Genomic DNA, 115,343 nt, shown 5'->3' on the forward strand with positions numbered 1-115,343 from the left:
CGCAGTCTTTACATACAAATGCTTTGGATGAAGCGATTGCTCTTCCAACAGATTATTCAGCGAAAATTGCAAGAAATACACAAATCATTCTTCAACAGGAAAGCGGAATCTGCGATGTTGTAGATCCAATGGGTGGAAGTAATTTAGTTGAAAGCCTTACCCAGCAAATGATCGAAGAAGCAATGAAATACATCGATGAGGTTGAGAAAGAAGGTGGAATGACAAAAGCTATCGAAGCCGGAATTCCGAAAATGAGAATTGAAGAAGCCGCAGCCAAAAAGCAGGCTAAAATTGATAGTGGAGAAGAATTTATTATCGGAGTAAATTCATTCAGATCTTCATTAAAACAGACTCAAATTGAGATTTTAGATATTGATAATACGGAAGTTCGTAGAAAGCAAATCGAAAGATTAGAATCAATAAAAAAAGAAAGAAATGCCGATGCTGTTGAGCAGATTTTAAATGAAATCAGAGAATCAGCAAAAACAGGAAAAGGAAATCTTTTAGCATTATGTATCGAAGCGGCTCGCAGAAGAGTAACCCTAGGCGAAATGAGCGATGCCATGGAAGAAAGTTTCGGAAGATATAAAGCAAATATTAGAACAATTTCTGGAGTATATGCAATGAATGCAGGAAAAAATGAATATTTCGGACAAGCCCTTGCGCTCACTCAAAAATTTGAAGAAGAAGAAGGTCGTCGTCCAAGATTGATGGTTGCTAAAATGGGTCAGGATGGTCACGACAGAGGTGCAAAAGTAGTAGCAACAGCATTTGCCGATATGGGATTTGATGTGGATGTTGCCCCGTTATTCCAAACTCCGGAAGAGGTGGCCAAACAGGCGGTGGAAAATGATATTCATATTTTAGGAGTATCTTCTTTGGCGGCAGGTCATAAAACTTTGGTTCCACAAGTTGTTGAAGAGTTGAAGAAACTTGGAGCCGATGATATCACGATCGTTGTCGGCGGAGTGATTCCGCAACAGGATTATGAATTTTTGTATGCCAACGGAGCAGATTTTATCTTTGGTCCTGGAACAAACCTTCCGAAGTGCGCTGTAGATATTTTAGAAAGATTTTTGAATTAAATTAACTTTTATAAAGTATAAGTTGCATAACATTTGTATTGTAGATCATAACCAAAACAAAATATTATGGCTTATACAGTAATTTCAGTTTTTCCTGCAACTGTAAACACAGAGGAAATTAAAAAAGATTTAAGAGATCAGGGTTTTGATGATGCTAATGTCATTGTTTCAACATCCAAATTAGAAAATGAATCATCACACCATGATTATCAGGAAGATGTGAAAACAAGAAGTTTTTGGGACTATGTTTTTGCTCAGGATGTAGAGTTATTGGATGCTTATAGCAAACATAGCGTAGGAAAAAATAATGTTGTTGTCTATGCTGATAATCTCGAGGAAGCTCACAAAGCGAAGGCAATTCTCAATGCAAAAGGTGCAGTTGAAGTTCATGAAAATGAACCTGAATCTCAAGCACCTGAGGGAATGGCTCAAGAAAAATACAATGGGATCATTGCAAAGGCAAAACATGATGTTTATTTCCTTGATCCTGAAAGAATTTACCGACCAAGCAGCAGAGGAATGGATGACACGATGGATGATCTTGGCTCAAAAGATTAAATGACCACGATATAAAATGAATCTTAAAAACATATTAAAACCTGCGAAGAGTAAAATCATTCTTTTCGTGGGTTTATTTTTTATAAGCATTTTTAGTTTTGATTCTTTTAGAGGATCTCAGGCAGTGGAAAAATCGCATGTTCCGGCTGATATAAATTTGGTTAAAGAATATTTAACCGCACTTACGAAAACTCCCCAGTTTCGAAACTATAAAAACCTGGATCAACTTAATACAATTGCAGAATATATTCATCAAAACTTTAATAAATACAGCGATAGTACGAGTTTTCAAGAATATAAAGTCGGAGAAGAAACATATAAAAATGTGATCTGCTCTTTCGGGACTGAAAATAAAAAAAGAATCATTATTGGAGCTCATTATGATGTCTGCGGAGATCAGCAGGGAGCGGATGATAATGCAACCGGAGTTACGGCATTGCTGGAATTGGCGAGAATGCTTAAAGGTCAAAAGCTCAATTACAGAATAGATTTGGTTGCTTATACTTTGGAAGAACCTCCATATTTCAGAACTGAAAATATGGGAAGTTATATTCATGCAAAATATCTGAAAGACAACAATATCGATGTGTACGGAATGGCAAGTGTAGAAATGATCGGATATTTTAAAGATGAAAAAAATTCTCAGGATTATCCTTTGGGAATCCTTTCGTGGATTTATGGAAATAAAGGAAATTATATTACTTTGGTTAGAAAAATTGGAGCAGAAAATTTCGTGAAAAATTTTATTGAAGGATTTAAAGATTCCAATCAAGTCAAAGCGAAAATCTTTTCTGCTCCAAAATTTGTGACTGGAATCGATTATTCTGATCATTTAAATTATTGGAAGTTTGGCTATTCCGCTATGATGATTACCGATACTTCTTTTTTCAGAAATAAAAATTATCATCAAACAACTGATAGGTTGGAAACATTGGATTTAAAGAGAATGACAAAAGTAATTGACGGTATTTTCCTCAGCTTAATTCATTTAGAGTAAAGAAAAATGGCTACCAAAAATTGATAGCCATTTGTTTATTTTATATTTTCCATGAACGGAGCAACCATCGGTAAATCAATTCTTTCACAAAGAAATAAACCAATATCGGAATAATAATAATCGCTGTCCAAAGCCAAGGATTAATATAGATTGATAACAATCCGTTCGATACACTGGATTTCGCCAGAAAATACTGTCCGGCAGCTATTAAAATTAGACTTAAAGCTAAGACAGTCATTAAATTAATACTGAAACGTCTGCTGATATCACTCACCATTTTTTTCGGTGAATATCCCAAACTGTTTTTAATAGAAACTTCTTCCTGTTTTTCTAAAAACTGAATTTTAATAAAGCTTACAATAATGTAAAGACACAACGCAAAAATGAAAATACCTAATACCGCAATCGCCTTTAAAACAAGGAAAAGTTTAGACTTTATCTTGGCAGAACGCAGGCTTTCCTGATTCGATTCATAATTGTTTTCTTTCATTTTTGAGATCAAACCTTCATCTCCGGAATCTTTCACCTGAACCAAAACTCTGTTGTAGATTTTAGGTTGATTTGCAAGTTGAGGTTTTTCTGCCAAATTCAAAGAATCAAGAAATTTTTTCGGAATCAAAACTGAATGTATTCGATCTGAAAGTCCAACCATTCGTCCTTTATATGTCTTGTTTTGTTTGTTGACGACAATATTAATGTTGATCTCAATTTTCTTGGCAAAATCTTCTGAAATTTGTGGAAGCCCTTGATTTAAAGCAAATCCGTAATTGTAAAGATTCAGATATTCCCTTGAAATAATGATCGGAATGACGTCTCCTTTCACCTGAAATTCTTCGTCTGTCAACGGGACATCAATCGCTTTTAAATCCAGACCTTCAAAATAAAGATCAGTATAAAAAGGAATAAAATCTCCGCCGTTTGCTGAAGCTTTAAATTCATTCGCAGAAAACGGATAAACGGTCTTTATTTCAGACCATTTTTTCAGTTTTGCAACATCGTTTTCATTAAAACCAAGAAGTTCTTTTCTTCCGATATTATCTGGCGTCAGTTTTTTACTGAAAGTCAGCCAATAGTTGCTATCACTGCTTTTGCTTCCGAAAAGTCTATTGGCATTTTCGTACAGTTGCAGGCAGGATATCACAAGAATGAATGCAATAAACAATCCTGCGTACAATATGATTGAGTTAAAAATTTTCTTCATAAGCTTATAAATGAAGAATTTGATAATCATGCTCAAAAGGAAATTCATTCAGTTCAAAAAATAAAACTGAACTTTCGCTTTTTTGAGACACTTCATTAATTAATGAAAAAGCAATCTTTTTGTTCTCCATATCCAGGTGGCTGAAACATTCGTCGTAGATCAGAAAATCGGTTGGATTCACCAAGCTTCTCACGATGGCACTTCTTTGTCTTTCCCCATAAGAGCAGTTTTCTGCTTTCTTGTTTAATAAACTTTCCACGCCTAACCTTGATGCGTATTCTTCCATAATCGGAATGAATTTTTTTCGATCCTGATTAAAAACACGCAGCAAAATATTCTCAGAAATCGTAAGATCTTTAATCAATCTCACGTCCTGAAATAATAAGCTTACGCCATCTTTTCTGTTTTCTACAATCTTCTCAAGATGAAGATTTTTTACAATCTGCTGATCGTATTTTATATTGCCTTCATACTGAAAATGCGTTCCGAGAATAGCTGTCGCCAAAGTAGATTTTCCACTCCCAGAGGGCGCAACAATAAGGAATTTCTTTCCCTTCTGGAAAATAATGTTCTTTTTCCAGATCTGTGACTGTTCCAAATCTTTGGGAGTGAAATATTTAGGAGAAATATTTTCTAAAACAATATTATCCATTCATTATCAAATAATACAATGCGTTTTCGTCTTTTTTGTCTAAAGTAAATACCGTTTTAGAAACCATGTTTCCAGCGTCTTCTTTAGTTTCGTTCACCATATCAATGATCTTCACCGCAGGTTTTTCTTTCGTATTGTACTCTTTTCCATCTGACCAAGAATAAGCCGTAACACCTGATTTTTTGTCAAGTTTAGCATTCTTCCCAGCTTTTTTATTTTGAAACTGATAAATTGCGTTGTTGTCTTCAGAGAAAATGACTTGATTATCAGTAATCATATACTTTTTACTTTGACCAAGAGGACCTGCCAATAAAGAAGTAAGATCAGCCTTTTTCTTAGGATTAAAGCCTAATACAACCGCGTTGTTTGATCTGTAATAATCCATAGAATCAGATGGAAGAGATTTGAAATCTACAAATGCATAATCTCCCGTGAAAGTAGAAGTAATGTCTTCCAAAGTTTTGTCGGTTGAAGATAAATAATGATTGATAGTAGCTTCAAAACCAGCTTCTTTAATCAGATATTTCATAAAATCTAAGCTGAAAAATCCGATAGAGAAAGATTTAGCATTATCAAGCTCTACATTTTTTACTAGATCGTAATTAATGTTGTTTTTACTGTAATATTTTTCAACAATTTTCTTCATATCTGCGTTGAAGAAAGTTTTGGTATCCATTTCAGATTTCCCTTTGTCAAAATTAAAATCGAAACCAATTCCGGAATCTTTTATTAATTTATTCACAGCAAGTGTTTCGATGTAACCTTTTGATGCATAGCTTGCAACAGCGGCAAGATTTACCCATCCGCTAACGTCTTTATCACCAACCAAAGATTGATCTACCTGATCTTTGATCGCAGAATTTGAAGTTCCTTTACGGCTCCAGAAATCTGTGAAATATTTCTCATTAAGTTTAGAAGAAGTGTCAATACCTGGAGTATTCATAGAGTCATAACCGCCTGCATAAGGACTATAGCTCTTATCGGTTGTTACGATGGCCATATCACCTTTTATGCTTCCACTTAACTTACCATCTACATAGATGTAATCTTTTTTGTCTACCGTTACTTTGCTTTTAGTAAGATCAGACATGCTTTTTTGGAATTTCGCCTTGTCATCAACCCAGAAAAAAGCTTTTACATCCGGATCGTAAGTTGATTTTCCCTGATCAACGATAAAATAAAGAGGTTTGTCAATATTAATCCCTGATTCTTTAGGTTTGCTGACCAATTGTAAGAAGAATTTCTCCTCTTCTTTTAGGTCTTTCTTTTCCTTTAGTATTTTTTCAACAGGAATTTTATCAGAAATTGTTTTAAGATTTACTCTTGATAATCCTAATGTTGCATCTGTGGTATAATTCAGAATGTCACTGTTCTTGTTAGAATTACAGGAGAATAGGATCGCGACCGCGAAGACGTAAAATAACGTTCTCAATAAAGTGTTTTTCATAGTTTTTATTATAAGAAAACAAATATACTCTTTTGTGGGTAATGAGAATGAAATTTCATCTCAAAGAGACTTATTTACAGCTAAATATCAAAAAAATAAAAATAAAATCTTGATTTTCAAGAATTTTTATATATTTGCACCAGAAAATAAAGTTTAACCAATAAAAAAACAACGAAGCAATGTTCAAATTAGATCATAATTCTCCTTTCGGTTTGCCACTTATGGTGGTGAGGCTTCGTGGTTTGGTACACTCTTAGAATAACAGTACAATGATATATCAAAACCCGAAGTCGTAAGATTTCGGGTTTTTTATTGCGCAATAATTCAAACTTCAAGTTTCCCCGAAATCATTTTTAATACAATTTAGGAGCTATTTCCCGCTTTCCGCTATATCTTTTTTGCCTTTGCTTTTTTCAAGCCATCGCAAAAAAAGGATGTCGCTGCAATCGGGGCTAATGATAACGCTCTGCCAATAAAACCTAACAGGTTTCAAAAACCTATGAGGTTTGAAGAACTCATCAACTAAAATATTAGTTGACAAAGATTTAATGTGATGTGTCATAGGCTAAATCCAGATACTTCACCTCTAATATCTATAATTAATGGAAAATGATAACCTTCTGTTTTCAAGATTGAGAAGTCTGAGAAGCAGAAAAAGAATAATAAAAAAAGATGTAGAAAAGCAGATAAGAAAAAAGTATAAGCGTAATAGAGAACTTTGGGAAACAAGAAGAAAAATTCCGTTAGTTCCATTGGAAAATCCTTATCAGAAAGGTTTTGTAAGATTCTTTGTGGTCAGAGATGACGTGAAAAGAACTAAAGACGGAAAGTTTTTTGAAGGAATTCTTTCGAAGATCAACACCTATATGTATTCTGAAACCCGAAAATTTTTAAAAAAGAAAAGAAAATTCGGAAGAAAAATATATGTACCGAGAGATCAGAAGCTAGGTCGTCTTTTACCCTACCAATGGAATGATCCAAAATTGGGATTAACAATCAGAGAAAAACAATACTTTCTGAAAAGAGAAGAATACGATCCGTTCAGAAAAAGATACAACGTTTATTACGAATTCATCGAGCCATGGAGGTTTACCTTACAAGTAAAACCGTATATGATCACTCATTACAAACCTTTAAACTCAGATTTAGAAAAAGAAATAGATGAACTAGATTCTTATTTAAATCAACATAAAATTAAAGGAATTATTTGTAAAAAAATAAATGGGGGATTAGGCAAATTAAGATATGAAGATGAAAAAATTGATCTTATCGAGAGTAGAAAATACTTTCACTACAAAAAAATGTCCGCAACAGAGTTTGCAGATTATTTTATGGACGAATGCGTCCGCTAAATGTTTAAAACAAAAACAATGGGAAATTTAAAACTTAAAGGAAAAGATATATTAAAAATAGGCTATCCAAACAATCAGAGTGTAAACATCGCTTTGGAAGTCATGAAAAGAAATTTTGCAACGAAAAATATTCATCATGTAAAATCTCTTTTAAAAGAAATTCTGACTAATCCGGAAGATTTCGAAAAAGATTTAACCTTCGGACAAATTGCAGAAGCCTTGCTTTCATCCAAGAAAACAGAAAAAAGAATGTTGAATGCCAACCGTACTTCTTTTCAGATTTTCGGAAACAATATTTCGGATGAAGCAAAAAATCAATTATACACAGGATTGAAACTTCCGATTGCAATACAGGGAGCCTTGATGCCTGATGCTCACAGCGGTTACGGACTTCCGATTGGCGGAGTTCTCGCAGTAGAAAACGCGGTAATTCCTTACGGAGTCGGCATGGATATTGGCTGCAGAATGAGCCTCAGTATTTTGGATACCCCTATTTCATATCTGGATGGAGCAAGAGATAAATATGAAAAAGCTCTTGCCGAACATACCAAATTCGGAATGTACGAAACGCATAAATCTCACGTCGATCATGAAATTTTCGACAGAGATACATTCGATATGATCCCGATTTTGAAAAGATTAAAAGGAAAAGCCATCAAACAAATGGGTAGTTCCGGTGGTGGAAACCACTTTGTAGAATTCGGAGAAGTTGAAATCACAGAAGAAGACGAGCAAATCGGACTTCCAAAAGGAAAATACCTCGGAATTCTTTCTCACAGCGGTTCGCGTGGATTGGGTGCTGAGATCGCTCAATATTATTCAAGAGTTGCAACAGAACAATGTCCATTGCCAAAAGAAGCGCAAAACTTTGCCTGGCTGGATTTAAACACGCATCTCGGATTAGAATATTGGACGGCGATGAACTTGGCGGGAGATTATGCTTCAGCCTGTCACGACGATATTCACAGAAGATTGGTGAAAGCGGTCGGAGGAAGAGTAAAAGCTAAAATCGAAAATCATCACAATTTTGCTTGGAAAGAAATCCACAATGGAAGAGAAATGATCGTCCACAGAAAAGGCGCAACTCCCGCCAATGAAAATGAATTGGGTATGATTCCCGGATCAATGACCGCAAAAGGTTTCATCGTTCGCGGAAAAGGAAATCCAGATTCGTTGAATTCAGCTTCACACGGTGCGGGAAGAGCTTTTTCAAGAGGAGAATGCAGAAACCTTTTCACTCAAAATGACATCAAAAAAGAATTGAAATTAAAGAATGTCATTTTGATGGGTGGAAACACCGAAGAAGCACCAATGGCTTACAAAGACATCAACGAAGTCATGAATGCCCAAAGCGAATTGGTAGATATCCTCGGAACTTTTCAACCAAGAATTGTGAGGATGGATAGATAAATTGGTTGATGGGTTATAGTTGTTGGTTGATGGATTTTTCACTGACGACTATTAGTAAGGCTAAACCTAACAGGTTTCAAAAACCTGTTAGGTTTGAATATCCTTCACCAAAATGACAAAAAGAAAATTTAAAAAAATGACAAAAAGATACAAACAAGAATATTTCAATTATCATGAGAGCATTCTCGTTGTCTGTCCAGATTGTGGAGAAGATGCTGTTGTTAAAAATGAACACAGTTACAAACAAGCAATATTAGAATGCAGGCATTGTGATTTGAAGAAAAATGGGCTGGATTTGGTCGTTTATAAAGCAATAATTAAACTTAACTGTCCTATTTGCAGTCATCATATTCATAATGAGCAAGGTAATTTAAAAGAAAAGCCTAAAAATGTACCTGTGAAATGTGATGAGTGTGATTCAAGGTTTGATATTCAACCAAAATTTGAGAAATATCTCAATTCTATTTTAAGAGAAGAGGGTTTGATTCATGATCAGGTTTTTGGATGCCCTTATTATTTTCAGGAAGATTTCAAAGGGAAATTATTCTGGGCTAGAAATAGAGAACACCTTTTGGAAATGGAAAATTATGTTTCATCAGATCTTAGAACACGATTGCCTTACAGAATGCGAATGGTAGAAAAATTACCAACATTTATTAAAGAAGCAAAAAACAGAGATGCTATCTTAAAAATTTTACAAAAATGGAAAAACTCATACAAATAACCTCAGGAAGAGGACCTTTAGAATGCCAATGGGTAGTAGCGAAAGTTCTGAAGGTTTTCCTTGAGGAAGTAAAAAATAATAATATAGATTACGAAATCATACACCGCGAAAACGGTGATGAAAATCTGACATTAAAATCCGTAACCATCATTTTAAAATCAAAAGATTTATCTGAATTTTTAAAAACATGGTTAGGAAGTATTTGCTGGACAGGAAAAAGTACATTCCGGAAACTGCACAAAAGAAGCAATTGGTTCATCGGTGTTTTTGAATTGGAAGGTTTAGAGAAGATTAATTTTAATGAAAAAGATATTCAATTCCAAACAGCGAGAAGTCAGGGAAGTGGCGGACAAAATGTGAATAAAGTGAACACAGCTGTTCGCGCGACCCATTTACCTACTGGACAAAGTGTTTTCGTACAGGATACACGTTCACAATTGGAGAATAAAAAACTGTCCATAACAAGATTAAAAGAAAAAGTTTTGGAACAGAATATTATTCAACTTCAAAAAAGAATGCAGGAAACATGGAATAATCATTTGCAGGTGCAAAGAGGAAATCCGATTCGTACATTTTCTGGAACAGATTTTAAAAAGAATTATCAGGAAAGATCTTTCAAAAAGCAAAGAAACGTCCTGAAAACCGAATTAAAAAACTACAAGAATGACGTTAACTAAAAGTAAGTATTACTTCGAGGCTCTTGATAATTATCCTTACAGCTTACCGGATTGTCTGGAAGCGCTGAATTATGCGCTGTCCTACGATCCTGAAGATGCAGACAGCCTGTGTTTAATGGGAAGAATCTACAGCGAAATGTTAATCGATTACGAAAAAGCAAAGCTGTATTTTGAAGAAGCAATGCTCTGCGATGTGACGAACTTAAATGTTCCACAATATTACATCAAATGTCTTTTGGATAACGAAGATTTCCATGAAGCGGAAAAACTGATCCGATATTCTTTGAAAATTAAAGGGATTGATAAATCAGTCATTTGGCTTTACCGATCTTTGCTTTCCGAGAAAAGAGGAAGCTTAAGAAATGCTTTGAAGTTTTTAAATGAAGCAGAAAAGTACTGTTTCACATCCTGCAGTCTTGATTCAATAAAAGGACGCAAAAAATTTGTGAAATCTAAAATGCCGAAGAAAAAACAAACTAAAAAGAATAAGGAGACGAAATAAGTCTCCTTTTTTTGTAAATTTAATAATGGAATTACGTTTTGAACTCAAAATTTTACGTTTAAAAGAAACATTCTCAATCGCTTACGGAAATTACGACAAAAGAGACGCTCTACTCATAGAATTATCTTATCAAAATTGTAAAGGTTACGGAGAATGTGTTGCGATTGATTATTATCAAATTGATCTTCAAAGTTTTGTTTTAAAATTAAAAGAAATTCAAGCTAAAATTGAAGTTCAAAAAATCATTCATCCAAAAGAATTTTTCAAAATTTTATTTAGTTTAAATCTTCATCCGTTTTTACTTTCTGCGTTGGATTGTGCCTATTGGGATCTTTTCGGAAAGCTAGAGAACAAAAGTTTTATTGAATTAAATAAACTTCCTTTCGAAAATTTGATTGAAAGTTCGATCACAATTTCTGTTGGAGATATTGATAAACAGGTCCAAAAAATTGAAAAAAGCAGTTGGAATAAATTCAAAGTGAAATGTAAAGGTTTAGATAAAACTCATATTGAAAAACTTTTAGAATTAAATAGAAATATCGCCTTAGATTCCAATGCAAGTTTTACCGATGAAGACTGTATTTGGCTTCAGGAAAATGCTGAGGTTCAGAATTTTTCCTATTTAGAACAACCAAGACCGATTGATCAATATAAAGTATTAAATAAAAGTGGTTTTGCGAATTGGATGGCAGACGAAGATTGTCAAAACTTAGACTCTTTGGACGAATTAATTCCTTATTACAAAAGTATTAATATCAAATTAATGAAATCTGGTGGTTTAACTCCAGCTTTAGAAATGGTAAAAAAAGCCCGGGAATTAAATTATAAAATCATGATCGGCTGTATGACGGAATCTACTGTCGGGATTTCTGCTGGTTGTGCTTTGGCAGGACTTGTCGATTATGCAGATTTGGATGGAGCAAATCTCATTTCCAATGATTATGCAATAGGAAATTTCGTTGAAAACGGTAAAATAATATTATCCGAAAAGCCAGGATTAGGAATTTCGTTAAAATAAAAAAAGCCTTCAAACGAAGACTTTAGATGTATTTAATTGTAAGAAATTACTTTTTCACAGAAACAATATAATCGTAAACCCACTGATGTTGTTCATCTGTTAACTTCGCTTTTGGAGCCATAGAATTCATAATTCCGACCCATTGCACAGAAGTATGCGCTGTAGGATCTGGTAATTTATGACATCTTGTGCATGAGTTTTCAAAGATTGTTTTTCCTTGAGCAATTTGCTCTGCCGTAGAAGTTGAAGCCATCGGAGCGGTTGCCGTCGTTGCTTTTGGCGTACAAGATGCTAATAAAACAGCAGTGAATGATGCTATGGCGAATATTTTTTTCATATTTAAACTATTTGATTGAAACAAATGTAGGAAATTCCCTTTTTCATTGATAAAATAATACTTAATTTAGAAGAAATACAAATTAGGAAAAGAGAAAAAGTGAATGGTGAATTTTTTGAAATGCTTTAAATTATTTTTTTTAACGCAAGGTTTGCAAAAATTTTATTATACAAACTTTGCGATCCTTGGGTTTAAATAGTTTCAAGATAATAAAGATGTCTAAAAATTCATAAGCAAAGCAAATTCACTATTGACCATTCACGGTTTAATCCTTATTTTTGAACTAATGAAATTTTCTACACAAGAGCTTATAGAAGGAATACAGTCAGGCAATAAACGGTTGATCGCAAAAGCTATTACTTTGGTTGAAAGCAAAAAAGCCGAACATAGAATTCAGGCTGAAGATTTATTAAAACAAATCATGCCTTTCACCGGAAAATCTGTTCGTGTAGGAATTACAGGTGTTCCAGGAGCCGGAAAATCAACTTTTATAGAAAATTTTGGAAGACTTGTGATTTCTCACGGTAAAAAGGTCGCTGTTCTGGCTATTGATCCAAGTTCAGCGATCAATAAAGGGAGTATTTTGGGTGATAAAACCCGAATGGAAGAACTTTCGAAGGAAGAAAATGCTTTTATCCGACCTTCCCCGAGCTCGGGATTTTTAGGCGGTGTTGCGAATACAACTTTTGAAACGATGATGATCTGCGAAGCGGCAGGTTACGATTATATTTTAATTGAAACCGTTGGAGTGGGGCAGTCCGAGGTTTTGGTTGCCGATATTACCGATGTGTTTTTATTTTTAAAAATCATTGGGGGTGGAGACGAACTTCAAGGGATAAAAAGAGGTATCATGGAAATGGTTGACCTAATTTTCATTAATAAAGTAGATCAGGATAACCTTCAAAAAGCAAAAAATACAAGACTTGAATTAAAAAGAGCACTTGATTTTATTCCGCCCAAAGAAAAAGACTGGAAAATTCCTGTTTTGCTAGGTTCTGCGCTAAATAACGAAGGTTTAGGAGAGATTTACGCTAAAATTGATGAATTCATCGATTTAAAAAAGAAAACTGAACGCTTTGAAATTGTAAGAACTCAACAAGCCGAAAAACGTTTTGAGTATTGGGTTCAGGAATATATTTTAGCGATGATGAAAAAAAGTGATTCCGTAGAAGAAGCGTATCTTGACCATAAAAAAAATGCTTCGACAATGGTTTCAAATCCAAGTACCGAAGCAAAATTATTTGTTGAAAAATTTCTTTCTAAAGACTCTGATTAAGGCTGTTTTGGCGTAGTTTCTTCATTTTTAGAAATATATCCGTCATAAGAGATTGGCTGTCTGTCATTACTTCTCATTGAGGTAAATGCTTTTCCGTTTTTATAAACTTCTATGATGATTTCATCTACATTATTTACATCGTTAGGTTTGATTTTAATGATCCATTTTCCTTTTTTATTCTGAGATTTATTAACTGTAAAATCTTTTGAAGTAAATCTGTAACTGTTATCACCACCATAATTTGCTTTAAATGATCTTCCAAAATAGGGAAGTACAACATCCAAAACATTATTTTTTATTTCAATGGTGTAGTCTCCATTTAAATCTAAAATTCTCGTTGCGGTAGAATTCGGCATAGAATTCATCACTCGGATAACATCATAATTGGTAGGGTTGGCTCTTTCTGCATGGAAGGTAAACTCCTGAGAATTTACCAATGCATCGACTGTTTTGGAATCTGTATCCTGTGCAGAAAAACTCTGGAAGAAAAACAAAAATCCAAAAACGAATATGATTGAAATATACTTTTTCATGATAGTAAAATAATTATTAAATTTATATAGCAAAATGTATGCAAATATATTGTTAAAATATATTTTGGAATAGAAATTGTTAGGCTTGAATTAATAACACTCGAATATATGAAAATAACACATCTATTAGGAATCGGAGCTGTTGCTCTATCGGTTTCAGCTTGTACAACAAACCCTATTACGGGAAGGTCTTCTTTGCAGATTGCAAATAATTCAGAAATTTTAACAATGTCTGCACAGGAATATAAAACGACATTGTCTAAAGGTAAAGTAATCAGCGGGACAGCGGATGCGAAAAGAGTGGTAAGTGTAGGAAGCAGAATTAAAAGTGCTGCAGAAAGATATTATCAAACTATTGGTAGATCTGCAGATCTTGCGAATTACAGTTGGGAATTTAATCTATTACAAAGCAGTGAGCTAAACGCATGGTGTATGCCGGGTGGAAAAGTTGCCGTTTACACAGGAATTTTACCTGTAACTAAAAATGATAACGGTCTTGCAGTTGTAATGGGTCACGAGGTTTCTCATGCATTAGCCGGTCATGGAAATGAAAGAATTTCTCAGGCAATGGTTGCTCAGTACGGAGGTTCTATTTTAGGTGGAACAATTTCTAACTCTCAATGGGCTGGAATCTTTGAGAAAGTATATCCAATTGGTTCTCAGGTTGCTTTATTGAAGTACGGAAGAAACCAGGAATCTGAAGCGGATGAAATGGGATTATATTTAATGTCTATGGCAGGATATGACCCAAGAGAAGCCGTTCCTTTCTGGAATAGAATGGAATCTGCATCTAAAGGAGGCAGGCAACCAGAGTTTTTATCAACTCACCCAAATCCTGAAACAAGAATTTCAGATATTAATAAAGATTTACCAAAAGCTTTAGAATATTATAAGGCTGCGGGAGGAAAAATTTAATTAAGATAGAATTTTAATCTTGAATAAGGCCTTATTAAATTTTTAGTAAATTTGGTAAGGCTTTTTAATTTAATCACTTAAACACAATATTATGAAGAGTTTATCAATTACAGGACTTATACTTTTGGCAGTCTCCACATTGCTGTTTTATCTTACAACCGATTTTACTGTTGAGAAAATAGGGCTTCCTCATATCATGGGCGTTATGGCGGGAGTTGGAATTGGTTTAATAATTGGCGGAATGGTTGGTTATGTAAGTAAAGGAAGTGCCATCAAAGCTGATCAAAAGAAAAAAGAATTCAAACAACTACAAAAAGATAAAGAAGATCTTGAAAAACAGGCTGCAGATATTGCAAAACGTGAAGCGGAACTTCAGGCTCAAAATAATAATCCTCAAATTTAAAATTTGAGGATTATTTATAATTGTTATTTTCGAATCAATTAAAACTTGTAACCTACACCAACCATAAATAAGTTGGGTCTGTTATCATATCTGATTTCTTCACCAGATACTTTATTGATGAAGTTTCTGCTGTCCTTACCGAAAGCACCTTCATATTTTGCGTTTACTATCAATTTTTTAATTTCAAGTTGAGCCCCGAATTGGTAACCAACCGTGAAATTATCTCTTGCATTTTCTGAGAAATCGTTGTAAGTATCTTCTTTGCTTAAGTTATAGCTTGCAACAGGTCCGATAAATACACCCAACATATCTCCAACCACCTTGTGACCTACAAGAACCGGTAAATCGATACGATTGTTTTTAATATCAAAAGTTGTATTAGAAACAGGATCTGTAAATTCGTTTTTAAAAGTCGTGTAATATAATTCCGGCATTAGGAAAAATGACATCGGAAGACTTGCTTTTAATGAAAGTCCTATGTTGAATCCTACATTATTTTTACCTGTATTTTCTATTGCAGCATTGGCTGTGTTAGAAATGTTTTTCCATGAAGGCGAACCCGTTGGAAAGATTAAATTTGCCTTACCTGCAAGTGAAATCTGTGCAGTTGCAAACATAGAAAACCCTATTAAGGCTATACTAAATACCTTTTTCATTATCGTCTAGTTTAGTTATTGTATTCTCAATAGTTTTATGATTTTCGAGTAAATACTCTCTCAATTCTTTAAATAGCTCTGATGAATAAACGAAGTCAATAAGATTTTTATTGCCCGCTGTGATCAATACATCTTTATTTCCTTCCCATTCTTTGATTCCTAATCTCAGATAAACAATCTTTTCACCGATCGTCATTACAGAGTTCATATCATGGGTGTTGATGATGGTTGTCGTGTTGTATTCTTTGGTGATTTCAAGCAAAAGATCATCAATTACATTAGATGTATAAGGATCTAATCCTGAGTTTGGTTCATCACAGAATAAATATTTAGGGTGATTTACAATTGCTCTTGCAATCGCAACCCTTTTTTGCATCCCTCCGGAAATTTCAGATGGAAATTTTCTGTTGGCTTTATCTAAATGTACCCTTCCGATTACCTCAAAAACCCTTCTTTTTTTCTCTCTAAAAGTTAGATTAGTGAACATATCCAAAGGAAACATAATGTTTTCTTCTACTGTTAAAGAGTCAAACAAAGCACTTCCCTGGAATAAAGTTCCGATCTCAGAACGTAAATGCTGTTTTTCTTCTCGGTTCATCACATTGATATCTCTTCCGTCGAAAAGGATTTCTCCTGATGAAGGCTGATAAACATTCAATAAACTTTTAAGGAAAACCGTTTTTCCGGAACCACTCTGTCCAATAATTAAGTTGACTTTTCCTTTATCAAAAGTGGTTGTAATACCTTTAAGTACTTCAACTTCGTCAAAACTTTTCTTAAGATTTTTTACCTCAATCATTAGCTTAATACTAATTGGGTTAATACTAATTCTGAAAGGATAATGAAAACCATCGTCCAAACCACGGCTTGTGTACTTGCTCTACCTACTTCCAGTGAACCTCCTTTTACGTTATATCCGAAATAAGAAGGAACTGTTGCAATGATAAAAGCAAAAACAATTGTTTTTAAAAATGCATAGAAGATAAATAAATTAGGCATAAACATTTGTATACCAGTTATATAATCGGCTTTTGTCCAGTTTCCGGTTAAAACTCCTGCAAGATATCCTCCGCCAATACCAAAAACGATACTGATGGCAATAAGGAGTGGATTAAAAATAACGCATGCAAGTATTTTAGGAAGTATCAAAAAGTTAGGTGAATTTACTCCCATGATATCTAATGCATCAATTTGTTCTGAAACCCTCATTGTTCCAATACTGGAAGCAATATATGAGCCAACTTTTCCTGCCAAGATCAGACTGATAATGGTTGGTGAAAATTCTAAAACCAATACCGCTTTCGTTGCGTATCCTACAAATGCAGGTGGAATTGGGAAAGATGAAGAGTGGAAGTTATTATACATCTGAATGGCAACTACCGCCCCTACGAATATAGATGTGAAGATAACCAACCCAAAAGAGTTGACTCCTAAATCATTAATTTCCCTCATGAACAGCTTCCAGAAAACCCTCATTTTCTGAGGCTTCTGTACGGATTTACCCATGAGGATGATGTATTCTCCTATCGCTGAAAAAAACTTTTTTAACATTCTGCTAAATTAGACTTTTTTTATTTAATTGATAGTAAAGCTAAGATTAGGGTTTGGTTTCAATCTTAATCTCAGCCTTACTTTATTTTGCATTTTTATCTCCTGTGATCACCAGTAAAACAGTTTTTAAAATGATGACCATATCTAAGACAAAACTCCAGTTTCTAACGTAAAAGGCATCTGCCAGAATACGTTTATTCATCTCAACTTCTTTATCACCCGAATCTCCGCGTAAGCCGTTCACCTGTGCAAGACCCGTAATTCCAGGGCTTACCATGCTTCTTAAACTGTATCTTCCGATCTTCGGTTTATAATAATTATCTACGGCCAGCATGTGGGGTCTTGGTCCTACGATTGACATTTCGCCTTTCAATACGTTGATGAATTGTGGCATTTCGTCAAGACTTGTTTTCCTTAAAAATTTACCAATTTTCGTAATTCTGGAATCATTTTCCTCAGTTGTTTTAGTGGAAGAGTCCTCATTAACGATCATGGTTCGGAATTTAATACAATTAAAAACCTCTTCATGAAAGCCATATCGTTTCTGCAAAAATAAAACCGGACCTTTAGAAGTTGTCTTTATTAATATAGCAATGATTGGAAATAGCCACGAACAGATGAAAATTAATATAAAAAACGAAAAAGTAATATCAAAAATCCTTTTCAGTAAATGATTCGAATAATAATCTAAAGGATATCTTGCCTGATTTAAAACGGGTTGGGTCTGAATATACGCCAGATCATAAAGGAAAAAATCATTTTGAGTGATACTCGGAACCAATGAAATGTGAACTTTATTAGCTTCTGCCAATCGGAAAATTTCATCTTCTTTCTTTTCATCAAAAGAGTTTTCTGATGGGAAAAATAAAGTATGTATTCCATTGTTTTTCCAAAATTCTACCAACTCAAAAGGATTGATTTCAGATTTATCGTATTCAAAAATTTTGTAACCGTAATCTTTTCTTTCGCTGAATATATTTTTTAATATTTCCGTAGAACTGTTTTCATTCAGGAACATTATATTTCTGTAATTAATACCCAGGCTTCGGAAGTACTTGATTCCGAAATAGATAAGGGATTTAGCGAGAAATATAAAGAAAAACAGATAAAAAGAAAGCCAGTAAATATCAGAATTAAAAAATACGTTGTAGCTTACCTTTCCTATCAATAAAACCCCAAGAATAAACAGTAAAAAGTGAATTAAAAGCCGTTCAAGAAATAAAGTATACGTTAAGTTTCTCGGAATATTATAAATTTTTGTTCTGCCGCTCAACAGCATCCAGAACATAAATAATAATGCCAGAGAAAAAATATTTTGATACCAGGTTTCCTGATTGTACTTTAAATTTTCATTCCTACTTACAAAAAAGAATACGAAAACAGACGCTATAACCAAAAGGTCTAGCAAGATAATTATCGATTTTAAATATCTAGAATATCGAATTCTTTGCATCTATCGGCTTTTATAACGGATACGAAGAGCTAAATTACGCTTTTTTTATGGTATATTAAGATATTTATGAGTCTGAACTGACGCCTGCCATTCCGGATGCTCTAAAATAAAATCCGTAATTTTAGGATACATCTCATCGCGTTTGCTCCATTCACTTTGAAGATATAATCTACAGTTTGCTGAAACTTTTGCAGCCTGTTCTTCTGCAAATTTAAGATCGTTGTTATTGAAAACGATTACTTTAAGCTCACTTGCCTTTTCATAAATTTCCTCTTTCGGAAGTCCCGTTTTCTTCGGTGAAAGTGTGATCCAGTCAATATGTCCGCTCATAGGATATGCTCCCGAAGTTTCAATATGAATGGTACATCCCAATTCTTTCAATTTGGATGTTAAAATATCAAGATTCCACATTAATGGCTCGCCACCTGTTAAAACAACGGTTTTGCAATGTTTAGCAGCTGTTTCTGCAATTTCTTCTGCATTCATTAACGGATGTAAAGTGGGGTCCCAACTTTCTTTTACATCACACCAATGACACCCGACGTCGCAACCTCCCAATCTAATGAAATATGATGCTTTTCCCGTGTGCGCTCCTTCTCCTTGAAGAGTGTAAAAATGCTCCATCACAGGGAGCATTTTACCTTCTTTTAATAAAATATCTTCTTCTTTATTCATTTTAAAATTAGTCGTTATAGACCGAAGTCTTATAAGCAATGATGGTATTTTTCATCAACATCGCTCTTGTCATAGGTCCAACTCCTCCCGGAACCGGCGTGATCCAGCTTGCTTTTTCTGCACAGCTGTCAAAATCTACATCACCCGCCAAATAATATCCTTTTGGAGAATCATTATCTACTCTTGTGATCCCTACGTCAACAATTACTGCTCCGTCTTTGATCATTTCACCTTTTAAAAAGTGAGGATCGCCTAAAGCTGTAATTACGATGTCTGCTTTTTTAGTATATTCTTCAATGTCTTTTGTATAAGAGTGTGTAAGCGTAACCGTTGAATTTCCCGGGAAATCTTTTCTTCCCATCAAGATGCTCATAGGTCTTCCTACGATTTTACTTCTTCCGATGATAACACAGTCTTTACCTTTTGTTTCGATATTGTATCTTTCTAATAAAGTTAAAATCCCGAATGGAGTAGCTGGTAAGAAAGTATCCATTTCCAATGCCATTTTCCCGAAATTTGTAGGGTGGAAACCGTCAACATCTTTCCTTGGATCGATTGCGTTAATGATTTTCTCCTGATCAACCTGATCGGGTAAAGGCAACTGAACGATAAATCCGTCTACAGATTTATCTTTATTAAGTTCCTCAATTTTTTCCAATAATTCAGATTCAGAAACCGTGCTTGGAAATTTAACTAAGCTAGATTGAAAGCCAACTTCTTCACAATCTTTCACTTTAGCATTTACATAAGCTTTGCTCGCACCGTTGTTTCCAACAAGAATCGCTACCAAATGCGGTGCTCTTCTTTTGCTTGCAATAATTTTATCAACTTCAACCTTGATTTCTGCTTTTATTTCTTTGGATACTTTTAATCCGTCAAGAATTTGTGCCATTTTACTTTTTATTACTTTATTAGATTTCGATATTGAAAATGAATGCTTTAAATGAGTTTTACTTTCATTATTTCATCAAATCATTCATCAATTATCTTTTTTATTTATTTCCTTTATAATAATTAATCAACCCGTTTGTTGAACTGTCATGAGAGCTAATTGCCTCATTATTTTCAAGTTCCGGTAAGATTTTGTTTGCTAAAACTTTTCCTAATTCAACTCCAAATTGGTCAAAACTGAAAATATTCCAAATAACTCCCTGAACAAATATTTTGTGTTCATACAATGCAATTAACTGCCCTAATGAAAATGGAGTTAATTCATTGAAAATAATTGAGTTAGTAGGTGTGTTTCCTTGGAAGACTTTATAATTTAGCAAGAAATCAATTTCTTCATCAGATTTTCCTGCGCTTTTCAATTCTTCTTCAACTTCTTCTTCTGTTTTTCCGAAGGCAAGTGCCTCAGTCTGAGCGAAAAAGTTAGCTAATAATTTGTCCTGATGATCAGAAACTTTGTTTGGACTTTTTGCATAGGCAATAAAATCCGCAGGAATCAATTCTGTTCCTTGGTGAATCAATTGATAGAAAGCGTGTTGTCCGTTTGTTCCAGGCTCTCCCCAAATGATTGGCCCAGTTTCATATTCTACGAATTCACCGTTTCTGTCAACACATTTTCCGTTACTTTCCATATCTCCCTGTTGAAGATATGCTGCAAATCTGTCTAAATATTGAGAGTAAGGAAGAATTGCATATGTTGTCGCAGCATAGAAATTACGATACCAAATTCCCATTAATCCCATCAAAACAGGAATGTTTTCAGCAAAATCTGCTGTCTGGAAATGTTGATCTGTGTCAGAAGCACCTTTTAATAATTGTTCGAAGTTTTCATATCCAACTGAAAGAACGATACTTAAGCCGATCGCACTCCAAAGTGAATATCTTCCACCAACCCAATCCCAGAATTCGAAAATGTTTTCTTCTGCAATTCCGAAGTCTTTAACTGCTTGAACGTTAGTTGATAAAGCGACAAAATGTTTTGCTACATCTTCCTGTTTTCCAGCTTTTAAGAACCAGTCTTTTGCTGAATTAGCATTCGTCATTGTTTCCTGAGTCGTGAACGTTTTAGAAGCAATGATAAATAAAGTTGTTTCAGGATTTAAGTTCTTTACAACTTCTGCGATATGATTTCCGTCTACGTTGGAAACGAAGTGAACGTCTAATCTTGTTTTAAAATGTTTCAAAGCCGAAACTACCATCACAGGCCCTAAATCTGAACCTCCGATTCCGATATTCACAACATCAGTGATTTCTTTTCCGCTGAAACCTTTGTGTGATCCTGAAATAATGCTTTCAGAGAACGTTTTCATATGGTCAAGAACTCTTTTGATCTGCGGTTTGATATTTTCACCGTCAACTAAAATTTCTTTATCAGAAAAATCCCTCAAAGCTGTATGCAGAACTGCTCTTCCCTCCGTTTCGTTGATTTTATCTCCCGAAAACATTTTAGAAATAGCATCTTTTAACTGACATTCTTCTGCTAAATTCAATAAAAGTTCTTTCGTTCTTGAATCAATTAAGTTTTTAGAATAATCAAAAAGAAAATTGTCTTTTTTTAGTGAAAACTCTTCAAAACGGTTCGGATTGTATTGGAAAAGGCTTCTTAATTCGAAATCATTTCCAGCAAAATGTTCATCAAGAGCTTTCCAGCTGTTTGTTTGTGTAGGATTTATTTTTGATAACATATATTTCTTAGGGATTTAGATTATTAATTCTAGAAATTAATTTTTTGAATAAAAATTTCTAAAAAATTTGGTGTTGTTAAATTTCTAATTTGCAAATTTAAGGAAAAATAAAACCTCAGATAAATTTGAGCGTTATAAATAACAAATTTTTAAAAAACAAACCCCAGATCAAGTCTGAGGTTTCATGGTTATTAGTTTTTGATAGATGAATTGTAAAATTATTCGTCTATTTCGTTCAGTATATTTTCGAGTTGTTTGGCACTTTTTCCATAGAAATATTTTGTCCATAAAACAATACTTGCTACAATCGCGATAGTTCCTATGAGAACGCTCAGTATCAAAACCTGCTGATAATGGCTTGACATATTTTCTAAAGATTCTCCTTTTTTCTCCAACATATTATAAAGCACCAGTCCTAATGTGATCATAAAATGAGGAAGAAGAAGAAACCCGAAAGATTGATATCTTTCCATGTTTAGTTTCAATTCATGATATATTTTCCAAAGGCTGTTTTGGGTATTTCCGGTATACAGTTCGGTCTGCTTATAAAATTTATAGAATCCGAAAAAGTAATAAGAAGATATTACCACAAGCATGGCGTAAGAGGTATAATAAATAACATGTTGTGAAGCAGGGAAATCTAATTGTTGTGGAAAGAATCCGAGAAGAATGATGGCAATAATCTGAAATGGAAATTCCATTTTCATACTTTTTTGGATCTTTTCAATAGGATGTTTGCTCTTCTTTAATTGTTCTATGTTGTTGGGAATGTTGACGCTATCGGCGTCTTCATTATTCCATTGTTCTTTTAATTGATCAAAATTCATAGCCTGATTTTTTTATGATTTGCAGTATTTTTTCTTTTGTTCTGTTCAGTTTTACACGTGCATTGCCTTCACTAAGTCCTAAGTTGTCCCCGATTTCTTTATGTGACATACCTTCCATAAAGTAAAATATAACGGCTTTTTCTAAAGGTTTAAGTTCTTGAACTGCAGTGTAAAAAACTTCCAATTGCTTGTCTTTTGCAGGATTGTAATCTTCGTTTTGGACTTCAAAGTGATCGGGCACATCCGTGTGATTATTTGTCCGCTTTTTTTCTTTTTTTAAATAAGTAATGGCGGTGTTAATGGCTACGCGGTACATCCATGTTGAAAATTCACTATTCCCCTTGAAGTTCTGATACGATTTCCAAAGCTGAATAAGAATTTCCTGCTGAAGGTCTTCCCGGTCTTCCAAAGAATCTGCATAGATGCGCGAGGCCTTATACAAAATGCCTTTGTGCTTATTGACGAGATTTAAGAAAGCAGTTTCGGTTGAATTGCTCACAGTGATTTCATGGTTTGTTATATGTTAAAGGCTTGATATTGGTTTCAGGGTGTATCCTTTCGATTTTAAAAGTTGGATCACTCCGTTTTTACCCATAAGATGAGCACCTCCCACTGCAAAGAACGAACTTTCTTTTTTCATAATTTCCGGCATTTTTTCTGCCCAGTTATTATTTCTGTCCGTAAGCATGGCTTTTTCCTGTTTGGCATTCATTATTTTGTCATTCTTAAAGTGTGTGTAAAGAGAAGTCACATCTTCATTTTTAAATGCAACTACCATTTTCTTAAGAAGGATTTCATATTCCTTTCCCATTTTTAACTGCTCAATGACAGCTTTCAAATCATAAGCTTTATTGATGGAGGTGAACTGCTCTTCTACTTTTTCAAGCCCGTAGACTTTCTTTTTACTTTTAATAGCATTTTTAAGAAGTTCTATTTCATAAAATTTCATTTCAGTTTGAGGACATGGTGTAGATTTCAATGCAATAAGTGAATACAAACCTTGTGAACTTGAATTATCCATTTTCTTTAAATCTGTTCCATAATCGTTGAGGATCTTGTCTAATTCCTTTGCCTCCGCAGGAGTAAGCTGATCTGATAGTTTCTTATCCGTCTGATACATTTTCTGCATGGCTGCCATTTCAGCGGGATCTGTATAATTAATTTCCATGACGAAATTATCAGTTTTTTCAAGAGCTTTCATCACTTTCGATTTTATCTCAAAATCCGAACTACACATTGTATGAAACGTTCCTGCAATATAAGAAGGTTTTGTGAGTCCGTTCCCTGAAACTTCCCAAAGTGTACTGTTTTCTGGGTTGCTGTTTTGCGCTTTTGCTGTTGTGAAGGTTGCTGATAATAGTACTGCGAACCCAAGTTTTACTAAATTTTTCATATGATTAAGTTTTTAATTATTTACTCTTTAAACAGTAGGTAAGGGCAGTATGATAATCGTTACAGTTTTTTTTTTGAAAAAAATAAAAAACCTCCTGAAATGGAGGTTTGTAAAATCTAAAATTATGTTGATAACCACGACGGTTAGGATAGTTTTAATTAAATCTGATTCGGCTTTTTGAAATATTTTCTTTTTCTCAACAAATAAATAATAGCTGTTGCGATCAATAAAATGGGCCAAATGGTAATTAATCCAACCGCAATTCTCTGAATTAAATAAAAGCCTTCCACAAAAGCATGTTTTGCATCATAAATAAAATTGAATTTATATTTATTGTCAATATTTTGTGTGTTGGTAACTGCGATTTCTGCAATTCTAAGTTTGGGTTCTTTAATATAGATGTCAACGGTGCTGTATTTCAAATTATCAGCTACATCCATATTTGCCAATTGTTGTTGATTATTTTCAGACATATTATCGTCGTCTAATTTCACTTTGTCTTTATTGGCTTTTAATTGAGAAATATTTTCACTGCTTTTTTTTATTCTTTTTCCTTCCAGTTCTGCGTATTTGATTCCGGCGGTTACATCTTCTGCATTGATAATTCTTGAGTTTAAAAACAATTTTTTATCATTAATTAAAGTCAAAAGTTCTCCCAATTTATCAGTCGGAACACGAACCTGCATCGTATTTTCAGTCTGAAATTTTTTCACCAACATTGCATCATCGCTTGAAGTATTATAAGTATCTTCTGAAACAACATTACTCTGCAAATTACTTTTTGTAACAAATCCGCCAAGTTGCTGAATAGATTTTTCAATGGAAATTGTTGCTTCATAGACGTCTTTCACTTCCATATTAACTTCTGCAGTTTTGATGAATTGCTTGTCTTTTACTTTCATGGTTGCAACAGACGAAACACTGTCTGAAACCACGACTGCTGCTGAATCTGCTGTACTTTCAAGTTCGTATTTACTTGCTGTTGCTTCTCCTTTTTTGCATGAATAAATTCCTAATAAAAGAACTGTTGCTAATGATAATTTGATGTAAGTAGTTTTCATAAGTAGATGTTTTAATGTTTTTGCTTATTCCAAAGTTGAGCCTGAATCGTTTGTAATGTTTGAAAATCGCGAGTAAAAAATTTGTAAAGCGAAAAGTTGATTTAATGAATTAAAAATCAACATTTTGTAAAATAAATAAAGCTGAATGAGTTATTTTTCGGATTGATTTTTGCATATTTTTTACAAATCAAAACCACACGATAACTATGTCTAATACTTTTTCTAAAATCAGAAACACGATAGAATTATTCAGATCAATAGATTTTGATCAGCTGAGTGCCATTTCTCAAAAGGTAGATTTGCCGAAATTGATGCAAAGCTTTTCAAAATTAGATGATAAACAATTGGGAGGATTGATGAAAATGCTGGATCCGAACAAGAAAAAGAAAGAACTTCCGCCAATTGACGGAGATTTCTACGATATTTATCACACTTTGACGCCTGAACAACGCGAAATTCAGCTTAAAGTAAGGGCTTTCATGGAAAAAGAAGTGAAACCTTTGGTGAATCATTATTGGCTGAGAGACGAATTTCCTCATGAATTAATTCCAAAATTTCAAAAATTAAATATTTGCGGAGTGACCTACGAAGGTTACGGCTGTCCGGGAATGCCATTTTTAATGGAAGGAGTTATTGCGATGGAAATGGCGCGAATTGATGCTTCTATTGCTACGTTTTTTGGTGTTCAGTCCGGCTTGGCAATGGGATCTATTTATATTTGTGGATCTGAAGAACAAAAACAAAAATGGCTTCCTCAAATGCAGAAATTCGAGAAAATCGGAGCATTTGGTTTAACAGAACCTGAAGTAGGTTCCGGTGCAGCGGGAGGTCTAACGGTAACTTGTAAAAAAACTCCTGAAGGCTGGATTTTAAATGGTCAGAAAAAATGGATCGGGAACGCAACATTTGCTGATTTAATTATTATTTGGGCAAGAGATTTAGACGATGATGAAGTAAAAGGTTTTATCGTTGAAAAAGATAATCCTGGCTATGCTGTTGAGAAAATTAAAGGAAAAATGGCACTAAGAATCGTTCAAAATGGACTAATTACGCTGACGGATTGTTTAGTTACCGAAGAAAACAGACTACAAAATGCGAATTCATTTAAAGATACAGGAAAGGTATTGAGAATGACAAGAGCCGGAGTTGCTTGGATGGCTACAGGTTGCGCACGAGGAGCTTATGAAAGTGCTTTAGCCTATACAAGAACGAGAGAACAATTCGGAAAACCGATTGCTTCTTTTCAAATGATTCAGGGACATTTGGTTGAGATGTTATCTAATCTTACTGCAATGCAAACGATGGTTTTTAGGCTATCTGAAATGCAGGATGAAGGTATTTTAAAAGATGAACACGCTTCTTTAGCTAAAGTTTTCTGTACGCTGAGAACAAGAGATATAGTTTCCAGAGCGAGAGAAGTTCTGGGTGGAAACGGAATTTTGCTTGAATATGATGTCGCGAGATTTGTTGCTGACGCAGAAGCAATTTATTCTTATGAAGGAACAAAAGAGATCAATTCACTGATCGTCGGAAGATCGATTACGGGTTTCAGTGCATTTGTATAAAATGTGAATGGTGAATAGTGAATTTGCTCCGCAAGTGAATTTTAAAATTGACAAGCAAAGCGAATTCACTATTCACATTCATAATTATTATCAGCTTACTAAAGCTTTATATTTTTCTTTGTTATCAATAATGATCCAAAGATTGATTAAAAATAAAACGGCAGAAATTCCGATTCCCATTTGAGAAGGTGCTCTGCAAACGTTGTGTAAAAGTATTCCTACCATTACAGGTAAAATTACGACTGCGCCTAAAGCTCTTGTTTTTGGAAAGATGAATAATAGTCCTCCGATAACTTCTACGGCACCAACTAAAGGCATCAGCCACCCGATTTCTGTAAAAGCAGCGAAAAGTTTTGTCTGATCAGCTGTAAGCGCTGGCATTGGCATGTAGTGTAAAAACTTGTCGAAACCGGCATTGATAAACATAAGCCCGAAAAGCAGACATAGAATAAATTTAACGATTTTCATAATTGATGGATTTTTATCAAATGTAAATAAAATTCTTATTCGCTAAGTGGTTTGAAATAAATTTAATAAAATTCTCTTTTTAATGAAATATTTTTCTTTAATAATAGGTTATTTTATATATTTGTTACACAAGTTATAATTAAACAAATATTATTATGTTGAAAAATCTTAAAAAGCTAAATCGTGGAGATTTAAAAGAAATTAACGGAGGTGGTCGCATCTGCGATATAGGCCCCGTAGGCTGTCCTTGCATAATTCCTCCTGGAGACCCTTGTCTTGGTGGAGGTGGTGGCCCTGGTGGCCCGGTTGATCCTCCTCTTGGATACTGTCCGGACAGTCAGAATTACATTCCTTGTACTGAAAGTTGTCCAAACGGAATGAGTCCTCTTTGCGCTCTATGATAAAAAATAAAAGCCCTCAAATTGAGGGCTTAATTTTTATAGTTGGTATAGATTACTCAATTTTAATCCATCTCTTTCAACGTAATATTCTTAGATATTTTATAACTCTTCTTCTTTTTGTGAGGTTTTTCTTCTTCACCCAATAATTTTCCCCAAGGCTTTAATCCATCAACTCTTTCAAATATAATTTTAATAATGGCAATTGCCGGAATACAAAGAAACATCCCCGCAATACCCCAAAGATGTTCTCCTAAAAGAATTCCCAGAAAAGAAAATAGGGCGTTGATCTTCACTTTTGAACCTACGACAAACGGTAAAATAATATTTCCGTCAACAATATGTACGGCAACATAACCTATCAAAACGTATATACAAGTAGAAGGAGTAGAAGTTGCAAAAGCTATAAAACACGATATCAGTAAGGAAATACATACTCCCAAATAAGGAATAACATTTAATAATCCGGTTAATACTCCCAAAAGAATAGCATACTTTACCCCTAAAATAGTAAGAAGGATTGAAGTAAGGATGGATACAATAAATACCTGCAGACAAAGTCCGATAATGTATTTTTTTGTCATGACACGTACTTCGTTCACCACTTCCTGTACGCTTGCTTTATGTTTTTCATTAAAAACTGTAACGATGAAATTGTTTAAAATCCTTCTATAATTTAATATAAAAATGAAGAAAAGAATAAAAAATACAATAAAGCCAAGTCCGGTTGAAAATATTCCGAAAGTGAAGCCTAAAATAACGCCGGATGAAGATAAAAGTTTGCTTAAACCTTGATTAAGATAATCTAACTGTTCATCAATTTTAACATGAAAAGTATCTGATACCCAATGTTGAAGACTATTAAAAACTGTATTGAACTGCATTCTCAAATGCGGAAGATCTTTGCTGAAACTTGATAATTGAGAGCCAAAAAAGTAAATAAGCCCTGTTAGAATTGTTAACATAATCATTACGGAAGCCATTGTTGATACCGTTCTTGGAAATCTCAATTTTGTTTCCATTAAATTCGCGATCGGCAAAAAGAGCATCGCCATCAAAAATGCTAGAAAGAAAGGAGCTAAAATACTCTGACCTAATGCCAAAAGGTATCCAAGTCCGATGATTGAAATAACAACCAAAGTAAGCTTAACAAGGAAAGGAAGTTTAAGAAAATTCATAATTCAAGATCTGTAGCATAAAAATACTAAAACCCTCCGACTTGATGGCCTTTTTTCATTTAATTAACTAAAATTCTATTTGAAAATGGCGAAAATAAAACACGTCCCAAAGACTTGAGACGTGTTTTTATGTATTAAGAAGTTGATAGTAAAATTTACTTTTCAAGGGCAATTTCTACCACTTCTTCCATTCTGTTAACGTAGTGTACGTTTAGGTTTTTAAGATAATCTTTCTTGATTTCCTCAACGTCTTTTCTGTTGGCTTCGCAAAGAATTACGTCTTTAATTCCTGCTCTGGTTGAGGCAAGAAGCTTTTCTTTGATTCCGCCTACAGGAAGTACTTTTCCTCGAAGAGTTATTTCTCCTGTCATGGCAAGATGCGGTTTTACTTTTTTATTTTTAAAAGATGAAACCATTGAAGTCAGCATAGCGATTCCCGCAGAAGGTCCGTCTTTTGGTGTAGCCCCTTCAGGAACGTGAACGTGGATGTTTTTCTTTTCGATATCTTCTTGAGAAATTCCTAATTCATCGTGTTTTGCTTTAATATATTCCAAAGCAATTGTTGCAGATTCTTTCATGACCGTTCCCAAGTTACCCGTCATGGTTAAAGCACCTTTTCCATTGCTTAAAATGCTTTCAATGAATAAGATATCACCACCAACGCTTGTCCAGGCAAGACCTGTTACAACTCCCGGAACATCAGTTAATTCAGATAGACTTTTCGGTCTTGGAACTCCTAAAATTTCATCTACTTTTTCAAGCGAAATTTTAGAATCATATTCTTTCACCAAAGCGGTTTGTAAAGCGACCCAACGAGCGATGGAAGCAAGTCTTTTTTCTAAAGATCTTACACCGCTTTCTGAAGTATGTGCCTCAACGATATGTTTTAATTCAGGATTTCCAAGTTTGAAAGATTTTGCAGTCAAACCGTTTTCTTCCTGTTGTTTTTTAATTAAATGTCTCTTAGCGATCTCGATTTTTTCCTCCAAAGTATAACCAGCAATCTGAATGATCTCCATTCTGTCCAACAACGGAGTTTGAATGGTTGATAATGAGTTTGCTGTTGCAATGAACATTACTTTAGATAGGTCGTAACCCATTTCTAAGAAATTATCGTAGAAAGCTTTATTTTGTTCAGGATCAAGAACTTCAAGAAGTGCCGAACTTGGATCTCCGTGAATTCCTTTCCCAACTTTATCGATTTCATCCAACACAATCACAGGGTTTGATGTTCCTGATTTTTTGATGGATTGAAGAATTCTTCCCGCCATTGCACCGATGTATGTTTTTCTGTGTCCACGGATTTCGCTTTCGTCATGAAGTCCACCCAAAGAAACACGAACATATTTTCTACCCAAAGCATCAGCAACAGACTTTCCTAACGAAGTTTTACCAACTCCCGGAGGTCCTACCAATAATAAAATTGGGGATTTCATGTTATTTTTCAATTTTAAAACAGCCATGTGTTCCAAAATTCTTTTCTTAATATCTTCTAATCCGAAATGTGCTTTATCTAAAACTTTTTCAGCTTTTTCAATATCAAAAGTATCTTTAGTGAATGTATCCCAAGGAAGATCTGTAAAGAAATCTAAATAATTTCTCTGAACATTATAGTCCGGTGAGTTCGGGTTTTGACGTTGTAACCTATTGATTTCCTTTTGGAAATGTTCTTCAACTTCGGCATTCCATTTCTTAGTGCTTGCTTTTGTGATCAAATCTTCAACATCACTTTCCGGTCCGCCGCCCAACTCTTCTTGGATTGTTCTAATCTGTTGATTTAGAAAATATTCCTTCTGTTGTTTGTCAAGATCTTTTGATGTTTTTTGATGAATCTGATTTCTTAATTCTAATTTTCTGAAATCTTCATGCATCATTTCATAGCACTTGTTGGCTCTTTCCATTAAGTTCTTTTCTTCAAGCAAACTTTGCTTTACACTTGATGGAAAATTAGCGTTGGTGCAGATGAAATTCAAAAGATCATCGTTGTTATTGATGTTTTTTATAGCGAAATTGGCTGCATTAGGAATGTTCGGGTCAAGCTCGATAATTTTTAATGCTAAATCTTTCACATTCTCTAATAAAGCTTCATATTCTTCCTTATTCTTGGCTTTTCCGTCTTTTAATTTTGAAATTTCAGCTTTGAAATAAGGTTGATTTTCAAGAATTTTTTTAATTTTAAATCTGTGGAAGCCTTTAGTAATAGCCGTAATATTACCTTCAGGAAGTTTTATTATTTTAATGATTTTTGCTAAAGTTCCTGTGTGATACAGATCTTTTTCTGTAGGTTGCTCAATATCTGAATTTTTCTGACTTACAATGCCAATGAAATCTCCGTTTATTTGTGCTTCTTCAAGAAGTTGTATTGATGCTTTTCTTCCTGCAGTAATAGGAATTACCACATTAGGAAACATTACCATATTTCTTACAGGAAGGATAGGAAATATTTTTTGTTCTGAATTTTTTTCAGTCTCCGCAAGATCAGAAAGATTGATTTCCTCGGCTACAATATCAAATCCGTCACTTATCATTTCCTCTAAACTTATATCTTCAAATTCTGTCATAGTTAATCGAATGACAAATTGTCATTTCCGTTTTAAATCGTTAAAGTAGATTTTCATAATATGCTTTGAAAATGCGCGGCATATTATATTGTTCTAAAATGCACAATACCTATGCCATTTGTTTTTTGCTAAAAAATACGGTCAAAATTTCCTTTTTTGAATAAATAAAATTTTAAAAACTAAAATAAAGAACTAGGATTTCCGTAATTTCTTAAAAATGTGTATTTTCGCAAACTGATAAAAAACTATAATTTATAAAATGGCAATTTTAGGACAGATTAGGAGTAAGCCTTGGCTTTTGATGGGAGTAATTGCACTGGCGCTTTTGGCGTTCCTGGTGAATCCCGAGAGTATTGATAAGGTTTTTGGTAAAAATCCTGATGTTTTAGGAAAAGTAAATGGTGAAAAAATTACCCGTGAGGAGTATAATGATCAGCTTTTCGTTCTACAACAGCAGGCTGAGCAGCAAAATCAACCGAAAAATGGTCTTGAAGAACAGGCTTGGCAGTTATTGGTGCAATCCAAACTGATTAAGCAGCAATTCGAGAAAATGGGGTTTGAAATGACGGAAGATTACTTCTGGAACCAGATCCAGTATGATCAAATGTTTGCTCAACAAAAACAGTTCTTTGACGAAAAAGGAAACTTTAAGACTCAGGAGCTTAAAAAACAGATCGAAGAAATGAAGGCTTCAAGTCCTGAAGGTTACAACCAGTGGTTGAAAACCAGAAAATCTGTTGAATACAGACTAATGGCGAGACAGGTCTTTGCAAATATTTCTACAGGCGTTACAACAGGTAAGAAAGAAGCGGAAGAATTAATGAGACAAAGAGATCAGTTAGCTGATATCGATTTTGTGAAAGTTGATTACACTGCTTATCTTCAAAAAACTAAAATCAACGTTAAGACTGAAGATCTTGCGAACTATATTAAGCAGCACCCTGTGATGTTTAAAACAGAAGCGAGCAGAAATATTGGTGTAGTTTATTTCCCTTCTCAGCCAAGTGCTGCAGATGATGCAACAGCTCAGAAAGAGATCACGAAATTGTTCTCTGGAGGTACTGATGCTAGTGGAGGAAAAGAAAACTTCCAAAATACAACAAACGATTCTATGTTTGTAACGGCTAATTCTGATATGCCTTTTAACAATCAGTATTTAAAGCCAAACCAATTGCCACAAGCTATGCAAGCACAGATTGCAACTGCAGCGGTTGGACAGATTTTTGGACCTTACAAAGAGCAAAACTTCTATGTAGTTTCTAAATTAGTTGGTAAAAAGACTTCGGATTCTACATTGTCTAGACATATTCTTATTGCATTCAAAGGAAGTCCTGCAGGAGAAGGCGTTACAAGATCTAAAGAACAAGCTAAGAAATTGGCAGATTCTATTGGAGCTATTGTAAAAGCAACTCCGGCTAAATTCACTGAATACCTTAAGTTATCAAACGATCCAAACTCTGCTGCTCAAGGTGGTAGCCTAGGATGGACAACTCCTGAAACTCCTTTCGTTCCTGAATTCTTAACGTATTTGGCGAACAATCCTAAAGGTGCAACGGGTGTTGTAGAAACTCAATTCGGATATCATATCATCAATATTGAAGATAAGAAAGCTGGATCAATGGGTTATAAAGTGGCTAACCTAGTAAAAGCAGTTAAGCCCTCTGATGCTACTGAAGCTGATACAGATAAAAAAGCAAGAAGATTCATCCAACAAGTTCAAGGGAAATCTTTCAATGATTTCGTGAATATTGCTAAAAAATCAAACTATCAATTCTCAAATCCTAAGCAGGCTAAGAGATTCGACGGACAAATTCAAGGTTTAGGGACAGGCAAAGATGCTGAGATCCTAGGTTGGGCTTTCGATAAGAAAAGAGAGAAAGGTGATACAGAATTCTTTACTGTAGAAGGAACTGGAGATAAAATTATAGTTTACCTAAACGGAAAACAAGAAAAAGGTCTTGCAGATCCTGAATCTGTAAGAGATCAAATTGAAACAATTGTTAAAAATAAATTAGCTGCAAAACAAATTTCTGATAAAATTGCTGCTGCTAAAGCGACAAGTTTAGATCAAATTGCTAAATTATTTGCAACGACAAAACAATCTGCACAGGTTAATTTATTAAACCCTTCAGTTGCAGGTTCTATGGAGCCTAAAGTAGCTGGTGCTGCATTTGGTGTTGCAAAAGGAAAAGTTTCTAATCCGGTTGAAGGTGGAACAGGAGTTTATGTTTTAATTAAAAAGAACGAAACGACTAATAAACAACCTGGAGATCTTAAGCAGTTCACAGAGTCTGTTACTCAGAGAAACTCAGGAATGTTCGGTCAGGCTTGGTTAAAGAGCTTACAAGACAATTCTGATATCGATGACTACAGAATCGAAATCTGGAATAAAGTAGGAGCTCAACAACAATAAGAAATTTAATTTCATTCATATAAAATGCGGCAAAGTTTTTGCCGCATTTTTTGTATTTAACGCAGAGCAATAAAAGAAAACATTAATTTAAAATGTGTTATATTTGCTCATAGAAAAAATTTAGCAAGTGAAGTTCAGTAAAGAATTAAAAGCTGGTGTAATAGCAATTTTAGCCATTGTTGGCTTTGTGATATTATTCCAATTTATGAAAGGCAGAAGCCTTTTTACTACCGATAATATATTTTACGCAAAATATGATAACGTTGAGGGATTGGCACAATCTTCCCCTGTTTCTATCAATGGATTGAAAGTAGGACAGGTTGACAAAATCGTTCCTCAAAGAACAAAAGACGGAAAGATTCATTTTATCGTAAAAGTTACTGTTGATAATAATTTTGAATTCTCAAAACAATCAACTCTTGAAATTTTTGAACCTGGATTAATGTCTGGTAAAGAAATGAGGGTTAATTTGTCGTATGGGGGAGCATCTGCAAAAGATGGCGATACCTTACAAGGAGCTTTCAAATTGGGTACTTTGGGAAGTCTTTCTTCTCAGGTAGGGCCTGTTAAAGATCAATTACAAACTGTTTTATACAGAGTAGACTCTTTAATGTCGAGTGCCAATCAGGTTGTCAACGCACAAAACAGAGAAGAGATCAGATTATTGCTTGCGAATCTTAACAAAACTGTTGGAGCGTTACAAACTACGGCAGGAAGTGTAAATACTTTGGTTGGTAATAATGATCCGAAACTTCAAAAAGTATTGGATGACGCAAGTGTAACAATGCAGACAGGTAAAGTTACTCTAGATAAATACGGAAACTTAGCAGAAAGTATTGATACTAAAAAGTTAAATGCAACTATTGCCAATCTAGATGCTACTGTTGGTAAACTAAATGATGTTGTTGCGGGAATCAATAATGGACAAGGAAGTTTAGGGAAACTGATGAAAGATGAGCAGTTGTACAACAATCTGAACTCAGCATCTACCAATCTGAACTCGTTAATTGAAGATATGAAAGCCAATCCGAAGAGATACATCAATTTCTCAGTTTTTGGTAAGAACAATAAAGACTAATATACCTTATGCAATATATCGATAATATTATTTTTCTGATTTTATTAGTTGCAGGGTTTGGACTATTTGCAAAAAGTCTGCAAAAGATATATAGAAATATCAGACTAGGAAGAGAGATCAACCGAAGTGATAATAAACCGGAACGCTGGGAAACCATGGCACGAGTTGCGATGGGACAAAGCAAAATGTCAGCGCGCCCTGTTGCTGGAATTTTACACCTTTTCGTGTATGTTGGTTTTGTTATCATTAATATTGAATTAATAGAAATCATTGTTGACGGAATTTTTGGAACTCACAGATTTTTAGCAACAATTTTCGGACATACTTTTTACGGTTTCTTTACTGCAACATTAGAAATTTTAGCACTTTTAGTAGTGATTGGAGTTGTTACTTTTTTTATTCGTAGAAATTTTTACGGAGTGAAAAGATTAACGATGAAAGAACTTTTCGGATGGCCAAAGAATGATGCCAATTGGATTTTGATCATTGAATTTGCTCTAATGATGGCTTTCTTTAAAATGAATGCATCAGATTTTATTCTACAAACAAGAGGTGTGGAAGGTTTTCATCATCTTGGATCTTTCCCGATCAGTGAAATGATTTTTGTTCCGTTTTTGGAAATTTTCAGTTTTGATAACGGATTTTTGATATTCACAGAAAAGGCGGCTTGGTGGTTTCACTTTGTGGGAATCCTTTTCTTCATGAATTATCTTTACTATTCAAAACATTTACACATAATTTTAGCATTCCCAAGTACTTGGTTTGCCAACTTAGATAAAAAAGGAAAATTCAACAATTTAGATTCTGTAACTAAAGAGATTAAATTGATGATGGATCCTAATGCAGATCCTTACGCTGCTCCGGCAGAAGGTTCGGAAGCTGATGTTCCTTCTAAATTTGGTGCTGAAGATATTTTTGATTTAAATCAGGTTCAATTACTGAATGCATATTCTTGTACAGAATGTGGAAGATGTACTTCTGTTTGTCCAGCCAATATTACAGGTAAAAAACTTTCTCCGAGATTGATCTTGATGAAAACAAGAGACAGATTGGAAGAGGTCGGAAGAAATATCGATAAAAACGGATCATTCGTTGATGATGGTAAAAAGTTGTTGAATGACTATGTTACCAAAGAAGAACTTTGGGCATGTACTACATGTAACGCTTGTACCGAAGCTTGTCCGATATTATTAGATCCGCTTTCTATCATTTTTGAAATGAGAAGATTCTTGGTAATGGAACAGTCCGCTGCTCCACAGGAATTAAATCTAATGATGACGAATGTTGAAAACAACGCTGCTCCTTGGCAATATAACCAAGCAGATCGTTTGAATTGGGCGAATGATTAATTTTTCAGTATAAAAAATTTCAGATCAACAATTAATTGAGCTTGAAAATTTTAAATACACTTTACATTAATATAAAATACATTTTACAATAAATGGATTTACATATAAAAACAATGGCAGAATACGCTGCCGAAGGAAAATCACCCGAAGTTTTATTTTGGGTTGGCTGTGCAGGAAGTTTTGACGACCGTGCCAAAAAAATTACGAAAGCATTTTGCAAAATACTTAATAAAATAGGCGTTGAGTTTGCTGTTCTCGGACAAGAAGAAAGCTGTACCGGAGATCCTGCAAAACGTGCCGGAAACGAATTCGTTTTCCAGATGATGGCTTTGACGAATATTGAAGTTCTGAACGCGTACGATGTTAAAAAAATCGTAACAGCTTGCCCTCACTGTTTTAATATACTTAAAAATGAATATCCAAGTTTAGGAGGAAATTTTGAAGTGATACATCACACTCAATTCCTTAGAAAACTAATGGAAGAGGGGAGATTGAAAATTGAAGGTGGAGCTTTTAGAGGAAAAAAAATTACTTTCCACGATCCTTGTTATTTAGGAAGAGCAAATGGTGAGTATGAAGCTCCAAGAATGTTGCTTGAGAAGTTAGATGCCGAGCTTGTAGAAATGAAGCGATGCAAGACTAATGGTCTTTGCTGTGGAGCAGGAGGTGCACAGATGTTTAAAGAGCCTGAAAAGGGCGAAAAGGACATCAATATAGAAAGAACAGAGGAAGCTCTAGCTTTGGAGCCTAAAGTAATTGCAACAGGTTGTCCATTCTGTAACACAATGATGACGGATGGAGTGAAGCACTTTAACAAGAATGAAGAAGTTGTTGTGAAAGATATTGTTGAGCTTTTGGCTGAAGCAGAAGATTTATAAGAAAATAATTATTTTAAATAGTATTAAAACTCAGGAGCGATCTTGAGTTTTTTGTTTTTAATTCAAAATGGAGTACTTTATTAATAATATGAAGGTGTATGTGAAATTTTTTTATTGATTTTTTTTTAAAAATGGATTTTATTTTTTATTGATGCCTTGCTTATATAGAATAACGTGTAACATATTGAACTAAAATATTTTAAAAATAATTCCTCAATTGTGGAAAATAATATTAGCTTTGCAAAAATATTTAAAAAACACAATTATGAAAAAATCATTACTGATTGCGGGTATTCTATTATCCACTCTTACATTTTCACAAACTTGGAATACTGCAGGAAACTCAGGGACTTCTTCTACAAATAATTTTGTAGGAACAACAGATAATCAATCCCTAATTCTCAAAGCTAATAATTCAGAAGGTTTGCGTGTATTACCTGATGGTAATGTAAGGATTGGAGGAAATATTGACCCTGTAACAACTAATACTTCTACGTTAAGGGTTTATAGAGACTTTATCCCAACTATTGAACTCGCTAATCCATTTGGACGTTTTGAAATTTCAAAATCGGCTTGTAATGGTTGTGCTGCTTCTGGTGCTATACCAGGTGATACTGTTTTAAGAAATCTAGGTGCTAGTCATAATATAATACTTTCTATTCCAGATAATGCTAATGACGGTGCTTCTTTTATTGGTATTAATGATGGATCACATGGTACATGGATTAAATTCTTCAATAATGCAACAGCAAAATTTGATGGTAAAATAACAGCAAAAGAAGTTGAAGTTAAAGCCAATGTTTGGGCAGATTATGTATTCAAAAAAGATTATAAGCTTAATTCTCTAGAAGAAGTAGAAAAGCATATTAAGGAAAAAGGGCATTTGCCAAATATTCCATCTGCTGATGAAGTTACGAAAAATGGGCTTAATTTGGGTGAAATGGATGCCAAACTTCTTGAGAAAATTGAAGAACTTACTCTTTATTCAATTGAACAGGATAAGCAGATAAAATCTCAATCCGAAGAAATTAAAGAATTAAAAAAACTGGTTCAACAATTTCTTTCTACAAAATAACACAAATACTAAAAATGAAAACAAAATTACTTTCTATAATTTCATTGTTTATAGGCTTTTTAGGTTTTTCTCAAACCGAAGTTTATTTTAAATATGATGAAGCAGGAAACCAACGATATAGAGGACCGAATGTTAATGGTAAAAATACTGAAGAGTCAAAAAAAGCAGAATCTAAAGTAGTACCTTTGGTTCAGCCTCAAACAAGAATTGATGAAAAAGCCTTCTTGAAGCAGATTAGGTTATACCCTGTTCCTGTCAATGATTTCCTTACAATAGATTGGACTGAAGAAGTAGATAGTTTAATTGAATCTGTTTCTCTTTACCAACATAGTACGGTTCACTGGAAATTCCAACAACAAAATATTCCGAGTCTTAACAGACAGTTGAAGATCAACATGTCTGGCTATGAGTGGGGTGTTTACGTTGTACGCTTTACTTTAAAAGACGGAAGAATTTTCAGTAAAAACATTACAAAACGATAATAGTTAACCATGAAATTTTACGACACAAAAATGAAATTCATTTTATCAATTATACTGTCCTTATGTTCTGTACTAGGCTTTTCACAGACCATACTCTACCAGACAGAAAACACTTCCCGAACAGTTCAAGATCCTCAGACGGTAATCCTTACTGAAGGTTTTCATGCTAAATCGGATGTTTCCAATCCATTTATTGCCAAAATTGGGCCTTCAACAGGAAATCCGGGTGGCGGACCTGTTGATTCCGGTGCTGGTGCAGGTAATCCATCTGGAACAACTGCTCCACCTGGACAAAGCTTTCATGATACTGCAGGAAACATTGAAGTTAACGGGGGTGGTCAATTACAGTTCACTTTAGCAATTACCTTACCCCCAGGTGTGAAAAATATTGCACCTAATATGAACCTAACTTATACGAGTAATTCAGGGAATGGAGCTATGGGGTATGGTTGGTCGATATCTGGAGTAACTGCCATATCAAGAATGGGAAAAACTATTGAAAGAGATGGAGAGCAAATAGGTGTTAAACTAGATAATTCTGATTATTACACATTCAATGGACAAAGATTGATCCTAAAATCAGGAGAATACGGGAAAAATGGAGCCGAATATGTTACCGAAAAGTATTCTAATATAAAAATTAAATCCTTTGGAGCAATCACTGCACAACCCTGGCAGGGTCCTGAATATTGGATAGTTACTTTTGAAGATGGATCACAGGCTTGGTATGGAGACCCGCCAGCAACTTCTTATAATGCTTCGACAACGCCTTTAGAATATAATATTTCAAAGTGGAAAGATGCACAAGGAAATTATATATTATATGATTACATGCAAGGCCAGGGAAATTCACAAAATCTAGCTACAATCGATAGAATTAGATGGGGAGGGAATGAAAATTTAAATACTAGTCCAGTTAATATAATTATTTTTAATTATGTTCCCAATACTTTATCCGAATCATATTATATAGCTGGAGTTCCTTTCGTTCAGGATAGGATACTTGATAATGTAATTGTTGCTAAGAATAACGATATATTTAAGAAATATACTATTGAATATGGATCTAACAGTACAAACTATCAATTTGTAAATAAGATTACTGAAAGTAACAGCCAGGGAGCTTCTGCAAATTCTATAAAATTTGAATATCCTCAGGCTACACCAATATCTATTGAATATAATTATATACAAAGTGCTGATCCATTTAGTGGTGTAAAACTTACTGGTGACTTTAATGGCGATTCTTATATTGACTTTGTAATGGATAATGGTACCATAAAACTTGGTGCATTCAACAATGATACTTTTACAACGTTTACTACTAATAAGGTTTTTGCAAGCAATGCAAAGGTAGTTAATACTTTATTAGATGAAGAGGGTGAGGTTTATAATGGTAACGGCGTTGTTGAATATAAAGACGGTAAAGTTTTAGGCTATATTTATAGAAATAATACCTTTGTAAAAGTATTCGAGAGAAATATGTTGCTGGGTTCCTCTGATGACATGATCACTTTAGAAGTAGGTGATTTAGATGGTGATGGTATATCTGATCTTTTTATTGATGATGGAGATCAAGGTGCATTTAATACAAAAGTTGTCGTTGATCTTAAATATCCAAGTACAGGATTTTATTACATTCTTCCGCTAACCGATGAAAATTCATATACAGATCAGAAATATATGGATATTGACGGAGATGGAAAGGTAGAAGTCATTAATGTTCAAGGGTCTCAATATACTGTTTTTGAATTTGTAAAATACAGCTCTAATCAGTATCTGAAGAAAATACGGTTTTCAGGTAGCCTAATGGAAACTAAAGACTCAGAATTCCCTGTATTATTCGGTGATTTCAATGGAGATGGAAAATTAGATTTTACGATTCCTGTTACGGATAATGCTATAGGTAAGCCAGATAATTGGAGATTCTATATAGGAACGGGTAAAGGATTTAATAATTTTCTTAAAACTGAATTTTTTACATATAGAAAACCTAAAACAACACCTGGTAATGGTTATACTATATCAGCACAGCAATACTTTTTTTCCATTGCTGACATGAATAAAGATGGGAAATCAGATATAGTACAAATTTTCTCATATAATCAAGTTAATAATTTTAGTGCACAAGGGTATAGAGATTTCGGCTATGTAGTAAGTACTAAATTGGCAAATGGAGCGGGATCTGGTGGTACATTAAATTTTGCTGCAACACCATCATTTGTAAGTCCTACTTATCAGGTACAGAATATTGATGACTTAACATTATTTGCTCCCCTTACCAGTCCAATCAAAGCAAATAATAATTATTATAATGTCTTTTTATACTGGAAGCAATATTTGCATAGATTAAAAGCTCCTACACCGATTGCTGAATTGGCAAGAATAAAATCTATTAATCAAGGAAATGATAGAGTAATTACTGATATATCTTATGCAGAAGCTACTCCGGAAAGTAATAATATTTATAATAAGACGAAGAAAGAATTTTATCCTTATTTTTCTAGTGAGAGAGCCAATCAAACATTTCTAGTTTCTCAGTTAAGACAAGCTGGAAGAAAGCAAGATTTCAGATATAGAGGCTTTACAGGTAATTTACATGGTAAAGGAATGATAGGCTTTAATCAGGTCGCGCGTTCATCGTTTTATGCAGATGGCTTTGAAAATACTAAAATTTGGTCAGGATTAGAAATTGATATTGAAAATGAAGGTGTTCCTGTCAAGGAATGGTCAATCAGAACAAATAATGAAAATCAAATCTTCCCACCTGATATTTCTGAAAACAATACACAATTATTAAGTTTTAAGTCAACTTTATACCAAACGGATAAACTAATTAATGGTCAGGTAGTAACAAATGTTGCAAATGCAGATAAGCCAAAAGTTGTAATAGCACGTGTTCCCCAAACCATAACAGAGAAAGATTTTTTAACTGGAACAAATTCAGTTAGCGAAATCACCTATGGAAATTATTATCTTCCTTCACATAGTTTAACAAATATTAATAATGGTTATTCTATAACGACCTCAGAATTTGAATATGTTCATAATCCTTCTGCAGATGGAGCAGATTATTATATAGGTAGACCAACATCTAAGACAGACGTTTCAAAGGCCTACGGAGATGTTAAATTTGCTAAAGAAGAGTATTCTTATGAAAATAATCTCTTGAAAACTATTATAAAGTGGAATAGAGATAATTCAGAAAATACTATAGAAACTAATGGTTACGATGATTTTGGAAATGTTATTAAAAAAGAAATTAGGAACAGTTTAGATTCTCAAGTTCAGACCGTAAGTACAGAGTATGATTCTCAAGGATTCTTTGTATTAAAGCAAGTAGATAATCTTGGTTTAGAAACCGAATTTACTTATAATGGCTTTGGTCAAGTACTAACTCAAACAACACCGCTAGGTAATATTCAGACAAATACTTATGACGACTGGGGGAAACTTCTGAAATCTAAAAACAATTTAACCGGAACAACAACATATCAGTATGATAGAAATAGTAATTTTAATATAACAGTTACGCAATATGATTCTGATGGTGATGTAACGAAGAAATTTACTAATAAATTAGGGCAAAAATATAAAGTCTCTACGAAGGCTTTTGGACAGGGGCAGTTTGTTTCAAAGGATTTCCAGTATGATGCTCTAGGAAGAACTATAAAAGAAAGTGAACCTTATTTTGAGGGACAAAATGCTTCTCAATGGAATACCTCTACTTATGATGATTCTGTATTCCCTACAAAAGTGTCTGTTGTTGCGTTTAATGGAAAACAAGTAGAAACATCTGTTACAGGTTTAACAACAATTGTAAAGCAACCCAATAATTATAATAAAATAACATCAAAAACAGCTGATGCTTTAGGCAATATTGTTTCATCAACTGATCAAGGAGGAATGATACAGTTCTCTTATAATGCAGCGGGAGAGCAGATAGAAGCTAAGTATGCTGGAAATATTGTTAAAACCCAATATGATGCCTGGGGAAGAAAATCAGAATTTAATGATCCTTCGAATGGTGTTTATAAATACGAATATGATGGTTTTGGGCAGTCCAAAAAGATCTTCAGTCCAAAAGGAACTAAAGAATATAAATACAATGCTTTAGGTCAGCTTATTACGCAAAGCGAAGTGTCTACAGTTGACGGAGGGCAGGCTACCAATAAAACAATAAACTACACCTATGATGATAAAGGCAGGGTTGTTTCAAAGTCAGGAACATCCAAAGGAAAAGCCTACAGTTCAAACGTAGTTTACGATCCGCAGGGCAGAGTGTTATCTTCATCAGAAAGTAGTAATGGAAAATATTTTATAAAAAAAGGCATTACCTATGACGATAAAGGAAAAATAGTTTCATATGAAAAGCAATTGTATTCTTCCGGAACTCTTACAAATGTTCAAATAGAAAATGTGTATAGTTCGTGGGATGGACAATTGTATCAGGTTAAAGATAAGGTAACTGGAAAGGTACTGTGGGAATTACAAGGAACCAATGCCAGAGGACAGGTTGTAAATGCAAAGCTTGGTATGTCTATTATAAATAATGATTATAATAATGATACAGGATTGTTACGAGAGATCAAGCATACTACTTCTCCTTCACAAACTATTCTTAATATTAAGTATACATTTGATGCCGTTAAGAATGAATTGAAACTCAGAACGACTTTAGGAGATTTCAATCTCATTGAATCATTCGATTATGACGACAACAATCGTTTGGTAAGCTGGACAAATCCAAGGACAGGACAAGTCTCTTCCAATACCTATGATGTTAAAGGTAGAATTATAGAAAATGATCAGGTAGGAGCTATTAAGTTTGATAACTCTTCGAAGATTTATCAGGCAACAGGAATGACTTTGAATGCGGCAGGAACACAGAATTATAATAATGACTTAATTCAAAGCATTACATACAATGAAAACAATGATCCTGTATTTATTGATGGGGAAAAAGGAGATGTTGCCTTCCAATATGGCTTAACAAATATGAGACAGAGAGTTACCTATGGAGGTAATTTTGGAGCCGATAATGATGGGAAGTTTACCAAGTTTTACAATGAGGATGGAAGTTTTGAAATATCAAAAGATAATACTACAGGTAAGGAAAAACATATTATTTATATAGGTGGAACACCATATGAAAGTAATATTATATATTTGAAAAACTTTGATGAGAGCAGTGGTTCTTTTAAATTTTTGCATAAAGATTATTTAGGAAGTATTCTGGCGATAAGTGATGAAACAGGAAACAAGCTGGAACAAAGACATTTTGATGCCTGGGGTAACTTTACTCATCTTAAGATAGGAGGCGGAGCAATTATTACCGATAAAAATACTATTGATAATACTTCATTATTAGTAGATCGAGGATATACAAGTCACGAGCATTTTGCGGAGATTGGAATCATCCATATGAATGGTAGATTATATGATCCGTTGTTGAGAAGATTCTTAAATGCAGATGAGAATATTCAGGATATTTTTAATACACAGATTTATAATAAGTATGGGTATGTAACGAATAACCCTCTGATGTATACGGATCCTGATGGAGAATTCGCTTGGATAATTATTGGGGCGGTTGCAGGAGCTTGGATAACAGGCGCAAAAGCTAACGGAACCTGGAATCCTATGAAATGGAACTGGGGGAATACTTGGGGTAAGATTGTAATGGGAGCCGCAATAGGTGCGGTTACTGGAGGTATTGGTTCTGCTGTAGGAGTATCTGCCCTTGCTGCTATTCCCGCTTCATGGGGGATTTCTGGAGGAATTCTGGGAGGAGCTATTTCTGGTGCTGCTGGAGGTGCTGTAGCTGGAGCCCTTAATGGTTTTACTACTGCTGTAATGTTTGGGGAGAATGTATTAGAGGGTACTTTGATGGGAGCGGGATCTGGTTTTGTGGCAGGAGGTGTTTTGGGAGGTGTTTTGGGAGGAGCACAACAAGCAATAAACAATGCTAAAGGAATTGGTACACCAGGAACTATTTTAAAAGGTGCTCCTATTGCTGAAGGAAGAAGTGCTTGGACGCTAAATAATGTTTCAAAAACTACCACAACTGGAGCAACTCCGAAAGGAAGCTTAACTAATACTGTTATTGTAGGAGAAGCATCTGGAGATTTTGAAGTTGGGAAGAGTCTTGCCACTGAAGTTCCAGGGGAGGCAATTTATAAAGCAGATACCAATCTTGCTAAGGTGCCTCAAGAAGAAATACTAGTACGCCATCACACCTCGTATAAAAACCTAAAATTAATTAAGAAAAGTGGATTTCTTAACGCTTCTAGAGCTGAGCCATTTGGGGTGGATGTAGAAGTAGCTCCTTTTGTAAATCCAACTAAAGCTGATTTAAGCCAATGGGGTAGAGGATCATATATTGAATTTTATGCTCCTAAAAGTCAGTTAGGAGTACCTCCTGGTTATTTAAAAGGTGGTAATGGAAATCCGGGAAGGATATTCACTGATGGGTTAAAGCCTTTTGACTTAAAAGGGACTGATCCAAAATTTGTAAGATGGAATTGGTTAGGATTTTAAATAAAAAAAATGAAAAATATTAAAATAAAATATAATCAGTTATTATTTTTATACGCTTATTTAAGATTAATAGATCTGTCATTAGACAGAAGCAAATGGACTACTTGGAAAGAGTTTCAAGATTATTTTAAAAATATTCCCGCACCTTCGTCCGTAGCCCAATATCTTATATACAATTTTCAATTACCAGAAACAGATTATAAAAACTTTAGTTTTTCTTCTGAAGAAAAGCTATGGACTAATAGATTAAGAACAGTCTTTTTTAAAACTTTATATTTTAGGAAGAATGATATTCTTTATTGTTGTAAACTTTTGTATGATTTTGATAGTTTGCTTAATTCTGATAATGAAACGTATCACTTAGATATTGAAAAGTTAAGATTAAATATTGCTAAATACTATTCAAGAGTTCTAGGAAGAATGATCCTGTGGAAAGATTTGGATAAACTTATGATAATTGAACATTTTTTTCAGAATGAGAATTTTGATCACTTGAACTTAAATGATGTTATTCCAGATGATTTTTACAATATATAATTTGTAGGATTTTATAAAAAGAAGCTGACCAGCTCTTCTATAAAAATAAATCCCCGCTGCCCCCCGCTGCGCAAAGTCTGTGACTTTGAGTGATAAAAAAGAACCGTTACGATATAGTAGCGGTTCTTTACATATCATAATTAAAATACAGTTGAAGATTTAAGAAAATGCGAATCAACAAAAGAAATCCTTGAGTTTTTTGTTTTTAATTCAAAATTGTATCTTGCAAGAACATAGAAAACCAATATGAGAAGTATTCTGGCTTCATTTTTTAGATTTATTTTAAGCTTTAATTTTTTCAGGCAGAAATATTTTGCATTTCATAAATATATTTTTAAGCCTTATCATCTTTTTCGAAATGTAAAAAAGACAATCGTTTATAGAAACTCTATCAAACTCAATATCAATCTTGATGATTGGATTCAACAACAGATTTACTTCTTGGGAGAGTATGAAAAAGATGAAATTGATTATTTATATAAAACTTTAAAGGAAGGCGATACTTTTATTGACATTGGAGGAAATATTGGCTTGTTTTCACTTAATGCATCTAAAATTGTTAAAGAAAAAGGCAAAATTTATTCATTTGAAGCTTTTCTACCGAATTATGAGCAGTTTAAAAATCATATTAAAATAAATGATTTTAAAAATATTACACTAGAGCATCTCGCAATTTCTGATCAAAAAGGTTTTATTGAGATTCTTTACAACGAAACCTATGATAATGTTGGTATGGCATCTTCTTACCTTCAGGAATATACTTCAAAAGAAAAAGTTGAGAGTATTAGCTTGGATGATTATATAAAAGAAAAGGGAATTTCGCATATTGATCTAATTAAAATAGACATCGAAGGTGCCGAATATTCAGCTTTAAAAGGAATGGAAAAGGTATTAACCGACATCCAACCAAAAATCATAATAGAAATAAACAATATCGCCCTCAAAGCCTCCAACCGCAGCGAGAAAGAATTAATCCAATTACTCACCGAAAAAGGCTACACCAAAACAAAAGTACTCAGCCAAAATGAAAATTCTTATAATGCTGTTTTCGAGTTTATTCAATAATCCAGATAGATCGCAATAAGTCACAATTCTTAGTATTTGAAGAAAAAATCGTAATTTTATACTTTAAAAATCATCTAAAATGAAGATTGAAGAATCAAGTATCGTAGAAGCTAACGACTATAGAGTTATTATATATCCGGCATCAAGAGCTTTCACAACGAAAGAAGCAAAGACAGTTACTGAAAAATTGTATGATTTTCTGGCAACTTGGGCTGCACACGGAAAACCGCTTTCATCATCTTTTAAGATCGAGAAAAATCAGTTTATCGTGGTTTGTGTGGATGAGGAGAAAGAAATGGCTTCCGGATGTAGTATCGATGCACTAGGTAAGATCATGAGAGAGATCGATGAAGAATATCAATTAGGTTTATTCGACAGAATGAAGGCGAGTTTCGTAGAAAATGGCGAAATTAAAACCTTAAAATTGATCGATTTTAAAACAAAATTGAGAAACGGAGAATTATCAAGAGACATCGAGGTTTTTGATTTTTCAAAAAACACATATCTTGATTTCCTAGGTCATTTTCTTTTGCCAATTGATAAAAGCTGGGCTGCTTCTATAAAATAATTTCTCTTGAAAATACTTTTTATTTCCTCATGGTTCCCAAACAAACTGGAGCCTACTAACGGTAATTTTGTGCAGCGTCATGCGGAAGCTGCTGCATTGTTACATGATGTGGAAATATTACATACAATCGGAGATTTCAACCAAAAAGAAGAGTTTATTTTTGATGATAAAATAATAAATGGCATCAGAACATTGATTATTTATTACAAAAACTCCAACAATCCGGCTCTGAATTTCTTCAGGCGAATGAAAGCCTACAAAATGGGATTTGCCAAGATGCAAAAGCCAGATTTGGTTCATGCCAGCGTTCTTCATAACAATATGCTGTTTGCTGTGTATTTGAAGAAAAAATATAAAATTCCATTTGTGGTTACAGAGCATTGGACGGCTTTACAGGAGCAAAACCTTGACAAAACTTCTAATAATATTAAACGAATTGCAAAGTATATCGCTAAAAATGCGGGTTATATTTTGCCCGTAAGTTATAATTTAAAAGACAGTTTAAAACAATTAGGAATTACAACTCCAATGAAAGTGATTTCAAATGTTGTTGATACCGAACTTTTTACTCTTACGCATAAAGCCGAACAATCTGAAATTAAATTTCTTCACGTATCAAGCTTAATTCCACGTAAAAGACCAAAAGATATCATTAATACTATTCATTTGTTACATCAAAACGGATTTCAGGTGAGTTTGGAAATCGGTGGCGATGGTGAAACTGAATCTTTGATCAATTTGGTTAAAGATTTGAATGCTGAAAATTATATAAAAGTTTTTGACGCAATTACTTATGGTGAAGTTGCCGAAAAAATGCAGAACTCAGATTATTTCATCTTATTTAGCGAAAACGAAACTCAAGGCTGTGTAATTTTGGAGTCTTACGCTTGCGGAAAACCTGTGATCTCAACAAAAGTTGGAGGTGCTGCCGAATTTATCATTGATGGTTTAGGAATCGGAATTGAAAAAAACAATACAGATCAACTTTACAGCGTTTTAGAAAAAATCTGCAAGAAGGAATATTTTTTTAAAAATGAAACTGAGATCAGACAATTCTCTGTAAACGGTTACTCAAGAGAGTCTATAGCGAATCAATTTACTGAAATTTATAATGAAGTTATTGCTAAAAACAAGCTGTCGTGAAAAGTCTGAAAGATTTTTTAAGAAGTTTTTTTAATAATAGCGGGCATTATGTTTTCTTATCTTTCCTCATAGCCAAGATCTGTGGATTTATCGGTTCTTTATTGATTATCAGACTGCTTCCCGAAAATGAATTCGGAGTATTAAGTATCGTTCTTTCGGTTTTAACTATTTTTTTACCGTTTACAGGTTTTGGAAGCGGTCAGAGTTTAATGAGATTCGGTTCTATTTCTTCTGATGAAAATGAAAAACTTAAAATATCATCCTATTTTTTTTTCAAAGGAATTTTATTTGAAATTATATTAATTATCCTGTTTTTAGGAGCTTCAATATTTTATTTCAATAAATATGAAGATATTTTCATCATTTTTATTTTTTGCGCAATAAGACTTGGAGGATATTATTTTGTCAATCATATTCAGGCTTTTTATAGAATTACAGGAAAAAATCAAACCTTTGCTAGAATTAATAATGTAGTAAATATTGGAGGATTAATCTTACTATTTATCTGCACTTATTTCTTTAAATTCTACGGATATCTTATTGCAATTGCGATTACACCTTATTTAGCCTTATTCTGGCTTAAAAAAGATATTTATTTATCCCGAAAATTTATCCCGAAAAATTATAAAGAAATGTGGCGTTACGGTGCATTTACCGCTGCAACCTCACTTATTTCAGAGACGTTGTTTTCTTTAGACATTCTATTGCTCGGATTTTTAATGAATGAAACTGCCGTTGCCAATTACAGAGTGGCGATTTTAATACCTTCCAATATTACATTTTTAGCGGTAAGCTTTTTACAGAGCGATTTTCCGATACTTTCAAAGAATTATAGGAATAAGAAATTTCTCAGCTCATATGTTGTCAATTTTCATAAAATATTTTTACCGATCTGTGCAGGAATATTTATTTTCTTTTTCTTTTTTGATGAATATATTCTACAGTTTTTTTTCGGGAAGACTTATGTTGAAAATGGAACTTTATTAATGATTTTATTGATCGGTTTTAATGTTGGGATGTTGACCAGAAACCTTTACGGAAATTTACTACCCGCAGTAGGAAAAATCGAGATCAATACGTGGATTAGCGTAGCTTCACTTCTTATTTTATACGGAGTATCCTCTTTTTTAATTCCGACGTACGGAGTTGTTGGGATGGGAATTGCGATGACTTCTACGTTACTTATTTCAGGATTTTCTTACATGGTATTTTTCTTATTATACCTGCGAAAACTTTCTTAATTACAAATCTTTATTATCTTTGTTGGAATGAAAAATGTTATTTTCGGAATATTGATCGTATTTTTTGCACTTCTAAGCTGTAGAGGTGGTGAAGATGATATTCAAAAAATAGATCAGATATTTAATCTTTATATTAAAAATTCAGCAGGAAAGGATCTACTTAATAGTAAACTGGACAGTACTTTTGTATCAGTTTCCATGAACGATGTTTTTGGAACGACAGATAATGCTCCGGTTACATTTTCGATGCAGAAAACTACGGATACTGTTAATTATATCGAGTATATTGCTGGCGCTAAAAGAATAACTCTAGATTCCGTAAGTCCGGAAAACAGAACATATCATTCGAAAATTGCATTGGCTTTACGACTGTCTGTAAACAAAGTAGTCACTGATACAATCAATGATACCCTGGAAATTGAGTATAAATATACTCCAACCGTATTCGAGGTCTCGAAAGTATATTACAATAACGAACTGAAGTTTACAAAACAACCAAATGTTCCAAACGTAGTTACGATCATAAAATAATTTTTAAATTTGCACAACTGTTAGATAATTTATGTCTAACATTCTAATAACTAACATCTAAATACAATGTTACAAGTCAATTTTTTGCGCGACAATAAAGAACGCGTTTTAGAAGGTCTGAAAAAAAGGCAATTCAAAAATCTTGAGTTGGTAGATGATGCTATTGCTACTGACGACGAAAGAAAAAAAATCCAATTTGAATTAGATTCTCAACTTTCAGAAATCAACAAGATCTCCAAAGAGATTGGATTGCTGATGAAAGAAGGTAAAAAAGAAGAAGCAGAATCTGCAAAATCTAAAACAGCACAATACAAAGAGTCGAGCTCAGAATTGAAATCTCAGTTAGAAGTTAAAGAAAAAGCTTTATTAGATATTTTATACCAGATTCCGAACATTCCATATGAATTGGTAAAAAGCGGAGCGTCTGCAGATGATAACGAAATTGTTTATCAGTCTCATGATGTTGAAGGTCTTGGTGAAGGAGCAATTCCTCACTGGGAATTAGCTAAAAAATATAATTTGATTGATTTTGAATTAGGAGTTAAAATTGCCGGTGCCGGTTTCCCTGTTTATTTAGGAAAAGGGGCAAGATTGCAGAGAGCTTTGGTTCAATATTTCTTAGATAAAAATGTTGAGAAGGGATATATGGAAGTAAATCCTCCTCACGTTGTAAATGAAGCTTCAGGATACGGAACAGGTCAGTTGCCGGATAAGGAAGGGCAGATGTATTATATTCAGGCAGATGATTTATATTTAATTCCAACAGCGGAAGTTCCGGTTACGAATTTATACCGTGATGTTTTGTTGGAGGAAAAAGATCTTCCGATTAAAAATACTGCGTTTTCTCAATGTTACAGAAGAGAAGCGGGAAGTTATGGAGCTCACGTAAGAGGTCTGAACCGTCTTCACCAATTCGAAAAAGTAGAAATTGTAAGACTTGAAAAACCTGAAAATTCTTACGCTGTTTTGGAAGAAATGGTTGAGCATATCAAAGAAATCTTAACGGATCTTGAACTTCCTTACAGAGTTTTGAGACTTTGTGGTGGAGATACAGGCTTTGCGTCTGCAATGACATACGATTTTGAAGTTTGGAGTGCTGCTCAGGAAATGTGGTTAGAAGTAAGTTCAGTTTCTAATTTTGAAACGTTCCAGGCGAATCGTTTGAAATGCCGTTACAAAACGGATGGTAAATCTCAATTAGTTCATACTTTAAATGGTTCTGCAATGGCTTTACCAAGAATTATGGCTGCTTTGCTTGAGAATAATCAAACTGAAGAAGGTATTAAGCTTCCTAAAAAGGTTGCTGAATATGCGAGATTTGATGTAATTAATTAAGCTGAAAAAAAGTTTAAACTAAAATAAAAAACCACCGAAATTTTCGGTGGTTTTGTTTTATTCGGTAATAATGATTATTTTTTTGTCTGCGTTTTGAAGTTTTTCGCCTTTATCAAACATCGATTTTAGATCATATTCTATTTTTACAGAATGGTCGTCAACTTGTTTCAGCCAATCGTGTTTTCCGGTGATGGATTTTATTTTACCTTCAAATTTTAATGTAGTTTCAATTTTTTTGAAAAACATCATCATCATTCCTTCGGTTTTTCCGTCGTCTCCGGCTTCAGATTGTCCGTCAGGAGATTGTTTTGATAATGCTTCCTTAATGCTTTTTAGATTAAAATTATTCGTATCAATTGTTAACGTTTTACCGTCCCAAAGATTATAGATATTTTGTTCTAAAGGAAGTGTTTCCTGTTTTGTAAAGTTATTTAAAGCTTTATAATCAGTTTGAGTGAAATGATCTAATTTTAATGAAAAACCAACAGGATCATTATTTTCTTTGGAAGATTTCATGAAAATTTTCTTCATGATTCTTAAAGAATCCGGATCTTTTGTAGTTTTTCCCTCCTTTTTTTCCAATTCATAAATGCTGGTCCAAGTTGTAGGAAGTTTATCCATATCTCCAAACTCTTTTTTGTTTTGTAGGGAATCGGGAGTCATGGCTTTCATTTCTTTCATGAATTCCTTCATATCAATATCGGTCAGCATGGTTGATGCTGCGTCTTTATGATAAACAATTTCAGAATTAATCACGCAGGATTGCAGCACAAAAAGGCTGATTAAAAGTAAAAGTAGATTTTTTTTCATGGTTTTAGTTATGGTTAATGACAATTGACTGTACTGTGCTGATGAGTGCTGTGATCGCCCGGTAGATGGCAATCGCCTTGATTATCTTTAGAAATAGTCATGGCTTCAGCTCTTGGAGAAATGTAAGGAATTCCGAGTTCCAGACCTCTTACGATAAATAATCCTCCTAAAACGATCATAACTACAGGAATTACTTTTAAAACTTTTACTCTAAAAGCCTGATTCATCAAGTTTCCAACAAGAACTACCGCAAACATGAATGGAAGTGTTCCCAATCCAAATAAAGCCATATATGTAGCTCCCTGCCATATTCCTCCGCTTGCTAAACTTGCCGTTAAAGCCATGTAAACCATTCCGCAAGGTAAGAACCCGTTAAGGATCCCTGTTGTAAATCTTGAACGGTAATCTGCTTTTTGCAGCAATCTTCCTAAATTCGATTTAACTTTAAATAAAAATTTAGAAAAGAAAGGAATTTTCGAAGCAAAATCTTTTCCTCCAAAAGAAAATACAGCCATTATAATCAATAAGATTCCGACAGCTATTGTTAAATATTTCTGAAAACCTGCCATTTCAAAACCTTGTCCAATAATTCCTAAAACTGCTCCTAGAAGAGCATAGGTGGAAATTCTTCCGAATTGGTACGTTAGATTTTGAAGATAATAATTGGTAGCCTGTTTTTTTGTCAATCCCATCGATAAGGCAATAGGTCCGCACATTCCGATACAGTGAAATCCGGAAGCGAAACCCAAGCCGATAGCCGATAAAATAAGTGCTATTTCCATATCACATCATAATCCATTCTGTAGTCTGTTTTATCTTTCGTCCACATCAATCTCAGCGTATAATTTCCTGGTTTTAATACTTTTCCCGGAATTAAAATGGATTGATTTGCATCCAGCTGTTCAGATTTTTTAATATCTAAATTCTGGTCATCGGTTCTGTTTAATACAAATTTTACCGTTGTGTTAGAATTATCATATCCTTTAGGAAAGATTACTTTAATTCCGTTTGTATCTTGTTTATATGTAGGTTTTTCCTGTAAGTCGTCTGCTTTCTTCTTGGCATCAATTACATCCTGGTATTTTAATTCTTCTTCATAATAATTATCGGTTACCATTTCAGAATTCTTCTGCCCGTTCGGGAAAAGAAATAACATCGATAAAATAAAAACTATGAATGCAAATAATGCAATTACAACACCGTGTCCCCAACTAAAGTTTTTCATTATGTAAATTTTATTATTTTCTAAAGGTCATCTGAAATTATGTTCCATTTTGGTTTTATGCTTCAAAATCAGGATAATTTCATTGCTAAAATTTAAAACTGTAATTTAAATGGTCCTTCAAAATAGGTTTGATAAGAATCGATCAATTTTCCTTTCATATCATATACTCCGATCGAGATGTTTTGTTTTGAAAGTTTCATATCATCCTCAGGGAAGCTGATATTGATGGTTCCTTTTGACATTTTATCTCTGTCTACAGTAATTTTGCTTGATGCGCTGTAGATGATTTCACCATGTTTTGGCTCGATTACTTTTATCGTTACAATTTTCTTGTCGTTTGTTTTGTTTAAGAAAGTATAATTGTAGGTATTGGTAATTTTTCCGTCTCTTACAAAGAATGTACTTCCTGCAGGTTTGATGAACTTGGCTTCCATTTCTCCACGATTATAAAGTAAGAATCCTAAGAATCCAACCAATAAAGCCAGAACGACCGCAAAACCTTTCATTCTTCCTGTGAACTTAAATTCAGTTCCCTGTTCAATTTCGTTTTCAGAAGCATATCTGATCAATCCTTTTGGAAGACCAACTTTCTCCATTACTTCATCACATGCGTCAATACATGCAGTACAATTGATACATTCCAGCTGTTGCCCGTCTCTGATGTCGATTCCTGTAGGACAAACTACTACACATTGATGACAGTCGATACAATCTCCTTTTCCGGCAGCTTTTCTGTCTTCACCTTTTCTCCATTTTGATCTGTTTTCACCACGATTAAAATCATAGAAAACGTTGATCGTATCTTTATCAATTAAAACTCCCTGCAATCTTCCGTATGGACAAACCAATGTACAAACCTGCTCTCTGAACCACGCAAATACAAAGTAAAATGCTGAAGTAAAAAGAACCATTACAATAAAATTGGTAGGATGTGCAAATGGGCCTTCTGAAATAATTTTAAATATCTCCTGATAACCAACAATATACATCAGCATAAAGTGAGTGATGACCAAGGAAATGATCATGTAAACCGTCCATTTTAAGCTTCTTTTCCAGATCTTTTCGGTATTCCACTCTTGTCTGTCCAATCTCATTTGGCTGTTTCGGTCACCTTCAATAAGATATTCAATTTTACGGAAAATCGATTCCATAAAAATTGTCTGAGGGCAAATCCACCCGCAGAAAATTCTTCCGAACGCAATCGTAAAAATGATAATAAATATTAAAGATGCGATGGCACCTAATGTAAGAATGAAAAAGTCTTGTGGATAGAAAGGCTGTCCAATGATGTAAAACTCTCTATCAATAACGTTGAATAAAAAGAATGGGTTGCCATTGATCTTGATGAATGGCACTGCAAAATAAATAACCAATAGGGTATAGCTTACAATATCTCTATAGTTGGTAAATTTACCTCTAGGCTTTCTCGGAAATACCCATTTTCTTTTTCCGGATCGCTCCATTGTCCCTATAGAATCTCTGTAAGTCTCAGGGTCCAGAACCTGTCCCTGTCCGCCTCGTACTTCTAATTCTTCTATGTCTGACATTTTGTAATGTGTTTAAAAAAAGAAAAACATAATTCGTTACTATTTTTTAATTTAATAACAAATTATGTTTTTTCATATGTTTTAAAATTTAATTTTAATTATTCTTTTTCCCAATGAGCTTCTGTTCCCTGAGGAGCAGCTCCACCCTGAGCTGGTGTCACTGGCGGTTGCTCTTGATTGATGTGATATACATACGCTGCAATCTTCTCAATCTCGGCTCCGGAAACTTCACCGTTTTTACCGAATGCTCTCATCGCAGGGTTTGTAGGAGAACCATTCCAGTCCATATGGAAAACGTTTTTAAATAAAGTTTTCTCTGGCTGGTTGATCCAGTAGTTATCCGTCAAGTTTGGACCGATACCACCACTACCATCTTCCTTGTGACATGATGCACAGTTGGTTTTGAAAAGCTCTTTACCGTCTGCAATATTATCAGCAGAATATTTTGCTGTTTCAATAGTTACAGGAGGCTGATTTTTTTCGTATTCTGCAATACTTGCAATCTGCTCTTTATATTCTTTTTCATACTCACTTAATGGGTGAGCGAAATCTGTGAAAGAGAATGCGCATATATAAACAATACAAAAAGCAGTCCCAAAATAGAATAAACCTACCCACCATTTTGGTAATTGGTTATCCAATTCCATGATTCCGTCGAAACCGTGGTCAATAAGGATATCTTTTTCTTCTGTAGCAGATTGTTTTTTGAATGCACTTTCATACATTCTCTTTAAGAAAGGAACTTTCTTTTCTGCTAAATATGCTGCTTTTTCTTCTGCAGATAATTTTTTGAATTTATTATTTTCAATTAAATCTCCGATCGAACTGTGGATATAAGCCAAAATAGCGCCTATCACAACAGTACCCCAGAAATATGGTGAAGCTAAAAACGTGTAGCTCTGTACAAACAAATAATAAAAAACTATTAGAAGTCCAATTATTATTAAAATGTTTACAACAACCGGTGTCCTTTGTTTCATAATAAATAGTTTAATTTTTTAAATTAAAATCGTCTCCATCATCCCCCAGTGGAGCTTCTTCTTCTTCCTTATAATATTTTTTAGGTCTGCTAAAAACATATATGATTAAGGCTACGAAGAACATCATAAAGAATATCAGTGCCAATGTTTGATACAAGCCTGCATTTTCGGTATTGGATAATATATCTTTAAAGTTCTGAGGAATCATTTTTGAAGCTTTTAATGTTTAGTTATTACTTGCTGTTTTTATTTCCGTTGTTTTGATATCAGTTCCTAATCTTTGTAGGTAAGAGATAAGAGCTACAATCTCTTTTTTCTCTAATTCTCCTTTAGGTCTCTTAGCATAAGCGTCTTTCAAGTCGGCTGCTTCAGAGAAGATATCTTTTACAATTTTCGAAGCCTGGTTGTCTGCCCATGCATTAGCAGAATCTATCTGAGGTTTTGTATATGGTACATCGAAAGTATTTTTCATTAGTAACATTTTATCAACCATTTTAGATCTGTCTAAGTTTGTTGCAATTAACCAAGGGTAACGAGGCATGATAGAACCTGCAGATGTAGATCTTGGGTTATACATGTGTTTGTAGTGCCAAGAACTTGGGTTTTTACCTCCTTCTCTATGTAAATCTGGTCCTGTTCTTTTTGATCCCCATAAGAATGGTCTGTCATATACGAACTCTCCAGCTTTTGAATACTGTCCGTTTTTACCGTTGAATCTCGTGATCTCATCTCTGAATGGTCTTACCATCTGAGAGTGACAAGCATTACATCCTTCACGGATATAAAGATCTCTACCTTCTAATTCAAGTGGTGAATATGGTTTTACTGCTGAAATCGTTGGTACACTTTTCTTAAGAGATAGTGTAGGGATGATTTCCACAGAACTACCAATAGATATTGTTAAGAAAGATAAGATTCCTAATAATACAGGAGTTCTTTCCAACCAAAGGTGAGTACCTTCTCCTTCTTTTCTGTTTTTTCCGATGTTTGCCAAAGCAGGAGCTTCTGCAGGAACTTCTTTTTGGAATGATCCTTTTCTTACAGTAGCTACAACGTTAACGATCATTAAGATGGCTCCAGAGATGTAGAATAATCCTCCTACGAATCTCATTTTGAAGTAAGGAATGATCGCTGTAACTGTATCCAACCAGTTTTTATACATCAAAGTTCCGTCCGGATTAAATTGTTTCCACATTAACCCTTGAGTAAATCCTGAGATATACATTGGTACAGCATAGAAAATGATTCCTAAGGTACCTAACCAGAAGTGCCAGTTAGCTAATTTTACTGAGTATATTTTTGTTCTCCACAAGATTGGTACTAAATAATAGATAACCCCGAATGCCATGAAACCATTCCATCCAAGAGCTCCTAAGTGTACGTGACCGATAACCCAGTCAGTAAAGTGACCAATTTTGTTGATATTTTTTGTTGCTAAAAGCGGTCCTTCAAATGTTGCCATACCATAACAAGTAACTGCAACTACGAAGAATTTCAAGATAGGATTTTCTCTTACCTTATCCCAAGCTCCTCTTAATGTAAGAAGCCCGTTCAGCATTCCTCCCCAAGATGGTGCAATAAGCATAATTGAGAAACCTGTTCCCACTGCCTGAGCCCAAGCCGGAAGTGCTGTATACTGAAGGTGGTGAGGACCAGCCCAGATATATACGAAAATTAATGACCAGAAGTGAATAATAGACAGTTTGTATGAGAAAACCGGTCTGTCAGCAGCTTTTGGTAAGAAGTAATACATCAAACCTAAAACCGGAGTTGTCAATACGAATGCTACTGCATTGTGACCATACCACCATTGTACGATAGCATCTTTTACCCCAGCATATGCTGAATAAGATTTCCAACCGGTGAAAGATAATGGAACTTCTAAGTTGTTAAAAATGTGAAGCATTGCCACTGCGATCCAAGTACCGATATAGAACCAGATGGCTACATAAAGGTGTCTTACTCTTCTCTTCGCAATTGTTAAGAACATGTTTGCTCCGAAAATGATCCATGAGAATGCAATTAATATGTCAATTGGCCATTCATGTTCTGCGTACTCTTTAGAGGTATTGATCCCCATAAAGAAAGTAACGAACGTAGCAACAATCATAAATTGCCAAGTCCAGAAATGTAACCAAGACAATGTATCGCTGTACATTCTTGTTTTTAATAGTCTTTGTAATGAGTAATAAATACCGGTATAAACGATATTACATACGAATGCAAAGATTACGGTGTTGGTGTGCAACATCCTGATTCTACCAAAACCAAACGCCCCATGTGTGTTTATTAAGCCTTGGATGTTCCCACTCTTCAAACTCTGAATCGTAGTATCATCTGTTCCGAATAAAAATTCAGGAAGTTCCGGGTAGAAAAGCATTAACGCTGCCGTAAGCCCAAACAAGAACCCAATAAGCCCAAAAACTATGGTCGCGTAAAGGAATGCCCGAACAATACTGTTGTCATAACTAAACTTTTGTGTCTCCATATCAACTATTCACTTTTTTCTTCAATTTTATTATTTTCTCCTATTTCTTTCTTGTTGGGTTTATTGCCATCATCTTCTTTTTCCTTGATTTCGCCTGAGTCAAAGAGGATTCGTACTGCCGGAGATTCATCATCTTCGAACTGTCCTTTCCTTGCATTGACTATAAAAACGACCAAGAAAATTGCAGCCAAAGAAACACTGCAGAGGATCATTAAATATAGAATATCCATTTGACAACAAAATTAACCTATTTTCAGGGCTCAAATTTAGTGAAAAATAATGATATTAATCACGAAATAGCCACACTTGCTAATTTAAAATCAGTCTAAATAAGGGCTTTTAAGCGTGTTTTTTGAAATACTTTCTTCCAAGTATCCATGTTGAAACAGTTGTGAATGTAACTACAGTGATGGAGCTTGCAGGCATTATCAGTGCTGCAAAAAGCGGATGCATGTGGCCTGTAACGGCATAGCTTAATCCAACAATATTGTATAGAAAACTAATTATGAATGTCATTTTTACAATAGTGATCGAGCCTTTACAAACGTTTAAGTAGTTGTCTAGAGTTACCACTTTGTCACCGTTCATAATGACATCTGAAGACGGAGTAAAGCTATTGGTGTCATCGGCAATTGCGATTCCTACATTGCTTTGTTTAAGGGCTCCGGCGTCATTTAGACCATCTCCAAGCATGGCAACTTTTAAGTTTTTGTCTTGAAGATTTTTGATATAATTAAGTTTGTCTTCCGGGCTTTGATTGAAAGCCATGGCCTGACAATTTGGAATTAATTCTTTTAATTGATTTTCTTCTGAAGAGTTGTCTCCACTCAGAATATAAATTTTGTAGTTTGTTAATTTTTTAAATAAGTCTTTAAGTTTGGCACGATACTCATTTTTAAAGATGAATTTTCCTAAAAACTCATCATTTTTACTGATATAAACAGCCGTTTCAAGATTTTTTGATTCCTGATTATTATAACGTGCAGAACCAATCTTATAGATATTCCCTCTTACATTGGCTTCGTAGCCTTTTCCTGAGATTTCCTGAAAACTTTCAACAGGGAAATATTCATCCTTAGATTCAATGAATTCGTATAAAGATTTTGAAAGCGGATGGTTTGAATTTTTTAATAAAGTTTTGATATTCAATAAATCAAATTCCTGAATTTCAGGACCATCATATTTGATGTTTGATTTTTTTCTGTGGGTAATTGTTCCGGTTTTATCAAAAACAATGGTATTGATCTTCGCAATTTTTTCAATCGTTAACGTGTCTTTTACATAGAATTTATTTCTACCTAAAATCCTCATAATGTGACCGAAAGTAAACGGAGCAGACAATGCAAGCGCACACGGACAAGCAATAATTAAAATAGCAGAAACAACCTGGAACATAGTATTTAAATCAATAAAATACCAATAAGTTCCTGCAACTAATGCGATACCTAAAATGATGAATGTGAAATATTTACTAACGTTATTTGTCAGCGTATCAAGTCCTGTTTCGTGCTTTTTAAAAGCTTCTTTATTCCAAAGTTGAGTTAAGTAACTTTGATCAACATTTTTGATAACTTCCAGTTCTAAAGAAGATCCAATCTGTTTTCCTCCCGCGAAAATTTTATCTCCGGGTTGTTTGCTGATACTTTCACTTTCTCCTGTAATAAAACTGTTGTCGATATTTCCTTCTCCGTTGATCAGAATTCCGTCAACAGGGATGATTTCTTGGTTTCTAACTAAAATTCTATCACCAACTTTTATTTCAGACAATAAAATATTATCCTGCTTTCCTTCAAAATCAACTTTCGTTACGGCAATCGGGTAGAAAGATTTATAGTCCCTATCATATGAAAGAGCACTGTACGTTCTTTTTTGGAAAATTTTCCCGAGAAGCATAAAGAATAAAAGTCCACAAAGGGTATCGAAATATCCTGGGCCATAATCTGTTACCACTTCATAAATACTTCTTCCGTATAGAACAAAAATTCCTAAAACGATCGGAACATCAATGTTGACGATCTTGTTTTTTAATCCATACCAAGCAGATTTATAATAATCCGAAGCCGAGTAAAATACAACAGGAGTCGCCAGAAGGAATATCAAGGTTCTGAATAAACCTTTGTAATGCTCCATCCAATAATCTTCACCTCCGATATATTCAGGGAAGGCAAGGAACATTCCGTTACCAAAAGCGAAGGCTGCAATGGCAAATTTTATCAGTAAAGATTTGTCGAGATGATCTTCGTTTTTATCAGCGGTTTCAAGACTGATAACCGGTTTGTATCCTAAATTGGTTAAAAATTTTGCTAGTTCGCTTAATTTTAAGTCGTTATGATTGAATGAAACCTGTAAGGTCTTTCTTGTGAAATTAACCTGAGAATACTTAATATTTTCATTTAATGTATGAAGACTTTCTAATAGCCAAATGCAAGAAGAACAATGTATTACAGGGACTTTGAACGTGATCAAGCTGGTGTTTCCTTCTGAGAAATCAGTAACCTTATCAAAGATTTCCGGAGTATCTAAATAATCAAACTGCGAAGAATTCTCATCACTTGGACGAATTCCTGCCGTCTTATTTAATTCGTAAAAATTACTTAAATTATTGGTATTCAGAATTTCGTAGACAGATTTACAACCGTTGCAACAGAAGATCCTTTCATCAAAAAGAATTCTTTCCTTTTCTATACCTTGTCCGCAATGAAAACAGTTCTCGCTCACCTCCATAAATTATTGACTTACAAAATTATAACATTTTTTTTTGTTTATCGTTTTAAAATGTGCTATTTTTGTGATAAATGTCATATAAAATGTCGCAGGAACAACAGATTGCAATTGAAGAGAGGTTCGCCAGAGTTTTTAATGATAAATCATTCAAGGAAAGACTTACTAGTGCAGATTTTGAGAAGTATATCAGCGCCAAAAAGAGGTTGAGTTTTCAAAAGCACGATACCATTTTCGAAGATGGGGAAACTCCAAAAGGAGTCTACTTTTTAGATAAAGGTGCTGCTAAGCTTTCCAAATCGGGAGCTTTCGGGAAAGACCAGATTTTGAGATTTATTAAAGAAGGTGATATCATCGGCTACCGATCTTTGCTTTGTGGAGAAAATTTTCAAGCCAAAGCAGAAGCAATGACAGATATTGAATGTATTTTTCTTCCTGCCGAAGTTTTTATGTATCTTCTGGAGGTAGATCCTCAATTGTCTTTCGTAATGCTTCAAAAAATTTCTTATGAGTTGGGAGAGTCTTCCAACACCATCACTTTCTTAGCGCAAAAAACGGTAAGAGAGAGGTTGGCTGAAATTCTGATTCTATTGGAACAGAAATTAGGCGTTGATCCTGAAGGGTTCATCAAGATTTCTTTAACTAGAGAAGAAATAGCAAACATTATCGGAACCGCTACTGAAAGCGCGATCCGTCTTATCTCTGAATTTAAAGGAGACAGTCTCATCGAAGTAGACGGAAGAAATATCAAAATTCTGAATCACGATAAATTAATGAAACTAGGACACGTAGTTTTATAAATCATACAAAAAAACTTAAGTCGGCGGAAGCCGACTTTTTAACTTTTAAAAAATAGATAAATTATGTCTGTTCACTCTGAAATTAAAAAAGTTACGACTGAAACCTTGCGTAAAATGAAATTCGACAAGGAGAAAATAACGATGCTTACTGCATATGATTTTACCACAGCTAAAATGGTAGATGCAGGTGGAATTGATGCTGTTTTGATAGGAGATTCTGCAGCAAATGTAATGGCGGGTTTTGAAACGACGTTGCCGATTACTTTAGATCAGATGATTTACCATGCCCAGAGTGTTGTTCGTGGAACAAACAGAGCGTTGGTAGTGGCAGACTTACCTTTCGGAACCTATCAGAGTAATCCTGAAAAAGCGTTGGAATCTGCAGTGAGAATGATGAAAGAAGGCGGGGCTCACGCTGTAAAAATCGAAGGAGGAAAAGAGATATCAAAATCTATCAAAAAAATTATCAACGCAGGGATTCCTGTGATGGGACATTTAGGATTGACGCCTCAGTCAATTTATAAATTTGGAACGTATAAAGTAAGAGCTAAAGATGAAGCTGAAGCTGAAAAGCTAATTGCTGATGCGCAACTTTTGGAAGAATTAGGATGTTTTGCTATTGTTTTAGAGAAAATCCCAGCTGATTTGGCTAAAAAAGTAAGTGAAAGCATTACCATTCCAACAATTGGAATCGGAGCTGGACCAGATTGTGACGGACAAGTTTTGGTATATCACGATATGGTTGGAATGAACCAAGGTTTTAGTCCAAAATTCTTAAGAAGGTATCTTGACCTTTATACTGAAATTACAGGAGCGGTTGCTCAATATGTGAAAGACGTGAAAAACGTTGATTTTCCAAACGAAACAGAAAGTTATTAATGAATCAAAATCTTCAAACTGCTCAGGGAGCGATTTCAATTTTGGCCGTTGTTTGTCTTGCAATCGGATGGTTCAATTTATTTTCTCCTGAAGTTAACGCAATTCTTTCCAAAAGAATATTTTATATCGTTGTTGGTATAAGTTTTATTTTGCAGGCTCCATTATTGGTGAACAGAAATTTTGTTTATCCGATGTATATTGCGGCAGCGCTTTGTATCATTGGTGCTTTTCTGCCTTATGATTCAAGAATTTCCGGAATGAAGACTTTGGGACTTTTAGCCGGAGTTATTATTTCGTTTTCCAACAGACCAAATTTCCGAAAATAATACATGGAGGAGCAGATTGTATATGAAGACAACCATCTTTTGGTTATTAATAAAAAAGTCGGACAGCTTGTACAAGGTGATAAAACCGGCGATGAATCTTTATTAGACTCAATCAAAAATTTTATAAAAATAAGAGATGCTAAACCGGGAAATGTTTTTCTCGGTTTGGTTCATCGTATCGACAGACCGACTTCTGGGTTAGTGATTTATGCTAAAACTTCCAAAGCGCTTTCCCGTTTGACCCAAATGGTTAAAAATAGGGAAGTCAAAAAAACGTACTGGGCGGTTGTTGCTAAAGAAATGATTCCGCAAAGTCAACGATTGGTTCATTATTTACAGAAAAACGAAAAAAATAATAAAGCCATTGTCTTCACAAAAGTAACGGACGGAGCAAAAGAAGCAATTCTTACGTATCATGTTATTAAACAGTTAGATAATTATCTTTTGCTTGAAATTGATCTTGAAACAGGAAGACATCATCAAATTCGTGCTCAGTTATCTAAAAGTGGAGTTCCTATTAAAGGAGATTTAAAATACGGCGCACCTCGCTCCAATCCCGATGGAGGAATAAATCTTCACGCAAGAAAACTAGAATTTATACACCCTGTTACCAAAGAAAATATTGAAATTATAGCTCCTGTTCCACAAAATGATGCAATCTGGAGAGCTTGTGAAGAATAGGAAATTATTCTTTAAAAATTAAATTCCGTAGAAATACTTACTTTAAAATAGTGGTTTCACTGTATTTGATTTGATTTTTAAGAAATAGCTTTATGCTATCAATTTTAAAGATCAATATCATGCTTACACTCGGACAACTTAAAGAAGCTACTTGCTCCAAATCAACGTACGCCTCCCAGTTTTTACCTTATATTATAGAAACCTGTAATCATTTTTCTATTAATACACCTTCCAGAATGCTTAATTTTTTGGCGCAGGTCGGACATGAAAGCGGCGGATTATTTTATACAGAAGAACTGGCAAGCGGAAGTGCTTACGAAGGAAGACAGGATCTGGGAAATACTCAAAAAGGAGATGGTGTAAAGTTTAAAGGAAGGGGATTAATTCAAATTACTGGCAGAGCAAATTATAAAGCTGTTTCCATCGCTTTAGGAACTGATTTTGTTGTAAATCCAACATTTTTAGGAGGTAAAAATGTTACCAAATGTAGCAATGTACAACTGAAAAATGCAGCAGAAAGCGCAGCCTGGTTTTGGAATAGCAGAAAACTAAATGTATTAGCAGATCAGATTGATATTACCAAAAATATTGATACCGGAAATAATCTTGTCGTCTTTAAAAAAATCACAAAAACTATTAATGGCGGATATAATGGTTTGCCAGACAGACTGAATAGGTACAAGGCCGGTTTAAGTTATTTTCTTTAATTCTAAAAATAATCTTACCATGAAATATTTACCTTTATTGATCACATTTTTCGTGTCATGCAGCTTTTTAGCACAAAAACCTGTTCTTCACGATTTGAAAGATCCTAAAATGCACGCAGGATGTTATATCGACGGAAAGAAAAATCCGGTTGCTAATTTATCTGAAGAGGGTGGAGCACTTTTTAATTTTAAAGGAAAAGATGAAACTTTCCCAACTATAAAAGGAACAAAAGAATATCCTGAGGCTTTTGGAAATAAAACGTACAAAATCTATATAAAAGTAATTAAATCAACAAAAGTTGGAGATTCTTGTATAGAGGAAAATCAATATTCAATAAAAATTATTTATAAAAAGAAAGCTTATTTCTATACCAAAAAAGGAATGTGTGGCTGCTAATCTTATTATAAATGAGTATTTAAGATTAATCTAAATTACAAAGACTATCTCAAAATTGAAATAGTCTTTTTTCATTCCAACCAAAAATCAATTTTGCGTATTTCAAAAAAATAACTACCTTCGTCCTATACTTTAGGGGTGTCTGTTAACAAACAGACTGAGACTTTACCCTTTGAACCTGATCTGGATCATACCAGCGTAGGGAAAAGTGAGATGACTTTTTGTTGTGCTTTCTATGCACAATTATGGCCATTCCTAAAGTGAAATGTTTAATTAAAACTTTGGAATGGAACTCACAATCAACCACACCCGAAAAACTTTTGCTGAACTTCCCGAAAATCTGGAAGCACTTTTAGCTATGGAAATTCCTGGAAAAAAGAAAGGTATTGCCGTAGCACTCAACAATCGTATCATTCCGCAGTCGGCCTGGCTGGAAACATTTCTCAAAGACAACGATTCTATTTTAATCATTACTGCTACTCAAGGCGGTTAATTCTCATAAATACCCAATTATTTTATGGCTCATAAAATCACACGTTCGCCGTTTCCGAACTCAAAGAAAATCTATGTTGAAGGGAAAATTCACCCGATTAATGTAGCAATGCGCGAGATACATTTAAGTCCGACGAAACTAACCAAGGGGACTTTAGAAGAAAATCCTCCGGTTACTATTTACGATACCTCCGGACCTTATACGGATGAAAATTCAGAGATTGATATTTTAAAAGGTCTCCCAAGAATCAGAGAACAATGGATTCTGGATCGTGAAGATGTTGATGTTTTAGATAGTATCACTTCAGAATACGGTAAAAAACGTTTGGATGATCCAAAATTGGCTGACTTACGATTTTCGTACAATCACAAACCAAAAGTTGCCAAAGAAGGAAAAGAAGTTACCCAATTGTATTATGCAAGACAGGGAATTATTACTCCGGAAATGGAATATATCGCCATCAGAGAAAATCAGCGCATCGAGCAATTGGACACTGTTTCAAAAGATATGTCTTTTCAACATCCGGGAAATAGCTTTGGAGCAAGAACACCGAAAAGCAAAATTACTCCAGAGTTTGTAAGAGAAGAAATTGCGAGAGGAAGGGCAATCATTCCGAATAACATCAATCATCCTGAAAGTGAACCGATGATTATTGGAAGAAATTTCTTGGTTAAAATTAATGCCAATATAGGAAACAGTGCTGTTTCATCGAGTATTGACGAAGAAGTTGAAAAGGCAGTTTGGGCTTGTAGATGGGGCGCTGATACGATCATGGATTTATCTACAGGAAAAAATATCCACGAAACAAGAGAGTGGATCATCAGAAATAGTCCGGTTCCGATTGGAACGGTTCCAATTTATCAGGCATTAGAAAAAGTAAAAGGAGTTCCTGAAGATCTGACTTGGGAAATTTTTAAAGATACTTTAATCGAGCAGGCAGAGCAGGGCGTTTCTTATTTTACGATTCATGCCGGAGTTTTGTTGAGATATATTCATTTAACAGCCAACCGAGTAACAGGAATTGTTTCCCGAGGCGGTTCTATCATGGCAAAATGGTGTCTGTATCATCACAAAGAAAGTTTTTTGTACACTCATTTTGAGGAAATCTGTGAAATCATGAAAAAATATGATGTTGCTTTTTCTTTGGGAGACGGTCTACGTCCGGGTTCGATTGCCGATGCTAATGATGAAGCTCAGTTTGCAGAATTAGAAACGTTGGGTGAACTCACAAAAATCGCTTGGAAACATAACGTTCAGGTAATGATTGAAGGTCCAGGGCACGTTCCGATGCACATGATCAAAGAAAATATGGAGAAGCAATTGGAAGTATGTGATGAAGCTCCATTTTATACATTAGGTCCTTTGACGACAGATATTGCACCAGGTTATGACCATATTACTTCAGGAATTGGAGCGGCAATGATTGGCTGGTTTGGTTGTGCGATGTTGTGTTATGTGACGCCGAAAGAACATTTAGGACTTCCGAATAGAGAAGATGTAAAAGTTGGAGTGATCACCTATAAATTAGCTGCTCATGCTGCCGATTTGGCGAAAGGCCATCCAGGAGCACAATACAGAGACAATGCTTTAAGCAAAGCGAGGTTTGAATTCAGATGGGAAGATCAGTTTAATCTTTCGCTAGATCCTGAAACAGCGCGATCTTATCATGACGAAACATTGCCGGCGGATGGAGCAAAGATTGCCCATTTCTGTTCAATGTGCGGACCTAAATTCTGCTCAATGAAAATCACACAGGAAATTCGTGAGTCTGCAGAAAAAGGAATGTTTGACAAATCACAGGAATTTATCGAAAAAGGCAAAGAAATCTATATATGATCATTGTTATCTCTCCCGAAGAAATGATAAAGAATGAAACTGAATTGATTAATGAATTATTTCAGGAGGGATTGGATTTGCTGCATATCAGAAAACCTTTCATTAATCATGATGAAATGACGGATTTTATTAATCAGATAAATTCAGAATTTCATAGTCAGTTAGTTTTGCACAGTCATTATGATTTAGCGGATAACTTTAATATTTCAAGATTTCATTTCAGAGAAATTGACAGACAAAATAATGTATATGAGTCTTTTACAGATAAAATAATTTCAACGTCTGTTCATGATATTGAAATATTTAATGAATTAGGTGAGGAATGGGAGTACGCTTTTATCAGTCCGGTTTTTCCAAGTATTTCTAAAAAAGGATACGGACAAAAGTCGAATATTTTAAATGATATTAAAAAACGAACTCATTCTAATGTAAAACTGATTGGTTTGGGAGGAATTAATGAAAATAATATCAGCAAGGCTTTTGAAATTGGAGTAGATGGAGTGGCTTTATTAGGTGCAATTTGGGAGAGTGATGAAACTTTAAGCGTATTTAAAAAATGCAGACAGAACATCCTTTCGTAATGAGCATTGCCGGCTATGATCCAAGTGGTGGAGCCGGTTTATTGGCAGATACTAAAACAATGGAACAATTGAAAGTTCAGGGTTTAGGAGTTTGTACAGCAATGACTTTACAGACAGAATCTCAATGTTTGAGCTTGAATTGGCAATCTTTAGCAGAAATCATACAATCAATTGAGGTTTTAATGAAAAACTATGATGTTCAGGTTGTTAAAATCGGAGTCGTTAAAGATGCGTGGATGCTTGCGGAAATAGTAACAACAATTAAATCTATTAATCCCGAAGCAAAAATAGTCTGGGATCCGGTGTTGAAAAGTACGTCTGAATTTTCTTTTTTTGATTTGAATACAATTTCTGATTTGAAAGATGTGTTAAAACAAATTGATTTGATCACCCCAAACTACCATGAATATCAAGTTTTAAATGACACTCATCTTTTCTCACAATCAGGAAAATCGTGTTCGGTTCTTATTAAAGGCGGACACAGAGAAGATAAAGTAGGAACAGACGTTTTAATTGAAAATGGAAAAGAAATTATAATTGAACCCAATGATATAACTTCTGTTTTCTATTCAAAACACGGATCAGGCTGCGTGCTTTCTTCGGCTATTGCAAGCTATTTGGCTTTAGGCAACAATTTGGAAGAAGCCTGTCGAAAAGGAAAATTATACATCGAAAAATTTTTAACAAGTAATCCAACTTTGCTAGGATTTCATTCTTAATGTTTGATATTTAAAATTTGCGGTCTTTGCTAAGTAGAACACCTTTGCGAACTTAAAAACATTTAGTAGGTAAAAAAAATCTTAGCGCTCTTTGCGTTTAAAAAATAAAAATGGAAAAATTACAATACATATCTCAAGGATTCACCATAGAAGATCAGGAACTTAACATTCGAAAAGCTCTTGATAAGGGTGTAAAATGGATTCAGGTTCGTTGGAAAAATGCTCCCGAAAATGAATTCATCAAACTTTGTGAAATTTCAAAAAAATTATGCTCCGACAATCAAACGGTTTGTATCATCAATGATCACGTTCATATTGCGAAAGATATCGATGCAGACGGTGTTCATCTAGGTTTGAATGATCAATCCATCGAAATAGCAAGACAGGTTTTAGGAAAAGATAAGATCATAGGTGGAACAGCCAACACGTTTTCAAATGTTCTGCAAAGAATTAACGAAGGGTGTGATTATATTGGTTTGGGGCCATTGAGATTTACCTCAACCAAACAAAAACTCAGTCCTATTTTAGGTTTTGAAGGCTATGAAAAAATCATTCAGGACTTAAAAACTCAGTCATTGGAAATTCCAAAAATCTTTGCGATTGGCGGAGTTATCCTCAATGACATTGAATTACTACAGCAAATTGGAATATATGGTGTTGCCGTTTCAGGTTTAATTACCAACGAAACCGCTACAGTACATGAAATTAAACTCGCATTACATGAATAATCAACAATTAATAATAGCAGACAGAGTCTTCAAATCGAGATTGTTTTTAGGAACAGGAAAATTCGGAAGTCTTGAAGAAATGGCAGAATCAATTATCACCTCAGAAACCAATATGGTAACGATGGCTTTGAAACGAATAGATTCTCAATCCTCGGAAGATGATTTGTTAGGTTCATTAAGATCTACAAAAGCGCATCTTTTACCTAATACCTCAGGAGCAAGAACAGCTAAAGAAGCTGTACTAGCAGCCCAATTGGCAAGAGAAGCATTGGAGACGAATTGGGTTAAACTAGAAATTCATCCCGACCCAAAATATTTGCTGCCCGATCCTATTGAAACGTTATATGCTACGGAGGAATTGGCGAAATTAGGATTTATCGTGATGCCTTATATTCACGCCGATCCTGTTTTATGCAAACGTTTGGAAGATGCAGGAACAGCAGTGGTAATGCCTTTGGGAGCGCCGATTGGCACCAATAAAGGCTTGAGAACAGTAGATTTTTTAGAGATTATTATCAGCCAGAGTAATGTTCCGGTAGTGGTGGATGCAGGAATTGGAGCTCCTTCTGACGCGGCAAAAGCAATGGAAATGGGAGCAGATGCGGTTCTTGTAAATACAGCGATTGCCGTTGCCAGAAATCCAATAAATATGGCGTTGGCTTTTAAAGAAGGCGTAATTGCAGGAAGAAGAGCCTATGAATCAGGATTGGGAGCGATTGGAAATCATGCCGAAGCATCAAGTCCGTTGACGTCCTTTTTATTTGATTGAAACTAAGAATATAAAAGTCCCAAAGGGACGATTCAGTAAAGAATAGGATGAAGTCCTATCACTCTTACAAATAATAAATAATGATTATTTGGATTAAAACCGAATATTATGCAGAGTTTTAAAGATATTTTTGAAAATTATCACTGGGATGATATTAAAGCCAAATTGGAAAAAGTAACCTTATCTGATGTTGAAAACAGCCTGCAAAAGAGTACGAAAACAATAGACGATTTTCTGAATTTTCTTTCTCCTGTTGCGGCTCAGAAATTAGAACTGATGGCTCAGATGACGCAGAAAATCACACAGAAACGTTTCGGAAAGACGATTCAGCTGTATGCGCCATTGTATCTGAGTAATGAATGTCAGAATATCTGCACTTATTGTGGTTTTAGTTTAGACAATTCGCTTAAGAGAAAGACGCTTTCCAGTACGGAGCTAATTATAGAGGCCATGGCGTTAAAGGAGATGGAAGTCAATCATGTATTGCTGGTAAGCGGAGAAGCGAATAAAACGGTGGGGCTTTCCTATTTTTTGACGGCGGTTCGTTTGTTGAAACCTCATTTTGCTAATATTTCTATTGAAGTTCAGCCTTTATCAGAAGAGGAATATCAACAACTTCACGATGAAGGCGTGAATGCTGTATTGGTATATCAGGAAACGTATCATCAGGAAGTTTATAAAGAATATCATCCAAAAGGGAAGAAGTCAAATTTCAACTTCCGTTTAGAAACACCAGATAGAATAGGAAAGGCGGGAATCCATAAAATGGGATTGGGCGTTTTATTAGGTTTGGAAGATTGGCGGGTTGACAGTTTTTTTAATGCCCTTCACATCGATTATTTACAGAAGCAGTATTGGAAGAGTAAGTTTTCAGTTTCATTTCCTAGATTACGACCTGCAGAAGGTATTATTGAACCCAATTTTATCATGGAAGATAAAGATTTGCTTCAATTAATCTGTGCTTACAGAATTTGGAATGAAGAGTTGGAGGTATCCATTTCAACCAGAGAAAATGAAAAGTTCAGAAATAATATTATTTCATTGGGCGCAACAGCGATGAGCGCCGGATCAAAGACCAATCCTGGAGGCTATGTGGTAGATCCGGAATCGTTGGAACAGTTTGAAACCAGCGACGAAAGAAGTATGAATGAAATGAGAAGAATTATTAAACAAGCGGGCTATGATCCTGTGATGAAAGATTGGGATTCTGTATATAGTGGAACTTAATTATAAAAATTATTTTAAGTTCAAACCGCAAAGACTTAAGAATAGCTATCATTTGCTGAATGAAATGCCCTTGCGAACGAAAATATGTAGAATCATTTTTAAAATTACCTTGCGTCCTCTGCGTTAAAAAAATTAACCATAAATGAAAAGCGAAGATATTTTTGCCCGATACAGCCGTCAAATTTTTATTAAAGAAATCGGTTTGGAAGGTCAACGAAAAATTATGAATTCAAAAGTCCTAATGATTGGAGCGGGCGGATTGGGAAGTCCTGTTATTCAATACTTGGCGGCGGCGGGAGTTGGAGTTTTGGGAGTTGCAGATTTTGATGAGGTTGAATTACATAATTTAAACCGACAAATTATTCATAATGAAAATTCCGTTGGAAAATCTAAGGTTAAAAGTGCAGAACAATTTGTAAAAAAGCTTAATCATCATGTCAATTTTATTGGAATTGAAAATAAGATTGACGAATCTAACGCAGAAGAAATTCTTTCTCAGTTTGATCTCATTATTGATGGTTCTGATAATTTTAAAACACGATATTTAATTAATGATGTCTGTGTGAAACTTGGAAAACCTTTAGTTTACGGAAGTATATTAGGGTTTTCGGGACAGGTTGCTGTTTTTAATTATCAGGGAAGTAAAAATTTAAGAGATCTATTTCCTGAGCCACCTATTGATGAAGATCTTCCGGATTGTGATAGTCTTGGCGTTTTGGGCGCGTTGCCGGGAATTGTAGGAAGCATGATGGCGAATTTAACCCTAAAATTGATAACTGATTTACCTTTAAATATCAATCAATTAACATTAATTGATACATTGAACTGGAGATTTCAGACAATCGACTTCTAAATTATATTGTTTTAAAAATAAAAGAGGCTGTAAAATTCTTACAACCTCTTTTATATATATATTTAAACAAAAAATTATTGTGCCTGTTGCATCACACCAGCATCTTCTTTTTTCGTTTGATTAAGAATATTAGCGTCTTCTTTTGCCAATTTATTTCTCGTCGGGATTTTATAATTAATCGAAAGTCCGAAATTCCTTGTGTCATATTTACTGCTAATCACCACAGATTCTCCTGAAGGTGGATTAGAGCGTACCTGCATCACCTGTCCGTTGAAAATATCATTTGCAAAAACAGAAAGAGTCAGGCGGTTATCCATGAATTTTTTCGTTAAAGTAATGTCGACATTATTGTTAAATGGTTTTTCTGCTGTAAAGTAGAAATATCCGGCTTTTGGCGTTAAATAACTATAATTTGCGGTTAGTTTTATGTCTTTAGGCAAGATTATTTGTGTCATTAGATTGAATATCCAGAAACCTCTGTTGTTCAGATTGTCAATCTCATGCTTCTGATAACCGGCATATAAATACATGAAATTGATCTTGTCAGGATTAAAGTTAAACTTCATGATCTCGCTCAAAGGCTTACTGAAAACCATAAACGGAATAGGAAGACCAATATTCACATTATGAATTCTCATACTTGAAATATTTATCTGCTCGTTATATAATTTTCTACCGTCTTTTCTGATGATTTGTGCCACCTGATTTTTCGCAGAACTTACACTGTATCCAAGAAATGCATAATCGAAAGCCGAAATTTTTAGTTCATAATTATCAAAAATAGTGGGTTGTAAGTTTGGGTTACCAGTTACTTCTGTGCTCGGTCCTGAAAAAGTTACATTATTTGGGTTAAGGGTAGAAATACTAGGTAAACTGATTTTCTTATTATAATTCGCAGCAATATAGACCTGATTCATCATGTTATATTGCACACTTGCGTTCGGGAAAAGTTTAAATTTATTGAAAGGAATCAAAGCCCCTTCTATTAGTTTTTGGTCTTTATCAAAATATCTTGTTACACCTGAAATATCATAATTTTCAGCACGGGAGCCTAATGTGAAATCAAACTTTTTCAATTTTGCCTGAAATTCCAAATAGGTTGAAGCTGTCTGTCTTTGATATTCTAAATTGGTTAATCCGAAACTTTCTGTATCAAAATCCTGTCTTTCGTATAAACCTCCAAAGCTTACTTTTCCGCCGTCAAGAAGTTTGATCGGTTGAGAATAATCTATTTTGAAGTTGGCAATATTCATGACAGATTTGTTATTTAGAATATCTTTAAGGCCACTTGTCGGACTATTTATTGGTTGATTTGGAGCAAATGTAAAATTACCGTCCTGGAAAACATTATCCTGAGCAAATTTGCTGTCTGATCTTGTATATCCAAACTGGAAGTCTAATTTTTGAGATTTGTCAGCGAAACGTTTTTGATAAGTCACGACTGCTTCTTGTCTCAAATTATCAGTATGAGCAATGTCTGAAGCATTGTAAAAAGCTTCTCTTAAATCTTTAGGATTATTTTGAAAAGGCAGATCTCCATGACCATCACTCAAAGTGTAATTGTCATTATTATTGTGATAAATATCGTAGTTTAACAATAATCTGTCTTGTCCAAGATCGAATGTTAAACCTGATTTTGCAAAATATCCGCGGCCATATCTGCTGGTATTACTTGTCAGTAACTCATCCTGCTGACCATTCAGCATACTTTCACGATAGTTTTGACCAACATTCAATTGCCATCCGAAGATTTTATTTCTTGCGTTTAAGTTTAATGAATTTGTTGTTCTATTTCTGAATTTATCATAATTCGTGAAAGAATAATTCCCTGAATAAGTTGCTGTTAAATATTTATTGGCATTTTTATTCGTAATAATATTCATGATTGCACCTCCTGAAGTTGCAGGAAATTCTGCGCCTGGCTGTGTGATTACCTCGATTCTGTCAACCGAATTAGCGGGCATGCCTTCAAGGAAAGAGTTTAATTCGTTTGAAGTAATATTTAAAGGTCTTCCGTTAAGATAAACATCAAGAATTTTACCTTGATACATCATCCCTGCAATATCTGTAGAGATAAGACCTGGAAGTTTTTTGATTCCTTCTAAAACGTTTCCGTTGTTAAGCTGTGGCTGCTCAGAAAAATCAAAGATCGTGCGATCCGCTTTTTGTTCAACGGCTTTTTTAGTTTTGGTGAGTACGACACCTTCAATTTCTTTTTCTTTTATCTGACTATTGGTCTTCTCCTGTGCATAGGTAAACATAGAGCCTATCACAGACAGAACGAATATAGTTTTTTTCATAATGTTTTTTTACTACTATTCAGTTAGACGCAGAAAAGGGAATTTTGTTACAAAAAAAGCCTTTCTATTTATTTAAGACTATTGAATTCTACATAATCAAATTCAGGGGAAGAGGTAAATAGTTGTCTTAACACTGATGCATGACCATTTCCAGCGATTACAAGTATTCTGTCTTCGTTATTGTGAGGAATATTTTGAATATTACGGAACATTCTCAGATTTCTGTTATACCAATATAAAGAAAGCATATCTGCGCCGTCGTGGTCTCTTAATTTGAAATCTCCGGTAAGATAAGCGCCGTATTCATATTGATGGAATTCTTTGCTGTTCATATATTTAAAGCTTTCCAGAATAGATTTGAAATTTTTAGGCTCACTACTTTTGAAGAATGTAGTATATTGATTCGATATCGCATCGTTACTCTGAAAATCATAGTCCTGACTAATTCCATTGAAATAGGCTGAATCTTGCTTGCCATATCTTTTTTCAAGATCATCCAAAACAGATGCTGCATCTATGCTGAAAAGTTCATTGATCCTGAGTTCGTTGGCAATACGCATTGCAAGCTGATAACGCTCATCTCTTTTGTCTCTGTGTTTCCCTTCGTTATATTCTTTTAATTTTTGGTTGGCATTCCATTTTGGCCATGCTTCGATAGCTATTTTTGTTGGTTTAAATTTTTTAATGTACTCAACAAGTTCCGTTACTTCTTTGGCGGTTTTGGGAGCAAGAACATCTACTTGATCGCTTTTTTCTGTTTTATGAGCATCAAGATTTGGATAATCAAAATGGAATGATCCTACAATCAGAACTTTAGTTTTAGGATTATTAAAATACTCCGATGGTTTTTTCTGAGCCGAAATAAAAGTGGAGAAGCATACAAGTAGGCTATAGATAAATGTTTTCATAATTATTTTTTGTTAGTTATTTTATTTTGATAGTTCAAAGGTAGATTTACAGGGAAATCTATGAAATAGCGTTTAGATGAAGCCTTTATTTATCGGGGTTAAAAGATTTTCGTCGGAAAAAAGCAGTCGTTCATCGGAAATAAGAGCTCATAATTTAATAGATATCCTATTTTTGCTTTATGAAAGCGAACAAACTTATCTATCTGCATATTTTCTTCTGGGGTATTTATGCTATCGGCTCGGTTCTTATTCCCTATTTTGTATTTCATACGGAGAGAATTATCCTTAATATTACGTTCTTTCTCACGAGTTTTATTTGCTTTTATGTGAACTATTTCCTGGTAGCTCCCAATTTTTTTGATGCAAGCAAATGGTATAAATCCGTGATTGCATTTTTGTTGAGTGCTTCCTGTTTTGTTCTTGTTCGATATTCTGTTGAAGAGATTTTATTGCCTGCAACTGTGGGATTAAGAAACTATAGGGAAGGAACCAATTTTGGATTTTACTTTTTTGATAATATTTTCTACAGCAGTACTACTATTTTTATCAGCACGACTTTTTGGTTTTTTAAATACTTTGTTGATGTAGAAAAAGAGAAAGCAGAGTTGATTGAGGCCAGAAAAACCGCAGAATTGCAGGCCTTAAAAACACAAATCAATCCGCATTTTATTTTTAATTCTTTGAATAATATTTATTCTCTCGTTTACCAAAAATCTGATAAAGCGTTACCGGCACTTGAAGAATTAAGCCAGCTATTGAGGTACAGCACAAAAGATCTGGAAAAAGATGTAATTACTTTAGATAAAGAAATTGGATATATTGACAGCTTAACGGCTCTTGAGAAATTACGATTAAAACAACCTGAATTATTAACTGTCGAGAAGAATATTAATCATCCTAAATTGAATATTTCACCGATGATTTTAGTTCCGTTTGTTGAAAATGCTTTTAAACATGGAGATTTTCGCGAAAAAGGATTTGACATGAAGCTTTCCGATGATAACCAGATCTTACACTTTTATCTTTTAAATTTTAAAAAGGATAGAATGAAAGATTCCACATCAGGAATTGGGATTGATAATGTGAAAAAAAGACTGGAAATTTTATATCCCAAAAAATATGAATTAAATATCAATGAGTCTGAAACCGAATTTATTGTAAATTTAAAGATTGACTTAAGAAATGGATAAAATTAAATGTCTTGTCGTAGACGATGAACCTTTAGCAATCTCACTGTTGGGGAGTTATGTACAAAAAATTCCTTTTTTTGAATTGGTTTTCTCTTCTGAAAATCCTATCGAAGCTTTAGATTTTATTCAAAATAATGAAGCTGATTTGGTTTTTCTTGATATTCAAATGCCTGAATTGACGGGAATTAATTTTATGAAGATTGTTGGAGATAAATTAAAATACATCTTAACAACCGCCTATTCTGAGTATGCTCTGGAAGGTTATGAACATAATATTGTCGATTATCTTTTAAAGCCGGTTTCTTTTGAACGCTTTTATAAAAGTGCTTTGAAAGCTCAGGAGCGTTTTTCTTTTGTTGAAAATAAAACGGATTCACATTTTTTTGTAAAGTCTTCCGGCCAACAGCATCGTATTAATTTTGAAGATATTCTTTATATAGAAAGTATTAAAGATTATGTAAATATCAAAACGGCAAATCAGGAGTATATTGTGTTGGACACGTTAAAATCTCTTGAACAACAACTTTCTGAGTTTTCTTTTGCCCGTATTCATAAATCGTTTATGATTAATTTAGATCAAATTAAAAGCATTGCTGCGAAAAAAATAATATTGTCGTCTGATCATGAAATTCCGATAGGAGATATGTATAGAGAGAATTTTCTAAAGAGGCTCAAATAAACAATTTCTTCTCCAGAATATTAAGATATACTCAACAGAAACAGGAATCCGAGAAATTGAGTTTGATGATGTGAAAATTGTAGGTTAAAAAATAGTTTTACTGAATTACAGTATTTTAATATAATCCATCAACTTTTCCGAAATCCTATTTGGGTTGGGTATGTAATTATTTTTTTAACTTAAAGTAAATTTTGTTTGTTGTTAAACGATATATTTTGATTGAATAGAATTTTGTAATTGGATGCTTTTATCATATGCAACAGAAATTAAATTTTATAGATTTATTATGAGTAAATTAATAAGTAAGCAATAAACGATCAGAAACATTTTCGTTTTCCAAAGTTTGCCCTTCTAGTTGAAATCTTCTTAACATTGATCTTCCACAATTTATATAAATTTCTTGTTCGAAAAGACCATGTTCAATTGGTAGATCGCAGAGTAAATTTCCAGATTTTTTATGTCCATCAATACTAAGCGCAACACGAACACCTTTTGATTTTGCTTTATCAATTTCTAACAATAGATCTTCTAATTGAAAATCTTGAGCACCATAAAGTATAGTTTGACTATGTGAATATGGAGGGTCACAATAAATTAAATCACCATATTTTGCTTGGGAAAAAGCTTCTTTATAATCGCAATGTTCAAAATCAACTTTACTTAAACGACTTTTCCATTCCTTAACTCTTTTAGCAAAACTTTCAACAGGAATTGGACTATGAGCACCACAAGGTGTTGACATATATCCATCTGCTTTACGAAAGCGAATAATTCCACCATAACAAGAACGAGTTAAAAAAAGAAAATCTGCACCATTTGGATTTGCATTGTAAGATGCTAAAACCTTCTTATAGACTTCTTCTTTTGTCTCTTCGCCTATTCTATTCCTTCTTTCTGAATACCAAGAAACAAGTTCATTTGAATTCGTTTTTAGCATTTTCCAGATTTGCATTAATGGTTCGAATGTGTCAGATCCTAATCCGTTATGGGGTGCTACTGTAGCTAAAATTGCCCCACTTCCAAGAAACGGCTCGAAAAATCTTCCATATTGAGTTGGAAAACTTCGGGTAATTTCAGCGGCAAACTTTTGTTTATTGCCAACCCATTTTAATAACTGTGATTTTGGAGGATAATAAGTTCCATACTTTTCTTCTAGTGTAAGTTGCATATTACTGTAGATTATTTTTTCAAAGATAATAAATTTGTGCTATTATCCTATTTTGGGATATACTCTTTTAGGATATAATTTTGGGTTTGTGAAAAAGACACTTAATAGTAAGGAAAATAAAGTTCTGCTCGAAATGTTATATCAACTTCGAGCTTCTTCTGGATTACGCCAATCAGATCTTGCTGACTTACTAAATGTTCCCCAATCGTTTATTAGCAAAATTGAAAGTGGAGAAAGGAGAATTGATTTTATTGAACTTCGTGAAATTTTAAAGTGCCTTAGATCAGATATAATAGAATTTTTAACTGAATTTGAGAATAAAATAAATGCAGGCAGAAAGTAAATTTTTAAAACAGTCGGAAGAATTTTGGGCAAATGTAAAACTCATTAGCCAAAAGATTGGATATACAAATAAAGGATTAGGAACTATTAAAGTTCCTTCCATTGAACAAATTGAAGCTACTTACCATAAACTAGGATTAGATTCAAGTAAAATTGTTTCAAAAAATAAAGTAACTATATTTGGTAGCTTACTTATTGAATATTTTCAGTTTCGAGCAGAGTTTCTTAAGAATCATATTGAACCAAATCTTCAAAATCTTGCCCAAGCTAGGGACTTATATACAAAACTTAAAGCCGAGTTAAAACCTACTTGCCCTGAACCATTAAATAAACAGAAAGGAGAGAAGCAAGCTCCAGCATATTTCACTTCCATAATTAATATGTTAATTGAGGCAAACTCAAAAGGGTATGATTGCAATTATGATCCAAAAGAATTATCTGCTTTTACACATGATAATTTTCCAATTCGTAGTTTGTCGCGTAGAGTTGATGGATCATTTCCAAATGTAATAAATCCAATTGCTCTATGGGAAATTAAAGAATATTATTATACAACCACATTTGGAAGTCGTGTTGCCGATGGAGTTTATGAAACTCAACTTGATGGTTATGAATTAAAAGAAGTTCGTGAACATTTAGGAAAAAAAATACATCATTGTTTAATGATTGATGATCATAATACATGGTGGGGAATGGGAAAATCATATTTGTGTAGAATATGTGATATGCTGCATATGGGGCTTGTCACAGAAGTTATTTTTGGGAAAGAAGTTGTTACTCGTGTTCCTTTACTTGTAAAAGAATGGACGAAGCAATTTGATGCAGAAATTAAGTAATTGTGAATATGGATGCGTGTAGATGTGAAATTTATTCCACATTTTATACATTATTTATTAGTTCGTAATTTTTAAGCTACTTTCAAAATGATATAAAAAGCAACTTCAAATTTGAAGTTGCTTTTTAGTATATATTAATCTAAGAATTAATTTTCCTGTCTCTTAATTAAGTTTAGTGCAGAACCTGCTTTAAACCAATCAATTTGTTGATCATTATAAGTATGATTTGCCATAATGATGTCTTTCGTTCCGTCTGCATGTACAAACTCTAAAGAAAGTTGTTTTCCTGGAGCAAATTGATCTAAATCTAAGAAGTTCACCGTGTCATCTTCCTGAATTTTATCATAATCAGCTTCATTAGCGAAAGTTAATCCCAACATCCCTTGTTTTTTAAGGTTTGTTTCATGGATTCTTGCGAATGATTTTACCAATACTGCTTTTACTCCAAGATGTCTCGGCTCCATTGCAGCGTGTTCTCTTGAAGAACCTTCACCATAGTTTTGATCACCAACAACAATCGTAGGAATTCCTGCTACTTTGTAAGCTCTTTGTACAGCAGGAACTTCACCGTGTTCACCTGTTAACAGATTTTTCACGTTGTTAGTATCCATATTGTAAGCATTTACAGCTCCAATCAACATGTTGTTTGAGATGTTATCTAAGTGACCTCTATATTTCAACCATGGACCAGCCATAGAAATGTGGTCGGTTGTACATTTTCCGAAAGCTTTAATTAAAACTTTAGCACCTACAATGTTTTTTCCATCCCAAGCAGGGAATTCTTCTAACAATTGAAGTCTGTCTGAAGTTGGGCTAACGTTTACAACAACAGAAGATCCGTCCTCAGAAGGAGCTTGATATCCGTTGTCATCTACAGCGAAACCTTTTGCAGGTAATTCAAACCCTTGAGGTTCGTTTAATCTTATCTGTTCTCCGGATTCATTGGTTAATGTATCTGTAATTGGGTTAAAGTCTAATCTTCCAGAGATGGCAATAGCTGCTACCATTTCAGGAGAAGCAACGAATGCGTGAGTATTTGGGTTACCATCTGCTCTTTTCGCAAAGTTTCTGTTGAAAGAGTGAATAATTGAATTTTTCTCTCCTTTTTCAGAACCTTCTCTGTCCCATTGTCCGATACAAGGTCCACAAGCATTCGTAAAGATTCTTGCATTTTCAAATTTTCTGAAAGAATCTAAGAAACCGTCTCTTTCTGCCGTGAATTTCACTTGCTCAGATCCTGGGTTGATTCCTAATATAGCTTTAGGCTTAACACCTTTTGCAACTGCATCTTCAACGATAGAAGCAGCTCTTGAAAGATCTTCATAAGAAGAGTTGGTACAAGAACCGATCAGTGCCCATTCTACTTCAATAGGCCATCCGTTTGCTTCAGCTTTAGCTTTAAATTCAGAAACTGGAGTTGCTAAGTCCGGAGTAAAAGGTCCATTTAAGTGTGGTGCCAATTCAGAAAGGTTGATTTCAATAACCTGATCGAAATATTGTTCAGGGTTTGCATACACTTCAGCATCACCTGTTAAGTGGTCAGCAACTTTGTCAGCAGCGTCTACAACATCTTGTCTTCCTGTAGAAGCCAAATATCTTCTCATAGAATCATCGTACCCGAAAGTTGAAGTAGTAGCTCCAATTTCAGCACCCATGTTACAGATGGTACCTTTTCCTGTTGCAGATAAAGATTGAGCACCTTCTCCGAAATATTCTACGATACATCCTGTTCCTCCTTTTACGGTAAGGATTCCTGCTACTTTTAAGATAACATCTTTTGCAGAAGTCCAGCCAGACATTTTACCGGTTAATTTTACCCCGATAAGTTTAGGCATTTTAAGCTCCCAAGCCATTCCAGCCATTACGTCTACTGCATCAGCACCACCAACTCCGATGGCAACCATTCCTAAACCTCCTGCATTTACCGTGTGAGAGTCAGTTCCGATCATCATACCTCCTGGGAATGCGTAATTTTCTAAAACAACCTGGTGAATGATCCCGGCTCCCGGCTTCCAGAAACCGATTCCATATTTATCACAAACAGAACCCAAGAAATTGAAAACTTCTGAATTCTTATTAAGACCTTCCTGTAAATCTGCCTGCGCACCAACTCTCGCCTGAATCAAGTGATCGGCGTGAGCAGTTGAAGGAACGGCCACTTTAGCTTTTCCTGCCTGCATAAATTGTAAAAGTGCCATCTGCGCAGTTGCATCCTGCATCGCAACTCTATCCGGTGCGAAATCTACGTAAGAGTTTCCTCTTTCATGTGCTGATGTAGCATTACCTTCCCATAAGTGGGTATAAAGGATTTTTTCTGAAAGGGTAAGAGGTTTTCCCACGATTTGTCTTGCTGCTGCAATTCTTTCTGGGTAACGCTCGTACACTTTTTTGATCATGTCAATGTCGAAAGTCATATCTGTTTTAATTTTTTCTTTTCTAATATTTTTTCCGGACTTTAATTTAAAATTAAATCGGAAATTTCCTCTAATACAAACTCATCAAAATCTGTTCCTACCATCTATACAATGGTATAAATAAGATGAATCATTAATATTTTTAATACCTATCAAGTTAAGGAAAAAATAATTTTTGAGTCGTTGACATAGGTTAAAATAATATTAACGACTCTTAAATGGAAAGGTTCTAAATAAAAAAAGAAAGATTTTAAATCCAATGGACTAAAATCTTTCTTATATAAGTTAAAACAGTCTTTCGACTATAGCTTAATTGTATTAGTGAGCGTTTGTACTTGTCAATTCTTTGATTGAAGGTACAAAAGTTGTAAGGTCGATACCTTCTACAGCTGTTTTATACTCGTCGATATTAGGAATTCTTCCCATGATCGCAGAAAGTACAACAACCGGAGTTGAAGCCAATAAAGATTCTCCTTTTTTACGTTCAGAATCTTCAACTACTCTTCCTTGGAAAAGACGAGTAGAAGTAGCTAAAACAGTATCTCCTTTTTCAGCCTTTTCCTGGTTACCCATACAAAGGTTACATCCAGGACGCTCAAGGTACATCATGTTTTGATACTGTGTACGAGCTTCACCTTTTGGAGTGTTGTCGTTAAATTCAAAACCTGAATATTTTTCTAAAAATTCCCAGTCACCTTCAGCCTTTAATTCGTCAATGATATTGTAAGTAGGAGCAGCCACCACCAATGGAGCTAGGAATTCTACTTTACCATTTTGTTTTTCAAGGTTTCTAAGCATTTGAGAAACGATTTTTAAATCTCCTTTGTGAACCATACAAGATCCTACGAAACCAAGATCAACTTTTTTCTCACCTCCGTAATACGTAAGGTCTCTGATAGTATCGTGAGTATATCTCTTAGAAACATCATCATTGTTTACATCCGGATCAGCAATCATTGGTTCAACGATTAGATCAAGATCTACAACAACTTCAGCGTAATATTTAGCGTTAGCATCAGGAGTTAAAGCAGGTTTATCACCTGATCTGATTTCCTCGATTCTTTTATTAGCTTTATTAATTAATCCTTGAAGAACTTGGTTGTGGTTATCCATTCCTTTGTTGATCATGATTTGGATTCTGCTCTTAGCAATTTCCAATGATTCGATCAAAGTATCGTCTTCAGAGATATTGATTGAAGCTTTAGCTTTCATTTCTGCCGTCCAGTCTGTAAATGTGAACGCTTGGTCAGCAGGAAGTGTTCCGATGTGAACCTCGATAATTCTACCTTGGAATACGTTCTCACCATCAAATTGCTTCAACATTTGAGCCTGAGTTGCGTGAACTACATCACGGAAATCCATATGCTCCTTCATGTCTCCTTTGAAAGTTACTTTCACAGATTCAGGGATTGGCATAGAAGCTTCACCTGTTGCTAAAGCTAAAGCTACTGTTCCAGAGTCAGCTCCGAAAGCAACACCTTTAGACATTCTTGTGTGAGAGTCACCTCCGATGATGATTGCCCATTCGTCAATCGTAATATCGTTAAGAACTTTGTGAATAACGTCTGTCATTGAATGATATTCACCTTTCGGGTCACGTGCAGTGATTACTCCGAAATCGTTCATGAATTTCATTAATTTAGGAATGTTCGTCTGAGCTTTTTTATCCCAAACAGAAGCAGTATGACATCCTGACTGATAAGCTCCGTCAACGATTGGAGAAATTACAGTTGCAGCCATAGATTCCAATTCCTGAGCGGTCATCAAACCTGTCGTATCCTGAGAACCAACAATATTTACTTCAACTCTAACATCTGAACCTGCGTGTAATAATTTACCTTCAGTAACACCAACGGCATTTCTGTTGAAGATTTTTTCAACTGCAGTAAGACCTTGTCCTTCGATAGAAATTTCTTTAGAAGGAGCAAAAACAAGAGGAGTTTCAATTCCTAAAAGTTTTGCAGCAAATGTTTGTAGTTTTTTACCAAATACGATGGCATAAGAACCACCAGCTTTGATGAACTCTAATTTTTGAGGAGTAAATGATTTTGAAATATCTTTCAATTCTTTATCTCCGTTATATAATTTCTTTTCTTTAGTATTGATTGTTAAAACTGTTCCTGTAGCAACAGAATAAGCTTCTTCTAAAACGATGTCACCATTCTCGTTACGAACAGGATTTCCGTTTTCGTCTAATTTTTTCACCCAGTTTTGAAGGTCGATTCCGATACCTCCTGTTACATCAACTGTAGTAAGGAAAATCGGAGAAATACCGTTTGTACCTCCAACAATCGGAGCAATATTTACAAATGGAATATATGGGCTTGCTTGTTTACCTGTCCAAAGAGCTACGTTGTTTACTCCCGACATACGAGATGAACCAACACCCATTGTGCCTTTTTCAGCGATAAGCATTACGCTTGCATCAGGATGTTGTGCCTGTAAAGCTTTGATTTCTTCCTGCGCCTGAGGAGTGATCATACATTTACCATGCAGTTCACGATCTGATCTTGAGTGTGCCTGATTACCTGGAGAAAGTAAATCTGTAGAAATATCACCTTCACCAGCGATAAATGTTACAACTTTTACTTCTTCTACAACTTCCGGAAGTTTCGTGAAGAATTCAGCTTTTGCGTAGCTTTCAATTAAGTCTTTTGCAATTTCGTTACCGCTATTGAATGCTTCCTTTAGGCGGTTTGTATCCGCATCATAAAGGTAAACCTGAGTTTTAAGAACGTTTGCAGCTTCTTTAGCAATAGAAATATCATTTCCTAAAGCAAGATCAAGCAATACTTCGATTGAAGGGCCTCCCTTCATGTGAGATAATAATTCAAAAGCGTAAGCCGGAGATATTTCTTCTACAACTGATTCACCTAGAATGATTTCCTTTAAAAATTTAGCCTTTGCACCAGCCGCACTTGTCGTTCCTGGTAATGTGTTATAAATAAAAAATTTAAGAGAGTCTGCCCTGTATTCATTAGCTGTATCTTTAATTTGCAAAATAATTTCGCTTAATAATTCAGCACCATCAATTGGCTTTGGATGAAGTCCTTGGTCTTTTCTTTCTTCAATCTCTTTAATGTAATCCTTATAAATATTCATATAGAAGTCTTTTCTTTGTTAAAGTAGATTATAAACAGTTGGTATTGCTGCTATTTCTTCTTTATTAGTCTATCTAAAATACAATTAATATTATCTTTCGCTACTGCATTCTTGATAGATAATACCGATTAGAGTAAAATCAACATAATCTACATCTTTGTTTTAAAAATGTGAGATAATATTCAGTGCCAAATTTGAGTATAAAGGACTTTTTTGAAAGTCTAAGTGGTGTATCTGTAATTCGTCTTGCCACAAAAACCCTCTTTGGGTAACGTTTCTGAAATTTTTTGATCATATCAACATCAAAAGTTATATCTTAAAAACGTTTTAAAATTATCAAACAATTAAAAATGTTCCCAAAATTACGAATTTTTACTATTTTATGAAGATACTATTATTTAGATTCTTTATAAATATGAGTTTTATAATATCTATTTTTGGTCGTATTTTTGCAGGCAAACGGTGAATATGAAAAATGTAGTTAATTTTCTGGGTGTATTTATGTCGATTTTCATTTTTTCGCAGACGAAATCTGTGAAGAAAACTCCTGTGAAAAGTGTTTCAAAGACTGTCGTTAAAAAGGCATCTCCGAAACCTAAATCTAATCCAAATCTGGTTGTAATTAATAAAGATATTCCTGTTTTAATTCCACAAAAAAAAGATGGGAACTTTGGCTATGTGAATCAAAAAGGAAAATTTATTATTCAGCCGGAATATCATATTGCTGTTTTTTTTGCTGAAGATTGTAATCTTTTAAACTCTCCAAACGAAAAAATCAGAAAATTTGGAACGAAAGAGTACGCAACGGTTGAAAAAGATTTAATTTCATATAGAATTGATAATACGGGGAAAAGAGTCTATCAGTTCAAAGATTCCGATCTCGGACAATGCAAATTGGGAAGTTATAAGCAACAGTTGTTTCAGGCATATATTTTAAATGGTTTTTATGGGATCATTGAAAAATCAAAATTTGTAAATGCGGAGGATTACCGAGATTATCAAATTTATCCTCAATATCAATATTTATACATTTTGGAAGGTGATGATGTATCTGATCCGATGATTATTGCTTCACAAAACGACAGATTCGGAGTGATTGATGTTAATAATAAAGTCATTATTCCTTTTGAGTATTCAAATATCAAGCGAAATTTCAGTTGGAAACTAGGTAAAATGTTTGATGTCACAAAAGACAGCATAAATTATTATTATATCGATACTCATAATAAAGCGTACTAATTGCTGAAGGCTTTAGGCAGTAAGCTTGAAGCTTTTTTACATTTCAAAATTTGGTTTCAAAAAGTTAAAATCCGTATCTCGTATATTTTTTGTAATTTCGCGGCTGAAATAAAGGGGTGCTGTAACAAGCTGAGATTATACCCAATGAACCTAGAACGGATAATGCTGTTTAGGGAAATTAAAAATGAGCAATAAGTAATCGATAATGGGTAATCCTCAAATCATTACTTATTACCAATTACTCATTATCGATCATAATCCGCCCCTTTTATTCATTAAATTTTAAAAATTTATAGAATGAAAGGATTATTTTTTTTAGGGCTTACCGTTGGCTCTTTTGCTTTTATACAAGCACAAAATACAGATTCCTTAAAAATAAAGGAAATTGAAGCTATCAACTTTACCAAAAGACTTCCTGTTGCTAAGGAGATCATCAATGTTCAAAAAGATTTAGAACGTAAAAATCTTGGACAGGATCTACCGATGTTACTTAAAAATCAAACCTCAATTATTTCGACTTCCGATGCTGGAAATGGAGTAGGTTACACGGGTTTTAGAATTCGTGGTGTTGCCGGAAGAGGAATTAATGTCATGATGAATGGCGTTCCGTTCAACGATTCTGAAAGTCAGGGAACATTTTTCGTCAACGTTCCGGATTTGACGAGTTCTGCTTCACAAATTGTCATTCAAAGAGGCGTTGGAACTTCTAACAATGGAGTTTCTGCTTTTGGAGCGAGCATCAATGTGATTTCTAAAGATCCTGAAGAGAAGTTTTATTTTAAAACTGATGACAGCTACGGATCATTCAATACGTACAAATATTCTGCTGAGGTTGGTTCAGGAAAATTCTGGAAAAACCGACTTTCTGTGATGGGAAGATATACGAATATTCATTCTGACGGATATATCGACAGAGCTTCGTCTGATTTGCATTCATACAACTTCACAGCGCTTTTTGAAGAAGGAAAAACGAGGATTCGTTTGATGGCTTTTGGGGGTAAAGAAAAAACGTATCAGGCTTGGAATGGAATTGACAGAAAAACCTGGAAAACAGATCCAAAATTCAATGCGTCCGGAGCAATTTATGATGCAAATTGGGAGAAAATTGTAGGTTTTTACGATAACGAAACAGATAATTACAGACAAAACCATTATCAATTACTTTGGGAACAGGGAATTAATGATCACTGGAATTTAGAAACGACTTTACACTACACAAAAGGTAAAGGATATTACGAAAATTACAAGCAGGGCGATCCTTTTGTGAGATACAACTTGCCGGATTTTAATGGTGAAGAATATTCTGATTTTATCAGAAAAAAATGGTTGAATAATGATTTTTACGGAGTCGTTTCAACGTTGTACGGGAAGTATGAAAACTTAGATCTAAACTTTGGAGCCGTTGCCAATCAATATTACGGAAGACATTTCGGAAATGTAACGGGTGTATTTTTACCTCAGATCAACGAAAGCGAATATTACAGAAACCGTTCTGTAAAAAGCGAAGTTTCAGGTTTTGCAAAGGCTTTGTTTAAAGTGAATAATTTCGAATTCTTTGGAGATTTACAGCTTAGAAATATAGATTACGACATCAAAATTCTTAAAGATGGCGATGGTGAAGGAGGAAATTTAACCAAAAACTGGCTGTTCTTCAATCCAAAGGCCGGAGTGAATTATAGAATCGGAAACGGAAAGGTCTTTTTATCTTACGCACACGCTCAACGTGAACCGAACAGAGATGATTTAACTGCTGATAATAATGTAAAAGTAGAAAAACTTCACGATTTTGAAGCAGGATTAGAAAAACAATTCGGAATTTTATCTGTGACAGCCAACTTATATTATATGTATTACGTTAATCAATTGGTTTTAAATGGCGAATTGAATAATGTCGGCGCTTTTATCAGAACAAATTCAGGAGAAAGTTACAGAAGAGGAATTGAAATTGGAGCGTTGGCGAAACTTTCCAAACAATGGGAAATTTCTGGAAATGTAAGTTTAAGCCAGAACAGAAATCAGGATTTTAAAATAGAAAATGAAGCATTGGTAAGAGACCTTGGAAATACACAAATCTCTTTCTCACCCGATGTTATCGCTAATTTAGGGTTGAAATTTAATCCAAATAAAAACTTCCAGTTTGCATTGATGAATCAATATGTTGGAAAGCAATATTTAGACAATACGGAAGATAAAAATTTACAGTTGAAAGATTATCTTTTGACGGATTTTAATGCTCAATATCAGTTCAAAATAGCCAATAATGATGTAGCGCTGAAATTATTGGTAAATAATATTTTCAATAAAAAATATGTGAATAATGGAGCGGTTTATGACGGTGAACCATACTATTTTTCTCAGGCAGGAACTAATTTTATGTTCGGAATAAGCTGGAAAATTCAATAGTAAATACATAAAAATATATCACAATTGTTTTCAATAATTCAATAATGATATTCAAACGAGTAATATTAGATTGTAAAGACTGTTTCGGCAGTCTTTTTTATTGTGAATAAATCATCTAAAAAGTCATGGAAAAGTTATAAATTTGCCATCAAATGAATATTTCAGCTTACATTTTAGAATATCTGAAACAATTTGGTTCTGTTACAGTTCCAAGCTTTGGTGTATTTTCTTTAGAGAATTCTAAAGCAATTATCAACTCCGAAAACGGTAGTATTCTTCCGCCTGCGAGTCAGATCACTTTTAGTCCTGATCATGAAATTCAATCTGATGAATTGATCGCTTTTATTGCAGATCAAAAGCAAATGTCTTTTGAAGCATCAAAAAGTGACTTAAAGATCCAGACCGATTTTTGGAAGAAAAAACTTCAGGCAGAACAAACATTAGAAATTCAGAACCTCGGAACGATCTTTATTGAAGACGGACACACTCATTTTAAAGGAAAAAGAATAGAATCCGGACATCCTGATTTTTACGGATTGGAAGAGATCAAAATTTCCGATATCAAAGCAAAAGATAAAGCAGTTGTTTCTGAAAAATCAGGGAAAGATTACAAATTCAGTAAATCGCTTCTTTGGATCTTTTTGATTGTTATTCCAATTTTAGGGATCGCTTATCTGGCTTTTACGAATCAGGAACTTCTTTTTGGAAACGAATCTTTTAAACACGAAAAAGATTCAATTAAAATCAATGCAACAGTGTCTGTCTACGTAAAAGATACCGTGAAAGTAGATTCTACACAGATGAAAATTGCAGATTCTTTGAAAACCTTGAAAAAAGATTCAATCGTAAAACCTGTTGAAAAAGCTGTTCAAGTTCCCACAACCCCAAACAAGACTAAGGCTAAATGGCAAAAATAAAAAAAGCGTCAGAATCTCTGACAATCATGACGAACATTGTTCTTCCCAATGAAACCAATTCTCTAAGAAACCTTTTTGGAGGTGAATTATTGGCAAAGATGGATCGTTGTGCATCGATCTCTGCAGCAAGACATTGCGAAAGAAGAGTGGTTACCGCTTCTGTGAATCACGTTTCTTTTAATCACCCGATTCCGGAAGGTGGAATTGTGATTTTAGAATCTAAAGTTTCAAGAGCATTTTCGACTTCTATGGAGGTTTATGTTGATGTTTGGTTGGATGATCCTATCAGTCAAAAGAAAACGCATACGAATGCAGGAATCTACACTTTCGTTGCGGTGGATGAGTTCAATCGTCCAATTCCAATTCCAGAAATGGTTCCGGAAACAGAGGACGAAAAAGAAAGATTTGCCGCTGCTTTCCGTAGAAAAGAATTGTCATTAATTCTTTCAGGAAGAATGAAGCCGTTGGAATCTGTGGAATTGAAAAAATTATTTCAGGAACCTAGTTAAAACACAAATAACGCAAATGGCGGCACAAATTTTCACAAATTAATTAGTGTTATTAGTGAAAATATTAGCGTCATTAGTGTTTAGAAATAAAAAACACAACCAGTAAACACAAACTCCCACAAATGATTTGTGTTTATTTTTAAGATGAAAAAAATATGAAAACAGATATTTCAGAAAATGATATATCACGAATTGTCTATGAGGCAGGCTATTTAGTTCATAAGATTTTAGGTCCCGGACTTTTAGAAAGTGCATACGAAGAATGTATGTTTTATGAGCTTAATAAGAATGGTCTGTTTGTAGAAAAACAAAAGCCAATGCCTTTGATCTACAACGAAGTGAAGTTGGATGTAGGATATAGATTAGATTTATTAATTGAGAGCAAATTTGTTTTAGAAATAAAATCAATTGAATCTTTGAATGATGTACATTTAGCACAAATCCTTACTTATCTTCGTTTAAGCAATTGTAAACTTGGAATGTTAATAAACTTCAATACTCTACATTTTAAAAATGGAGTAAAAAGAGTGATCAATGGCACATTATAAATTTGTGTCATTTGTGAAAATAATTTGTGTCATTTGTGTTTAAATATTATGAAGATCCTACTTTTAGATAAAAACCATCCTTTAATTACTGAACAGCTTTTAGCGAAAAACTTTATATTGGAAGAAGATTTTACGTCTTCTTACGATGAGGCTTGCAATAAAATTGAAAACTACGACGGAGTCATTATCAGAAGCCGAATTCCTTTAGATAAAAACTTTTTGGAGAAGGGTAAAAACCTGAAATTCATTGCAAGAGTAGGAGCTGGGATGGAGAATATTGATATTCCTGTTGCTGAAAAATTGGGTATCCAATTAATCAATTCTCCCGAAGGAAACAGAGATTCTGTCGCAGAACATGTTGTCGGAATGTTGTTGATTTTAATGAATCGACTTTTCATCGCTTCCCAAGAAGTAAAGAACGGAATTTGGTTGCGTGAAGAAAATCGAGGTGACGAGTTATTAGGAAAAACGGTTGGTCTAATTGGTTACGGAAACATGGGAAAAGCAACAGCGAAAAGACTTTCCGGTTTTGGGTGTAAAGTGATTTTCCATGATATTTTACCGGATCTTTCTGATGAATTTGCAACACAGGTTTCTTTGGAAGAATTAAAAGAAAAAGCTGAGGTTTTAAGTTTACATATTCCTTTGACGGATTTGTCATATTATTTAATTGACGGGCTATTCCTTTCTGATATGAAAAATGATTTCTATTTTGTGAATACAGCGAGAGGAAAAAACATAGAAACTAAAAGTTTAGTCGAAGCCTTGAAATCTGGAAAAGTAAAAGGAGCCTGTCTCGATGTTTTAGAATATGAAAAGTCTTCTTTCGAAAATATTGAAACAGAAAATGATGATTTGCAATATCTTTTAGATTCTGAAAAAGTAATCGTAACGCCTCATATTGCGGGTTGGACACATCAAAGTAAAGAAAAGCTTGCGCAGGTTATCGTTGATAAGATTGTTGCTCAGTTTGCTTAAATAAACCTCAATTATAAATTTATCGTTTTCATCTTTTTACAGTTTTATGTTAAATAATTCATAATTTACAGCAAGAATTCCATATTTATTTTGAGTTTTATTAAATTGCCTCTCATTTTCGAAACTCATGAAGAAGCGTAACTTTTTACTTATTTTAGCTGTTTTTTTACTTATTTTTTCCTGTAAAAAAAAATCCGACTCTAAAGAATCTGTAACTGAAAATACCACCGATCTCCCCAATTATGGAAGCGTAGATCTTAGTAATGTTTTCACAAAAGGTGACGGACAGCTTTCTGACAAAGCTTCACTTGTTCGTTATATCGATCAGTACTACAAAAAAGTTTGGGAAGGAAGCGATCTGAGTGGCGGAATATTGGTGGCAAAAGGTGACGATATTCTATATGAAAATTACAGAGGCTTCAGTAGAGAAGGGAACCAGGCAGCGATTGATAAAAATACACCTTTGCATGTTGCTTCAGTTTCAAAAACATTGACGGCAATGGCAATGATGAAATTAATCGAAGCCGGAAAAATAAAATTTACAGATCACCTTACCCAATTTTTCCCGGGATTTCCTTACCCGAATGTGACGGTTCAGACTTTATTGGATCAAAGAAGTGGTCTTCCAAAGTATGAATATTTTATTGCTAAAATTCCACCAACATCTCCTGAGCTTGCAAAACCGTACATTACTAATCAGGATGTATTAAATATGATCATTAAATACAAACCTGAGCTGGCAAGAGATACTGACACTGGTTTCATGTATTGCAACACCAATTTTGCTTTATTGGCTTTGTTAATTGAAAAAGTGACAAAAACTCCTTTTCCTCAGGCGATGAAAGAAATGGTTTTCAATCCGCTGAAAATGACCAACAGTTACATTTTTCAGGAAAAAGACATTCCTACAGCGTCACAATCTTTTTATTATGGAGGTAAATTATATCCTTTAGATAGATTAGACCTTATTTATGGGGATAAAAATGTCTACACAACGCCAAGAGATCTTTATAATTTCTCAAAAGCAATGTTCTCAAAAGACTTCTTAAAACCTGAATTGATGGAAATGGTTTTTTCTCCTTACAGTAATGAAAAAGCAGGAATGAACAATTATGGTTTAGGATTCAGGATGAAAATTTTTGATAACGGCGAGAAATTGACTTATCATAACGGCTGGTGGCACGGAACAAATTCTGTTTTTGCTCATTTGTTAAAATCAAAAGTAACCATTGTAGCGATCGGAAATAAATATTCAAACAAAGTGTATACTGCACTTGCTTTATCCGGCTTATTTGAAGATTTTCCGGTGCAGAAAGATAAGCTGCACAGTGTGATGAATGACAATAAAGATTCTTTAAATGGCGGGCAGGATGTTACAGAATAATGTTTACTTTTGCTTAAACATATTCATGAAAAGACTTCTTCTCTTATTTATTATAGGTTTTCTTTTGCAATCGTGCGCAAGAGTGGGCTCTCCGGTTGGTGGACCTAAAGATTCTTTGGCTCCAAAATTTTTAAGCTCAAATATTGATACAACGAGGATCAATGTTTCAAGAGATATTCGTGAACTTCGCCTTGATTTTAATGAATATATCACGCTGAAAGACATCAACAAAAACCTGATTATTTCTCCGCCAATCAAAAATATCAAGCGTATTTTGCCTTCAAATATTGCCAATAAATATGTTCTAATCCAATGGACGGATACTTTACAGGCGAACACAACTTATAATTTCAACTTCGGAAATTCTATTGTTGATAATAATGAAGCCAATATTCTTCGTTATTTCAATTTTGCTTTTTCTACAGGAGATAAGCTGGATGATTTGTATATCAGTGGTGAGGTTAAAGACGCCTTAGCGATAAAAAAACAATCTGAAAGTGCTGAAAATAAACTTGTTGTAGGATTGTATCAGGTAAAAGACACTATTAATTATAAACAAAAACCTTACTACATCACGAAAGTTGATACAGACGGTTATTACGAACTGAATTATTTGTCTCCGGGTAAATATAAGATTCTGGCTTTTGAAGATGAAAACGGAAACTCAATGTACGATCCTGGAAAAGAGAAAGTTGGTTTCCAGAAAGATGCTGTAGATGTTGAAAAATCTGTTTCTGGATTAAATTTAAAAGTTTATCCGTCTAAAAAAGCTCTGAAATATGGTGAAATGAAAGAAATACCGGGCGGGATTTTAATGACATTCGAAGGAAATCCTACCGATGTTAAAGTTCTTTCAATCAACGATAAACTTCGGGATATAAAAGTTACTCATCGACCGAAATCAGATTCTATCAATATCTGGTTTGATGCTGTTGCCCAAAAGGTAGGACAGGGAACAACTGAAAACTTGAAATTCAGTTATGATGTTGATAACAAAAAAGATACAGTTTCTGTTTTTTACAAGCAGAATGCTAAAAATGAAATGCAAATTTCTAATAATGATGGCGGCTTATTACCTCCAAAAACGGATTTCAAGATCACTTCAAATTATATCATCGATAAAATAAATCCTGAAAAATGGGTCCTGAAAAGCGATAGTTTAACTACTCAGGAGTTTACGGCTAAGATTTCTGAAACCAATCCGTATCAGATTTTAATTAAATCAGATTTTATTGTTGGTAAAAAATATCAATTAACGGTTCCAAAGACAACGGTTTCATCTTTTTATGCTAAAAGTTCGGAATCAAAACGTTTCGATTTTGAAGCCGATAAAGTTGAAAATTACGGTAACTTAACATTAAAACTTGAAAATGCACCTGCTACAAGTTACTGGATTCAGTTATTAGATGCATCAGAAAAAATTATTTATCAGAAATATACAAAAGGAAGTGAAGTGAAATTCGACATCTTAAAACCTGCCGAATACATCGTCCGAATTTTGGTTGATAATAATGAAAATAAATATTGGGACGAATCTGATTTCTTAAATGAAACTTTTGCCGAAGATTCCTATGTGTTCTACAAACTCGCTGTCATAAGACCGTTGTGGGAAACCAATGAAACTTGGGATTTAAAAGATACGAGAACGCTGGACAGTCCTAAAACCTCTGCTCCTAAAACATCAACACCTTTTCCAAATGCGCAGGAAAAACCTGTAAAGCAAGATGCAAATAATCGTGAGTTGAAATCAGGAGGTGCTGTTTTAACTCCTGTGAAGTAAGAAAATATGAAGACTTTTAAGAAAATTGTGTTTTGGAGTTTGGTGGGCTTTGCTATCATTCAGTTTATTCCGATCGATAGAGTTAATAAGCCGGTGAATCATGCGGTGAATTTTGTGGATGTTAAAAAGACTCCGCAAAAGATAAGAGACTTGATAAAAGGTGCTTGTTATGACTGCCATTCCAATGAAACGGTTTATCCTAAATATGCTTTTATCGCTCCAATTTCATGGTCTCTAAAAAGCCATGTAAATGAAGGGCGAGAACGTCTTAATTTTTCAATTTGGGGAACTTATAACAAAGAATTGAAAGAAAATATGCTTAGCAGAGCTGCAGAAAGTGTTCAGAACAGGATGATGCCAATGCCGGGATATATTCCTTATCATAAAGAAGCTAATCTTTCTGATGCTGAAAGAAAGCTTATTGGTTCTTACTTTGAGGAAATGCTCAAGAATAAAACGTATTAATTTAATTCAAAAAAAACTCTCGCAGATTTTACAAATTTAGCTGATAATTATTTTATCATTAATTCATAAAATCTGCGAGAGATGATATATTTTTAAGAATTAAATATTCTTTAAATACCTTTCAAAAAATATTTTCTGAGAATCAAAAGCGATATCATCGAGGTTGATTTCACTTAAAGGAATCCATTGCGTTTCTGAGATTTCAGACAACTCAATATTCACTTCAAATTTCTCCGAAACATTGTATTCATAAAACAAATCGATCGTATTATAATCTATTTCCTTGTACTGATAAACGTTTGGAAGACTCGTTAAATACTTTAAGTTTGAAATATTGATATCAAGCTGAAGTTCTTCAAAAAGCTCTCTTTTGCAGGTTTCCTCTGCGCTTTCTCTCGGATCTACAAAACCTCCCGCCAGATCAAGTTTTCCTTTTTTAGGTTCCTGATTTCTTCTGGTAAGATAAATCTCATCCCCACATCTTATGACCACTGCTACTGCACCGGCAACGTTATTGTAAAGATTGAAGTTACAATTGGGGCAGCTCCATTTTTTTTCGCCGTCCCAATGTAGAGATTCTTTGCCACAGCTTGGGCAATATTTCAATATTTTCATTGAGCAATATTAATATTTCTCGGGTGATAATTCAATATCACATCGCGAAGTTCTTCTGTTTTCAAATGCGTATAGATTTCCGTTGTTGTAATACTGGAATGACCAAGCATTTCTTGTATATAACGTAGATCTGCACCATTTTGTAATAGATGCGTTGCAAAAGAATGTCTGAACGTGTGTGGAGATATTTTTTTGCTTACACCAGCTTTATCTGTAAGCTCTTTTATGATTAAGAATACTATTACTCTGGACATAGAGGTTCCTCTGCTGTTCAGAAATAGTGAATCTTCGTACTTTTTATTGATCTTGCACTTCGAACGAGTGTCTTCGATGTAGCTTTTCAACAGATCTGCAGTAAAATCTGCCAATGGTACGAAACGGGTTTTGTTACCCTTTCCGTTCACTTTGATGTAATTTTCTACGAAATTGATGTTTGAAATTTTAAGATCAATAAGTTCCGAAACTCGGAGTCCGCATCCGTAAAGTACCTCAATGATACACTGATTTCTCTTTCCAAGATCTGAAGACACTTCTATAGCGCTGATAATCTTATTGATATCAGGAAGGCTTAATGTGTCAGGAAGATATAATCCCAACTTGGGGCCCTCAAGCAAAGATGCAGGATTGTCTTCACGAAACTCATCTTCAAGTAAAAATTTGAAGAAAGCTTTTATAGAAGAAATCCATCTTGCCTGTGATCTTTCGCTGAATTTTTGTTTGGAAAGGTTGAAGATGTACTCTTGCAGGTTTTCATACCCTATAGAACCCGGACCGATGTTTTCCAGATCCTCTATTGCGTATTCTCTTAATTTCTTAATGTCTCGTACGTAAGCGTCGAGAGTGTTTTCTGAAAAATTTCTTTCGAATCGAAGAAATATTTCAAAATCCTTAATTTTTTCATCCCAAGTCATTGTTTGTGCTTATTTTTTTAGTTCACAATCCGATATTTGTTCTATTTCAATATTATGGTTCCTCAGGAACGATATCCCATCATCGTCCGAATATTCATTGATATACACTAGCCTGGAAATTCCCGCCTGCAGAATAAGTTTGCTACATTCTTTGCAAGGTGATAACGTTAAATATAACGTTGCTCCTTTTGCAGATTGTGTAGAAGAGGCTAACTTCAATATCGCGTTAGCTTCTGCGTGCAGTACATACCAGTGTGTTTTTCCCCCTTCATCTTCACAGCAGTTTTCAAATCCCGAAGGAGTGCCGTTGTAACCATCTGAAATAATCATCCTATCTTTTACGATAAGAGCTCCTACTTGTTTTCGTTTGCAGTAGGAAAGGTTTGCCCATTCGAGAGCCATTTTTAGATAAGCTTTATCAAACTTATTCATACAACGTCATTGTTTTTTTTCGAAATAATTGGATTAATTTTCTTAGAAGTTAGGCTTTCTTTTTTCAATAAAAGCAGAAACTCCTTCTTTTTTATCATTAAGTTCAAAAAGTTCACCGAAATACTTGATCTCAGTTTCAAAACCTTTCTCCGTATCAGATAAATTCACGGCATTTATTGCCTTTGATATTGCCATCGGTGAGTTGCGGGCAATAACTGTTGCTAATTCTTTAGTTTTTGTTAATAAATCTTCGATAGGGTATACTTCATTTACCAGTCCGATCTCTTTGGCTCTTTGAGCGGGGATCATTTTGGCTGAGAAGATCATTTCATTGGCAAGGCCTTTTCCTACAAGCTTCGGTAATCTTTGAGTTCCTCCGTACCCAGGAATTAATCCTAACGTAACTTCTGGAAGCCCCAATTTTGCATTTTCCGATGCGTATCTGATATGGCACGCCATGGCAAGCTCTAAACCTCCTCCTAGTGCAAAGCCGTTTACTGCGGCAATTACAGGCTTGGATAGGTTTTCTATTTTATTAAAAAGGAAGTTTTGTCCGTTTCTGGCTAATTCTTCCGCTTTTTCTTGTCCAAAATCACTAAATTCTTTAATATCAGCTCCGGCAACGAAAGATTTTTCTCCGCTTCCGGTAAGAATAATTACTCTGCAAGTGGGGTCAGAATCTAATTCTTCTAACGCTGAACTTATCTCCTGAATTGTCTTTGCATTTAAAGCATTTAAGCTTTCAGGTCTGTTTATTGTGATTATAGATAATTTATCTTCTTTATTTAATAATATATTCTCGTAACTCATTTTTCACTTTAAAATATTATTCTGTGCAAATTATAAATTTTTTACAAAAAAAAGGAAAAAATCTTACTTTTTTTTCCTTTTAATTGAAAATATCATTCAAATATGCTTATTTGGAATGATTCATCATATTTGCATCAATGTTAACATGTAGTTGCGAAGCCACTTTCATGCCAAGTTCTATGTTTGCTCTAAAAAAATGACACAACTGTCTATTTATAATTTCATCCCTCTTCGGACCATCAATTCCTTTCATACTTCCAACAATGTTGTGAATCAGATTTTCTCTGTCTTCTGCATTCATTGCTTTTGTATATAATAAGCCTGGCTGAGTGTAGTGATCGTCATCATTTTCGTTTCGGTTGTAGCTGGCAACGTGATTGTTGTCTAGTTCATATTCGAAATTTTTATAAGCTGAATCTGCCTTAATATCATCAAAGCTATTAGGATGATAATTGGGTTTGTCCTGATATTGACTAGAATTTGCCATAAAACCATCTCTCTGATAATTATTAACGGCAAACGGACAACGGTTAACCTCTAATTGATGAGCATTGACTCCAACTCTGTATCTGTGAGCATCGGGATAAGAAAATAATCTTCCCTGAAGCATTTTGTCTGGAGAAAAACTGATTCCGTCAATTAAATTGCTCGGAGAAAAGGTTGATTGTTCAACGTGAGTGAAATAATTAACCGGAATTTCATTTAATTCCATTTCACCAACTTCAATTAATGGAAAATCTCCCTGAAACCAAACTTTAGTTATATCAAAAGGATTCCATCTGAAATCTTTTGCCTGATCTTCGGTCATTATTTGGATGTACATTGTCCATTTTGGAAAATCTCCGTTGTCAATAGCATTGCAAAGATCTTCCTGAGCAAAATCAGGATTTTCTCCTGCCATTTTTACTGCATCTTCATTCGTGAAGTTTTTAACGCCCTGTTTTGTTTTAAAATGAAACTTCACCCAAACTCTTTCGTTATTGGCATTAATCATTGAAAACGTGTGAGATCCAAAACCATGCATGTGTCTGAATCCGTGAGGAGTTCCTCTGTCTGACATTAAAATTAAAACCTGATGAAGCGATTCCGGATTCAAACTCCAGAAATCCCACATCATTGTGGCGCTTTTTAAGTTCGTTCTTGGAACTCTTTTTTGAGTATGAATAAAATCGGGGAATTTTTTAGCATCCTTAATAAAGAATACAGGGGTATTGTTTCCAACTAAATCCCAATTTCCGTCTTCTGTGTAAAATTTTAGAGCAAATCCTCTTGGGTCTCTTGCGGTATCTGCGCTTCCTTTTTCGCCCCCAACTGTAGAGAAACGGGCAAACATTTTGCATGAATTCCCAACCTGTGAGAATAATTTGGCTTTTGTATATTTACTAATATCGTGTGTTATGGTCAATTTCCCATAAGCTCCGGTTCCTTTTGCATGAACAATTCTTTCAGGAATTCTCTCTCTTACAAAATGAGCAAGGTTTTCCTGAAGTATAAAATCCTGTAACAATACAGGGCCTCTTGGACCAACCGTTTGTGAATCCTGATGCTCATAATATGGGGCACCACTACTTAATGTTAATTTTTTAGAATCCATATAGTTATGATTTGAATGATTGATTTACTATTTATATACCAATATGTAAAGGTAGTAAATATCAAAATTACTTGAAATTTTGATTGCCAATAACAAAAACATCATATCTTTGTAATAGATAATATTAATCAAATGAACATTCAGCAATTGGAATATCTTATCGCCGTAGATAAGTATAAACACTTTGGTAAAGCAGCTCAAGCCTGCTTCATTACACAGCCTACATTGAGTGCAATGATACAGAAATTTGAAGATGAGCTGGATGTAAAGGTTTTCGACAGAACAACTCACCCGATTCGTACAACGGATGTGGGGTTGCAGATCATTGATCAGGCGAAGGTGATTATAGAATCTGTCAATGAACTGAAGAATAAAGCGAACCTTTTAAATAATATTTTAGGAGGTACTATTAACTTGGGAATTATTCCTACTGTTTCTTCATTTATTTTACCAACTGAAATCTTTGCATTCTTGGAAGAGAACCCGAAAATTCAGATGAATGTAAAAGAAATGACCACTGATAGTATCATTAAAGCTTTAAAAGCCGGAGAACTGGATGCTGGAATTATTTCAACACCTTATGATACTGCTGACGAATTTTATCAGGACTTCTTGTTCAATGAAGAATTAATGATCTACAGTTCAAATACTGAAGCTAATAAGAAAAATTCTTACGTTGTTCCAGAAGATCTTAATGTTGAAAAAGTTTGGTTGCTTGAAGAAGGAAACTGTTTAAGAAACCAATTTGAAAATATCTGTCATTTAAAAGAGAATACGTTGAAACCTAAGAATTTAGATTTCTTAGCTTCTAATATTCAGACTTTGGTGCATATGGTTGATAAAGTGGGTGGAATCAGTATTTTGCCTGAATTAGCTTTAAGCCAACTTTCCGAAGAACAAAAAGGAAATGTGTTCAGATTTAAAAAACCTTTCCCTTACCGAGAGATAAGTATCATTTATTATAAGCCTACTTTCAAACAAAAGATTATTGATGAATTATCGAATTCTATCAGATTATCTTTAAAAGAAAAACTAAATTACAACGAAAGCCCAAAAGAATTCGTAAGTATAAAACCACAGTAGTTTATTTTTCTTAAAGATTGATAAATCATTAATTTAAAGAAAATTATAATTAGTAAACAAAAGTTTTGAGTATTAAAAAAATAGTACTTAAATTTGCACTGTTTACGAACGAGGAAAAATTTGACCTGATTGCAACCTCTATAAAAAAAAGCTAAAACAGTATTTCTATTTTGAGCTTTTCTGGCAATTTATTCATATTTTTCTTCGTATATTTTTAATCTAAAAAAACAAATAGAATAATATGTCTTATTTATTTACGTCTGAATCAGTTTCAGAAGGGCATCCAGATAAAATTGCCGATCAGATCTCTGATGCATTAATCGATCATTTTTTAGCATACGATAAAAGCTCGAAAGTAGCTTGTGAAACTCTTGTTACGACAGGACAGGTGGTTTTGGCAGGTGAGGTGAAGTCTGATGCTTATTTAGATGTACAGACTATTGCAAGAGAAGTTATCAACGGTATCGGATATACAAAAGGAGAATACATGTTTAATGGTGATTCTTGTGGAGTTATTTCTGCAATTCACGAGCAGTCTCCGGACATCAACCAAGGTGTTGACAGAGCTGTAAATGATGAATCTTTTGAAGCTAAAGCAAACGCTCAAGGTGCAGGTGACCAAGGAATGATGTTTGGTTATGCAACGAACGAAACGGCAAATTACATGCCTTTGGCTTTAGATTTAGCACACACTATTCTTAAAGAACTTTCTGCGATTAGAAGAGAAGATTCTGAAATCAAATATCTTCGTCCGGATGCAAAAAGCCAAGTTACAATCGAATATTCTGACGATCACAAGCCGGTAAGAATTGATTCTATCGTAGTTTCTACTCAGCACGATGATTTTGCAGCTGAAGAAGAAATGTTGAACAAAATCAGAGAAGACATCAAAAATATTTTAATTCCTAGAGTTGTTGCCTTACAAACTGAGGAAATTAAGGCATTATTTAATGATCAAATCAAATATCACATCAACCCAACAGGGAAATTCGTAATCGGAGGTCCTCACGGAGATACAGGTCTTACAGGAAGAAAAATCATCGTTGATACATACGGTGGAAAAGGTGCTCATGGTGGTGGTGCATTCTCTGGAAAAGATCCTTCAAAAGTAGACAGAAGTGCTGCGTATGCAACAAGACACATCGCTAAAAACTTAGTAGCTGCAGGTGTTGCTGACGAAGTTTTGGTACAGGTTTCTTACGCTATCGGTGTTGCTGAACCTTGTGGTTTATACATCAATACTTACGGAACTTCAAAAGTTGCTATTAATGACGGTGAAATTGCTAAAAAGGTATCTACAATCTTCGATCTTAGACCTTACGCAATTGAGCAAAACTTAAAATTAAGAAACCCAATTTATCAGGATACAGCTTCTTACGGACACATGGGAAGAGAGCATTATGTAGCTGATAAAACTTTCAATAAAGGTCATAAGAATGAATTAACGCTTACAGGGTTGGAGTTCTTTACTTGGGAAAAACTAGACAAAGTAGACGAAATTAAAGCTTCTTTCGGGATTTAATTTTTTCTCTAACATAATAAAATGACTGCTTTATCTTTCAGGTAAGGCAGTTTTTTTTAATTTTACATTCAAATAATTTAAAGATGATGAATTTTCGATTCGCAATAACCATTCTATCTATATTCTTCTTAAGCATTTTTATTAAAGCTCAATACACGATGCATAAAATGCTTACAGTAGGATATACTTACCAAAACCAGAGCTTTGGAGAACTAGGAGGTAAATTGCTTTTCCTGAAAAATGATGATGTTATTTACAGGTTGGGAGCTTCTGCCTTGATGGGATCTACTCATTCTGAATTTGCCATAATGCCGAAATTGCAGGCGGATGTTTTATTAAACTTTCAAAAAGATGTAGATTTCTATCATTCTTACTACTTTTTAATCGGAGCGGAGGGAACAAATAAGTACGTTGCGCCGAAAATTGGAGTCACTCTTTTCGGAATTTTGGATCTTACGGGAGGTTATGCATTCCCAATTGGCAATTTAAACGGCAAAGAAATGAAAGGTCTGAATGTTAATTTTACACTAAATATCCCTACTGTATTCATTCATGACATGTTTAAGTGATTTTTTTTAGATTTTTCTTGTAAAAATTTAATAATAGCTTAACAGTTATTAAAAAATTATTATATTTACATCAAGAAAAATTGTACCGCCTATTGATTCTACTTTACTCTAGAAAACTGTTTTGTATTTACGGCTAAAACCAGATTAATTATCTGGAAGAAAGTTTGTCTACAAATTTTTTTATTATTGAGAAGAGTTATGAAATCAAAATCGGATAGTTTATTAATTTCCCTTTACCAGGAAGGAGACGAGTCGGCATTATCTACGCTTATTCACCGTCACCAAAGAGAGCTTTTTACATTCATTTTTTATAAAATTAATGATGAGGATCTAGCTAATGATGTTTTTCAGGATACTTTCATGAAAATCATTCTAATGCTGAAAGAAGGCCGTTACAACGAAGAAGGAAAATTCATCCTTTGGGCAAAAAGAATTGCCTACAATCTTATTATAGACCATTTCAGACTAAAATCTAAGAACATCAAAGTTTCAGAAACTACTTTTGAGACCGACGAATATTCTATTTTTGATCTTATCAGAGAACCTTCTGAAAATATTGAAGATCAATTGGTTACTAATCAAATTCAGGAAGACTTGTTGAGAATGTTACAATTTTTACCTCAAAATCAACAGGAGGTAATTAAATTAAGATTTTTTGACGGATTAAGCTTTAAAGAAATCGCAGATCATACGGATATGAGCATCAATACCACGTTGGGAAGAGTACGCTATGCTTTAATAAACCTGAGAAAAATCATGGATGAGAATAATATCATCCTAACGAGATAATAATTCTTAAAAATTCTCGTTTTAAGGAAAAACATTTATCGCCTATGAGAAAAAATGATTCCTTAAAAGTGAAAGCTTTGAAACCTAAAAAAGAAACAATTGATTTCTTACTCAATTTTTCTAAAAATATTGATGTAATTAAAACTAAGAGTAAGAATTATCCGATCTCTAAAAATTAAAAGTATTAATTTTGTGCTGTATGAAAATTCAGCACATTTTTTTTGATCTCGACAATACGCTTTGGGATCACCGTAAGAACGCCTATCTTACCATCAAAACACTCTTTGAAGCACAGGAAATAACTTTAAAATACAATATTGATTTTGAAGAATTTCATGCTGTTTATCATGAGATCAATGAAAAACTTTGGGAAGATATAAGAGACGGACTCATCGGAAAAGAATATTTGAGAGAGCATCGTTTTTATGATACTTTCAAACATTTTGGAGTTGAGAATAAAGAACTTTCCATGTATTTTGAGGAGCATTTTTTAGATAAAATTCTCAATCATAATGAATTGGTAGAAGGTGCAGAGTATATCTTGGAATACTTAAAATCTAAACATTATACGCTTCATATTATCTCCAACGGCTTCAAGGAAGTCACCGAAAGAAAATGTATTCTGTCGGGTATTGCACATTATTTCCATACCATTACAAGCGCCGATTCTGTTGGTGTAAGAAAACCTAATCCTGAAATTTTCGAATATTCTTTAGGCTTATCAAATGCTAAAAAAGAAGAAAGTATTTTGATAGGTGACGATTGGATTGCCGATGTTGTAGGATCTCAAAACTTTGGAATTGATGTTATTTTCTTTGATGTTTATAGAGAGAATAAACAAGAAGAAGGTTTGAAGGCTATCACGCATCTTTTACAAATCAAAGAATATTTATAAAAAACGGCTTTTGTGATTGATAAAATTGATCTGTATATTCAAAATGGTGTAGTTAGATAAGAGAGAAATTGACTTTTTTGACGATGTTAAAAATGATCCCAGATCACGAATCTAAAGTTTTGAGAATTTTATCTTTAAGACAATTATAAAGCAATATCCAAGATGGAATATTACTTATGAGTTTGATGATGAGATACATTATTTTATTGTTTAGAAAAATTAATCCTCAATTAAAATTACAAAAAACAAAAGCCTTTCACATTGAAAGGCTTTCTTATATTTAAAAAGTTTGAATTAAATTCCTAAACTTTCTCTTACTCTTTTGATGGTTTCAGTAGCGATTGCTCTTGTTTTTCCTGCACCTTCCTGAAGTTTTGTTTCTAATTCATCAAGATTGTTCATGTAATAAGAGAATAACTCTCTTTCTTTCTCAAATCTTTCTAAAATCAAATCCAAAAGTTCTTTTTTTGCGTGTCCGTAACCAAAATTTCCGGCTAAATATTTAGCTCTTAATTCTTCGGTTTGTTCAGGTGTTGCAACCAATTGATAAATAGCAAATGTTTTATCTGTTTCCGGATCTTTTGGTTCTTCTAATGATTTTGAATCTGACTCAATGCTCATCACCTGTTTTTTCAATTCCTTTTCAGGCAAGAAAATATTGATGATGTTTCCTCTTGATTTAGACATTTTATGTCCGTCAACTCCGGGAACATATTTTGTGTCTTCCTGAAGCTCAGATTGTGGCAAAACTAGAACTTCACCCATCTGATTATTAAATCTCGAAGCTACATCACGGGCAATTTCTAAATGTTGAAGCTGATCTTTTCCTACAGGTACAATCTCTGCATCATATAATAAAATATCGGCAGCCATCAAAATTGGATACGTAAACAAACCTGCATTTACGTCCTGTAATCTGTCTGCTTTATCTTTAAATGAATGTGCCAAAGTCAATCTCTGATAAGGAAAAAAACATGATAAATGCCAAGATAATTCACAGGTTTCAGGGATGTCACTCTGTCTGTAAAAGAATGTTTTTTCGGTATCTAGTCCACAAGCAAGCCAAGCCGCAGCTATTTCGTAGGTGTTTTGTTTCAATTCTTTCGCGTCTTTAATCTGCGTTAATGAATGCAGATTTGCGATGAATAAAAATGATTCATTTCCTTCCTGTTTTGATAGCTCAACAGCAGGAATAATAGCACCCAACAAGTTTCCAAGGTGTGGTGTTCCGGTGGCTTGTATGCCGGTAAGAATTCTTGACATTTGTTTAAATTATTTATAAAAATTAATGAATTGCAAACTTACGAGAATCCGTTTAAAGTACAATAAAAGTTGTACCACTGATTTCACAGATTTACACGGATGTTTGCGTTTTATTTTTGAATTTAAACGCAAAGATTTAATTATTAGATTTATTATTTTAGAAAAGCAAAGGCAAATAAATTTACTGCGCGAAGCTTGAAAACAGAGCTTCATCAAATCAACTTGTTGATTAATTTTTTGCTCACTTAGAAAATTAATTGTCATCAAATTAAAAACTTTGCGTCAAAAATCTGCACAATCTGAATAATCTGTGAAAGAAAAAAATATTAAGGAATCAAAATCTTTTCTCCTCCAAATTTTGGTTCAACTCCAAAAATAAGATCCCAATATGCTTTGGCTTTAGCTAAATATTCTCTCATATTAGTTTTAAAACCAGCATATTTATTAACATCTTTAGCGTTGTACCCGTATGCTTCAATTCCGTTTTTCTTGGCTAGAAACACTGCTCTTTCGTTGTGAAACTTTTGTGAAATAATAACCAATTTCGTTTGACCAAAAATTTCTTTAGCCCTAACAACAGAATCCAATGTTCTGAAACCGGCATGATCCAAGAAAATCCTGTCTTGTGGAATTCCGTATTTCATTAAGGTTAATAACATATCTTCTGGCTCGTTGTAATCTTTTGTGCTGTTATCTCCACTTACGATGATGTATTTTATCTTTCCGCTTTTGTAAAGATCTATTGCTGCTTGTATTCTATTGTAGAAATAGGCGTTGGGAAGTCCGCTGTTTAAATTTTTGCTTGTTCCTAAAAGTAAAGCTGTTTTTGTTTCGGGAACATCAGAGATATTGTAGGATACGGACGCATCACTTTCTTTTTTGATGCTGTAATTCGCCCAAGCGATAAAAATAAATCCTGCAACAATAAGAAGCAGGAATATTTTAAATGTAGTTTTTATTAGTTTTTTCATCGAGTGTAAAATCTTTTAAAATTCCAGACCGTTCGGGAAAGCTTTTTTTCTGAAAACCAGTAATAAAACTGCTCCTACCGTAATGGCTGAATCTGCAACATTGAAAATATATTTGAAAAATTCAAGATGTTTTCCACCGATTAGTGGTACACTCTCAGGAACGTTCCAGTCTACTAATGGGAAGTGAAGCATATCAACTACGCAACCTCTCATAAATGTAGAATAGCCTTGTCCAATAGGTACAATCTTAGAAATTCCGCCATAACCAATCCATCGGTCTATACTTGGGTCGTACACAGTTCCGCTGTCGAAAAGCAATCCGTAAAACATTCCGTCGATAAGATTTCCTATTGCTCCTGCAAAAATAACTGCCATTGGAATAATAAGATAGTTGGATGCTCCCTGTTGTAACCACTTTTTGAACATGTAAACCATACCTCCAATCAAGAATACTCTTAGGATAACAAGGAAATATTTACCAATAACTCCACCAAAATGAAGTCCGTAAGCCATTCCCGGATTTTCTACAAAAGTAAGTTTGAAACCAGGTAAAACGGAAACGCTATCATCTAGATTGAAATGCGTTTTTACATAAATTTTTGAAGCCTGATCTATTAATAAAATAAGAAAAGTGATAAGCGTAATCTTCTTCATTACAATCCTTTTGGTTTATAAGGTTTTCCTATTTTTTCGTTTTTCTTACCAATGACTTTTTTAATCGTCTTAGTGTTGTGGTGCATCTTGGTATGGAATTTCTCGAACTCGATGTTCATATCTTTTAAAACACTTTTCAGCGCATTCAATTCCATTGCATTTTTAGTGTGTACTATTATAGACTCCATTTTTCTTAATTTAAATATTTACTTTTTAGACAATTCGTCTAATCTTTTTCTGTCTTTAGCAGACAAATCATTGACTCCGTTTTTGCCCATTTTGCTTAAAAGGTAGTCAATTTCTTTTTCCCTGTCGCGTTTATCGGAATTAAATTGATCATCCATCGTATAGTTTGTGTGTTTCTCAGGAAAGAATTTGTTTTTGATCCAAATTCTGTTGAAAAAGGCTAATACGACAATAAGAATAACCCCTAAAATTAACAATTCGTTCATGGATATAAATTAAAAATTAGGTTTATAAAGTATTTCATGAAATACGATATAAACCCAAATTTATTTTACAAACCTTACGGTTATTTCTGCATATTTTTCGCTTCGATGCTTAAAGTAGCATGAGGAACCGCCAATAATCTTTCTTTAGGAATCAGCTTTCCTGTTACTCGGCAAACACCGTACGTTTTATTCTCAATTCTGATTAAAGCATTCTTAAGATCGCGCACGAATTTTTCCTGTCTTCCTGCCAAAATAGAGTTTTGTTCTTTGCTTAGTGTCTCAGCTCCTTCTTCAAAAGCTTTGAATGTTGGAGAAGTGTCATCTGTCCCATTATTTTGGTCGTTGATGAAACTTTCTCTGATCAGCTGTAAATCCCTTTCAGCTTTCTCTATTTTTTCTTTAATGATTGCTTTAAACTCTTGTAAATCAGAATCATTATATCTTACTCTTTCGTCTGACATGTTCTTTTCTCTTTTTTAATAAAATTATGAAATGGAATTTGAAAAACAATAACTATATGTTAATTTTTTTCAACATTTATCTTAAATTTAACCTCATCTATTTCGATTTCGTTAAAATTTGGAAGTGAAGATACAATTTCTATTTTATTTGACAAGACCTCTGATGAAATATATTCTTCATTTTTCTTAATATCATTTAAGAAAGGTGAATTTTCTTCCACAAAGATGTTTATCCTGTCTGTTAATTCAAAATTCTGCTCTTTTCTAAGGTTTTGAATTCTGTTGATAAATTCTCTTGCAATCCCTTCAGATTTTAACTCATCTGTTAGCGTCAAATCTAATGCCACAGTTGTTTTCCCGTCAGAAGTTACTGTCCATCCTGGAATATCTTTTGTTGAAATTTCAACATCTGATAGCGTAATTTCGTAACCTTGAACGTCTATTTTTCCTTCTTTTTCTAAACCTGAAATTTGTTCAGCAGTAAGATTTGTAATTTCTCCTCCAACTGTTTTCATATCTTTTCCAAGTCTCGAACCTAATGTTTTAAAGTTTGGTTTTATCTGTTTTACAATTAAATGTGATGCTTCTTCAGCATTTATCAACTGTAATTCTTTAACATTTACTTCTTGTTTAATTAACTCTGAAACTGCTAAGATCTGCTCTTCAGTTTTCTTGTCTAAAACAGGAATCAACACTTTTTGTAATGGCTGACGAACTTTCATGTTTTCTTTCTTTCTCAAAGAGAAAACCATACTCGTAATATTTTGCGCCAAGTGTGTTTTTTCAACCAAATCTTGATCGATTAAACTTTCATTAGCAACAGGGAAATCTGTTAAGTGAATAGATTCCGCGTTTTCTTTTCCTGTTACTTTATTTAAATCCTGATACAATTGATCCATAAAGAACGGAGCGATTGGCGCAGATAATTTTGCAACTGTTTCCAAACATGTATATAAAGTCTGGTAAGCTGAGATCTTATCGTCTGAATAATCTCCTTTCCAGAAACGTCTTCTGCATAATCTTACGTACCAGTTACTTAAATTATCATTTACAAAAGTATTAATGACTCTTGCTACTCTTGTCGGTTCGTAATCTTCGTAGAATGCTTTTACTTCTTTGATTAATAAGTTTAATTCAGACAAAATCCATCTGTCGATTTCCGGACGATTTTCAACCTCTTTTTCAGAATAATTAAATCCGTCAACATTCGCATACAAAGCAAAGAATGAATACGTATTGTAAAGCGTTCCGAAGAATTTTCTTCTCGTTTCATCAATTCCTTCGATATCGAATTTCAGGTTTTCCCACGGATTCGCATTTGAAACCATGTACCAACGTGTAGCATCCGGTCCGTAAACTGCTAATGTTTCAAACGGATCAATTCCATTTCCTTTAGATTTTGACATTTTTACCCCGTTTTTATCCAAAACAAGTCCGTTACTCATTACATTTTTATAAGCAACTGAATCAAAAACGGCAGTTCCGATCGCATGAAGCGTGTAGAACCAACCACGAGTCTGGTCAACACCTTCCGCAATAAAATCTGCTGGGAATGCTTTATTATTGTCAATTAATTCTTTATTCTCAAAAGGATAATGCAGCTGTGCATAAGGCATCGATCCTGAATCAAACCAAACGTCGATCAAATCACTCTCACGGTTCATCGCTTTTCCTGATTCTGAAACTAAAACAATTTTATCAACGATATTTTTGTGTAGATCAACCAAAGAATAATTTTCTTCAGACATATTTCCGATTTCAAAACCTTTGAACGGGTTTTCTGTCATCAATCCTGCTTCGATAGATTTTTCGATCTCGTTGTATAATTCTTCTACGGAACCGATGATGATTTCTTCTTTCAAATCTTCAGTTCTCCAGATCGGCAACGGAATTCCCCAATACCTTGAACGGGATAAGTTCCAGTCATTTACATTTTCTAACCAGTTACCGAAACGTCCTTCTCCAGTTGATTTTGGTTTCCAGTTGATTCCTTTGTTTAAATCTACTAATCTGTCTTTTACAGCAGTCATTTTTACAAACCAAGAATCCAATGGATAATATAATAATGGCTCATCAGTTCTCCAACTGTGTGGGTAACTGTGAACGTATTTTTCAACTTTAAAAGCTTTATTTTCTTCTTTTAAACGAATCGCAATTTCAACATCAACAGACTTTTCGGGTGCTGTTCCTGCATCATAATATTCGTTTTTAACATATTTACCTGCAAAATCTCCCATTTGCGAAGTAAATTTTCCTTGTAAATCTACTAATGGAACCGGATTTCCGTTCTCGTTTAAAACCAACATTGGCGGAACTTCAGGGGTAGCTTCTTTCGCTACTTTCGCATCATCAGCACCAAAAGTCGGCGCCGTATGAACGATACCTGTTCCGTCCTCTGTCGTTACGAAATCTCCTGAAATTACTCTGAAAGCATTTTCTGGGTTTTGGTAAGGTAGAGCGTAAGGCAATAACTGCTCATATTTAATTCCAACCAAATCAACACCTTTGAATTCTGCTAGAATTTTGAAAGGAATAACTTTGCTTTCTGAAGTGTAATTGGCGAAATCTTCGTCTGTTCCTTCACTGAATTTCTTTCCGAATTGTTTTCCAACCAAAGGTTTAGCCAAAACAATATTGATTGGTTCAAAAGTGTATTGATTGAAAGTTTTAACTAAAACATAATCGATTTTTGGACCGACAGTCAAAGCAGTATTCGAAGGCAACGTCCAAGGAGTTGTCGTCCAAGCTAAGAAATGTACATCTCCAAAACCTTGTAAGAATGAAGGTAATGTATCAGGAAGTGTCTTGAATTGTGCAACAATTGTTGTGTCAGACACATCACGGTAAGCTCCGGGCTGATTAACTTCATGGGAAGAAAGTCCAGTTCCCGCTTTTGGAGAATAAGGTTGGATCGTGTAACCTTTGTACAATAAATCTTTGTTGTACAATTGCTTCAACAACCACCAAACTGTCTCCATATATTTTGACTTATACGTGATATACGGATCTTCAAGGTCTACCCAATATCCGATTTTCTCGGTAAGATTATTCCAAACATCGGTGTAACGCATAACCGCTTCACGACACGCTTTGTTGTAATCTTCAATAGAAATTTTTGAGCCAATATCTTCTTTAGTGATTCCTAATTCTTTTTCCACACCAAGCTCTACCGGAAGTCCGTGTGTATCCCAACCCGCCTTACGGAAAACCTGTTTCCCGTTTTGAGTTTGATAACGACAGAAAATATCCTTTAACGCTCTAGCCATAACGTGGTGAATTCCGGGCATACCGTTTGCTGAAGGCGGACCTTCATAAAAAACAAACTCAGGTTTCCCCTCACGAATCTCAACACTCTTATTGAAGGTTTTATTTTGTTTCCAAAATTCCGCTACATTCTCTGCTACGTCAATAAGGTTGAGGTTTTTGTATTCTTTAAATTGGCTCATTGTAATATCTCAATATCGTTGATTAATTAAGTTGGCAAATTTACTAAAATTTGTCGGTTTATAATATATGTTTTATTTTGATATCATCTATTAAAAAGTTCTGTTTCAGAAATATAAATGTTTGAATGATTTTCTTCCACGGATAACGTAGATGTATATGTGATATTTTTAAAGAAAACTTCAATCGTAATCCTTGTCAAGGTTTTAAACCCTGACAAGGATTTTAGTAAAATAATAAACGTAATCATCTGCGAAAATTCGTGAAATCTGTGGGGAAATAAAAACAAAATTTCGTAATTTTAAAATACCACTTAAAACCATTTGTATGAAAACCTTTTCCAGACTAATATTTATTGTTTGTTTTCTTATCGGAATGATGACTCAAGCTCAGAATAATTATCCTCAAAACTATTTTCGGAATCCTTTAAATATTTCCATCAATTTGGCTGCTAATTTCGGAGCAGTTCGCTCTAATCATTTTCATATGGGATTGGATATCCGAACCAATAGTCAGGAAAATTTACCTGTTGTTGCGGCGGCAGATGGTTACGTCAGCCGAATAAAAGTTGAACGTTACGGTTTTGGAAATGCAGTGTACATCACTCATCCGAATGGCTACACAACAGTTTATGCGCATTTGAATAAATATTTTGATAAACTCGATGAATTTGTAAAAGGGCAGCAATACAAAGACGAAAAATGGGAACGGGATATCATTTTTTCTCCAAATCAGTTTCCTGTGACTAAAGGTCAATTAATTGCTTTAAGCGGAAATACAGGAGGTTCAGCAGGGCCGCATTTACATTTTGAAATCAGAGATACAAAAACGGAAGAATGTCTTAATCCTTTGCTTTTTGGATTTAATATTCCAGACAATATTGCACCAATCATTAGTGGATTATATTGGTATGACAGGCGTTTCAGTACTTATGAACCTGGCGGGAACGGAATTGCTGTGAAAAAAGCTGGAAGTGTTTATACCTCAAATGTCATTCAGGTAACTTCTCCGCAGATCAGTTTTGCGATAAAAGCGGTGGATAAAGCGAATCAAGGTTTTAATTTAGGGATTTATGATGCAGAATTATTAATTGATGGGAAATTAGTTTACAGTTTTAAAATCGACAAGATACATTACAATGATACCCGTTATATCAATGGTTGTATAGATTATACAAAATTTGTTCGTGATAAGATGAGTATTCAACATTTATCAAATTTATCAGGAATGAAACTGCAAAATTACAGTTCTGGATCAGATGGAATTATCAATCTTCAAGACAATGATGTTCACGATATTGAAATAATTTTAAAAGATGTCAACGGAAATACAAGCCGATTAACAACAAAAGTTCAATTGAATAATTCGTCGGAAAAAGTTTCATCAAATAATAAAACGGTCGTTCCCAATGAATCAAAAACGATTAAAACAGAAAATGCAGAAATTAATCTAAGTAAAAATGCAGTTTATGATGCCGTAAATTTTAATATGTATGAAAAATCGGATGCTGAAGCAGTTTCAAATGCAATTGTTTTAAATAATCCATACATTCCAATTCATGATTATTTTACATTAAAAATTAAACCCAACAGAAAATTAACCAACGAAGAAAAAGACAAAACAGTTGTAGAACTCAATTACGGAAGCGATAAGAATATCATCAAAGCAAAATGGAATGGTGATTGGGCTGAAGGGCAATTTAACAGATTAGGAACAGCAAGATTATTGCTCGATAATAGTTTGCCATCTGTTTCTTCAAGTTGGAAAGAGGGAGCAATCGTCACAGTTGGTTCTTTCCGATTAAAAGGAACAACAAAAATCGGCGACATCGAATCTTTCCGTGCGGAATTGGATGGAAAATGGCTTCGTTTTGCAAGAATAAAAGATGATTTTGTCTACGTTTTTGATGAAAAATGCCCAAAGGGTTCAGGTTCTCACACATTGAAAATGACAACTATAAATACAGCAGGGAATATGAATATGCAAAGTTTTACTTTTCAGAGATAATTATTTGTTTAAACGCAAAGTTTTATTTTATTGATAATTAAATTTAAGTGAGCAAAGAAGATCAACAAGTTGATTTGATGAAGCTGTATTTTCAAGCTTCGCGAAGCAAATTTATTTGCCTTTGCCTTCTAAATATTAATGAGAGTTTAATAAAATCTTTGCGTTTAAATAAATTTTTAAACAAATAATTACAAAAAGTAAAACCCAATCATCTGTGAAAATTTGTGTCAATCTGTGGTTAAAATTTCCTAGGAAGCAATCTTTTAATTTTAATTAAATAAATTTGTCACTTAAAATAAAAACTATTGGAATTCTATCCATCAATCGAAAAATCAGATATTCAGGAAATAAAAAAGTTTCAGGAGCAAAAGCTTCAGGAACTTTTGGTTTATCTTGAAAACAATTCGCCTTTTTATCAAAAATTATTCAAAGAAAACAATATCAATATTGTTGATATTCAGACGTTGGAAGATTTACAAAAAATCCCGACCACGACAAAAAACGATATTCAGCAGAATAACGATGATTTTTTCTGCATCACGCCCGATAAAATTGTGGATTACAGCACAACTTCAGGAACGTTGGGTGATCCTGTAACTTTCGGATTGTCAGATAATGACCTTGAAAGACTGGCTTACAATGAAGCAATATCTTTTGTGTGTGCAGGAATTCAGAAAGGAGATGTTGTGCAAATGATTACAACGATTGACAAAAGATTCATGGCCGGACTTGCTTATTTTTTAGGATTAAGAAAAATGGGAGCAAGTGTTGTCAGAATGGGCCCAGGAATTCCAGAGCTTCAATGGGATTCAATTTTTAGATACAAACCAAAATATCTGATCACTGTTCCGTCATTTCTATTAAAAATGATAGATTATGCTGAAAAACATGGAATTGATTATAGAAATTCCAGTGTTTATGGTGCGGTTTGTATCGGTGAAAGTATCAAGAATCAGGATTTTACGGATAATATTCTTTCACAAAAGATCAAAGAAAAATGGAATATTAAATTATTTTCAACCTACGCTTCCACAGAGATGAGCACAGCTTTTACAGAGTGTGAGCATCAAATCGGAGGACATCAACATCCTGAATTAATCATCACAGAAATTCTTGATGACGCTGGAAATGTCGTTCAGGAGGGAGAAAGTGGAGAATTAACGATTACAACTTTAGGCGTAGAAGCTCTTCCGTTGTTGAG

107 protein-coding genes and 1 riboswitch (2 of these 108 running past the window's edge) are annotated in these 115,343 nt (G+C 34.2%); of the genes, 62 read left to right on the forward strand and 45 right to left on the reverse strand.

Translation table 11 applies throughout. The annotated features are described in order from the left end of the window. The 3 genes from scpA to A0O34_RS10280 all read left to right on the forward strand — a co-directional run. Positions 1-1,085, forward strand: the 3' portion of a protein-coding gene (gene scpA, locus A0O34_RS10270) for a methylmalonyl-CoA mutase (protein WP_066754324.1). The gene continues 1,033 nt to the left of window position 1, outside the view; only the last 1,085 of its 2,118 coding nucleotides appear in the window; the start codon falls outside the window, past its left edge; the stop codon is at positions 1,083-1,085. A 66-nt stretch (positions 1,086-1,151) separates the two neighbouring features. Next, positions 1,152-1,643, forward strand: coding sequence for a hypothetical protein (locus A0O34_RS10275; RefSeq protein ID WP_066754328.1), 492 nt, complete (start codon positions 1,152-1,154; stop codon positions 1,641-1,643). A 16-nt stretch (positions 1,644-1,659) separates the two neighbouring features. Beyond that, a complete protein-coding gene (locus tag A0O34_RS10280; protein WP_082891138.1) occupies positions 1,660-2,640 on the forward strand; it encodes a M28 family peptidase in 981 nt (326 codons plus the stop codon). A 40-nt stretch (positions 2,641-2,680) separates the two neighbouring features. Here the strand turns inward: A0O34_RS10280 and A0O34_RS10285 are convergent, their stop codons facing one another. From A0O34_RS10285 to A0O34_RS10295, 3 genes are read right to left on the reverse strand one after another with little or no spacing between them, the layout of a single operon-like run. Next, complete coding sequence (locus A0O34_RS10285; RefSeq protein ID WP_157885997.1) at positions 2,681-3,841, reverse strand: FtsX-like permease family protein; 1,161 nt, start codon at positions 3,839-3,841, stop codon at positions 2,681-2,683. Positions 3,842-3,845: 4 nt separating this feature from the next. Continuing rightward, a complete protein-coding gene (locus A0O34_RS10290; protein ID WP_066754332.1) occupies positions 3,846-4,493 on the reverse strand; it encodes an ATP-binding cassette domain-containing protein in 648 nt (215 codons plus the stop codon). Then, positions 4,486-5,940 (reverse strand): hypothetical protein, encoded by a 1,455-nt coding sequence (locus tag A0O34_RS10295; protein ID WP_066754334.1) that lies wholly within the window; start codon positions 5,938-5,940, stop codon positions 4,486-4,488. The genes A0O34_RS10290 and A0O34_RS10295 overlap by 8 nt, the downstream gene beginning before the upstream one ends. Before the next feature lie 602 nt (positions 5,941-6,542). Between A0O34_RS10295 and A0O34_RS10300 the strand changes: the two genes are divergently transcribed. The 6 genes from A0O34_RS10300 to A0O34_RS10325 all read left to right on the forward strand — a co-directional run bounded on the left by A0O34_RS10300 (position 6,543) and on the right by A0O34_RS10325 (position 11,623). Next, the gene (locus A0O34_RS10300; protein ID WP_066754336.1) at positions 6,543-7,292 is read left to right on the forward strand and encodes a hypothetical protein; all 750 of its coding nucleotides are present in this window, start codon (positions 6,543-6,545) and stop codon (positions 7,290-7,292) included. An 18-nt stretch (positions 7,293-7,310) separates the two neighbouring features. Next, the gene (locus tag A0O34_RS10305; protein WP_066759616.1) at positions 7,311-8,702 is read left to right on the forward strand and encodes an RtcB family protein; all 1,392 of its coding nucleotides are present in this window, start codon (positions 7,311-7,313) and stop codon (positions 8,700-8,702) included. A gap of 136 nt (positions 8,703-8,838) precedes the next feature. After that, the gene (locus A0O34_RS10310; protein ID WP_066759618.1) at positions 8,839-9,426 is read left to right on the forward strand and encodes a primosomal protein N'; all 588 of its coding nucleotides are present in this window, start codon (positions 8,839-8,841) and stop codon (positions 9,424-9,426) included. Then, positions 9,405-10,103: a peptide chain release factor H gene (prfH, locus tag A0O34_RS10315; RefSeq protein WP_066754340.1), complete on the forward strand. Its 699-nt coding sequence runs from the start codon at positions 9,405-9,407 to the stop codon at positions 10,101-10,103. Before A0O34_RS10310 ends, prfH begins: the two co-directional genes overlap by 22 nt. After that, on the forward strand, positions 10,090-10,605 hold the full coding sequence (locus A0O34_RS10320) for a tetratricopeptide repeat protein (protein ID WP_066754341.1): 516 nt from the start codon (positions 10,090-10,092) through the stop codon (positions 10,603-10,605). Before prfH ends, A0O34_RS10320 begins: the two co-directional genes overlap by 14 nt. Positions 10,606-10,630: 25 nt before the next feature. Beyond that, positions 10,631-11,623 carry an enolase C-terminal domain-like protein gene (locus A0O34_RS10325; RefSeq protein WP_066754343.1) on the forward strand — a complete coding sequence of 331 codons (993 nt, stop codon included), beginning with the start codon at positions 10,631-10,633 and terminating at the stop codon, positions 11,621-11,623. 46 nt (positions 11,624-11,669) lie between these two features. Here the strand turns inward: A0O34_RS10325 and A0O34_RS10330 are convergent, their stop codons facing one another. Beyond that, on the reverse strand, positions 11,670-11,960 hold the full coding sequence (locus A0O34_RS10330) for a c-type cytochrome (RefSeq protein WP_066754345.1): 291 nt from the start codon (positions 11,958-11,960) through the stop codon (positions 11,670-11,672). Positions 11,961-12,246: 286 nt separating this feature from the next. On the opposite strand from A0O34_RS10330, the gene meaB reads away from it, so the two are divergent. Next, positions 12,247-13,236 (forward strand): methylmalonyl Co-A mutase-associated GTPase MeaB, encoded by a 990-nt coding sequence (meaB, locus tag A0O34_RS10335; RefSeq protein ID WP_066754348.1) that lies wholly within the window; start codon positions 12,247-12,249, stop codon positions 13,234-13,236. Here the strand turns inward: meaB and A0O34_RS10340 are convergent. After that, positions 13,233-13,769, reverse strand: coding sequence for a DUF4251 domain-containing protein (locus A0O34_RS10340; RefSeq protein ID WP_066754350.1), 537 nt, complete (start codon positions 13,767-13,769; stop codon positions 13,233-13,235). The genes meaB and A0O34_RS10340 overlap by 4 nt on opposite strands. A 108-nt stretch (positions 13,770-13,877) precedes the next feature. Between A0O34_RS10340 and A0O34_RS10345 the strand changes: the two genes are divergently transcribed. After that, the gene (locus A0O34_RS10345) at positions 13,878-14,684 is read left to right on the forward strand and encodes a M48 family metallopeptidase (protein ID WP_066754351.1); all 807 of its coding nucleotides are present in this window, start codon (positions 13,878-13,880) and stop codon (positions 14,682-14,684) included. Positions 14,685-14,775: 91 nt separating this feature from the next. After that, positions 14,776-15,087 (forward strand): hypothetical protein, encoded by a 312-nt coding sequence (locus A0O34_RS10350; RefSeq protein ID WP_066754352.1) that lies wholly within the window; start codon positions 14,776-14,778, stop codon positions 15,085-15,087. A 38-nt stretch (positions 15,088-15,125) separates the two neighbouring features. On the opposite strand, the gene A0O34_RS10355 is transcribed toward A0O34_RS10350, so the two are convergent. The 11 genes from A0O34_RS10355 to A0O34_RS10405 form a co-directional block, all read right to left on the reverse strand. Next, on the reverse strand, positions 15,126-15,743 hold the full coding sequence (locus A0O34_RS10355; RefSeq protein WP_066754354.1) for an outer membrane beta-barrel protein: 618 nt from the start codon (positions 15,741-15,743) through the stop codon (positions 15,126-15,128). Beyond that, a complete protein-coding gene (locus A0O34_RS10360) occupies positions 15,727-16,542 on the reverse strand; it encodes an ABC transporter ATP-binding protein (protein WP_066754356.1) in 816 nt (271 codons plus the stop codon). Before A0O34_RS10360 ends, A0O34_RS10355 begins: the two co-directional genes overlap by 17 nt. Then, positions 16,542-17,294, reverse strand: a complete 753-nt coding sequence (locus tag A0O34_RS10365; RefSeq protein WP_066754358.1) for an MlaE family ABC transporter permease — start codon at positions 17,292-17,294, stop codon at positions 16,542-16,544. The genes A0O34_RS10360 and A0O34_RS10365 overlap by 1 nt, the downstream gene beginning before the upstream one ends. 82 nt (positions 17,295-17,376) lie before the next feature. Beyond that, positions 17,377-18,747 carry an exopolysaccharide biosynthesis polyprenyl glycosylphosphotransferase gene (locus A0O34_RS10370; RefSeq protein ID WP_066754360.1) on the reverse strand — a complete coding sequence of 457 codons (1,371 nt, stop codon included), beginning with the start codon at positions 18,745-18,747 and terminating at the stop codon, positions 17,377-17,379. A 45-nt stretch (positions 18,748-18,792) separates the two neighbouring features. Continuing rightward, a complete protein-coding gene (locus A0O34_RS10375) occupies positions 18,793-19,422 on the reverse strand; it encodes a 7-carboxy-7-deazaguanine synthase QueE (protein WP_066754362.1) in 630 nt (209 codons plus the stop codon). A 7-nt stretch (positions 19,423-19,429) separates the two neighbouring features. Then, positions 19,430-20,314, reverse strand: coding sequence for a bifunctional 5,10-methylenetetrahydrofolate dehydrogenase/5,10-methenyltetrahydrofolate cyclohydrolase (locus A0O34_RS10380; protein ID WP_066754366.1), 885 nt, complete (start codon positions 20,312-20,314; stop codon positions 19,430-19,432). Positions 20,315-20,414: 100 nt separating this feature from the next. Continuing rightward, positions 20,415-22,055 carry a glucose-6-phosphate isomerase gene (gene pgi, locus A0O34_RS10385; RefSeq protein ID WP_066754368.1) on the reverse strand — a complete coding sequence of 547 codons (1,641 nt, stop codon included), beginning with the start codon at positions 22,053-22,055 and terminating at the stop codon, positions 20,415-20,417. Between the two features lie 218 nt (positions 22,056-22,273). Beyond that, positions 22,274-22,882, reverse strand: a complete 609-nt coding sequence (locus tag A0O34_RS10390; protein ID WP_066754370.1) for a hypothetical protein — start codon at positions 22,880-22,882, stop codon at positions 22,274-22,276. Further along, complete coding sequence (locus A0O34_RS10395) at positions 22,872-23,381, reverse strand: RNA polymerase sigma factor (protein ID WP_066754372.1); 510 nt, start codon at positions 23,379-23,381, stop codon at positions 22,872-22,874. The genes A0O34_RS10390 and A0O34_RS10395 overlap by 11 nt, the downstream gene beginning before the upstream one ends. A gap of 24 nt (positions 23,382-23,405) precedes the next feature. Further along, positions 23,406-24,275 (reverse strand): TraB/GumN family protein, encoded by an 870-nt coding sequence (locus tag A0O34_RS10400; protein WP_066754374.1) that lies wholly within the window; start codon positions 24,273-24,275, stop codon positions 23,406-23,408. Positions 24,276-24,433: 158 nt separating this feature from the next. Then, on the reverse strand, positions 24,434-25,336 hold the full coding sequence (locus tag A0O34_RS10405; RefSeq protein ID WP_066754376.1) for a DUF4349 domain-containing protein: 903 nt from the start codon (positions 25,334-25,336) through the stop codon (positions 24,434-24,436). 206 nt (positions 25,337-25,542) lie between these two features. Here A0O34_RS10405 and A0O34_RS10410 point away from each other — a divergent pair, with 206 nt between their 5' ends. Beyond that, complete coding sequence (locus A0O34_RS10410) at positions 25,543-26,901, forward strand: acyl-CoA dehydrogenase family protein (protein ID WP_066754378.1); 1,359 nt, start codon at positions 25,543-25,545, stop codon at positions 26,899-26,901. Positions 26,902-26,991: 90 nt separating this feature from the next. On the opposite strand, the gene A0O34_RS10415 is transcribed toward A0O34_RS10410, so the two are convergent. Then, on the reverse strand, positions 26,992-27,369 hold the full coding sequence (locus A0O34_RS10415) for a MauE/DoxX family redox-associated membrane protein (protein ID WP_066754380.1): 378 nt from the start codon (positions 27,367-27,369) through the stop codon (positions 26,992-26,994). A gap of 155 nt (positions 27,370-27,524) precedes the next feature. Here A0O34_RS10415 and A0O34_RS10420 point away from each other — a divergent pair, with 155 nt between their 5' ends. After that, the gene (locus A0O34_RS10420; RefSeq protein ID WP_066754385.1) at positions 27,525-27,770 is read left to right on the forward strand and encodes a bacteriocin-like protein; all 246 of its coding nucleotides are present in this window, start codon (positions 27,525-27,527) and stop codon (positions 27,768-27,770) included. A 62-nt stretch (positions 27,771-27,832) separates the two neighbouring features. Here the strand turns inward: A0O34_RS10420 and A0O34_RS10425 are convergent, their stop codons facing one another. Then, on the reverse strand, positions 27,833-28,945 hold the full coding sequence (locus tag A0O34_RS10425) for an AI-2E family transporter (RefSeq protein WP_066754386.1): 1,113 nt from the start codon (positions 28,943-28,945) through the stop codon (positions 27,833-27,835). A 155-nt stretch (positions 28,946-29,100) separates the two neighbouring features. Beyond that, entirely contained in the window at positions 29,101-31,506 is a 2,406-nt protein-coding gene (gene lon / locus A0O34_RS10430) for an endopeptidase La (RefSeq protein WP_066754387.1), read from the reverse strand. Positions 31,507-31,765: 259 nt separating this feature from the next. Here lon and A0O34_RS10435 point away from each other — a divergent pair, with 259 nt between their 5' ends. From A0O34_RS10435 to serS, 14 genes are all read left to right on the forward strand, one after another. Beyond that, entirely contained in the window at positions 31,766-33,919 is a 2,154-nt protein-coding gene (locus A0O34_RS10435) for a SurA N-terminal domain-containing protein (protein WP_066754389.1), read from the forward strand. 127 nt (positions 33,920-34,046) lie between these two features. Next, positions 34,047-34,997 (forward strand): MlaD family protein, encoded by a 951-nt coding sequence (locus A0O34_RS10440; protein WP_066754391.1) that lies wholly within the window; start codon positions 34,047-34,049, stop codon positions 34,995-34,997. 8 nt (positions 34,998-35,005) lie between these two features. Further along, positions 35,006-36,346 carry a 4Fe-4S dicluster domain-containing protein gene (locus A0O34_RS10445; protein WP_066754393.1) on the forward strand — a complete coding sequence of 447 codons (1,341 nt, stop codon included), beginning with the start codon at positions 35,006-35,008 and terminating at the stop codon, positions 36,344-36,346. A gap of 92 nt (positions 36,347-36,438) precedes the next feature. Next, on the forward strand, positions 36,439-37,224 hold the full coding sequence (locus tag A0O34_RS10450) for a (Fe-S)-binding protein (RefSeq protein WP_066754394.1): 786 nt from the start codon (positions 36,439-36,441) through the stop codon (positions 37,222-37,224). Between the two features lie 265 nt (positions 37,225-37,489). After that, the gene (locus A0O34_RS10455) at positions 37,490-38,299 is read left to right on the forward strand and encodes a hypothetical protein (RefSeq protein ID WP_066754396.1); all 810 of its coding nucleotides are present in this window, start codon (positions 37,490-37,492) and stop codon (positions 38,297-38,299) included. A gap of 14 nt (positions 38,300-38,313) precedes the next feature. Further along, positions 38,314-38,781: a T9SS type A sorting domain-containing protein gene (locus A0O34_RS10460; protein ID WP_066754398.1), complete on the forward strand. Its 468-nt coding sequence runs from the start codon at positions 38,314-38,316 to the stop codon at positions 38,779-38,781. 30 nt (positions 38,782-38,811) lie between these two features. Then, positions 38,812-45,321 carry an RHS repeat-associated core domain-containing protein gene (locus A0O34_RS10465; RefSeq protein ID WP_162271026.1) on the forward strand — a complete coding sequence of 2,170 codons (6,510 nt, stop codon included), beginning with the start codon at positions 38,812-38,814 and terminating at the stop codon, positions 45,319-45,321. Positions 45,322-45,330: 9 nt separating this feature from the next. Further along, a complete protein-coding gene (locus A0O34_RS10470) occupies positions 45,331-45,858 on the forward strand; it encodes a hypothetical protein (RefSeq protein WP_066754401.1) in 528 nt (175 codons plus the stop codon). A gap of 246 nt (positions 45,859-46,104) precedes the next feature. Next, complete coding sequence (locus tag A0O34_RS10475) at positions 46,105-46,923, forward strand: FkbM family methyltransferase (protein WP_066754403.1); 819 nt, start codon at positions 46,105-46,107, stop codon at positions 46,921-46,923. Positions 46,924-47,002: 79 nt separating this feature from the next. Further along, positions 47,003-47,491 (forward strand): hypothetical protein, encoded by a 489-nt coding sequence (locus tag A0O34_RS10480; protein ID WP_066754405.1) that lies wholly within the window; start codon positions 47,003-47,005, stop codon positions 47,489-47,491. Between the two features lie 6 nt (positions 47,492-47,497). After that, on the forward strand, positions 47,498-48,634 hold the full coding sequence (locus A0O34_RS10485) for a glycosyltransferase (RefSeq protein ID WP_066754406.1): 1,137 nt from the start codon (positions 47,498-47,500) through the stop codon (positions 48,632-48,634). Then, the gene (locus A0O34_RS10490; protein WP_066754408.1) at positions 48,631-49,875 is read left to right on the forward strand and encodes an oligosaccharide flippase family protein; all 1,245 of its coding nucleotides are present in this window, start codon (positions 48,631-48,633) and stop codon (positions 49,873-49,875) included. Before A0O34_RS10485 ends, A0O34_RS10490 begins: the two co-directional genes overlap by 4 nt. A 27-nt stretch (positions 49,876-49,902) precedes the next feature. Then, positions 49,903-50,406: a hypothetical protein gene (locus A0O34_RS10495; protein WP_066754409.1), complete on the forward strand. Its 504-nt coding sequence runs from the start codon at positions 49,903-49,905 to the stop codon at positions 50,404-50,406. Between the two features lie 66 nt (positions 50,407-50,472). After that, complete coding sequence (serS, locus tag A0O34_RS10500; protein WP_066754411.1) at positions 50,473-51,741, forward strand: serine--tRNA ligase; 1,269 nt, start codon at positions 50,473-50,475, stop codon at positions 51,739-51,741. A gap of 57 nt (positions 51,742-51,798) precedes the next feature. On the opposite strand, the gene A0O34_RS10505 is transcribed toward serS, so the two are convergent. From A0O34_RS10505 to A0O34_RS10545, 9 genes are all read right to left on the reverse strand, one after another. Continuing rightward, positions 51,799-52,551 carry a hypothetical protein gene (locus A0O34_RS10505; protein WP_066754414.1) on the reverse strand — a complete coding sequence of 251 codons (753 nt, stop codon included), beginning with the start codon at positions 52,549-52,551 and terminating at the stop codon, positions 51,799-51,801. A 14-nt stretch (positions 52,552-52,565) separates the two neighbouring features. Further along, entirely contained in the window at positions 52,566-53,333 is a 768-nt protein-coding gene (locus tag A0O34_RS10510) for a sulfite exporter TauE/SafE family protein (RefSeq protein WP_066754416.1), read from the reverse strand. Then, positions 53,324-53,776 (reverse strand): FixH family protein, encoded by a 453-nt coding sequence (locus A0O34_RS10515; protein WP_066754418.1) that lies wholly within the window; start codon positions 53,774-53,776, stop codon positions 53,324-53,326. The genes A0O34_RS10510 and A0O34_RS10515 overlap by 10 nt, the downstream gene beginning before the upstream one ends. 92 nt (positions 53,777-53,868) lie before the next feature. Continuing rightward, the gene (ccoG, locus tag A0O34_RS10520; protein ID WP_066754419.1) at positions 53,869-55,323 is read right to left on the reverse strand and encodes a cytochrome c oxidase accessory protein CcoG; all 1,455 of its coding nucleotides are present in this window, start codon (positions 55,321-55,323) and stop codon (positions 53,869-53,871) included. A gap of 98 nt (positions 55,324-55,421) precedes the next feature. After that, complete coding sequence (locus A0O34_RS10525; protein ID WP_066754421.1) at positions 55,422-56,303, reverse strand: cbb3-type cytochrome c oxidase N-terminal domain-containing protein; 882 nt, start codon at positions 56,301-56,303, stop codon at positions 55,422-55,424. A 10-nt stretch (positions 56,304-56,313) separates the two neighbouring features. Next, entirely contained in the window at positions 56,314-56,511 is a 198-nt protein-coding gene (locus A0O34_RS10530; RefSeq protein ID WP_066754426.1) for a cbb3-type cytochrome c oxidase subunit 3, read from the reverse strand. Positions 56,512-56,529: 18 nt separating this feature from the next. Continuing rightward, positions 56,530-58,791, reverse strand: a complete 2,262-nt coding sequence (gene ccoN, locus A0O34_RS10535) for a cytochrome-c oxidase, cbb3-type subunit I (RefSeq protein ID WP_066754427.1) — start codon at positions 58,789-58,791, stop codon at positions 56,530-56,532. A gap of 5 nt (positions 58,792-58,796) precedes the next feature. Then, on the reverse strand, positions 58,797-59,021 hold the full coding sequence (ccoS, locus tag A0O34_RS10540; protein ID WP_066754428.1) for a cbb3-type cytochrome oxidase assembly protein CcoS: 225 nt from the start codon (positions 59,019-59,021) through the stop codon (positions 58,797-58,799). A gap of 109 nt (positions 59,022-59,130) precedes the next feature. After that, a complete protein-coding gene (locus tag A0O34_RS10545) occupies positions 59,131-61,509 on the reverse strand; it encodes a heavy metal translocating P-type ATPase (RefSeq protein ID WP_066759619.1) in 2,379 nt (792 codons plus the stop codon). A gap of 89 nt (positions 61,510-61,598) precedes the next feature. Here A0O34_RS10545 and A0O34_RS10550 point away from each other — a divergent pair, with 89 nt between their 5' ends. The 14 genes from A0O34_RS10550 to A0O34_RS10615 all read left to right on the forward strand — a co-directional run bounded on the left by A0O34_RS10550 (position 61,599) and on the right by A0O34_RS10615 (position 72,508). Continuing rightward, positions 61,599-62,312: a Crp/Fnr family transcriptional regulator gene (locus A0O34_RS10550; RefSeq protein WP_066754429.1), complete on the forward strand. Its 714-nt coding sequence runs from the start codon at positions 61,599-61,601 to the stop codon at positions 62,310-62,312. A gap of 63 nt (positions 62,313-62,375) precedes the next feature. Continuing rightward, positions 62,376-63,191, forward strand: a complete 816-nt coding sequence (panB, locus tag A0O34_RS10555; protein ID WP_066754431.1) for a 3-methyl-2-oxobutanoate hydroxymethyltransferase — start codon at positions 62,376-62,378, stop codon at positions 63,189-63,191. Continuing rightward, positions 63,191-63,517 (forward strand): hypothetical protein, encoded by a 327-nt coding sequence (locus tag A0O34_RS10560; protein WP_066754433.1) that lies wholly within the window; start codon positions 63,191-63,193, stop codon positions 63,515-63,517. The genes panB and A0O34_RS10560 overlap by 1 nt, the downstream gene beginning before the upstream one ends. A 3-nt stretch (positions 63,518-63,520) precedes the next feature. Continuing rightward, the gene (locus A0O34_RS10565) at positions 63,521-64,198 is read left to right on the forward strand and encodes an RluA family pseudouridine synthase (protein ID WP_066754435.1); all 678 of its coding nucleotides are present in this window, start codon (positions 63,521-63,523) and stop codon (positions 64,196-64,198) included. Positions 64,199-64,290: 92 nt separating this feature from the next. Beyond that, entirely contained in the window at positions 64,291-64,905 is a 615-nt protein-coding gene (locus A0O34_RS10570; RefSeq protein WP_157885998.1) for a glycoside hydrolase family 19 protein, read from the forward strand. A 19-nt stretch (positions 64,906-64,924) separates the two neighbouring features. After that, the gene (locus A0O34_RS10575) at positions 64,925-65,302 is read left to right on the forward strand and encodes a hypothetical protein (protein ID WP_066754437.1); all 378 of its coding nucleotides are present in this window, start codon (positions 64,925-64,927) and stop codon (positions 65,300-65,302) included. 124 nt (positions 65,303-65,426) lie between these two features. Further along, positions 65,427-65,524, forward strand: a riboswitch (TPP riboswitch). 64 nt (positions 65,525-65,588) lie between these two features. Then, entirely contained in the window at positions 65,589-65,795 is a 207-nt protein-coding gene (gene thiS, locus A0O34_RS10580) for a sulfur carrier protein ThiS (protein WP_054512752.1), read from the forward strand. Positions 65,796-65,819: 24 nt separating this feature from the next. After that, positions 65,820-67,631: a phosphomethylpyrimidine synthase ThiC gene (thiC, locus tag A0O34_RS10585; RefSeq protein ID WP_066754439.1), complete on the forward strand. Its 1,812-nt coding sequence runs from the start codon at positions 65,820-65,822 to the stop codon at positions 67,629-67,631. Next, complete coding sequence (locus tag A0O34_RS10590; RefSeq protein WP_066754441.1) at positions 67,628-68,212, forward strand: thiamine phosphate synthase; 585 nt, start codon at positions 67,628-67,630, stop codon at positions 68,210-68,212. The genes thiC and A0O34_RS10590 overlap by 4 nt, the downstream gene beginning before the upstream one ends. Then, on the forward strand, positions 68,188-68,931 hold the full coding sequence (locus A0O34_RS10595; protein WP_066754443.1) for a hydroxymethylpyrimidine/phosphomethylpyrimidine kinase: 744 nt from the start codon (positions 68,188-68,190) through the stop codon (positions 68,929-68,931). Before A0O34_RS10590 ends, A0O34_RS10595 begins: the two co-directional genes overlap by 25 nt. A 110-nt stretch (positions 68,932-69,041) precedes the next feature. Further along, on the forward strand, positions 69,042-69,659 hold the full coding sequence (locus tag A0O34_RS10600) for a thiamine phosphate synthase (protein WP_066754445.1): 618 nt from the start codon (positions 69,042-69,044) through the stop codon (positions 69,657-69,659). After that, positions 69,652-70,428, forward strand: a complete 777-nt coding sequence (locus A0O34_RS10605; RefSeq protein WP_066759621.1) for a thiazole synthase — start codon at positions 69,652-69,654, stop codon at positions 70,426-70,428. The genes A0O34_RS10600 and A0O34_RS10605 overlap by 8 nt, the downstream gene beginning before the upstream one ends. 108 nt (positions 70,429-70,536) lie before the next feature. Then, complete coding sequence (gene thiH / locus A0O34_RS10610; protein WP_066754447.1) at positions 70,537-71,655, forward strand: 2-iminoacetate synthase ThiH; 1,119 nt, start codon at positions 70,537-70,539, stop codon at positions 71,653-71,655. Between the two features lie 142 nt (positions 71,656-71,797). Continuing rightward, on the forward strand, positions 71,798-72,508 hold the full coding sequence (locus A0O34_RS10615) for a HesA/MoeB/ThiF family protein (protein ID WP_066754449.1): 711 nt from the start codon (positions 71,798-71,800) through the stop codon (positions 72,506-72,508). Positions 72,509-72,582: 74 nt separating this feature from the next. On the opposite strand, the gene A0O34_RS10620 is transcribed toward A0O34_RS10615, so the two are convergent. Both A0O34_RS10620 and A0O34_RS10625 read right to left on the reverse strand, forming a co-directional pair. Continuing rightward, positions 72,583-74,808, reverse strand: a complete 2,226-nt coding sequence (locus tag A0O34_RS10620; RefSeq protein WP_066754451.1) for an outer membrane beta-barrel family protein — start codon at positions 74,806-74,808, stop codon at positions 72,583-72,585. A gap of 68 nt (positions 74,809-74,876) precedes the next feature. Then, positions 74,877-75,716 (reverse strand): DUF5694 domain-containing protein, encoded by an 840-nt coding sequence (locus A0O34_RS10625; protein ID WP_066754453.1) that lies wholly within the window; start codon positions 75,714-75,716, stop codon positions 74,877-74,879. Between the two features lie 179 nt (positions 75,717-75,895). Between A0O34_RS10625 and A0O34_RS10630 the strand changes: the two genes are divergently transcribed. Both A0O34_RS10630 and A0O34_RS10635 read left to right on the forward strand, forming a co-directional pair. Further along, positions 75,896-76,906, forward strand: a complete 1,011-nt coding sequence (locus A0O34_RS10630; RefSeq protein ID WP_066754455.1) for a sensor histidine kinase — start codon at positions 75,896-75,898, stop codon at positions 76,904-76,906. After that, the gene (locus tag A0O34_RS10635; RefSeq protein WP_066754457.1) at positions 76,899-77,585 is read left to right on the forward strand and encodes a LytR/AlgR family response regulator transcription factor; all 687 of its coding nucleotides are present in this window, start codon (positions 76,899-76,901) and stop codon (positions 77,583-77,585) included. The genes A0O34_RS10630 and A0O34_RS10635 overlap by 8 nt, the downstream gene beginning before the upstream one ends. A 295-nt stretch (positions 77,586-77,880) precedes the next feature. On the opposite strand, the gene A0O34_RS10640 is transcribed toward A0O34_RS10635, so the two are convergent. Further along, positions 77,881-78,753 (reverse strand): Dam family site-specific DNA-(adenine-N6)-methyltransferase, encoded by an 873-nt coding sequence (locus tag A0O34_RS10640; RefSeq protein ID WP_066754459.1) that lies wholly within the window; start codon positions 78,751-78,753, stop codon positions 77,881-77,883. Between the two features lie 88 nt (positions 78,754-78,841). Between A0O34_RS10640 and A0O34_RS10645 the strand changes: the two genes are divergently transcribed. Further along, positions 78,842-79,096 carry a helix-turn-helix domain-containing protein gene (locus tag A0O34_RS10645; protein ID WP_066759624.1) on the forward strand — a complete coding sequence of 85 codons (255 nt, stop codon included), beginning with the start codon at positions 78,842-78,844 and terminating at the stop codon, positions 79,094-79,096. Then, positions 79,080-79,931, forward strand: coding sequence for a DUF7687 domain-containing protein (locus tag A0O34_RS10650; RefSeq protein ID WP_185097279.1), 852 nt, complete (start codon positions 79,080-79,082; stop codon positions 79,929-79,931). Before A0O34_RS10645 ends, A0O34_RS10650 begins: the two co-directional genes overlap by 17 nt. 146 nt (positions 79,932-80,077) lie before the next feature. On the opposite strand, the gene A0O34_RS10655 is transcribed toward A0O34_RS10650, so the two are convergent. Continuing rightward, the gene (locus A0O34_RS10655) at positions 80,078-82,345 is read right to left on the reverse strand and encodes an aconitate hydratase (RefSeq protein ID WP_066754461.1); all 2,268 of its coding nucleotides are present in this window, start codon (positions 82,343-82,345) and stop codon (positions 80,078-80,080) included. 318 nt (positions 82,346-82,663) lie between these two features. Further along, positions 82,664-85,447 (reverse strand): bifunctional aconitate hydratase 2/2-methylisocitrate dehydratase, encoded by a 2,784-nt coding sequence (locus tag A0O34_RS10660; protein ID WP_066754463.1) that lies wholly within the window; start codon positions 85,445-85,447, stop codon positions 82,664-82,666. Positions 85,448-85,915: 468 nt separating this feature from the next. Here A0O34_RS10660 and A0O34_RS10665 point away from each other — a divergent pair, with 468 nt between their 5' ends. The 9 genes from A0O34_RS10665 (at position 85,916) to A0O34_RS10705 (ending at position 95,670) form a co-directional block, all read left to right on the forward strand. Next, positions 85,916-86,686: a WG repeat-containing protein gene (locus A0O34_RS10665; RefSeq protein WP_066754465.1), complete on the forward strand. Its 771-nt coding sequence runs from the start codon at positions 85,916-85,918 to the stop codon at positions 86,684-86,686. A gap of 297 nt (positions 86,687-86,983) precedes the next feature. Then, entirely contained in the window at positions 86,984-89,089 is a 2,106-nt protein-coding gene (locus A0O34_RS10670) for a TonB-dependent receptor (protein ID WP_066754467.1), read from the forward strand. A gap of 152 nt (positions 89,090-89,241) precedes the next feature. Continuing rightward, positions 89,242-90,006, forward strand: coding sequence for an HU domain-containing protein (locus tag A0O34_RS10675; protein WP_066754469.1), 765 nt, complete (start codon positions 89,242-89,244; stop codon positions 90,004-90,006). Continuing rightward, a complete protein-coding gene (locus tag A0O34_RS10680; RefSeq protein ID WP_066754471.1) occupies positions 89,994-90,515 on the forward strand; it encodes an acyl-CoA thioesterase in 522 nt (173 codons plus the stop codon). The genes A0O34_RS10675 and A0O34_RS10680 overlap by 13 nt, the downstream gene beginning before the upstream one ends. Positions 90,516-90,682: 167 nt before the next feature. Beyond that, a complete protein-coding gene (locus A0O34_RS10685) occupies positions 90,683-91,063 on the forward strand; it encodes a GxxExxY protein (RefSeq protein WP_066759629.1) in 381 nt (126 codons plus the stop codon). Between the two features lie 48 nt (positions 91,064-91,111). Then, positions 91,112-92,041: a 2-hydroxyacid dehydrogenase gene (locus A0O34_RS10690; RefSeq protein ID WP_066754473.1), complete on the forward strand. Its 930-nt coding sequence runs from the start codon at positions 91,112-91,114 to the stop codon at positions 92,039-92,041. 127 nt (positions 92,042-92,168) lie between these two features. After that, on the forward strand, positions 92,169-93,425 hold the full coding sequence (locus tag A0O34_RS10695; protein WP_066754475.1) for a serine hydrolase domain-containing protein: 1,257 nt from the start codon (positions 92,169-92,171) through the stop codon (positions 93,423-93,425). A 25-nt stretch (positions 93,426-93,450) separates the two neighbouring features. Beyond that, positions 93,451-95,205 (forward strand): Ig-like domain-containing domain, encoded by a 1,755-nt coding sequence (locus tag A0O34_RS10700; protein ID WP_066754476.1) that lies wholly within the window; start codon positions 93,451-93,453, stop codon positions 95,203-95,205. 6 nt (positions 95,206-95,211) lie between these two features. Next, positions 95,212-95,670, forward strand: coding sequence for a heme-binding domain-containing protein (locus A0O34_RS10705; RefSeq protein WP_066754477.1), 459 nt, complete (start codon positions 95,212-95,214; stop codon positions 95,668-95,670). Positions 95,671-95,769: 99 nt separating this feature from the next. Here the strand turns inward: A0O34_RS10705 and A0O34_RS10710 are convergent, their stop codons facing one another. The 5 genes from A0O34_RS10710 to A0O34_RS10730 all read right to left on the reverse strand — a co-directional run bounded on the left by A0O34_RS10710 (position 95,770) and on the right by A0O34_RS10730 (position 100,032). Beyond that, complete coding sequence (locus A0O34_RS10710; RefSeq protein WP_066754479.1) at positions 95,770-96,285, reverse strand: NUDIX hydrolase; 516 nt, start codon at positions 96,283-96,285, stop codon at positions 95,770-95,772. Beyond that, entirely contained in the window at positions 96,282-97,196 is a 915-nt protein-coding gene (xerD, locus tag A0O34_RS10715) for a site-specific tyrosine recombinase XerD (protein ID WP_066754481.1), read from the reverse strand. Before xerD ends, A0O34_RS10710 begins: the two co-directional genes overlap by 4 nt. 9 nt (positions 97,197-97,205) lie before the next feature. Beyond that, complete coding sequence (locus A0O34_RS10720; RefSeq protein ID WP_066754482.1) at positions 97,206-97,628, reverse strand: deoxycytidylate deaminase; 423 nt, start codon at positions 97,626-97,628, stop codon at positions 97,206-97,208. Positions 97,629-97,670: 42 nt separating this feature from the next. Then, the gene (locus A0O34_RS10725) at positions 97,671-98,438 is read right to left on the reverse strand and encodes an enoyl-CoA hydratase/isomerase family protein (protein WP_066754483.1); all 768 of its coding nucleotides are present in this window, start codon (positions 98,436-98,438) and stop codon (positions 97,671-97,673) included. Between the two features lie 106 nt (positions 98,439-98,544). Beyond that, on the reverse strand, positions 98,545-100,032 hold the full coding sequence (locus A0O34_RS10730) for a catalase (protein ID WP_066754485.1): 1,488 nt from the start codon (positions 100,030-100,032) through the stop codon (positions 98,545-98,547). 132 nt (positions 100,033-100,164) lie between these two features. Here A0O34_RS10730 and A0O34_RS10735 point away from each other — a divergent pair, with 132 nt between their 5' ends. The 5 genes from A0O34_RS10735 (at position 100,165) to A0O34_RS10755 (ending at position 104,890) form a co-directional block, all read left to right on the forward strand. Next, positions 100,165-101,115: a LysR substrate-binding domain-containing protein gene (locus tag A0O34_RS10735; protein ID WP_066754487.1), complete on the forward strand. Its 951-nt coding sequence runs from the start codon at positions 100,165-100,167 to the stop codon at positions 101,113-101,115. Between the two features lie 241 nt (positions 101,116-101,356). Further along, entirely contained in the window at positions 101,357-102,637 is a 1,281-nt protein-coding gene (gene metK / locus A0O34_RS10740) for a methionine adenosyltransferase (protein ID WP_066754489.1), read from the forward strand. A gap of 83 nt (positions 102,638-102,720) precedes the next feature. Then, positions 102,721-103,206: a hypothetical protein gene (locus A0O34_RS10745; protein WP_082891141.1), complete on the forward strand. Its 486-nt coding sequence runs from the start codon at positions 102,721-102,723 to the stop codon at positions 103,204-103,206. Positions 103,207-103,404: 198 nt separating this feature from the next. Further along, the gene (locus tag A0O34_RS10750) at positions 103,405-103,995 is read left to right on the forward strand and encodes an RNA polymerase sigma factor (protein WP_066754491.1); all 591 of its coding nucleotides are present in this window, start codon (positions 103,405-103,407) and stop codon (positions 103,993-103,995) included. A gap of 199 nt (positions 103,996-104,194) precedes the next feature. Next, complete coding sequence (locus tag A0O34_RS10755; RefSeq protein WP_066754493.1) at positions 104,195-104,890, forward strand: YjjG family noncanonical pyrimidine nucleotidase; 696 nt, start codon at positions 104,195-104,197, stop codon at positions 104,888-104,890. A 294-nt stretch (positions 104,891-105,184) separates the two neighbouring features. Here the strand turns inward: A0O34_RS10755 and trpS are convergent, their stop codons facing one another. The 7 genes from trpS to ileS form a co-directional block, all read right to left on the reverse strand. Further along, positions 105,185-106,153 (reverse strand): tryptophan--tRNA ligase, encoded by a 969-nt coding sequence (gene trpS, locus A0O34_RS10760; protein WP_066754497.1) that lies wholly within the window; start codon positions 106,151-106,153, stop codon positions 105,185-105,187. A gap of 326 nt (positions 106,154-106,479) precedes the next feature. After that, positions 106,480-107,124, reverse strand: a complete 645-nt coding sequence (locus A0O34_RS10765) for a SanA/YdcF family protein (RefSeq protein ID WP_066754499.1) — start codon at positions 107,122-107,124, stop codon at positions 106,480-106,482. Between the two features lie 15 nt (positions 107,125-107,139). Beyond that, positions 107,140-107,778, reverse strand: a complete 639-nt coding sequence (locus A0O34_RS10770) for a lipoprotein signal peptidase (protein ID WP_066754501.1) — start codon at positions 107,776-107,778, stop codon at positions 107,140-107,142. Continuing rightward, positions 107,778-107,966, reverse strand: a complete 189-nt coding sequence (locus tag A0O34_RS10775; protein WP_054512790.1) for a DUF2683 family protein — start codon at positions 107,964-107,966, stop codon at positions 107,778-107,780. The genes A0O34_RS10770 and A0O34_RS10775 overlap by 1 nt, the downstream gene beginning before the upstream one ends. A gap of 18 nt (positions 107,967-107,984) precedes the next feature. After that, positions 107,985-108,230, reverse strand: a complete 246-nt coding sequence (locus tag A0O34_RS10780; RefSeq protein WP_066754503.1) for a DUF6576 domain-containing protein — start codon at positions 108,228-108,230, stop codon at positions 107,985-107,987. A gap of 80 nt (positions 108,231-108,310) precedes the next feature. Beyond that, a complete protein-coding gene (locus A0O34_RS10785) occupies positions 108,311-108,691 on the reverse strand; it encodes a TraR/DksA family transcriptional regulator (RefSeq protein WP_066754506.1) in 381 nt (126 codons plus the stop codon). Positions 108,692-108,750: 59 nt separating this feature from the next. After that, positions 108,751-112,137, reverse strand: a complete 3,387-nt coding sequence (gene ileS, locus A0O34_RS10790) for an isoleucine--tRNA ligase (RefSeq protein ID WP_066754509.1) — start codon at positions 112,135-112,137, stop codon at positions 108,751-108,753. 325 nt (positions 112,138-112,462) lie between these two features. Between ileS and A0O34_RS10795 the strand changes: the two genes are divergently transcribed. Together A0O34_RS10795 and flxY are read left to right on the forward strand one after the other, a co-directional pair. Next, the gene (locus A0O34_RS10795) at positions 112,463-114,142 is read left to right on the forward strand and encodes a M23 family metallopeptidase (protein WP_066754511.1); all 1,680 of its coding nucleotides are present in this window, start codon (positions 112,463-112,465) and stop codon (positions 114,140-114,142) included. A gap of 305 nt (positions 114,143-114,447) precedes the next feature. Then, positions 114,448-115,343 carry the 5' portion of a flexirubin biosynthesis putative acyl-CoA ligase FlxY gene (flxY, locus tag A0O34_RS10800; protein WP_066754513.1) on the forward strand. 397 nt of this gene lie beyond the right edge of the window, so only the first 896 of its 1,293 coding nucleotides appear in the window; the start codon lies at positions 114,448-114,450; the stop codon falls past the right edge of the window.

The sequence above is a fragment of the Chryseobacterium glaciei genome, assembly GCF_001648155.1.
Classification (GTDB): domain Bacteria; phylum Bacteroidota; class Bacteroidia; order Flavobacteriales; family Weeksellaceae; genus Chryseobacterium; species Chryseobacterium glaciei.

Bases quoted from the DNA above. Each gene is read 5' to 3' on its own strand.
- A0O34_RS10370 (WP_066754360.1), bottom strand. From the start codon at position 18,747: ATGCAAAGAATTCGATATTCTAGATATTTAAAATCGATAATTATCTTG.
- A0O34_RS10425 (WP_066754386.1), bottom strand. From the start codon at position 28,945: ATGAATTTTCTTAAACTTCCTTTCCTTGTTAAGCTTACTTTGGTTGTT.
- A0O34_RS10620 (WP_066754451.1), bottom strand. From the start codon at position 74,808: ATGAAAAAAACTATATTCGTTCTGTCTGTGATAGGCTCTATGTTTACC.
- A0O34_RS10775 (WP_054512790.1), bottom strand. From the start codon at position 107,966: ATGGAGTCTATAATAGTACACACTAAAAATGCAATGGAATTGAATGCG.
- A0O34_RS10705 (WP_066754477.1), top strand. From the start codon at position 95,212: ATGAAGACTTTTAAGAAAATTGTGTTTTGGAGTTTGGTGGGCTTTGCT.
- A0O34_RS10400 (WP_066754374.1), bottom strand. From the start codon at position 24,275: ATGAAAAATTTAGTAAAACTTGGGTTCGCAGTACTATTATCAGCAACC.
- pgi (WP_066754368.1), bottom strand. From the start codon at position 22,055: ATGTTATCAAAAATAAATCCTACACAAACAAACAGCTGGAAAGCTCTT.
- A0O34_RS10765 (WP_066754499.1), bottom strand. From the start codon at position 107,124: ATGAAAAAACTAATAAAAACTACATTTAAAATATTCCTGCTTCTTATT.
- A0O34_RS10745 (WP_082891141.1), top strand. From the start codon at position 102,721: ATGATGAATTTTCGATTCGCAATAACCATTCTATCTATATTCTTCTTA.
- lon (WP_066754387.1), bottom strand. From the start codon at position 31,506: ATGACAGAATTTGAAGATATAAGTTTAGAGGAAATGATAAGTGACGGA.
- A0O34_RS10640 (WP_066754459.1), bottom strand. From the start codon at position 78,753: ATGCAACTTACACTAGAAGAAAAGTATGGAACTTATTATCCTCCAAAA.
- A0O34_RS10615 (WP_066754449.1), top strand. From the start codon at position 71,798: ATGAAAAGCGAAGATATTTTTGCCCGATACAGCCGTCAAATTTTTATT.
- A0O34_RS10590 (WP_066754441.1), top strand. From the start codon at position 67,628: ATGATCATTGTTATCTCTCCCGAAGAAATGATAAAGAATGAAACTGAA.
- A0O34_RS10675 (WP_066754469.1), top strand. From the start codon at position 89,242: ATGAATATTTCAGCTTACATTTTAGAATATCTGAAACAATTTGGTTCT.
- A0O34_RS10375 (WP_066754362.1), bottom strand. From the start codon at position 19,422: ATGAATAAAGAAGAAGATATTTTATTAAAAGAAGGTAAAATGCTCCCT.
- A0O34_RS10435 (WP_066754389.1), top strand. From the start codon at position 31,766: ATGGCAATTTTAGGACAGATTAGGAGTAAGCCTTGGCTTTTGATGGGA.
- A0O34_RS10510 (WP_066754416.1), bottom strand. From the start codon at position 53,333: ATGGAAATAGCACTTATTTTATCGGCTATCGGCTTGGGTTTCGCTTCC.
- A0O34_RS10605 (WP_066759621.1), top strand. From the start codon at position 69,652: ATGAATAATCAACAATTAATAATAGCAGACAGAGTCTTCAAATCGAGA.
- A0O34_RS10415 (WP_066754380.1), bottom strand. From the start codon at position 27,369: ATGAAAATCGTTAAATTTATTCTATGTCTGCTTTTCGGGCTTATGTTT.
- A0O34_RS10355 (WP_066754354.1), bottom strand. From the start codon at position 15,743: ATGAAAAAGGTATTTAGTATAGCCTTAATAGGGTTTTCTATGTTTGCA.
- A0O34_RS10780 (WP_066754503.1), bottom strand. From the start codon at position 108,230: ATGAACGAATTGTTAATTTTAGGGGTTATTCTTATTGTCGTATTAGCC.
- A0O34_RS10550 (WP_066754429.1), top strand. From the start codon at position 61,599: ATGTCGCAGGAACAACAGATTGCAATTGAAGAGAGGTTCGCCAGAGTT.
- A0O34_RS10690 (WP_066754473.1), top strand. From the start codon at position 91,112: ATGAAGATCCTACTTTTAGATAAAAACCATCCTTTAATTACTGAACAG.
- A0O34_RS10635 (WP_066754457.1), top strand. From the start codon at position 76,899: ATGGATAAAATTAAATGTCTTGTCGTAGACGATGAACCTTTAGCAATC.
- A0O34_RS10575 (WP_066754437.1), top strand. From the start codon at position 64,925: ATGAAATATTTACCTTTATTGATCACATTTTTCGTGTCATGCAGCTTT.
- A0O34_RS10665 (WP_066754465.1), top strand. From the start codon at position 85,916: ATGAAAAATGTAGTTAATTTTCTGGGTGTATTTATGTCGATTTTCATT.
- A0O34_RS10475 (WP_066754403.1), top strand. From the start codon at position 46,105: ATGAGAAGTATTCTGGCTTCATTTTTTAGATTTATTTTAAGCTTTAAT.
- A0O34_RS10735 (WP_066754487.1), top strand. From the start codon at position 100,165: ATGAACATTCAGCAATTGGAATATCTTATCGCCGTAGATAAGTATAAA.
- A0O34_RS10495 (WP_066754409.1), top strand. From the start codon at position 49,903: ATGAAAAATGTTATTTTCGGAATATTGATCGTATTTTTTGCACTTCTA.
- ccoN (WP_066754427.1), bottom strand. From the start codon at position 58,791: ATGGAGACACAAAAGTTTAGTTATGACAACAGTATTGTTCGGGCATTC.
- A0O34_RS10465 (WP_162271026.1), top strand. From the start codon at position 38,812: ATGAAATTCATTTTATCAATTATACTGTCCTTATGTTCTGTACTAGGC.
- A0O34_RS10670 (WP_066754467.1), top strand. From the start codon at position 86,984: ATGAAAGGATTATTTTTTTTAGGGCTTACCGTTGGCTCTTTTGCTTTT.
- metK (WP_066754489.1), top strand. From the start codon at position 101,357: ATGTCTTATTTATTTACGTCTGAATCAGTTTCAGAAGGGCATCCAGAT.
- A0O34_RS10655 (WP_066754461.1), bottom strand. From the start codon at position 82,345: ATGACTTTCGACATTGACATGATCAAAAAAGTGTACGAGCGTTACCCA.
- A0O34_RS10695 (WP_066754475.1), top strand. From the start codon at position 92,169: ATGAAGAAGCGTAACTTTTTACTTATTTTAGCTGTTTTTTTACTTATT.
- A0O34_RS10345 (WP_066754351.1), top strand. From the start codon at position 13,878: ATGAAAATAACACATCTATTAGGAATCGGAGCTGTTGCTCTATCGGTT.
- A0O34_RS10625 (WP_066754453.1), bottom strand. From the start codon at position 75,716: ATGAAAACATTTATCTATAGCCTACTTGTATGCTTCTCCACTTTTATT.
- A0O34_RS10630 (WP_066754455.1), top strand. From the start codon at position 75,896: ATGAAAGCGAACAAACTTATCTATCTGCATATTTTCTTCTGGGGTATT.
- A0O34_RS10725 (WP_066754483.1), bottom strand. From the start codon at position 98,438: ATGAGTTACGAGAATATATTATTAAATAAAGAAGATAAATTATCTATA.
- A0O34_RS10530 (WP_066754426.1), bottom strand. From the start codon at position 56,511: ATGATTCCTCAGAACTTTAAAGATATATTATCCAATACCGAAAATGCA.
- ccoS (WP_066754428.1), bottom strand. From the start codon at position 59,021: ATGGATATTCTATATTTAATGATCCTCTGCAGTGTTTCTTTGGCTGCA.
- A0O34_RS10420 (WP_066754385.1), top strand. From the start codon at position 27,525: ATGTTGAAAAATCTTAAAAAGCTAAATCGTGGAGATTTAAAAGAAATT.
- A0O34_RS10285 (WP_157885997.1), bottom strand. From the start codon at position 3,841: ATGAAGAAAATTTTTAACTCAATCATATTGTACGCAGGATTGTTTATT.
- A0O34_RS10320 (WP_066754341.1), top strand. From the start codon at position 10,090: ATGACGTTAACTAAAAGTAAGTATTACTTCGAGGCTCTTGATAATTAT.
- A0O34_RS10720 (WP_066754482.1), bottom strand. From the start codon at position 97,628: ATGAATAAGTTTGATAAAGCTTATCTAAAAATGGCTCTCGAATGGGCA.
- A0O34_RS10595 (WP_066754443.1), top strand. From the start codon at position 68,188: ATGCAGACAGAACATCCTTTCGTAATGAGCATTGCCGGCTATGATCCA.
- A0O34_RS10570 (WP_157885998.1), top strand. From the start codon at position 64,291: ATGCTATCAATTTTAAAGATCAATATCATGCTTACACTCGGACAACTT.
- A0O34_RS10560 (WP_066754433.1), top strand. From the start codon at position 63,191: ATGAATCAAAATCTTCAAACTGCTCAGGGAGCGATTTCAATTTTGGCC.
- A0O34_RS10275 (WP_066754328.1), top strand. From the start codon at position 1,152: ATGGCTTATACAGTAATTTCAGTTTTTCCTGCAACTGTAAACACAGAG.
- prfH (WP_066754340.1), top strand. From the start codon at position 9,405: ATGGAAAAACTCATACAAATAACCTCAGGAAGAGGACCTTTAGAATGC.
- thiH (WP_066754447.1), top strand. From the start codon at position 70,537: ATGCAGAGTTTTAAAGATATTTTTGAAAATTATCACTGGGATGATATT.
- A0O34_RS10445 (WP_066754393.1), top strand. From the start codon at position 35,006: ATGCAATATATCGATAATATTATTTTTCTGATTTTATTAGTTGCAGGG.
- thiC (WP_066754439.1), top strand. From the start codon at position 65,820: ATGGCTCATAAAATCACACGTTCGCCGTTTCCGAACTCAAAGAAAATC.
- ileS (WP_066754509.1), bottom strand. From the start codon at position 112,137: ATGAGCCAATTTAAAGAATACAAAAACCTCAACCTTATTGACGTAGCA.
- A0O34_RS10565 (WP_066754435.1), top strand. From the start codon at position 63,521: ATGGAGGAGCAGATTGTATATGAAGACAACCATCTTTTGGTTATTAAT.
- A0O34_RS10455 (WP_066754396.1), top strand. From the start codon at position 37,490: ATGAAAAAATCATTACTGATTGCGGGTATTCTATTATCCACTCTTACA.
- A0O34_RS10305 (WP_066759616.1), top strand. From the start codon at position 7,311: ATGGGAAATTTAAAACTTAAAGGAAAAGATATATTAAAAATAGGCTAT.
- A0O34_RS10770 (WP_066754501.1), bottom strand. From the start codon at position 107,778: ATGAAGAAGATTACGCTTATCACTTTTCTTATTTTATTAATAGATCAG.
- A0O34_RS10300 (WP_066754336.1), top strand. From the start codon at position 6,543: ATGGAAAATGATAACCTTCTGTTTTCAAGATTGAGAAGTCTGAGAAGC.
- A0O34_RS10755 (WP_066754493.1), top strand. From the start codon at position 104,195: ATGAAAATTCAGCACATTTTTTTTGATCTCGACAATACGCTTTGGGAT.
- meaB (WP_066754348.1), top strand. From the start codon at position 12,247: ATGAAATTTTCTACACAAGAGCTTATAGAAGGAATACAGTCAGGCAAT.
- xerD (WP_066754481.1), bottom strand. From the start codon at position 97,196: ATGACTTGGGATGAAAAAATTAAGGATTTTGAAATATTTCTTCGATTC.
- A0O34_RS10340 (WP_066754350.1), bottom strand. From the start codon at position 13,769: ATGAAAAAGTATATTTCAATCATATTCGTTTTTGGATTTTTGTTTTTC.
- A0O34_RS10785 (WP_066754506.1), bottom strand. From the start codon at position 108,691: ATGTCAGACGAAAGAGTAAGATATAATGATTCTGATTTACAAGAGTTT.
- A0O34_RS10405 (WP_066754376.1), bottom strand. From the start codon at position 25,336: ATGAAAACTACTTACATCAAATTATCATTAGCAACAGTTCTTTTATTA.
- A0O34_RS10660 (WP_066754463.1), bottom strand. From the start codon at position 85,447: ATGAATATTTATAAGGATTACATTAAAGAGATTGAAGAAAGAAAAGAC.
- A0O34_RS10350 (WP_066754352.1), top strand. From the start codon at position 14,776: ATGAAGAGTTTATCAATTACAGGACTTATACTTTTGGCAGTCTCCACA.
- ccoG (WP_066754419.1), bottom strand. From the start codon at position 55,323: ATGTCAGACATAGAAGAATTAGAAGTACGAGGCGGACAGGGACAGGTT.
- A0O34_RS10325 (WP_066754343.1), top strand. From the start codon at position 10,631: ATGGAATTACGTTTTGAACTCAAAATTTTACGTTTAAAAGAAACATTC.
- A0O34_RS10795 (WP_066754511.1), top strand. From the start codon at position 112,463: ATGAAAACCTTTTCCAGACTAATATTTATTGTTTGTTTTCTTATCGGA.
- serS (WP_066754411.1), top strand. From the start codon at position 50,473: ATGTTACAAGTCAATTTTTTGCGCGACAATAAAGAACGCGTTTTAGAA.
- A0O34_RS10450 (WP_066754394.1), top strand. From the start codon at position 36,439: ATGGATTTACATATAAAAACAATGGCAGAATACGCTGCCGAAGGAAAA.
- A0O34_RS10680 (WP_066754471.1), top strand. From the start codon at position 89,994: ATGGCAAAAATAAAAAAAGCGTCAGAATCTCTGACAATCATGACGAAC.
- A0O34_RS10410 (WP_066754378.1), top strand. From the start codon at position 25,543: ATGTCTAATACTTTTTCTAAAATCAGAAACACGATAGAATTATTCAGA.
- A0O34_RS10700 (WP_066754476.1), top strand. From the start codon at position 93,451: ATGAAAAGACTTCTTCTCTTATTTATTATAGGTTTTCTTTTGCAATCG.
- A0O34_RS10505 (WP_066754414.1), bottom strand. From the start codon at position 52,551: ATGAAAAAAAATCTACTTTTACTTTTAATCAGCCTTTTTGTGCTGCAA.
- A0O34_RS10650 (WP_185097279.1), top strand. From the start codon at position 79,080: ATGCAGGCAGAAAGTAAATTTTTAAAACAGTCGGAAGAATTTTGGGCA.
- A0O34_RS10295 (WP_066754334.1), bottom strand. From the start codon at position 5,940: ATGAAAAACACTTTATTGAGAACGTTATTTTACGTCTTCGCGGTCGCG.
- A0O34_RS10525 (WP_066754421.1), bottom strand. From the start codon at position 56,303: ATGAAACAAAGGACACCGGTTGTTGTAAACATTTTAATAATAATTGGA.
- panB (WP_066754431.1), top strand. From the start codon at position 62,376: ATGTCTGTTCACTCTGAAATTAAAAAAGTTACGACTGAAACCTTGCGT.
- A0O34_RS10480 (WP_066754405.1), top strand. From the start codon at position 47,003: ATGAAGATTGAAGAATCAAGTATCGTAGAAGCTAACGACTATAGAGTT.
- A0O34_RS10515 (WP_066754418.1), bottom strand. From the start codon at position 53,776: ATGAAAAACTTTAGTTGGGGACACGGTGTTGTAATTGCATTATTTGCA.
- A0O34_RS10710 (WP_066754479.1), bottom strand. From the start codon at position 96,285: ATGAAAATATTGAAATATTGCCCAAGCTGTGGCAAAGAATCTCTACAT.
- A0O34_RS10390 (WP_066754370.1), bottom strand. From the start codon at position 22,882: ATGAATTTTGATCAATTAAAAGAACAATGGAATAATGAAGACGCCGAT.
- A0O34_RS10280 (WP_082891138.1), top strand. From the start codon at position 1,660: ATGAATCTTAAAAACATATTAAAACCTGCGAAGAGTAAAATCATTCTT.
- A0O34_RS10310 (WP_066759618.1), top strand. From the start codon at position 8,839: ATGACAAAAAGATACAAACAAGAATATTTCAATTATCATGAGAGCATT.
- A0O34_RS10730 (WP_066754485.1), bottom strand. From the start codon at position 100,032: ATGGATTCTAAAAAATTAACATTAAGTAGTGGTGCCCCATATTATGAG.
- A0O34_RS10460 (WP_066754398.1), top strand. From the start codon at position 38,314: ATGAAAACAAAATTACTTTCTATAATTTCATTGTTTATAGGCTTTTTA.
- A0O34_RS10600 (WP_066754445.1), top strand. From the start codon at position 69,042: ATGGAAAAATTACAATACATATCTCAAGGATTCACCATAGAAGATCAG.
- A0O34_RS10360 (WP_066754356.1), bottom strand. From the start codon at position 16,542: ATGATTGAGGTAAAAAATCTTAAGAAAAGTTTTGACGAAGTTGAAGTA.
- thiS (WP_054512752.1), top strand. From the start codon at position 65,589: ATGGAACTCACAATCAACCACACCCGAAAAACTTTTGCTGAACTTCCC.
- A0O34_RS10380 (WP_066754366.1), bottom strand. From the start codon at position 20,314: ATGGCACAAATTCTTGACGGATTAAAAGTATCCAAAGAAATAAAAGCA.
- A0O34_RS10750 (WP_066754491.1), top strand. From the start codon at position 103,405: ATGAAATCAAAATCGGATAGTTTATTAATTTCCCTTTACCAGGAAGGA.
- A0O34_RS10365 (WP_066754358.1), bottom strand. From the start codon at position 17,294: ATGTTAAAAAAGTTTTTTTCAGCGATAGGAGAATACATCATCCTCATG.
- A0O34_RS10330 (WP_066754345.1), bottom strand. From the start codon at position 11,960: ATGAAAAAAATATTCGCCATAGCATCATTCACTGCTGTTTTATTAGCA.
- A0O34_RS10470 (WP_066754401.1), top strand. From the start codon at position 45,331: ATGAAAAATATTAAAATAAAATATAATCAGTTATTATTTTTATACGCT.
- A0O34_RS10290 (WP_066754332.1), bottom strand. From the start codon at position 4,493: ATGGATAATATTGTTTTAGAAAATATTTCTCCTAAATATTTCACTCCC.
- trpS (WP_066754497.1), bottom strand. From the start codon at position 106,153: ATGTCAAGAATTCTTACCGGCATACAAGCCACCGGAACACCACACCTT.